Origin of the sequence: Pseudomonas sp. 37 R 15, from assembly GCF_900004865.1 — a bacterium.
Taxonomy (GTDB): domain Bacteria; phylum Pseudomonadota; class Gammaproteobacteria; order Pseudomonadales; family Pseudomonadaceae; genus Aquipseudomonas; species Aquipseudomonas fluorescens_AM.
In genome coordinates this window covers 1-89251 of record NZ_CVTV01000034.1, presented here as the reverse complement: position 1 = coordinate 89251, position 89251 = coordinate 1, and the positions used below count along the sequence as shown (strand labels likewise).

Sequence of the window (89251 nt, the reverse complement as noted above, 5' to 3'; positions counted from 1 at the left end):
TGAACTGGCCTAATGATTTTGGACACTTCAATCGGGCGCTATGATAGCGCCCAAATCTGAGGTGTTTGGTTATGCGTAAATCTTATTCGAGTGAGTTCAAGCTCAAGGCTGCCAGCATGGTGTTGGATGAAGGTCAGCCGGTTACCGAGGTGTGTGCCACCCTGGATATCGGCCCCACAGCCCTGCGCCGCTGGGTCGATCAAGTGCAAAAAGAACGCTTGGGCTCGACCCCGGTAGGGGCCAAGGCGATTACTGCTGATCAACGAGAAATCCAGAGGCTCAAAGCTCTGCTCAGAGAGAAAGACCTGGATATCGAAATTCTAAAAAAGGCCAGTGCTCTCCTGCTTTTGGACGCCAAAGATCATTCACGTTGATCGATGAGCTGGACGAGCAGTACGGCGTTAAAAGGTGTTGCCAGGCGTTTGGGGTCAACCGCAGTAGCTTCTACGCCTGGCGCCAGCGCCAAGGCAGAGCAAATCCTGAGAGGGATAAGCTCAAAGCCGCGCTGGTCAGGCACCACAAGGCGTCCAGAGAGTCGGCCGGTGCACGTACGTTGTCCAAGGAGCTACAAGCCAAAGGGCATCGTATCGGGCGTTATATGGCTCGCAGTTTGATGCGCGAAGCTGGCATCGCCAGCCGTCAGCGCAGGCGCCATAAGTACAGGTCGCCGGGCGTGGAGGCCTTGGTGGCGCCGCACGTGCTCAAGCGAAAATTTGATGTGACGGCGGTTAATCAGGTGTGGTGTGGCGACGTGACATATATCAAGGTCGGCAAGCGGTGGATGTACTTCGCCGCCGTTCTGGATTTGTACGCTCGCAGGATCGTGGGCTGGTCGTTCTCGATGATTTCTGATGCCAACCTGACCTGCGAAGCGCTACGCATGGCGGTTGAGCTACGCGGCCATCCCCAGGATGTGTTGTTTCATTCTGACCAAGGTTGTCAGTACACCAGTCATAAATTCCGAAACGAGCTGCTGAAACAGGGGTTTAGGCAGAGTATGAGCCGTAAAGGCGAATGCTGGGACAACGCCCCGATGGAGCGTTTCTTTGGCAGCTTGAAATCAGAGTGGGTGCCTGAAACGGGCTACAAACTGGAACATGAGGCCCGAGCAGACGTGCAGCGCTATGTCTCGCGCTACAACATCAGCAGGCCTCATAGCTACAACGACTACCGGTCGCCGGTCGTGAAGGAAAGGTTGGCGGCGTGAACCTTAATCAGTGTCCAAGATTACTTGACCAGTTCAGCTTGCCCCCGATAGCGGGGTATCGGTCGCGATATGTCTCAGCTGACAGGCCGCCTTCGGGGGCAAGCCCCCTCCCACCTAAAGCGCAGCAGTCAGAAGAGTTTCAGCGGTTCTTCGTTGAGGGCCGACAGCTGCTCACGCAACGCCAGCACTTGATCACCCCAATAGCGCTCGCTGCCAAACCACGGGAAGCTGTGGGGAAATGCCGGGTCGTCCCAGCGCCGCGCCAACCAGGCGCTGTAGTGCATCAGGCGCAGGGCGCGCAAGGGTTCGATCAGGGCCAGTTCCCGCGGGTCGAAGTCGTGGAACTCCTGGTAGCCGTCCATCAATTCCGACAATTGGCCCAGGCATTCCTGGCGATCGCCGGCGAGCATCATCCACAGGTCCTGCACCGCCGGGCCCATGCGGCAGTCATCCAGGTCGACGATGTGGAACATCTCGTCGCGGCACATCATGTTGCCGGGGTGGCAGTCGCCGTGCATGCGGATGTTCTTGTGCGGGGTGGCCTTGTAGACCTCTTCCACGCGCTTGAGCAGGTCGCGGGCCACGGACTCGTAGGCCGGTAGCAGGCTCTTGGGAATGAAGTTGCCTTCGAGCAGGGTGGTCAGGGAATCATGACCGAAGTTCTTTACGCCGAGGGCCTCGCGGTGTTCGAACGGGCGGGTGGACCCCACGGCATGCAAACGGCCGAGCAGTTGCCCGAGGCGATAGAGCTGGTCGAGGTTGCCCGGCTCCGGCGCGCGGCCGCCACGGCGTGGAAACAGGGTGAAGCGGAAACCCTGATGCTCGAACAGGCTTGCGCCGTTGTGGATCAGCGGCGCGACCACCGGCACGTCGCATTCAGCCAGTTCGAAGGTGAAACGGTGTTCTTCCAGGATCGCTTCGTTGGTCCAGCGCTGCGGCCGGTAGAACTTGGCGATCAGGGGCTCGGAATCTTCGATGCCCACCTGATACACGCGGTTTTCGTAGCTGTTGAGCGCCAAAATGCGCGCATCGCTGAGAAAACCGATGCTTTCGACGGCGTCGAGAACCAGATCAGGGGTGAGTGTTTCAAACGGGTGGGCCATGCGAACTCCTGCGCGCAGCAGGTCGCCGCGTCCGGCCGGGTATGGTAACGCACCGGGGCTGAGATAGGTGGTGGCTGTGCTATTGCTATCGGGGGCAAGCCCCCTCCCACACTTGATTTGTGAATACAGTTAAAGGTGGGAGGGGCGGTGCGACGATTCGACTTGCCCCCGATGAGGACCTGTCAGGCGCCGACAACCCCGCCATCATCGCGCCGAATCGCCAGCACCGACGAACGCGGCTTGCCGTTCGGCAGATGCTCCGGCCACGTCGAGCCGCCAGTTTCACCGGGATGTTGAATACCCACAAACAGCGTTTTCTGATCCGGCGAAAAGCTGATCCCGGTGACTTCACACGCCACCGGCCCGACCATGAAGCGACGAATCTCCCCGGTGCCCGGGTCGGCACACAGCATCTGGTTGTTGCCCATGCCGGCGAAGTCGCCCGCGTTGCTGTAGTCGCCGTCGGTGAGAATCCACAGGCGGCCGGCCTTGTCGAAACCCAGGCCGTCCGGGCTGTTGAACATGTTCTGCGGGTTGATGTTGGACGAGCCGCCCTTCGGCGCGCCCGTGTGTACGCCGGGGTTGCCGGCGACGACGAACAGGTCCCAGGTGAAGTCCGTGGCACCGTGGTTATCGGCGTCGGCTTTCCAGCGCAGGATCTGGCCATAGACGTTCTTCTCACGCGGGTTGGGCCCGCCCACCGGCTGGCCGTCTTCGCCGCGCTTGGCGTTGTTGGTGAGGGTGCAGTAGACCTGGCCGTCGATGGGGCTGACCACGATCCATTCCGGGCGGTCCATGCGCGTGGCGTTCACCACGCTGGCGGCCAGGCGCGCATGGATCAGCACTTCGGCCTGGCTGGCAAAGCCTGTGCCGGCGTCGATGCCGTTTTTGCCATGGGTGAGCTCGACCCACTGGCCCTTGCCCTTGGGATGATCGGCATCGCCATTGCCCGCGTCGAAGATCGCCACGTACAAGGTGCCGTGATCGAGCAAATCCTTGTTGGCCTTCGGGTTGTCGTGGTTGATCGGATCGCGGCTGACGAACTTGTAGATGAATTCGCCACGTTCATCATCGCCCATGTACACCACGGCGCGTCCGTCGCGGGTCTCGGCCAGGGCCGCGTTTTCGTGCTTGAAACGGCCCAGGGCGGTGCGCTTGACCGGGGTGGATTGCGGGTCGAACGGGTCGATTTCCACCACCCAGCCGTGACGATTGAGTTCGTTGGGGTTCGTGGCCATGTCGAAGCGCGGGTCGTGCGGGTGCCAGTTGATGTCTTTGCTGGCGACGACCGCGCCGTAGCGTTTTTGCCCGGCGTCGAAGACCTGCTGGGGGTTGCTGCTGCCGAAACAGTCGGTGAAGTTCTCTTCGCAGGTGAGGTAAGTGCCCCACGGGGTCTTGCCGTTGGCGCAGTTCTGGAAGGTGCCCAAGGCGTTCTTGCCGGTGTTGTCGGCGCCGGTTTTCAGCCAATCGTGGCCGGCGGCGGGGCCGCTCAGGCGGATTGGCGTGTTGCCGTGAATGCGCCGGTTATAGCGTGAGTCCTGGACGAACTGCCAGGTATCGCCCTTGCGCTGTATTTCGATCACCGACACGCCTTCGCTGGCCAGGGCCTTGCGCACGTCTTCGGCCGATTGCGGTGCGCCGCCGTGGGCGTAGAGGTAGCGGTAGTTGGTGTATTCGTTGTTGATCGCCATCAAGGCGCGGTTGTCGTCGCCGGGGAAGGGAAACAGGCTCATGCCGTCATTGTTGTCGCCGAACTGCTGTTCCTGGGCCTTGGCCGTGCCGTTGCCGGAGGGATCGAAGGCCGGCGCCTGCTTGCTCAAGGGCTGGCCCCAGCTGATCAGCACCGAGGCGCTGTAGCCGGGCGGCAGGCTGATGGTGTCGCTGGTGGCGGCGGCGATGCCGGTAAAGCCCAGCAACGGGCTGGCAGAGACGGCATTCACGGCCAGGGCGCTGCGACTGAGCAGGTTGCCGCCCAGGAACATCGCCGCACCGCACAGGGCGCCGGCACCGATAAAGCGGCGACGGGTGAGGCCGACCATCTGTTCGAGGTCGGTGGCTTGGTTTTCTTCCAGCAGGCTCATGTCAGGCTCCTTACGGTTTTTGCAGACACCTTAAGGAGCGGGCGTGACGAAATTGTTGCAGTTTGATGGCGGGTGCCGGCTACACCGGCGTGCCAAGCAATACCTGGCCGGGGGCGAATTGCACCTGGACCGGCTGGCCAGGCGCGGCGTTGAGTGCGCTCAGTGCGGCGGGCTGCGCCAGGGCACATAGCACCTGACCGCTTGGCAGGCCGATTCGGACTTCGCTGGGGCCGTCTTCAGCGTCGTGAATCGTCTCAATCACACCGCTCAAGCAATTGTGTCCAAGTGTTGCGGTTTGCCCGATGGCCAATAATTCCAGCCAGCCGGCCTTGATCAGGGCGACCACTTCCACGCCGGGCTCCAGCTCCAGCCGTTGCGTGCTGTCGTGTGTGATGTGTGCATCCAGATACAGGCCACCCGCCAGTTCCAGGCGCACCCTGTCATTGCGCCCATGGCGCTCGATGGCGCTGACCTGGCCGTGCAGTTGATTGCGCGCACTGGTGCGCAGCATCAGGCGGCCCAGCAGATTGAAGTCGCGGGCTGCTTCGTCTGTTGCAAGTACCTCGGCTTGCAAGGCTTGCAGGCGCTGATATAGGCGCAGCACGCGTTCACCTTCACTCGTCAGCCTGGCGCCGCCACCGCCTTTGCCGCCGACGCTGCGCTCCACCAGCGGCGTTTGCGCCAGGTTGTTCAGTTCATCGATGGCGTCCCACGTGGCCTTGTAGCTCAACCCGGCACTTTTGGCGGCACGGGTGATGGAGCCCTGCTCGGCGATATGCGCCAGCAACGCGATGCGCTGAGGGCGGCGGATGATGTGCTGGCTGAGCGGCGAGGGCAGTGACATGGGATGACGCCTGGCTGGAATGAGCGGACGTTGCCGCCCGGCGGTCCGGGAGTCAAGTCACGTGCCGGGTTTGGGCGTGCGGGCCAGGCAATACACATCGACCTGGCGCGCGCCGGCCTTCATCAATAACCGCGCCAGGCTGTGGGCGGTGGCGCCGGTGGTCAGCACGTCGTCCACCAACGCCAGGTGGCGACCCTGCACCCGGGCGCCGGGTGCCAGGGCGAAGGCGTCGAGCAGGTTGCGTTTGCGCGTTTTGGCGTCGAGGTCTTGTTGCGCGATGGTTTCCTGGGGACGTAGCAACAGGTGTTCATCGCAGGGGATGTCCAGGTCGGTGCTGAGCCAGCGCGCCAGCATCACGGCCTGGTTATAGCCACGCTGGCGCAGACGTTTGGGGGGCATCGGCACCGGCAGCAGGCAATCGGGGCGGGTGAGTTCGGCATTCTCGAACCGATGCTGCAACAGCCGCCCGAGCAAGCGTCCCAGCAGGTGCCCCAACGGCCAGCGCGCCTGATGCTTGAACCGGCTGATCAGGCTGTCCACCGGGAAGCTGTAGGTCCAGGGCGCAATCACGCGTTTATACGCGGGCGGATGTGTCTGGCATTGACCGCACACCAATCCGTCCATGGGCAAGGGCAGGGCGCAGACTTCACAGCACTCCATCAGCCACGGTAGCTCGGTCTCGCAGGCGTTGCAGACGCAATCGGCGCTTTCGGCGCGCTCATCGCAGATCAAACAGGATTGTACGCTTTTTAACCAGATGTAAACCTGGTGTTTGTGGGTTGGTTGACAGTGCATGAATCTTCCTTAAATATGCCGAGCATCCGTGTCGTGCCTGTGGGTATTGCCCTTCCCGCAGCGTTAGTCAAAGCATAATCAAGGAATCACCCATGAGCGCCAGCACCTCTGCCACCCTGCGTCACGATTGGTCTTTGGCCGAAGTCAAAGCCCTGTTCGTGCAGCCGTTCAATGACCTGCTATTCCAGGCGCAGACCGTGCACCGTGCGCATTTCGACGCCAACCGCGTGCAGGTGTCCACCCTGCTGTCGATCAAAACCGGCGCCTGCCCGGAAGATTGCAAATATTGTCCGCAGTCGGGTCACTACAACACCGGCCTGGAAAAAGAAAAGCTGATGGAGGTGCAAAAGGTCCTCGAAGAGGCTGCGCGCGCCAAGGCCATCGGTTCGACGCGTTTCTGCATGGGCGCCGCCTGGAAACATCCATCGGCCAAAGACATGCCCTACGTGCTGGAGATGGTCAAAGGCGTGAAGGCCATGGGCCTGGAAACCTGCATGACCCTCGGCCGTCTCGATCAGGACCAGACCGTCGCGTTGGCCCAGGCCGGCCTCGACTATTACAACCACAACCTCGATACCTCGCCGGAATTCTACGGTTCGATCATCACCACGCGCACCTACAGCGAACGCCTGCAAACCCTGGCCTATGTGCGTGAGTCGGGGATGAAGATCTGCTCCGGCGGTATTCTCGGCATGGGTGAGTCCCTGGATGACCGCGCCAACCTGCTGATTCAATTGGCCAACCTGCCGGAGCATCCGGAGTCGGTGCCGATCAACATGCTGGTCAAGGTGGCCGGTACGCCGTTGGAAAACGCCGAGGACATCGACCCGTTCGACTTCATCCGCATGCTGGCGGTGGCGCGCATCCTGATGCCGCAATCCCATGTGCGCCTGTCGGCCGGCCGCGAAGCGATGAACGAGCAGATGCAGGCCCTGGCGTTCTTTGCCGGTGCCAACTCGATCTTCTACGGCGACAAGCTGCTGACCACCGCCAACCCGCAGGCGGACAAGGACATGCAACTGTTCTCGCGCCTCGGGATCCTGCCGGAGGCGCGGGAAGAGCATGCCGACGAAGTGCATCAGGCCGCCATTGAACAGGCGTTGGTGGAGCAGAAGAGCAGCGAACAGTTTTACAACGCCGCCGCCGTTTGATTGAAATGCATTCCAAATGTGGGAGGGGGGCAAGCCCCCTCCCACCTTTTGAACCGCGAACACCCTGCTGAATCGAGGCCTGCATGTCTTTCGATCTCGCCGCGCGCCTCGCTGCCCGCCGTGCCGAACACCTTTACCGTCAACGCCCCTTGCTGCAGAGCCCCCAGGGCCCGGAAGTGGTGGTGGACGGCAAGCCGCTCCTGGCGTTTTGTAACAATGACTACCTGGGCCTGGCCAACCATCCGCAGGTGATCGAGGCCTGGCGCGCCGGTGCGTCCCGCTGGGGCGTGGGCGGTGGCGCGTCGCACCTGGTGGTGGGGCATGCCACGCCGCACCACGCGCTGGAAGAAGCCCTGGCCGACCTGACCGGGCGCCCGCGTGCATTGCTGTTTACCACCGGCTACATGGCCAACCTCGGCGCGGTCACCGCCTTGGTGGGGCAGGGCGACACCGTGCTGGAAGATCGTCTGAACCATGCGTCGTTGCTGGATGCCGGTTTGCTGTCCGGGGCACGTTTCACCCGTTACCTGCATAACGACGCCGCCAGCCTGGCCAAGCGCCTGGAGAAAGCCACCGGTAACACTCTGGTGGTGACCGATGGCGTATTCAGCATGGACGGCGACCTCGCCGATTTGCCGGCGCTGGCCCGTGAAACCAAGGCCAGAGGTGCCTGGTTGATGGTCGATGACGCCCACGGTTTCGGCCCGCTGGGGGCCAACGGCGCGGGCATCGTCGAGCATTTTGGCTTGAGCCAGGAAGATGTGCCGGTATTGGTCGGCACCCTCGGTAAAGCGTTCGGCACCGCCGGTGCCTTTGTGGCGGGCAGTGAAGAACTGATCGAAAGCCTGATTCAATTCGCCCGGCCGTACATCTACACCACCAGCCAGCCGCCGGCGCTGGCGTGCGCCACCCTCAAAAGCCTGGAGCTGCTGCGCACCGAGCATTGGCGCCGCGAGCACCTCAACGGGTTGATCCGTCAGTTCCGCCAGGGCGCCGAGCAGATCGGCCTTAAGTTGATGGACAGTTTTACGCCGATCCAGCCGATCCTGATGGGCGACAGCGCGCGAGCCTTGCGCCTGTCGCAGATGCTGCGCGAGCGCGGGCTGATGGTGACCGCGATCCGTCCCCCCACCGTGCCCGCCGGCAGCGCCCGTTTGCGCGTGACGTTGACGGCGGCCCACAGCGCAGCGCAGGTGCAGCTATTGTTAAACGCATTGCAAGCGTGTTTCCGGTTGTTAAACACCATGGAGCCCGAGCATGCGTGATCGACTGGTATTGCTGCCCGGCTGGGGCCTGGGTGTATCGCCGCTGGAACCGCTGGCCGCGGCGTTGCAAGGCTTGAATGAACACTTGCACGTGCAGATCGAACCGTTGCCGGCCCTGGACTCCAGCGACTTGACCGAATGGCTCGACGAACTGGATGCCACGCTGCCCGACAATGCCTGGCTCGGCGGCTGGTCCCTGGGCGGCATGCTCGCCTCGGAGCTGGCGGCACGACGCGCGGAGCGTTGCTGCGGGTTGCTCACCCTGGCGAGCAATCCGTGTTTTGTCGCCCATGATGCTTGGCCGCAGGCCATGCCTGCCGACACATTCGACGCGTTCCTCGCCGGCTGCCACGCCGACTCCCAGGTCACCCTCAAGCGCTTTGGCCTGTTGTGCGCCAAGGGCGCGGCCGACCCGCGCGGGCTCTCGCGTCTGTTGGTCAGTGGGGCACCGAACACCTCGCCCAGCGTGTTGATGCCCGGCCTGGAATTGCTTGCCCAATTGGACACCCGCGCCGCGTTGCAGGCCTTTCGCGGGCCGCAACTGCACCTGTTTGCCGGTCAGGATGGGCTGGTGCCCGCCGAAGCCGCCAGTGACTTGCTGGCGCTGCTGCCCGATGTGGAAATCGGCCTGATTGAACAGGCCGGTCACGCTTTTCTTCTGGAGGACCCCCACGGTGTAGCGGGGGCCATCCAGGCTTTTTTGCATGAGTGCGTCGATGACTGATCTATCCCATCCCCACCTGCCGGGCGCCTTGCCCGACAAGCGCCAGGTGGCCGCGTCGTTCTCCCGGGCTGCGGCCAGTTATGACAGCGTGGCCGAGTTGCAGCGAGCGGTGGGCCATGCCCTGCTCGCGCAATTACCGGCGGGACTCGCGCCACAACGCTGGCTCGATCTGGGCTGCGGCACGGGCTATTTCAGCCGCGCACTGGCTGAGCGGCTACCTGCCAGCCAAGGCACCGCGCTGGATATTGCCGAAGGCATGCTCAACCATGCGCGGCCTTCAGGCGGCGCGCAGCACTTCATCGCCGGTGATGCGGAACGCTTACCGCTGAATGCTGAAAGCTATGCGCTGATTTTTTCCAGCCTGGCGGTGCAGTGGTGTGCGAACTTCGACGCAGTCCTCAGTGAAGCCCTTCGCGTGCTGCAACCGGGCGGCGTGCTGGCCTTTGCCAGCCTGTGCGTGGGCACGCTGGATGAGCTGCGCGAGAGCTGGCGCGCGGCGGATGGCTGGGTTCACGTCAACCGTTTCCGCACCTTCGAGGCTTATCAGCAACTGTGCGCAGCCAGCGGTTTTCGGGTGACCAGCCTGGAACGGCGGCCCCATGTCCTGCATTACCCGGACGTGCGCAGCCTGACCCATGAGCTGAAAGCCCTGGGCGCACATAACCTCAACCCGGGTCGCCCGGGAGGGTTGACCGGCCGCGCGCGGGTTGCGGCACTGGTCCAGGCTTACGAACAGCTCCGTCAGGTCCAGGGCTTGCCCGCTACGTACCAGGTGGTGTACGCCGTACTGGAGAAACCTCTATGAACGCCGCTTATTTCATCACCGGTACCGACACCGACGTGGGCAAGACCACCATCGCCGCCGGCCTGCTGCATGCCGCGCGCCAAGCGGGCAAAACCACGGCGGCGGGAAAACCCGTGGCCTCCGGCTGCCAGATCACGCCCAACGGCTTGCGTAACGCCGATGCCCTGGCACTGCTAGCCGAATGTTCGTTGCCGTTGACCTATGCCGAGGTCAACCCGGTGGCGTTTGAACCTGCGATTGCGCCGCATCTGGCGGCACGTGAGGCGGGCGTTGCGCTGACGGTGCAATCGCTGCTCCAGCCGATGCAGCGAGTGCTCGAGCACAAAGCGGACTTCACGTTGATCGAAGGCGCAGGGGGGTGGCGCGTGCCGCTGGCCGATCAAGCCAACCTGTCGGACCTGGCCATTGCGCTCAAGTTACCGGTGATCCTGGTGGTGGGGGTGCGTCTGGGGTGTATCAGCCATGCGCTGCTCACCGCCGAAGCGATCGCGCGCGATGGATTACCGCTGGCCGGTTGGGTGGCCAATATCATCGACCCGAAGACCTCTCGTCTGGAAGAGAACCTCGCCACCCTGGCCGAGCGTTTACCGGCGCCTTGCCTTGGACGGGTACCGAAACTCAAGCATGCCGGGGCAGCCGCGGTGGCCGCTTACCTGGAAATGGACCTGCTTGACTGATTTTGGCTATCGCTAAGGCAATGTGCCATTAGTGTTTTTAACGGGCCTTTCACCAGGATGTCTGGTTCAATTGGCTCTCACGATTCTCTAAAGGCAGGCTTACGCCATGGAAATCTCTGGAAGCAGCGCGTTTTATTCGGGCCTGAGCACCATCCAGGCCGGGCAGAACCGTGTCGACCAGGCCGCTGGGAAGATCGCCAGCGCCGCGACGTCCCAGCCATCGGCCGCGCAAAGCGACCGTCTGCAAGCCAACGATCGCGCTCAGGCGTCCAATTCGGCGAGCAATATGGTCGAAATGGCCCAGGGCAAGTTTCAAGTGGAGCTTGGCGCGAAAGTCGCCAAGGCTTCGGACGAAATGCTCGGTACGCTGATCGATACCTACGCCTGATCCTCACGCTGAATGCACTGCACAATGTGGGAGGGGGCTTGCCCCCGATAGCGGTCCATCAGCCAGCTTATTCATAGCCGACCTGCCGCCATCGGGGGCAAGCCCCCTCCCACATGCATTTTGTGCCCTCGCGCTGGACTCCTACACTTCTCTTAATCATGTGGCACCACGCCACAGGCTTTGCCGTGCGCGCCATTGATCCGCATCAAGACAAACGGCAGCGGGCCGACGCTTGACAACCCCAGGTCGTAAACGTATGTTTCAAACACCTGTTTGACCGCCCTGACTCATCCATGCGGTTGTTCATCCCAGATACATCAGCAGAGGTTTATCGCTATGCCTGACTACAAGGCCCCCTTGCGTGATATTCGCTTCGTTCGTGACGAACTGCTCGGTTATGAAGCGCACTATCAGAGCCTGCCGGCTTGCCAGGACGCTACTCCGGACATGGTTGACGCCATTCTCGAAGAAGGCGCCAAGTTCTGTGAGCAAGTGCTGGCGCCGCTGAACCGCGTGGGTGACATCGAAGGGTGTACCTGGAGCGAGTCAGGCGTTAAAACCCCTGCTGGTTTCAAAGAAGCCTACAAACAGTTCGTCGAAGGCGGCTGGCCAAGCCTGGCCCATGACGTGGAGCACGGCGGCCAAGGCCTGCCGGAGTCCCTGGGCCTTGCCGTGAGTGAAATGGTCGGCGAAGCCAACTGGTCGTGGGGCATGTACCCAGGCCTGTCCCACGGTGCGATGAACACTATTTCCGAGCACGGCACGCCGGAGCAGCAAGAGGCCTACCTGACCAAGCTGGTGTCGGGCGAGTGGACCGGCACCATGTGCCTGACCGAGCCGCACTGCGGTACCGACCTGGGCATGCTGCGCACCAAGGCCGAACCTCAGGCTGACGGTTCCTACAACGTTTCCGGCACCAAGATCTTCATCTCGGCCGGTGAGCACGACATGGCCGATAACATCGTCCACATCGTGCTGGCGCGCCTGCCGGATGCACCGGCCGGCACCAAAGGCATCTCGTTGTTTATCGTGCCTAAATTCCTGCCCAACGCCGATGGTTCGGTGGGCGAGCGCAACGCGGTGACCTGTGGCTCCCTGGAGCACAAGATGGGCATCCACGGCAACGCCACCTGCGTGATGAACTTCGACGCGGCCACCGGTTACCTGATCGGCCCGGCGAACAAAGGCCTGAACTGCATGTTCACCTTCATGAACACCGCTCGCCTGGGGACCGCGCTGCAAGGCCTGGCCCACGCCGAGATCGGTTTCCAGGGTGGCCTGAAATATGCGCGTGACCGCCTGCAAATGCGTTCCCTGACCGGCCCGAAAGCGCCGGAAAAAGCCGCCGACCCGATCATCGTGCACCCTGACGTGCGCCGCATGCTGTTGACCATGAAAGCCTTCGCCGAAGGCAACCGTGCGATGGTGTACTTCACCGCCAAGCAAGTGGACATCGTCAAGTACGGCACCGATGACGAAGCCAAGAAACAGGCCGACGGCCTGCTGGCCTTCATGACTCCGATCGCCAAGGCATTCATGACTGAAGTCGGTTTCGAGTCCGCCAACCACGGCGTACAGATCTACGGCGGTCACGGGTTCATCGCTGAGTGGGGCATGGAGCAGAACGTTCGCGACAGCCGCATTTCGATGCTGTACGAAGGCACCACCGGCATCCAGGCCCTCGACCTGCTCGGCCGCAAGGTACTGATGACCCAGGGCGAAGCGCTCAAGGGCTTCACCAAAATCGTGCACAAGTTCTGCCAGGCCAACGAAGGCAACGACGCCGTCAAGGAATTCGTTGCACCGCTGGCGGCGTTGAACAAAGAGTGGGGCGAGTTGACCATGAAGGTCGGCATGGCCGCGATGAAAGACCGTGAAGAAGTCGGTGCCGCCTCGGTGGACTACCTGATGTACTCCGGTTACGCGTGCCTGGCTTACTTCTGGGCCGACATGGCACGCCTGGCCGCCGAAAAACTGGCCGCCGGTACCAGCGAAGAGGCGTTCTACACCGCCAAGCTGCAGACCGCGCGCTTCTACTTCCAGCGCATCCTGCCGCGTACCCGCACTCATGTAGCGACCATGCTGTCGGGCGCCAATAACCTGATGGACATGAAAGAAGAAGACTTCGGCCTGGCTTACTAAGCCTTACCGGGTTCAGAAAAACCGCTTCCTTTCGGGGAAGCGGTTTTTTTTGCCCGTGCGAAAGCCGCTGGCCAAGCATTGAAATGCGCTCAATGTGGGAGGGGGCTTGCTCCCGATAGCGGCCTGTCAGTCGATAGCTATTTGACTGACCCACCGCCATCGGGAGCAAGCCCCCTCCCACATGCGGTTTCAGCCGATCCGAAAAATGCGCGCTGACACTAAGGGTTTAATGAAGCGTGCCGTTACAGTGATGGCAATGTGATACAGGTCGGACGGGTTGTGTTTAACTGGCTGAGTAGTAGCACCATGCCATTATTTTTTGCGGGTCGGAGTTCTACCCTTGTCACGCGTGTCCGCTGTGCGCTTCAGTCATTTCCTTCCCTCTTTGCTGCTGTTGCTGGCTGGGCTTTCGGCTGCCTACCTCAAGGACCTCAACGTTTTCTTCACCTCGCTGTTCAACGTGCTGCCGACCCTGGTGCTGTTGCTCGGCGGAGCGTACTGCACGGTGTATCGGCGCCAGCGTGAGCTGTTCCTGATGATCACGGTGTACATCACGTATTTTCTGCTGGACACCCAGACCGATTTCTACCGCGACAATGGCCGCGTGCGCGAAGACGCGGCCGTGGTGTTTCACCTGTGCTGCCTGCTGCTGCCGTTGCTGTTCAGCGTGTACGCGCTGTGGCAGGAAAAGACCCACCTGTTCCGTGACTTCGTCGCACGCTGCGCGGTGCTATTGGCCGTCGGCAGCGTGGCGCTGGCCCTGGAGCAAAGCTATCCACAAGGGGTGCTGGACTGGTTGGCCGAGATTCGCTGGCCGGCGCTGCATGGCGCCTGGATGAGCCTGATCCAGCTTGCATACCCGATGTTTCTGATTGGCTTTATCACCCTGGCCGCCCAGTACTGGTATCAGCCGCGCCCGTTGCACGCCGCGCAACTGGTGGGGTTGCTGGGGATGTTCTGGATGCTGCCGCAAACCTTCATCCTGCCGTTTACGCTCAACATCATGTGCAGCCAGGTGATGCTGATGATCGCTGCCGGTGTGGCGCATGAGGCGTATCAAATGGCCTTTCGCGATGAGCTGACCGGCTTGCCGGGCCGCCGCGCCCTCAACGAACGCATGCAGCGGCTGGGGCGCAACTATGTGTTGGCGATGAGCGACGTGGACCACTTCAAGCGTTTCAACGACACCCACGGCCATGACGTGGGCGACCAGGTGTTGCGCCTGGTGGCGAGCAAGCTGTCCAAGGTTAGCGGCGGCGGGCGCGCCTACCGTTACGGCGGTGAAGAATTTGCCGTGGTGTTTGCCGGCAAGAGCCTGGATGAATGCCTGCCGCACCTGGAGGAGATCCGCGAAATCATTGCCAACTATGCGATCAAGTTGCGCAACCCGGACCGCCCCAATGACGATCATCAAGGTCGCCAGCGTCGGGCCGCCAGCGGTGCGTCCAGTGTGTCGGTGACGGTCAGCATCGGCGTGGCCGAGCGCCAGGCCGAGCAGCGTAGTCCTGAAGAAGTGCTCAAGTGCGCCGATCAGGCGCTCTATGCCGCCAAGGGCGCCGGGCGCAACTGCGTGATCGCCGCCGGGCAGAACCGTCGCGGTGCCGTGCGCATGGAAAGCGCTGCCGGTTGAGTAATGGCGCTGTATTCAGCAGCGCTACAGTGATTGTTCGCGGCGTTGGCCGGCAGTAGGTTGGGATCATCTGCCGCCGGAGACACTGCCATGCCTGAGTACAAAGCTCCCCTGCGCGACATGCGCTTTCTGATCGACAACGTGTTCGATTTTCATGGCCACTACGCGGCCCTGGGCGCGACGGACGCCAGCCCCGACATGGTCAGTGCAATTCTCGAAGAAGGCGCAAAGTTCTGCGAAAACGTACTCGCGCCGCTCAATCGCAGCGGCGATGAGGAGGGCTGCCATTTCGACAATGGCGTCGTGACCACCCCCAAGGGCTTCAAGCAGGCTTTCGCCCAGTACGTGGAAGGCGGCTGGCACGGCGTGGCGGCGGACCCGGCCTACGGCGGCCAGGGTTTGCCGCAGTCCCTCGGGCTGGTGCTGAGCGAGATGATCGGCTCCAGCAATACGTCCTGGGGCATGTACCCGGGCCTGACCCACGGTGCAATGTCGGCGATCCACGCCCACGGCACCGACGAACAGAAAGCCACGTACCTGCACAAACTCACCGCCGGCGAGTGGACTGGCACCATGTGCCTGACCGAAGCCCACTGCGGCACCGACCTGGGCTTGATCAAAACCCGCGCCATTCCCCAGGCCGATGGCAGTTATGCGCTCACCGGCAGCAAGATCTTCATCTCGGCCGGTGAGCACGACATGAGTGCCAATATCATCCATCTGGTGCTGGCCAAGCTGCCGGATGCACCGGCGGGGACCAAGGGCATCTCGCTGTTCATCGTGCCCAAGTTCCATGCCGACTCCGGTGAACGCAACGCCGTGCACTGCGGCTCCATCGAGCACAAGATGGGCATCAAGGCCTCGGCCACCTGCGTACTGAACTTCGACGGCGCCAAGGGCTTCCTGATTGGCGAGGCCAACAAAGGCCTCAACTGCATGTTCACCATGATGAACCACGCGCGCCTGGGCACCGGGATGCAGGGGTTGTGCAATGGCGAGGCAAGCTTCCAGGGCGCGATCAAATACGCCGGCGAGCGCCTGCAAATGCGCTCGTTGACCGGCGCCAAGGCCCCGGAAAAAGCCGCCGACCCGATTATCGTGCATGCCGATGTACGCCGCATGTTGCTGACCATGAAAGCCTTCAACGAAGGCAATCGTGCGCTGACCTACTTCACTGCCCAGTTGCTCGACACCGCGCACCTGAGCAGCGACGCCGGCCAGCGCCAGGAGGCCGAAGACCTGTTGGCCTTCCTCACACCGATCTGCAAAGCCTTCATGACCGAAACCGGGCTGGAGGTGACCAACCACGGTATGCAGGTGTTCGGTGGCCATGGCTATATTCGCGAGTGGGGCATGGAGCAACTGGCCCGTGATGCGCGCATTGCGCCGATCTACGAAGGCACCAACGGTATCCAGGCGCTCGACCTGCTGGGGCGCAAGGTGCTGGGCAGCCAGGGCAAGTTGCTGCGCGGCTTTACCAGAATCGTGCATAAGTTCTGCGCCGCCAATGCCGAGCATGCGCAATTCAAGGCCCATGTCGAGCAACTCGACCAGTTGAACCAGCAATGGGGTGAGCTGACGCTGAAGGTCGGCACGGCCGCGATGAGCAACCCCGACGAAGTGGGAGCGGCGGCCATGGACTACCTGATGTACAGCGGTTACATCATCCTCGCCTACCTGTGGTTGCGCATGGCGATTGCGGCTCAGGCGCACGACGACCCAGGGTTTGCCCAGGCCAAGCGGGCGACGTGTGACTTTTATTTCAAACGCCTGTTGCCGCGCACCACGATGCACCGGTCAGCAGTGGAGGCGGGCAGCGAATGCCTGATGAGCTTGCCGGCGCAGGCGTTTTCCCTGTAGATGTGCGGGCAACAGGATCGTTCGTGACTTGTAAATACTTGTCGGTCACGAACGGACCCTATGTGTCTTAAAAGTTGTTCGGGTACACTCGGAGCCTGTAAAACCGATCCTATCGAATCACTTTTCACGTTCTCACGAGGTTTGCCATGGCTGATTACAAAGCGCCGTTGCGTGATATGCGCTTCGTCCTCAACGAAGTTTTTGACGTCGCCACCACCTGGGCGCAGTTGCCTGCCCTGGCAGACACGGTTGACGCCGAAACCGTTGAAGCCATCCTCGAAGAGGCCGGCAAGGTCACCGCCAAATCCATCGCGCCGTTAAGCCGTGCTGGCGATGAGCAAGGCTGCCATTGGGTGGACGGTGCCGTCAGCACGCCGGACGGTTTTGTGCAGGCTTACGCGACCTATGCCGAAGGCGGCTGGGTGGGTGTCGGCGGCGACCCGGTGTATGGCGGCATGGGCATGCCCAAGGCGGTGTCGGCGCAAGTCGAGGAGATGATCAACTCGTCCAGCCTGGCGTTCGGCCTGTACCCGATGTTGACCTCGGGCGCTTGTGTGTCGATCAATACCCACGCCAGCGACGAACTCAAGGCCACCTACCTGCCGAAGATGTATTCCGGCGAATGGGCCGGTTCCATGTGCCTGACCGAAGCCCATGCCGGTACCGACCTGGGCATGATTCGCACCAAGGCCGAGCCGCAAGCGGATGGTTCCTACAAAGTCAGCGGCACCAAGATTTTCATTACCGGCGGTGAACACGACCTGACCGAAAACATCATCCACCTGGTGCTGGCCAAGCTTCCTGATGCACCGGCGGGTCCCAAAGGCATCTCGCTGTTCCTGGTCCCCAAGTTCATGGTGAACGCCGACGGCAGCCTTGGTGCACGCAACCCGGTGACCTGCGGCTCGATCGAGCACAAGATGGGCATCCAGGCCTCCGCGACGTGCGTGATGAACTTCGACGAAGCCGTTGGCTACCTCGTCGGTGAGCCCAACCGTGGCTTGGCGGCGATGTTCACCATGATGAACTACGAGCGCCTGGGGGTGGGTATCCAGGGCCTCGCTTCCGGTGAGCGCTCCTATCAGAACGCGATTGAATATGCCCGCGACCGGCTGCAGAGCCGTTCGCCATTGGGCGCACAAGCCAAGGACAAACCGGCCGATCCGATCATCGTGCACCCGGACGTGCGCCGCATGCTGCTGACCATGAAGGCGGCGAACGAGGGCGGTCGTGCGTTTTCCACCTACGTGGCCACGCAGTTGGACATCGCCAAGTTCAGCGAAGACGCTGCCGCCCGTGAGCGCGCCGACAATCTGGTGGCGTTGCTGACGCCAGTCGCCAAGGCGTTTCTCAGCGACCTGGGCCTGGAAACCACCGTGCTCGGCCAGCAAGTGTTTGGTGGCCACGGCTACATTCGCGAGTGGGGCCAGGAGCAATTGGTGCGTGATGTGCGCATCACTCAGATCTACGAAGGCACCAATGGTATTCAGGCGCTGGATTTGATGGGGCGCAAGATCGTCGGCAGCGGTGGCGCGTTCTATACCTTGTTCGCCGATGAGATCCGCCAGTTCATCGCCAGTGCCGGCGCGCAACTGGGCGAGTTCACCCGCCCGCTCGGCGCGGCGGTGGACAACCTGGATGAATTGACCGCCTGGGTGCTGGACCGTGCCAGGACCAACCCGAATGAAATCGGCGCGGCATCGGTGGAATACCTGCACGCGTTTGGTTACATGGCGTATGCCTATATGTGGGCACGCATGGCCAAGGCCGCGTTGGGCAAAGAGACCGAAGACGATTTCTATGCCAGTAAGCTGGGCACGGCGCGCTTCTACTTTGCGCGCCTGTTGCCGCGTATTCACTCGTTGAGCGCGTCGGTGAAAGCCGGTAGCGAATCGCTGTTCCTGATGGATGAAGCACTGTTCTAGGGGCGAGGCGTGCGTGTAAGCAATCTCTTACATGACGTGCTGCTAATCGTCCTCTATCGCCAGATTGGATCCACGGATAATCTACTTCACATGGACGTCGCGCAGGAAGCGCAAAGCAACAACACGGACACGTAGGATTCTGCCAGGATGGCGGAGTGAAATGGATGTCAGGGAAACAGTCTGCAAAGCCCCGCTTCGGCGGGGTTTTCTTTTGCCCGCGAAAAAGTCAGGCGCCTGCCTGCGGGGCATTCATCACGTCTTCGAGCAACGTGCGCAGCAACGCCACCGTCGCTTGCTGGCGCTGCACGTCACGGCACACCAAACCGACTTTCAACGGCACCCTGGGTTCGCTCAAGGGTTTCCACAGCAGCGACTGGCTGTTGTGTTCGTCCTGGGAACGCCCCGGCAACACAGTGGCCAACTGGGTATGAGGCAGGCTGTCGAGAATCCCCGCCATGGTATTGAGCTCGGCCTGCACCTGCGGGCGTCGGCCCAGGTTGGCCAACTGACCCTGCCAGATCTGCCGTACCTGGAATTCCTCCCCCAGCAGCAACATCGGCAACTCCGCTGCCTGTTTCAGCGAGACCTTCTTGAATTCCCGCAAGGGATGTTGCTCAGGGATGACCACCTTCAATTCATCCTCGTACAACAACACGCCATGCAGGCCGGGTTGGCGTGGTGGCAGGTAGCTGATACCGATGTCCAGCGAGCCGTTGAGCAGCCGCCGCTCGATCTCAAGCCCGGTCAATTCGTAGATCTGCACGACCAGGTGGGGCTGGGCCTTGCGCACCCGTTCCAGCATTTGCGGCACCAGGCTGGTGTGCACGGTTTGCAGCACACCGATGGCCAAGGTGCGCATCGCCTGGCCCTTGAAGTTACGCAACGCCTCCACGGCTTGCTGCATGCCGTCGATCAGGGGCAAGGCGTGGTTGTACAGCGTGTGCGCGGCCAGGGTGGGGAGCAGGCGCTTGCTGCTGCGTTCGAACAGGCTCACGTCGAGGTTCTGCTCCAGTTGGCGAACCTGCTGCGACAAGGCCGGCTGGGAGATCGACAGACGCTCCGCGGCACGGCCTACATGGCCTTCCTCATACACCGCGACGAAATAACGCAGTTGCTTGAAATCCATAAGATTTGCTTATCGAAAAAGCTGGAAAATCGAAATGGCCGTTGGCCTCCGAGCCGCCTAGTCTAGCGGCTATTCGCAGGGCTTACAGGGCCGAATCGGGCAATGAATAACGTTTTTGGTAATGGCGTTTACATAGGCAAGGCAAAATACCTCGGTGCACTGTTGCTACCCAGTACCTACTCAGGTGCGGTTGCTATCGGGGCGCAACTGTGAATCTGTTCCGGCGCCCCGCGCCGAGCCTTGACGACCTGGTCCTTCATGCTCCGCATCATGATTTTTGCAGCCAATGCCTGATGCCCACGGTTGCGCGTCCATCCGAGGTTTTCGTCCAGGGTCAAGGCGCCTGGCTCTCGGACAGTGACGGCCGTGCCTACCTGGATTTCAGCCAGGGCGGCGGCGCCAACAGCCTCGGCCACAGTCCGCAAGCGGTGCGCGACGCCATCACCGAACAGATGCAAACCGTGATCAACCCGGGCATGGGCTTGTACAACCGGGCGCAGCTCGACCTGGTTGACCGCTTGTGCCATCACACCGGCAGCGATCAGGCTTACCTGCTCAACAGTGGTGCACAGGCCTGCGAAGCCGCAATCAAACTGGCGCGCAAATGGGGCCAACTGCATCGCGGCGGCGCTTATCACATCATTACGGTGAGCAACGGCTGCCACGGCCATAGTTTCGCCGCGATGGCGGCTTCGGCGGCTGCCTGCGAAAACCGCTTCGAACCGCAATTGCCGGGTTTCAGTCATGTCCCCTTCAACGATCTGCCGGCTCTGCACGCCGCCGTCGATGCGCACACTGTCGCCATCATGCTGGAGCCGATCCAAAGCGCCGCCGGTGTCATCCCGGCGACCGAACACTACCTCAAAGGCGTTGAACGTCTGTGCCGCGAACTGGGCATCCTGCTGATCCTCGACGAAGTGCAAACCGGGATCGGCCGCTGCGCCAGCCTGCTCGCCGAGCAGCAATATGGCGTCCGTGCCGACATCATTACTCTCGGCAAAGGCCTGGGCGGTGGTGTGCCGCTGGCGGCGTTGCTGGCGCGTGGCACAGCCTGTTGCTTCGAAACGGGCGAGCTGGACGGTACCCATCACGGCAACGCGCTGATGGCGGCAGCGGGAAGTGCGGTACTCAATGCCGTATTGACCAGCGGTTTTTTCGAACAGGTACGCGAATCCGGCCTCTACCTGGCAGAAGGCCTTACTCGCCTGGCCTACCGTTACGAGCACGGGCAGTTGCGCGGCAACGGACTGATGTGGGGCCTGACACTGTCGCACGATTGCGCGGCTGCCGTGGTAAAGGCCGCGCTGCACGAGGGCTTGATCCTCACCGCTGCGCAGCCGGATTGTTTGCGTTTCACCCCCGCCCTGAACGTCAGCAAGAACCACATTGACGAAATGCTCCTGCGCCTGGCCCGTGCCTTCTCTCGGGTACGCACCGCCCAACTGCAATGCCGCAAGGGCATTGCCGTCTGACCCCATTTCCTGAACCGTCTCGCGGGATACGCGGCGCCTCCAGTCTGATTCTTTTGGCTGGGGGCGTTTTTTTGCGTGCTCCTTAAAGGATGGCCCAATGCCAGAAACCACTGAACCCTCACGAAGCGCCAATGTCGATTAGCTACACGGCTCACACGAGCCGATTTTCTGGAGCTGCCCCATGGACATCATTCGTATCATCATCGCCATTCTGCTACCGCCACTGGGTGTGTTCCTGCAAGTAGGATTCGGCGGCGCATTCTGGCTGAACATCCTGCTGACCCTGTGCGGTTACTTCCCCGGCATCATTCACGCCGTGTACATCATCGCCAAGCGCTGAGACCCTCAGCCTTTTGCGATGAGGCGTGAATTGCGCTCATTGCGAAACGCCAGTTGTTCAATGGTCTGGGTGGCATGTTCGGCTTCTTCCCGCGCTTGCAGGATGATGCCGTGCTGCTCGGACTTGCTGCACACCGGGTCGGCGTTGCTCGCATCCCCGGTGAGCATGAACGCCTGGCAACGGCAGCCGCCGAAGTCCTTTTCCTTCTCATCGCATGAACGGCATGGCTCGGGCATCCAGTCGTAGCCGCGAAAACGGTTGAAACCGAACGAGTCGTACCAGATGTGCTGCATGCTGTGGTCGCGCACATTGGGAAACTGCACCGGCATCTGTCGGGCGCCATGACAGGGCAGGGCCGTTCCGTCCGGCGTGACTGTCAGGAAAATACTGCCCCAGCCATTCATGCAGGCTTTCGGGCGTTCTTCGTAGTAATCCGGCGTCACGAAAATCAACTTGCACGGATGGCCCTCGGCTTCGAGCCTGGCGCGGTATTCGTTGGTGATGCGTTCGGCGCGCACCAGTTGTTCCCGTGTCGGCAACAAGCCCACACGATTGAGCTGCGCCCAGCCGTAGAACTGGCAAGTGGCGAGTTCAACAAAGTCTGCCTCAAGCGCAATACACAGCTCGATGATGCGGTCGATCTTGTCGATATTGTGCCGATGGGTGACAAAGTTCAGCACCATCGGGTAGCCGTGCGCCTTCACCGCGCGGGCCATTTCCAGCTTTTGCGCGAAGGCCTTTTTCGAGCCGGCCAGCAGGTTGTTGACCTGTTCGTCGCTGGCCTGGAAGCTGATCTGGATATGGTCCAGGCCGGCCTTTTTAAAGTCGCTGATCTTCTGTTCGGTCAGGCCGATGCCTGAGGTGATCAGGTTGGTGTAGAACCCCAGCTTGCGTGCTTCAAAGATCAGCTCGGCCAGGTCCTGGCGCACCAGCGGTTCACCGCCGGAAAACCCAAGCTGCGCGGCGCCCATCTCGCGGGCCTCGCGAAATACCTTGACCCACTGTTCGGTGCTCAGCTCCTTGCCCTGCTCGGCAAAATCCAGCGGGTTGGAACAATACGGGCACTGCAGCGGGCAGCGGTAGGTCAGCTCGGCGAGCAGCCACAGCGGCAGGCCGATAGCGGGTTTTTCAGGCAAGGGTGATCCAGTGCTCGGCACGGGCGACCTCCATGAATTGCTCGATGTCATCACCGAGTTCCGGCACGCCGGGGAATTGCTGGTTCAGCTCGGCGATGATGGCGGCCACGTCGCGCTCGCCGTCAATCAGGCCACCAATCAGCGCGGCGCTGTCGTTGAGCTTGATCATGCCTTCCGGGTAAAGCAGCACATGGCCTTTCTGTGCGGGCTCGTACTGATAGCGATAACCCGGGCGCCAGGTTGGTTTTTTGCTGCGATCAAAACTCATAGGGTGATCCCTTTATGCCAGACCCGCTCTGCGGTCACGCTGTGGTACGGCGGGCGGTTCAGTTCGTAGGCCATGCTCATGGCGTCGAGCATGCTCCACAGGATGTCCAGTTTGAACTGGAGAATTTCCAGCATGCGCTCCTGGCCTTCACGGGTGGTGTAGTGCTGCAGGGTGATCGCCAATCCGTGTTCCACATCGCGACGGGCCTGGCCCAACCGGGTGCGGAAGTATTCATAGCCGGCCGGGTCGATCCACGGGTAATGCTGCGGCCAACTGTCGAGGCGCGACTGGTGGATCTGCGGCGCGAACAGTTCGGTCAACGAGCTGCTGGCGGCCTCTTGCCAACTGGCGCGGCGGGCGAAGTTGACGTAGGCGTCTACCGCAAAGCGTACGCCGGGCAGTACCAGTTCCTGGGAGCGCAGTTGGTCGGGGTCGAGGCCAACGGCCTGGCCCAGGCGCAGCCAGGCTTCGATGCCGCCGTCTTCTCCGGGCGCGCCATCGTGGTCGAGCAGGCGCTGGATCCATTCGCGACGGATTTCCCGGTCCGGGCAGTTGGCCAGGATCGCAGCGTCCTTCAGGGGAATGTTCACCTGATAGTAGAAGCGGTTGGCGACCCAGCCCTGGATCTGCTCGCGGGTGGCGCGGCCTTCGTACATCGCCACGTGGTACGGGTGGTGGATGTGGTAGAAGGCGCCTTTGGCGCGCAGGGCCTGTTCGAATGCTTCAGGGGTCGTCGGTGTATCAGTCATTTGCGGTCTCCTACAACTCAATGCTCATGCCGTCGTAGGCTACTTCGACATTTCGCCGTACCAGCTCGGCTCGCTCGGGGGAGTCTTCATCAAGGATCGGGTTGGTGTTGTTGATGTGGATAAGCACTTTGCGCTGTGTTGGCAACTGCTCCAGCACTTCGAGCATGCCGCCAGGACCGTTCTGCGCCAGGTGGCCCATTTCGCGGCCGGTGCGGGTGCCGACGCCACGGCGCTGCATTTCGTCGTCGTCCCACATCGTGCCGTCCACCAGCAGGCAGTCGCTGCCGGCCATGATCTCCAGCAGTGGCGCGTCGACCTTGCCCAGGCCTGGGGCGTAGAACAGTTTGCCGCCGGTGCGCAGGTCTTCGACGATCAGGCCGATGTTGTCGCCCGGGTGCGGGTCGAAGCGATGCGGCGAATAAGGCGGCGCCGCGCTGCGCAGCGGCAGTGGGGTGAAACGCAGATTGGGGCACGCCGGAATGGTGAAGCTGGCATCCAGTTCGATACGGTTCCAGGCCAGGCCGCCGTTCCAGTGAGTGAGCATGGTGAACAGCGGGAAACCGGTACTCAGGTCTTCATGGACCATGTCGGTGCACCACACCTGATGCGGGCAACCCTCGCGCAGGCTCAGCAGGCCGGTGGTGTGGTCGATCTGGCTGTCCATCAGGATGATTGCGCTGATGCCGGTGTCCCGCAGGGCGCGGCCCGGTTGCATCGGCGCAAACCCCTGCAACTGCGCGCGGATATCCGGCGACGCATTGCACAGCACCCAGTTCACACCATCGTCGGAAATCGCAATGGACGACTGGGTACGCGCCTGGGCCCGCAGGCTGCCATCACGAAAACCTGCGCAGTTCACGCAGTTGCAGTTCCACTGCGGGAAGCCACCGCCGGCGGCGGAACCTAGAATCTGGACAAACATGGTCGCTCCATCAGCAAAGCTCAAAACAAAAACGCCCCGGGCGAACCGAGGCGTTGTAGTACCCAGCAGATTAACGGCTGGCGAAGTACATGGTGACTTCGAAACCGATGCGCAGATCAGTGTAAGCAGGTTTGGACCAGGTCATATTCATACTCCTATCAAGGGACGGGGATGTTCACTACCAAGTAGTACATATAGTCCACCTCCCATGGGAGATGTTCAGATATTGCGTGTGAATATTACGCAATTCTTTTCGAGTTAGCGCTGTCTTGAAAGAAAAAGCCTGTTGCAAAGCTGGCAACGATCAATCCGCCGGCTGCCACGCCCCTTGGGTGCACGGCCCGTTAGCGAGGCAACGCCAGCCGCCTGTGGCGTCGTTCAGGTGGTGAGCGGCGCGCCGCACATCTTCCCGGGAGCAGGTTTGTATCAAATCTTGTAATTGCTCCAGGTAGTCCGATGGCTGGCCCGCCAAGTGCGCGTGCCACAGCAAATCGGCGGCTTGGGCCATGGGCAGCGACTGGACAGTGAATTGCTGCGCCAGAGCCTCGTTACCCATGTCCGCGCTGCGTTCGATCAATGACGGTAGATGTTCCAGAAAGGTCTGCACCTGTTCGATGATTTCATCCAGGGACGCGGTGGGGGACTGCACGCCAAACAGCAGGCCGGTTTGCCCATTGATCTGTCGGATGCCGCTGAAAACGGCGTAGCCGATTTGTAGTTCAACGCGCAGGCGCTGATAGAACGGCCCTTGAAGCAGGTGACCGAGCAAACGCCAGGCGGCTTCATCGCTCAGGGCCTGGGTGGGTGTTGGGCAGAACAACAGCAGTGCCGCCTCGCTGGATTCGGTGTTTATCTCGTGCCAGACGCGCTGACCTTGGAGATTTTGAAACGGGTACTGGAGATGTACAGGCTGCCCAGGCAATCGTGCCGCGACGGTCTTGATCGCCGCTTCACAGGCCGCCGGTAAACCTGAGCCCAGCCCATGCCAGCGCGCGCTCGCCCATGAGGCTGGCGTGGCTTGGGGCGTTGGCTGAACATCGGCACAGCAACCGGGTAATGCCTTGAGCAATTCGCGGATGGCGATCATCGGTGTCGCGGGCGGCGGCAGGCGTTCATCGGCAGTGCTCAAGCAGTGCGTCAGCGCTTCGAGCACGGCGGGCATGGGCTCGTGGAAACCGAACATTTTTACCTGCCAGTCATTGGCGATGGTGTCGAAACACAACTCGACGCCCGCTTGAGCGGCACTCTCGCGCAGTGGCTGCAACAGATTTTCCAGACCGGCAGGCACGCCGCAGTCGAACCGCCAGCGCAGGTACAGCGCGCCTTCGTCAGTGTCATTTGGCAATGCCTGGCTGAAGGTCAGCGCCGACATGTCCCGTCGCCCCCGTGAGCGATCCTGGGCGAATGTGCGCAAGCCACGGTGGGCGCTGGTCTGGCCGCGAATCAAGCCGGCCCGTTCTTCTTTGACGGGCGGGCGCAGGAACGGGTTGTTCGGTGGAAGCTGCCACCCATGCGTGGCGGGTGGCAGATGCAAGGCGTCGAGCATGGCCTTGAGGGCTGCGAGGCCTTGTTCCGATAAGTCTTGCGTGTCGTTGCGTGCGAGCGTCAGGGCGTCTTGGACCTGCTGTTGGCGCGCCTTGAGCAAGGCGAACTCTTCGCGTAACGGCGTCCAGTCGCTGTGTGCGAAAAAACTCAGCCAGTCGTACAACAGCGCCTCGATCTGTGTCGTCGAGTCGCTTTGGGTGTCGAGGGTAAAGTCGATATCCAGCACGGCCTGTCCGGCAAAGTGATACGGCACCGAGGCGTGCACTGCAGTCGCCAGGCGTCGATCTTCGAGTTCTGCGAGCAAGCCGCCCGGCGCCGCACTGTTAAGCCAGGTACAGAGAAACGCCAGCGCTTCGCGCGGAGCATCACAGGTGATGACCTGGTGCAGATGATGATCGGCAACGTGCTGATAGCCCCGCGCTTGCCCGGCCATCAGCGCTGGTGGCGCGGCCTGGGGGTGCAGCGGGCCAGGGGGCAGCTGTGCACTGAATCGCTGCGCCAACGCCTCCAGGTCTTCCTGCGATTGTGGACCGGCCAGGCTCAACGTCATCTGCCCGCTCTGATAGAAGTGCTGATGAAATTCGCGCAACGCCTGCTGAAAGGCCTCACGTTCCACTGGCAGGCTGTCGCGATTGCCCGCGTGAAAGCCACGCAGCGGATGATCCACGGCCAGGCCCTTCAGCAAGGCTACCTGTTGCTGCGCCTTGGCATCCTGAGACCAGGCCACGAACTCCGCATGCAGCACTTCGCGCTCGCGCAGTTGCTCGTCAATGGCCAGGCGAGGGTGCGTCAGCATGTCGGCCAAGCGCACGAGCCCCTCGTCGAAGGTCGAAACCGGCAGCTCGAAAAAGAACTCGGTGACGCGCTCCCGGGTGCTGGCATTCACTTGTCCGCCGTGGCGCTGCACGTAGGCCATCAGCCCTTCGCCTGCGGGAAAACGCTCGGTTCCCAGAAACAACAAGTGCTCCAGAAAATGCGCCAGCCCCGGCCATGCCAATGGCGCGTCATGACTGCCCGCAGCCACGCGTAAAACAGCGGCGCAGCGCTTCAAGCGCGGCGCATGGCGCAGGCAAAGGTTCAGGCCATTGGCCAGAGTCAGGTGCAGAGGATAAGGGTGAACCGGCGCAGGCATGGGCACTTCCGAAACGGGGCAAGTGCCTATGCTAGCAAACCCGGTGGGTCAGGGCTTGTGCAGTGCGGCGTAAAGCTCGGGACGACGGTCCTGCAAGTAGTGATTGGCGGCGCGGGCGTCGAGGATCGCTTGCCGCTCCAGCGTGCCGACGATCAACGTCTCATCCAGGCCCGCCTGGGCGATGCGCTGACCATCCGGCGCGGCAATGCTGCTTTGGCCGCAGTAGTGAATATCGTCTTCGTGCCCGCAGTAATTGGCGTAGGCCACGAAACATTGGTTCTCGAACGCCCGCGCCCGCACAGTGACGTCGGCGACAAAGTCGAACGGCACCATATTGGCAGTGGGCACCAGGATCAGTTCGGCACCGGCCAGGGCCAGGCGGCGTGTGTTTTCCGGGAACTCCAGGTCGTAGCAAATCAGGAAACCCAGCTTCCAGCCGTTCAGTTCCACCAACGGGAAATCGTCGTCACCGGCGCTGAACATCGAATGGTCCAGATCGCCAAACAGGTGAGTCTTGCGGTAGTTGCACAAACGGGTGCCATGGGCGTCGATCAACTGCACGGCGTTGTAGACCTGGCCATCCTCGGCCCGCTCCGGATAACCGTACACAATCGCCAGCCCGGCACTCTGCGCGATGTCAGCAATGGCTTGTGCAGACTCCCCATCCTGAGCCTCGGCCAGCGCGCCCGCAGCCTCGGCGCCAATGTTGTAGCCCGTCAGGAACATCTCCGGCAACACCAGCACATCGGCTCCCGCTGCTTCATGTGCCAGTTGCCGCAGGCGCTTGAGATTACCGGCGACATCCAGCGGCAGTGGCGGGCATTGGTACAGGGCGACACGCATGTCAGGCTCCTTATTCGGGCAGGGCGATGGGCCCTATCTCGTCAAACACATCGCCGGGCCCCGGATTTTCCGGATGGGTGCTGCCGCCGAAGTGGTTCATGATGCCCCACACCGCGTTCAGCGAGGTCTGCACCGCGCCTTCGACCCAGGCCGGTGTCCAGGATACGTCGTCGCCAGCAATAAAAATCCCACGTTGCTCGGCGGGCATGTCCTTCTGCATGAAGTGCGCATACATGCGCTGGTTATACCGATAGTGGCCGGGCAATGCACCTTTGAAGGCCCCGAGGAAATGCGGGTCGGCTTCCCAGGACACCGTGATCGGGTCACCGATGATGCGTGCCTTGATGTCGACTTTCGGGTAGATCTTGGCCAGCGCGTCGAGTGCCAGCTTGACCCGCTTATCGATGGGCTGGGGCAGCATTTTCAGCGCGTCGCTCATCCACGAGTAGGACAGGCAGATCACCCCCGGCTTGTCGTCGCCGTTATCGAACAGATAGGTGCCACGGGTCAGGCGGTCGGTGAGGGTCATGCTCATCAGGTCGCGGCCGGTTTGCGGGTCTTTGTCTTTCCAGAACGGGCGGTCGACCATTACGAAGGTTTTCGACGACTGCATGTAACGCGTGCGGTCCAGGGCCATCCACATCTTTTGCGAGAACAGGGTTTCGTCGCATTCGATCTGGGTGGTCAGCAGCCAGCTCTGGCAAGTGGTCAACACGGCGGCGTACTCGCGGGTGTCACCGTAGTTGTCGGTGACGGCGAAACGACCGTCGGCGGCGTGAGCAATGCGCTTCACCCCAGCCCGTGGCGCGCCGCTGTGCAATGAGCTGAGGCTGGTGCCGGCGGGCCAGTGGGCACAGCGCTCCGGTACGTGACGCCAAATGCCCATGGGCACTTGCGCCACGCCGCCAACCACCAGGTGTTGATGGTCGTCACAGTTGGTCATTACCACGCGGAAGATTTCCAGCATCGAGTTGGGGAAGTCCGAGTCCCAGCCGCCGGTGCCGAAACCGACCTGGCCGAAGACTTCGCGATGATGGAACGACAGCTTGGCGAACGCTTTGGAGGTGGCGACGAAGTCGTAGAAGGTGCGGTCGTCCCACAGCGGTACCAGCTTATTCCACAGTGCCTTGAGGCGCGGCACGTCGCGGTCGCGGATCGCTTGCTGGATATCGCTGAACTGCGAACCGGCTTCCAGGGCATCGGCCCAGGCGTCGGCCACTTCCTGGAACAGCGCAGGCAAGTCGGACAGTTTTTGCGCGTAGTGAGTCTGGCCTTCCAGATCGATGACGGTACTGCCGGACGCCGGCGTCAGCGGGTTGGGGAAGGGTTTGGTGTCCAGGCCCAGTTTGTCCACATAGTGATAGAAGGCGGTGGACGACACCGGAAAACGCATCCCGCCCAGCTCGGCGATAATGCCTTCGGCCCCTTCAAACGCCTGCGAGCGCAGGCGACCGCCCATCTTCGAGGCTTCGTAAACCACCGGCTTCAAGCCTAGCTTCATCAATTCGTAGGCCGCCACCAGCCCCGCAATGCCGGCGCCCACGATCGCCACTTCAGCGCCGTGGTTAGCGGCAGGAATGCTGCCCAGGCCGGCGGGATGCTCGATCCAGTCATCAAAGGCAAACGGAAAATCCGGGCCGAAGATAGTGATGGGTTTTTTACCGTCGGTAGGGTGGCGATGGGGCTTGGCGATGCTGCTGGACGGAATGCTCATGGCTGACCTTACTGACGACTCGGCGGGATAGGGCCCGTTGAGTATAGGAAAAGATGGCAGCCAGTTTAGGGAGCGTTGCGCTCGTTAATAAGACGCAATGTGTCGTCGGATTGCACTCATTTTAGTCATTGTGACGAGATATTTGGTCAGACAGGCTGACCGCGGTCCAATTTGTTACTGAGAATGATCGAAGTCGTGGTTTTCTCCACCCCGTCGACACTGCCGATCTGATCGAGCAATTGATCCAGCTGCTCCGGCGACTCAGTGCGCAGCCAGGCCACATAATCAAACTCGCCGCTCACCGCGCACAACTGCTGCACCTGGGCCATTGCACTCAACCTGCGCAGCACTTCCTTGCCCGAGCGCGGCTGTACGGTAATCCCGACGTAAGCCTGCAAACCGCCATCCGCCAAGCGCTGGCCCAGGCGCACGCCATAACCGGTAATCACCTGTGTTTTCTCCAGGCGGGCCAGGCGCGACGTCACCGTGGTGCGCGCGATGCCGAGCTGCCGGGCAAGCATGGCCACGCTTTCGCGGGCGTTGAGCTGCAACGCGGCGATCAGTTGGCGGTCGATTTCGTCCAGGGTGGGCAAGAGAAGAGCTCCAGTGCAGGGGGGGGGGCAGTGGGCATGCATGGTACAGGCTTGGTTCGGCTTACAGAACCGCTATGCCAGACACACGAAAGCCGCGCAATGCTCGGCTTTTTTGGGCTCAAGTGCCACTTGCCAACTGTGGTTTGGTATCTCTGGCGCTTTATCTACTTTGAACTTATCCCAAACCCCATCTCCCTAAAGATTTGCAGATAACCCTGGCCCAGGCAGACCCTGGGTTTCCCACTTACACGCAAAGGTTTGGTGAGTTATGAAGAGTGAACAAGTCGAAGGCGTTACAGAGAAGCTTGCTGGAAAGGCACAGAGCGCGGTAGGTAAATTGTTTGGTGATTCGAAGCTGGAAGCCGAAGGTGCAGGACGCCAAGCTGCCGGGCAACTGACTCAAACTTATGGTGATGCGCTGGACAGCGTGTCGACGTTCGTTAAGGAAAAACCGGTTGCGGCCATCGCGATTGGTGCAGTGGCTCTGTTAGTGCTGGACCGTTTGCTGCGCCGTTGAGGCGAAGGGAAACCTTCAACAATGAGTAAAATTCAACCGTGTGGGCGGTTTGTGGACGGAAGAGATTTTCTGGCGACTTTCAGTCAGGTTTCTTTTACCGCAAAAACGCGAAAGCCGCGCAATGCGCGGCTTTGGAGTTGGTGGGCCCACACGGACTTGAACCGTGGACCAAAGGATTATGAGTCCTCTGCTCTGACCAACTGAGCTATAGGCCCTTGTAACTGGACGCGGATTATAGCGACGGTTTCCTCGCTGTGCCATCCGTAAAATCCCTCATCCGTGTACGAAGGAAGGTTTCGGCAAATAGCTCCGGTGGCAGGGGCAGGCTGACGATGTAGCCTTGCATCTGTTCACAGCCTTCTGCAGCCAGGAATGCTTGCTGTGCGGGGTTCTCCACGCCTTCGGCGATGATGGTGAATTGCATGCTGTGGCCGAGGGCGATGATGGCGCGCACGATGGCGGCGTCGTGAGGGTCGTCGGGCAGGCCGCGGACGAAGGATTGGTCAATCTTGAGGAAGTCCAGCGGCAGGCGCTTGAGGTAGCTCAGGGAAGAGTAGCCGGTGCCGAAATCGTCGATCGCCAGTTGTACGCCCAGTCCTTTGAGCTGGTGCAGCACCGCCAGGGCTTCTTCCGCCTGGCTCATGATGAAGTTTTCGGTGATCTCCAGCTGCAGGCAGCCGGGCTCCAGGCGATAGTCGCGCAGCAGTTGTTCGATGCGCGACAACAGATTGGGATGACGCAGCTGCGCGCCGGCGAGGTTGACCGACAGCGGCCCGAAGTCCTCGAAAGCGCCTTGCCAGGCATGCAGTTGCCGACAGGCCTGTTCCAGTACCCAGTCGCCAATTTGCAAAATAGTGCCGTTCTCTTCGGCCAGGGCGATGAAGTGTTCGGGCGGGACGTCGCCGAAGGTGGGGTGGTGCCAGCGAATCAAGGCTTCGGCGCCGATCAGTTGATGGGTGATCAGGCTGCGTTTGGGTTGGTAATACAGGCTCAATTCCTCACGTTCGATGGCGCGGCGCAGTTCATGCTCCAGCGCCACGCGTTCATTGGCCTGGGCCGTCAGGTCGCGGGTGTAGCTTTCAACGCGGTTGCGGCCCTTGGCTTTGGAACGATACATCGCAGCGTCGGCGTTTTTGACCAGGGTGGCAACATCGGTGCCGTCCTGTGGGTACAGGCTGGTGCCGATACTCGCGCTGATAAAGAATTCGTGTTCGCCGGCCTGGAAGGGCGGTGTGAAGCAATCGAGCAGTTTATTCGCCAGGTATTGCGCGTCGCTGGCCTGTTGCAGGCCGGGCAGCAGGATAATGAATTCATCGCCGCCCAGGCGGGCGACGGTGTCGATATCGCGCAGTTGTTCCTTGAGGCGTACGGCGATGTCTTTGAGCAGCAGGTCACCGACCGGGTGGCCGAGGCTGTCATTGATGTGTTTGAAGCGGTCCAGGTCGAGAAACAACACGGCGCCCTGATTGCCGCTTTCCTGCTGACCATTGAGGGCGGCTTGCAGGCGGCTTTCAAACAGCGTGCGGTTGGGCAGGCCGGTCAATGGGTCGTGATGGGCCTGATAGTCGAGGCGCGCCTGGGCGAGCTTGAGGCTGGAGATGTCGGCAAATACCGCAACGAAGTGCGTGACCACCTGGTCGCGATTGCGCACGGCGCTGATGGTGAGCCAACTTGGATAGAGCTCACCGTTCTTGCGGCGGTTGGAAATCTCGCCCTGCCAGTGTCCCTGGGTCGTCAACTGGTGCCACATCGCGGCATAGAAGGCGCTGTCGTGCAGGCCGGAGGCGAGCAGGCGAGGGGTGTGGCCAAGCGCTTCGGCTTCGCTGTAGCCAGTGATTTCACTGAACGCGCGATTGACGGCACTGATGTTCTGCCGCGTGTCGGTGATCAATACGCCTTCGGCGGTGCTCTCGAACACGGTAGCCGCCTGTTGCAGTTTTTCCTGCATTTGCTGGCGTTCGGTGATGTCGCGGGCGATGACCAGCATGCAGTCTTCTTCGCCGATGGGCAGCGGACGGCTGGACAGTTCGCAGAGGCGAATCCGACCATCGACGTGGCGAATATGGCAGATGAAGTCGCGCACAAAACCGTCGCGCTGCATCAATTCCAGCATGTGCTTGCGTTCATTGAGGTCGACCCATATGGCAAGGTCCAAGGCCGACTGATCAAGCGGCATAGCGCTGGTGTAGCCGGTCAGGTGGCTGAAGCCTTCGTTCACGTCTATCAGCAGACCATCGCTTTGACGGCTCAGCAACAAGGCATCGGGGGAGGCATGAAAAGCCTTGGCAAATTTCTGCTCGGACAGCAGCAGTGCCTCTTCCGTACGTTTGGCCTCGCTGATGTCGATCATCAGGCCGCGCAGCACCGGTTCCGGGCCGTATTTGATCAGGCTGACAATGTCGCGTACCCACAGGCAGCGTCCGTCGGCGGTGATGACACGGTAGTCGATGCTGTGATCACGGTTGGCGCGAGTTTCACGCAAGCAATAGGTTTCGGCGCGCGCCAGGTCGGCGGGGTGAATGATGTTGCGCCAGAAGCCGGGGATCAGCCAGTGGGCGCGGGGGTAGCCAAGCAATTGCTCGGCATGGGGCGACACGTAGCTGTAGGTGAAATCGCTGATGCTGGCTTCCCAGGCGATGGCGGACAGGCTCTCCACCAGGCCGCGATAGTGGTACTCGCTGCTGCGCAGTTGCTGCTCAAGGGCCACTCGGCGGGAAATCTCCGAGCTGAGCCGGCGATTGATTCGAATGACTATGACCAACACGGTACTCAGCAGCAACACCGCAGGCAGGCCGTACAGCAACAGATCTGCCCAGAATGTGCGGTGATCGCTGACGCTGCCCACCCAGTGCTGCTGGATCGCATCGGTCTCGGTTGGGCTGAGATCGGCGAGGACTTTGTCCAGGATACCCACCAGTATTTTTTCATCCCGTGGTACGCCCATTGCCAACTGATAGCGGTAGGGCGTTTCGCCGCTGACGTACAAACCATCGAGTTTCAGTTGGCGCAGGCTCCAGACGCTGGACGCCAGGTCACTGACTACCGCATCCACTTCATCGGTGGCCAGGGCCTGCAGCGCGGAACTGGCGTTAGGCATTGCGACGAGGTTGAGGTCCGGGTGATGGGTGCGCAGTAATTCATGGGGCGCATAGTTTTCCACTACCGCGATTTTCAGTCTGTACAAGTCCTTGAGGTTGCGTGGTTTGGCGCCACCTTCATGGGCCAGTATCACGATGGGGAAGTCGAGATAGGGGCGCGTAAAGGCCAGGAAATTCTGGCGTTCCGGGGTGGACATGATGCCGGGTAGCAGGTCGAGCTGATTGTTGCGTGCCTGCTCGAGCACAGCGGTCCAATTTGCCGGCTCGATCAGCTTGACCCTGACGCCCAGGCGATCCTGGATCAGGCGCACATAATCGGCGGCCAGGCCTTGATATCGGCCATTTTCGTCGCGGTATTCAAAGGGTGGCCAGGACGCATCCACCCCAATGCGCAGCTCCTGATGGTCCGTCAGCCAGCTACGCTCATCATCAGTGAGAGTCAACGCGCCAGCCGTTGCGGTCCAGGTCAGCAGCGACAGCAGTATCACGGTCGGCAATCTGGGCATAACGGTCTCGTTATGGCACGGGGAATGTCTCGAGTGTAGACGGGCATTGCGAAGGCGGGGTGATGCGGGGCAGTTAATCTGTGGAAAGAAATGGCTGGAAAGCAAAACCCCCGGCCTGGGCCGGGGGTTCTGTTATCACTCGTCGAGGAAGGAGCGTAGATGCTCGCTTCGCGTCGGGTGGCGCAACTTGCGCAGCGCCTTGGCTTCGATCTGACGGATCCGCTCACGGGTCACGTCAAACTGCTTACCGACTTCCTCGAGGGTGTGGTCGGTATTCATGTCGATGCCGAAACGCATGCGCAGTACCTTGGCTTCACGGGCAGTGAGGCCGGAGAGTACGTCGCGAGTCGCTTCCTTGAGGCTCTCAACAGTGGCGACATCGATGGGCGACTGCATGGTCGAGTCTTCGATGAAGTCACCCAGATGGGAGTCTTCGTCATCACCAATCGGCGTTTCCATGGAGATCGGCTCTTTAGCGATCTTCAATACCTTGCGGATTTTATCCTCAGGCATTTCCATGCGTTCGCCCAGCTCTTCCGGGGTCGGTTCGCGACCCATTTCCTGCAACATCTGCCGGGAAATACGGTTGAGCTTGTTGATGGTCTCGATCATGTGCACCGGAATACGGATGGTGCGGGCCTGGTCGGCGATCGAACGAGTGATCGCCTGACGGATCCACCAGGTGGCATAAGTCGAGAACTTGTAGCCGCGACGGTATTCGAACTTGTCCACCGCCTTCATCAGGCCGATGTTGCCTTCCTGGATCAGGTCGAGGAATTGCAAGCCACGGTTGGTGTACTTCTTGGCGATGGAGATCACCAGACGCAAGTTGGCTTCAACCATCTCTTTCTTCGCGCGGCGGGCCTTGGCCTCACCGATCGACATGCGACGGTTGATGTCCTTGATCTCGGCGATCGTCAGGCCTGTTTCAGCCTCCAGTGCGCTCAGTTTCTGCTGGCAACGGATGATGTCCGGCTGCAGGCGACCAATGGCTTCGGCGTATTTCGCCTTGCCTTTGGCCAGGGCGTCACTCCAGGTTTCGTCAACTTCGTTGCCCGGGAACTGGCGCAGGAAGTCGGTACGCGGCATGCGCGCATCACGGACACAGAGCTGCATGATGGCACGCTCTTGTGCACGCAGACGCTCAAGGGCGCTACGAACCCGTTCAACCAGGCCTTCGAATTGCTTGGGCACCAGCTTGATCGGCATGAACAGCTCAGCCAGGGCCAGCAGCTCGGCAATCGCCTGCTTGTTGCCACGACCATGCTTTTTCAGCGCCTTGCGGGTGATTTCCATTTGATCGGAAACCGCACCGAAACGCTGGGCAGCGATGACCGGGTCTGGACCGCTTTCGACTTCTTCTTCGTCGTCGGTGCTGGCTTCAGCCTCGTCGTCGTCGGTGTCGTCGTCCGCTTTCGGCGCTTTCGGATCTACCGGCGGCGGTACTTCGGCGGCAGGTGGCGCAATGCCGTCGTCCGGGTCGATATAACCGCTCAGAACGTCGGACAGGCGGCCACCTTCGGTGGTGACGCGAGTGTACTCGGAGAGAATGTGGTCAACCGTGCCAGGGAAGTGCGCGATTGCGCCCATCACTTCACGGATGCCCTCTTCGATACGCTTGGCGATTTCGATTTCGCCTTCACGTGTCAGCAACTCGACGGTACCCATTTCACGCATATACATGCGCACAGGGTCAGTCGTGCGACCGATGTCGGTCTCCACCGCGGCCAACGCGGCAGCGGCTTCTTCAGCGGCTGCCTCGTCGGTATCGGCGTCGGCCAACATAAGGGCGTCCGCATCCGGAGCACTCTCGTGTACGGGGATCCCCATGTCATTAATCATGCGGATGATGTCTTCCACCTGCTCAGGATCTGAAATATCCTCAGGCAGGTGGTCGTTGACCTCTGCGTAAGTCAGATACTTCTGCTCACGACCAAGGGTGATCAACTCTTTGATACGAGACTGCTGTTGCGCTTTTCCGGACATAACACCCTATCCACTGAAGGTCTTGGCGGGCAAAAAACAAGCCGAGGATTATACCCGAGCTATGACCTCACACGCCAGCTGAGGTCGGGTTTGATGTGCAAACGTTCTGTTTTAAAAGGTCGCGCATCTGTTTTGCTATCTGAATTTGCTCTTCAGCCGACAATCCCGGCTGTCTTGCTCTCTTAATGAGCTCATCGAGGGTCTGTGTGTGCTGACCCGCGGATAACCTATTAATGGTGTCTAAAAACTGTTGTTCAAGGTTATCGCCGTCAATTAGCCACTCCTTTTCCGCAAGTGCCTTCAACAAACGGCCCTGTTCCGTGCCATGCCAGCGAGCCATCAGCTGGATTGAGTTTAGCTTAGGATTTTTCTGCACGGCCTCGATCAAGGCGATAAGCACTTGGGCGTAGGTGTTGCTCGCGTTGGCGAAATGGTCGGCGCTTTCAACCTTGCCCGCCAATTGCGGGTGATGGATGAGCGTGCGCAAGGCAATCAGCGTCGGCGCTTCCACAGCAACCGGAGTGCGCGGGGCGTGAGCCTCATCGCGGTCGCCGCGTTTGCCATTCTTGCTCCAGGGCTTCTTGTCCCATTTCTTGCCGCCGGCACCGGGCTTTTTCGGCGTCCATTCCTGCTGGGGCGCATACGCCTCCTGCGGTTGGTGGAAGTCGGAATAGTCCGGCATGGCGTCGTAATCCATGCCAGGGTCGTAGGCCGGTGGAGCATCTTGCGGTGCGTTATGCACCAGCTGGCTGACGGCTTCACCGCTCAAGCCGGTGATTTCCAGCAAGCGCATGCGCATCAGTGATTTCAGGTTGGCGCCCGGGACTTTATCGATCAACGGCGCTGCGAGGGTGGCCATATGGGCCTTGCCTTCAAGCGAGCGCGGGTCGGCTTCTTCGGTCAGTTGCTGGAAGAAATAGTCCGCCAGCGGCTGTGCGTGTTGATTGATGCGGGCGCGGAACGCGTCGGTGCCTTCGGAGCGCACCAGGGTGTCCGGGTCTTCGCCTTCGGGCAGGAACAGAAAGCGTGCGCGGCGTCCATCCTGCAGGCTCGACAGCGTGGCCTCGAGTGCGCGCCAGGCGGCGTTGCGGCCGGCCTGGTCGCCGTCGAAGCAGAACAGCACGCTGGGCACCACGCGAAACAGGCGTTTCATGTGTTCTTCGCTGGTGGCGGTACCGAGCGTCGCCACTGCATTGCGCAGGCCTTGCTGGGCCAGGGCGATCACGTCCATATAGCCTTCAACCACGATGATTTCATCGAGGTTGCGGTTGTTCTTGCGTGCCTCAAACAGTCCGTAGAGTTCCTGGCCCTTATGGAAAACCGGGGTTTCCGGAGAGTTCAGGTACTTGGGCTTATCGTCCCCCAGCACGCGGCCACCGAACGCGATGATGCGGCCGCGGCTGTCGCGAATCGGAAACATCACGCGGTCACGGAAGCGGTCATAGCGCTTGCCGGTCTCGGCGTTTTCCACCAGCAGGCCGGCATCAATCATGGCTTTTTGCTGGAGCGTATCGCTGCTCAGGTGCTTGTACAGATTGTCCCAGCCGGGTGGTGCAAAGCCGAGGCCGAAGTCCCGGGCGATTTCACCGGTGAGGCCGCGGCCCTTGAGGTAATCGACGGCGGCCTTGCGCTGCGGATGGCTTTTAAGTGCCTGTCGATAGAAGTCGGCAGCGGCGGTCAGCAGTGGATACAGCGGCGAGTCAGTGGGCTGTCGCGGTTTGTGCGCGCGGCCACTTTCTTCGCGGGGGATCTCCATGCCGGCGGCTTTTGCCAGGTCCTCGACGGCCTGGGGGAAATCCAGGTTGTCGTGGTCCATCAGGAAGCCGAGGGCGTTGCCGCCTGCACCGCAACCGAAGCAGTAATAGAACTGCTTGTCCGGGCTTACGCTGAACGACGGGGTTTTTTCTTTATGGAACGGGCAGCAGGCGGTGTAGTTCTTGCCGGCTTTTTTCAGTTGCACGCGTGAGCTGACCACATCGACGATGTCGGTGCGGTTCAGGAGGTCGTCAATAAAGCTCTGGGGAATCAGCCCGGCCATGGCGTTCTCGTCATCACTGCGTGTAAATGAGGGCCCGTGAAATGTTCAAGCGCACGTTGGGTGCCTGATCATTATCGTCTGCATGGGATGTCAGAGAGTGTATCTGTCGAACATTCGCTGACGTTAGTCTCTATCAGTGTTCGACGAATAAAAGTTGCCCGTGAGTCCGGTCTTGACCTGCGGGCGGTCTCGGAAGCTCAACAATGGGCACAGTCGACACAGTATGATCGCCTGCTTGAAGAATTAGGTGTGCTCGTCAGTAGCCTTGTTAGGCTCGTCAGAAGAGACGTGCACCGCTGGCAAAAGAGCCAGTCCTGACGTTTGAAGCGGTGTCTCGGTCGCGTGTGCGGCGTCGACGATGAAGCATCAAGCGATATCCGCAAATGCCAACAGCCCGGCTGAGGGCCGGGCTTGGCAGAAGCTTGCTACGAACGTCTGTGTATTAGTACAGACGAACGGCGCGGCGCTGCTCGCGCTGAACTTTCTTGGCGTGACGCTTAACAGCGGCTGCTGCTTTACGCTTACGCTCAGAAGTTGGCTTCTCATAAAATTCGCGGCTACGAACTTCAGCCAGAACACCGGCTTTTTCGCAGGAGCGCTTGAAACGACGCAGAGCTACGTCGAAGGGTTCGTTCTCTTTTACTTTGACGGCTGGCATCCAGAGCTACCTTCTTTCATTACCGGGATCAACGTTCTCGTCGCAAAAAATTCGCGGCTGAGGTCGTCGGTTTTTAAGGGTTGCGGATGTTAACCCCTCATTGGCAGGAATGCAAAGCCTCTGATCGAAAACCGCTAGTCGGGAGGGGGAGTGGCGACTATTATGCGCGCCTTCGAATTCAGCCTCTACAAGGCGCAAACCCATGCTAGTACTGGGACTTGAAACCTCCTGCGACGAAACCGGTGTCGCACTTTACGACAGTGAACGCGGGCTTCTGGCCGATGCACTGTTCAGTCAGATCGACCTGCATCGCGCCTATGGCGGCGTGGTACCGGAGCTTGCCAGCCGCGATCACGTCAAACGCATGCTGCCATTGATCCGCCAGGTGTTGGACGAGGCCGGCTGCGTGCCGACCGAGATCGATGCAATTGCCTATACCGCAGGCCCCGGATTGGTCGGAGCCCTGCTGGTTGGGGCTTCCTGTGCCCAGGCGCTGGCATTTGCCTGGGGCATTCCGGCCCTCGGTGTGCACCACATGGAAGGTCATTTACTGGCTCCGATGCTGGAAAAAACACCGCCAGCGTTCCCGTTCGTCGCTTTGTTGGTTTCGGGGGGCCATACGCAGCTGGTTCAGGTCGACGGCATCGGTCAATACACGTTGTTGGGCGAGTCGCTGGACGACGCCGCGGGCGAAGCATTCGACAAGACCGCGAAGATGATGGGGCTCAATTATCCCGGCGGACCGGAAATCGCCCGCCTCGCCGAAAAAGGCGTGGCCGGTCGTTACACCTTCCCGCGGCCGATGTGTGATCGCCCTGGTTTGATGTTCAGCTTCAGCGGCTTGAAAACCTCGGCGTTGAATACCTGGCAGCAGAGCGTCAGCGCCGGGGACGACGGCGAGCAAGCCCGTTGCGACATCGCGCTGGCGTTCCAGCAAGCCGTGGTAGAGACTTTAACCATCAAGTGCAAGCGTGCCCTGAAGCAGGCTGGCATGAAGCGGCTGGTGATTGCCGGCGGCGTCAGCGCCAACAAGGCCTTGCGCAGTTCGTTGGAGAAGATGCTCGGGGAGATGAAGGGCGATGTGTTCTACGCGCGCCCTGAGTTTTGCACCGACAATGGCGCGATGATCGCCTACGCCGGCTGTCAACGCCTGCAGGCCGGGCAACATGAAAGCCTGGCGATCAGCGTGCAGGCCCGTTGGCCGATGGAGCAGTTGTCGCCGTTGTAGGGGTTAACGTGGACCCTATTTAAAAATGCCGTTCGCGCCCGGCAAACAGGTCGCGTAGATTGCCGCGGTGGCGCCAGACGATCAGTACTGTCAGCACGCTCATCGGCAGCAGCGCCGCCGGTTCCTGCCAGGCCAGCAAGGGCAGGGTGAGCGGTGTGGCGATCAGTGCCGCCAGTGAGCTGGTACGGGTCAGGTAGAACGTCAGCAGCCAGGCAAGCACCGCCAGTAAGGCTGCCGGAGGGTAGATCCCCAGCAGCATGCCGGCCGCCGTGGCGACACCTTTGCCGCCGCGAAAGCGGAAGTACAGGGGGAACAGGTGGCCGAGGACGGCGCAGATGCCCACCCAGGCCTGCTGTTGCAGGGTAAGGCCCGCAAGGCTGGCGATCAGTACGGGCAGCAGGCCCTTGCAGAGGTCGCCCAGCAGCGTCAGCACGGCAAGTTTCTTGCCGGCCAGGCGCAACATATTGGTGGCGCCGGCATTGCCTGAGCCACTCATTCGCGGATCGGGATTTCCCGTCAGGCGGCTGAGCAAAATGGCAAAGGACAGCGAGCCGAGCAGGTAGGCGAGAATCGCCAGTGACCAAAACATGCTAACTATTCCGGGCGAGGACGCCCTGATTCTAACGGGGCATCGCGCCCTTGTCGTGCTGCGGAGAAGAGTGCTTGGACAGAGTGTTTATCGAAGGCCTGGAAGTCGACACCGTGATCGGCGCCTACGACTGGGAGCGCGGTATCCGTCAATGCCTGCGCCTGGACCTGAGCTTTGCCTGGGACAACCGTCCGGCCGCCGCTAGTGACGACCTGAGCCTGGCGCTGGATTATGCCAGCGTGTCCGCGCGCATCCAGGCCTTTGCCGAGCAGTCCCAGTACCAACTGGTGGAAACCTTCGCCGAGCGCCTGGCCCAGGTGCTGATGAGTGAATTCCAGATTCCCTGGCTGCACCTCAAATTGACCAAGCCAGGCGCCGTCCCGGCCGCCAAGGGCGTGGGCGTGGAGATCGAGCGCGGATGTCGCTGACTCAGGTTTACCTTGGCCTTGGCAGTAATATCGAGCGCGAGCTCAATTTACGTGCGGGCCTTGATGCGCTGGCGAGCTTCTTGACGGACATGCGCTGTTCGTCGGTGTTCGAAAGCCAGCCGGTGGGTATCAAGAGCGGGCCCTTCTTCAATCTGGTGGTATCGGGCTGTACCGACCTGCCGTTGATGGAGCTGGACCGCCGGTTGAAATCCATCGAGGCCGACAATGGTCGTTATGCACCCGATCGTAAAGGCTTGCCGTTGGATATCGACGTGCTGCTGTATGGCGATCTGGTGGGGAATTTCGATGGATTGATCCTGCCGCGGGCAGAAATCCTGAAAAACGCTTTTGTGCTGTGGCCGCTGTCGATGATGGCGCCGGATCGTGTTCACCCTGAGGCGGGCAAGAGCATGGCCGAGCTGTGGCGCGATGCGCAGATTGACCAGGTGCTGGCGCCTGTCGGGTTTGAATGGCAGGGCGAGCAACTCACGCCGCCAGCTCTTTTGTAGGAGCGAGCTTGCTCGCGAAAAACCTGGGGGCGCTGCGTTATCGGTGACGTTCTTCGCGAGCCAGCTCGCTCCTACAGGGGCTTGTGTTGCTCCTTGTAGGCTTTGAGTGCGTCAAGCCGTTCGCGCTTGAGCGCCTCGCCCAGCTCAGGGCCTTTGAAGCCTTTGTCCAGCAACGGTGCTACCTGCACCTCGCGCGCAACCTTCGCCGCACCACGCAGATAATCGGCCTGTGGATAAGTGCGCTGTTCAAAGCCCTTGCGACCCCGCGCATCCATCTCGCAGGCGACCACAAACTCCTCAAAGCGTTGCGGACGACGGTAGACGTCAAAACTCTGCAGCAACTCCAGTAGCGTCGAGGCCTTCAGCTCCAGGGCTCGATGGCCGTGGGTGTGATATTGGCCCACCAGCAGCGCCAGTTCCTGGCAATCCCGTGGCACTTTGAAGCGTTCATTGACGGTCTTGATCAGCTTCAAGCCCCGGTGTTCATGGGCAATATGCTGCGGCAACTTATCCACAGGTGTAAGGCCTTTGCCCAGGTCGTGCAACAGGCAGGCCCAGCGTACGGTCAACGGTTGCTTGTACAAGGCCGCCTGCTCCAGCACGCTTAACGTGTGCAGGCCCGTGTCTATCTCGGGATGATGGGCTTCGGGTTGCGGCACGCCGAACAGCGCATCCACCTCCGGCATCAAGGTTTTCAGCGCATTGCAGTCGCGTAGCACTTGGATAAACACCTGAGGTTGATCTTCCATCAATGCCCGGGAAATTTCTTTCCAGCTGCGCTCCGGGGTCAGCGCATCCAGTTCGCCGGATTCGCTGAGCTGACGCATCAGCGCAAGCGTTGGCGCAGCCACAGTGAATCCCAGGTGCGCATAACGCGCGGCGAAGCGCGCAACGCGCAGGACTCGCAACGGATCTTCGGCGAAAGCGGGCGATACGTGACGTAAAGTCCGCGCGTCCAAATCGCGTTGGCCGTGGTAGGGGTCGGTCAGATTGCCGTCATCGTCTTCCGCCATGGCATTGATGGTCAGGTCGCGACGAATCAGGTCTTCTTCCAGCGTGACCTCGGGGCTGGCGTGAAACACGAAGCCGCCGTAACCCCTGCCACTTTTCCGTTCGGTGCGGGCCAGGGCGTATTCATCGCCGTTTTTCGGGTCCAGGAACACGGGGAAGTCAGCGCCGACCGGCTTGAAGCCTTTGGCCAGCATCTCTTCGGTGGTGGCGCCGACGACGACGCGGTCGATGTCGGTGACCTTGATGCCCAGCAGGCGATCACGCACCGCGCCGCCGACTTTGTAGATTTTCATGAAAAAGCCTCCATTAGCGGCACAGGATACCGCCTGTGCCTGGCCAATGGAGGCTTTACCGTTTCAGAGATGCACGACGGCCAGGTCCAGGCGGCCGTAGTCGTTGTCGTTGTGATCGCTGCGCGGTGGGACATGATGGGTTTTCATCACCTGGTCGCCCTGCAGGGTTTCCAGGTGGATATCGAAGCCCCATAGCCGGTGCAGATGCTTGAGCACTTCCTCGGTGGATTCGCCCAGGGGTTTACGGTCGTGCTGCTGGTGACGCAAGGTCAGCGAGCGATCCCCCCGCACGTCGATGCTGTAGATCTGCACGTTGGGCTCGCGATTGCCCAGGTTGTACTGCGCCGCCAGGGTCTCGCGGATAGTCCGATAGCCAGGCTCGTCATGGATTGCCGGGACTACCAGGTCCTCCTTGAGGTCGTCGTCCATGATGCTGAACAGCTTCAGATCGCGAATGACCTGGGGGGACAGGTACTGCAGGATGAAGCTCTCGTCCTTGAAACTGCTCATGGCGAACTTGATGGTGGAGAGCCAGTCACTGCCGGCGATTTCCGGGAACCAGCGACGGTCCTCCTCGGTGGGGTGCTCGCACATGCGCCGGATGTCGCGGTACATCGCAAAGCCCAGTGCGTAAGGGTTGATGCCGTTGTAATACGGGCTATCGAACCCGGGCTGGAACACCACGCTGGTGTGGGACGTGAGGAACTCCATCATGAATCCGTCGGTGACCAGGCCTTCGTCGTACAGGTCGTTCATCAGCGTGTAATGCCAGAACGTCGCCCAGCCCTCGTTCATCACCTGAGTCTGGCGCTGTGGATAAAAGTACTGGGCGATCTTGCGCACGATGCGCACGATTTCCCGCTGCCATGGTTCCAGCAACGGGGCGTGTTTTTCCAGAAAATACAGGATGTTTTCCTGAGGTTCGGCGGGGAAGCGTGCATTGTCCTTGTCGCTGTTTTTGCCGGCACGCTTTGGAATGGTGCGCCACAGATCGTTGATCTGCTTCTGCAGGTGTTCCTCACGCTCCTGCTGGCGCAGACGTTCTTCTTCTGCCGAAATCGGATAGGGGCGTTTGTAACGGTCGACGCCGTAGTTCATCAGGGCGTGGCAGGAGTCGAGCAAGTCCTCTACCGCGTCGATGCCGTGGCGCTCCTCGCATTGCATGATGTACTGCTTGGCGAACACCAGGTAATCGATGATCGAACTGGCATCGGTCCAGGTGCGGAACAGGTAGTTGCCCTTGAAAAAGCTGTTATGCCCGTAGCACGCGTGGGCCACCACCAGCGCCTGCATGCAGATGGTGTTTTCTTCCATCAGGTAGGCGATGCACGGGTCGGAGTTGATCACGATCTCGTAGGCCAGGCCCATCTGGCCGCGAGTGTAGGACTTTTCGGTGCTGAGAAAGTGTTTGCCATAGGACCAATGGTGATATCCCAGCGGCATGCCGACGGAGGCGTAGGCATCCATCATCTGTTCGGCGGTAATCACTTCGATCTGGTTGGGGTAGGTGTCCAGCGCGTAACCCGCCGCGATGCGGCTGATTTCCCGGTCATAGGCCTGGATCAGTTCAAAGGTCCACTCGGACCCAGTGGAGATAGGTTGGCGCTTATGCTCTTTTTTGGCGGTCATGTCACTAACCTGCGCTGGAAGAGTTCACGGAAGACCGGGTAGATATCGCCGGCCGAGACCAATTGCTGCTGGGCGAACGTGTCGGCAAAGGCTTCACCGATGCGCTCGTATTCGAACCACAGCGCCTGGTGCTCACGGGGGGTAATTTCGACGTAGGTGTAGTACTGCACGAAAGGCATGATCTGGTTGATCAGGATATCCCGGCAGATCGGCGAATCGTCGTTCCAGTTGTCACCGTCGGACGCTTGGGCCGCATAGATGTTCCACTCATTGGCCGGGTAGCGTTCGGCCATGATTTCCTGCATCAGTTTCAGTGCGCTGGAGACGATAGTGCCGCCGGTTTCGCGCGAGTAGAAGAATTCCTCTTCGTCCACTTCCCGGGCGCTGGTGTGATGGCGGATGAACACCACGTCGATCTTGTCGTAGTTTCGTTTCAGGAACAGGTACAGCAGGATAAAGAAACGCTTGGCGATGTCCTTGGTGGCCTGGGTCATGGAACCGGACACGTCCATCAGGCAGAACATCACGGCCTTGGAGCTGGGGTTGGGGTGCTTGACCAGCAGGTTGTATTTCAAATCGAAGGTATCAAGAAACGGCACACGGTGAATGCGTGCACTGAGTTTTTCGATTTCGGCCTCTATTTCCTGGATATCACCGAAGTTATCCGGTTCTTCACGCTTCAAGCGCGCCAACTCTTCCTTGGCATGCTTGAGTTTTGCACGGCTGCTGCCTGACAGGGCGATACGTCGGGCGTGGGCTGAGCGCAGGGTGCGGATGATGTTGATACGGGACGGGTTGCCCTCGTTGCTGATACCGGCACGTACGGTTTTGAAGGTGTCGGTACCGGTCAGGTTGCGTTTGACCAGGTTGGGCAGCTCCAGGTCCTCGAACATGAATTCCAGGAACTCCTCCTGGGTGATCTGGAACACGAACTCGTCCATGCCTTCGCCGGAATTACCGGCCTTGCCCGCGCCCTTGCCTCCACCGCCTCCTTGAGGGCGTGCAATGTGTTCACCCGTGGTGAATTCCTTGTTGCCGGGATGCACAACCGTCTGCTTGCCGCCCCGGCCGTGGTGCAGCACAGGTTCGTCGATGTCGCGTCCGGGAATGCTGATTTGTTCGCCATGCTCCATGTCGGTGATGGAGCGCCGGCTGACGGCCTCTTCAACCGCTTTTTTGATGTGGTCACGGTAACGCCGCAGGAAACGCTGGCGGTTTACCGTGCTCTTGTTCTTGCCATTGAGGCGTCGGTCGATCACATAGCTCATGGGCCCCTCCGGGGAGCTTCAAGTTGTAAGCTGCAAGCGACAAGTAAAAGCGGATCGGCTTTTACTTGCAGCTTGTAGCTAAAAGCTTGCAGCTACTTCATTGCGATTTCCGGACCCGTAGGTACCATTCCGAAAGAAGGCGTACCTGTTTGTCGGTGTAGCCGCGCTCGACCATCCGTGTGACAAAGTCGTTGTGTTTTTGCTGGTCCTCTTTGCTCGCCTTGGCGTTGAAGCTGATAACCGGCAGTAGATCCTCGGTGTTGGAGAACATTTTCTTCTCGATCACCACCCGCAGTTTCTCGTAGCTGAGCCAGGTTGGGTTCTTGCCGTTATTGTTGGCGCGGGCGCGTAGCACGAAGTTGACGATTTCGTTGCGGAAATCCTTCGGATTGCTGATGCCGGCAGGTTTTTCGATCTTCTCCAGCTCTTCGTTGAGCGCCACGCGGTTGAGGATCTCGCCGGTTTCGGGATCGCGGTATTCCTGGTCCTGAATCCAGAAGTCGGCGTACAGCACGTAGCGGTCGAAGATGTTCTGGCCGTATTCGCTGTAGGACTCCAGGTAGGCGGTCTGGATTTCCTTGCCGATGAATTCGATATAGCGCGGCGCCAGGTATTCCTTGAGGAAGCGCAGATAGCGCTCGCGGGTTTCGGCCTGGAACTGTTCCTGCTCGATCTGCTGCTCCAGCACGTAGAGCAGGTGCACCGGGTTGGCGGCGATCTCGTGGGGGTCAAAGTTGAAGACTTTGGAGAGGATCTTGAACGCGAAGCGCGTCGACAGCCCGTTCATGCCTTCATCGACGCCCGCCGTGTCACGGTATTCCTGGATCGATTTGGCCTTGGGGTCGGTGTCCTTGAGGTTTTCACCATCGTACACGCGCATTTTCGAGTAGATATTCGAGTTCTCCGGCTCCTTGAGGCGCGACAGCACGGTGAACTGGGCGAGCATCTTCAGGGTGTCGGGTGCGCAATGGGCCTTGGCCAGTGAGCTGTTGAACAGCAATTTGTCGTAGATCTTGATTTCATCGCTGACCCGCAGGCAGTACGGCACCTTGACGATGTAGATACGGTCGATGAAGGCTTCGTTGTTCTTGTTGTTGCGGAAGGTGTGCCATTCCGATTCGTTGGAGTGCGCCAGCAGGATGCCGGTGAACGGAATCGCGCCCAGGCCTTCGGTACTGTTGTAGTTACCTTCCTGGGTGGCCGTGAGCAGCGGGTGCAGCACCTTGATCGGCGCCTTGAACATCTCCACGAACTCCATCAGGCCCTGGTTGGCCCGGCACAGCGCGCCCGAGTAGCTGTAGGCGTCGGCGTCGTTCTGCGGGAATTCTTCGAGTTTGCGGATATCGACCTTGCCCACCAGCGCCGATATGTCCTGGTTGTTCTCGTCGCCCGGCTCGGTCTTGGCGACGCCGATCTGGTTGAGGATCGACGGATAAAGTTTGACCACGCGGAACTGGCTGATATCGCCGCCGAACTCGGACAGACGTTTGGTGGCCCAGGGCGACATGATGGTATTGAGGTAGCGCCGTGGGATGCCGAAGTCTTCTTCGAGGATCGCACCGTCTTCGGTGGCGTTGAACAGGCCCAGGGGCGACTCGAACACCGGTGAGCCCTTGATCGCGTAGAAGGGCACTTTTTCGATCAGCTGTTTGAGTTTTTCAGCCAGGGACGACTTGCCGCCGCCAACGGGGCCGAGCAGGTAGAGAATCTGTTTCTTCTCTTCCAGACCCTGGGCGGCATGGCGGAAGTAGGAGACGATCTGGTCGATGCATTCTTCCATGCCATGGAAGTCTTCAAAGGCCGGGTAGCGCCGGATCACCTTGTTGGAGAATATTCGCGACAGGCGCGAATTGTTCGAGGTGTCCACCAACTGCGGCTCGCCAATCGCCAGTAGCAGGCGTTCGGCGGCAGATGCATAGGTGCTGCGGTCCCGTTTGCACAGCTCGAGATACTCTTGAAGCGTGAGTTCTTCCTGCTGCGTGGACTCGAAACGTTGTTGGAAGTGGCTAAAGATACTCATGACGTCGTCACCTCGCTCGATACGTGGAGCCGACGCCGGATCAATCAGTCGATGCTGGCAGCCATTGGTGTTCCCCAATGGCTGTTTTCCCCCCAGAACACCCTGAAACGTTACCGATGACCCGCGCGCCGGTGTACCGGCTCTCCCCTGATTTGGATGGCCTGCGCTTAAGGATAGTTCGGAATCGGGGAGGTCAAGGCGCGATACGTAATTAGTTTGGCTGCGCCGTTCGTCAGAAGCGGCGCAAGCCCAAGCGTCACGCGGGGTAGCGGGGTGTGAAAAAAATTATTGCGAATCGCCTGAAGAAATTTCCGCAGGATAGGTCGCACGCCACAGCTCAAAGCCGCCATCCAGGCTATAAACGTCGGAGAAGCCTTGGCTGATCAGATAGGCTGCGGCGCTTTGGCTGGAGTTGCCGTGATAGCACGCCACGATCACTGGCGCGTCGAGGTCGGCGGCGCGGATAAAGTCCGCGATGTTGACGTTGTCCAGATGCTGGGCGCCGGCAATGTGGGCTGCGGCGTAAGTCGGCTGGTCACGGATATCGACAACCACGGCGCCTTGCTCGCGCAAGGCCTGGGCTTGTTCGGGAGGGATACGTTTGAATTCGCTCATGGCGGGCTCCTAGGGCTTGGCGGCGGTCGTCTGTAGGGTGGGTGCAGGGGATTCACACTGGCAACTGATACGCTCGCCGGTGTCGATGTTCATCAGGGTCATGGCGCCGCCCCACACGCAGCCGGTGTCGAGGGCGAACACGCCGGGTTCTTCACATTTGCCTTCAAGTGCGGCCCAGTGACCGAAGATGATCTTGGTGTCTCGGGTCTTGCGTTCCTTGTGGGCGAACCAGGGCCCGTAGCCGGGCAGGGCGGTGTCGGCGCCTTCCTTGCTCTTGAGGTCCAGTTTGCCCAGCGCCGTGCAGAAACGCATGCGCGTGAAATAATTGGTGATCACTCTCAGGCGGGCGACGCCGGTGAGCGCGTTGTCCCACTTCACTGGCTCGTTGCCATACATGCCGTCGAGATAGGCGGTGTACAGGTTGTCATCGGCCAGGGCGCTTTCGACTTCGGCGGCGCACTTGAGGGCTTTCTTCAAGGTCCATTGCGGTGGGATGCCGGCGTGGACCAAGGCGATGTTGCGGGCCTCGTCGTAGTGCATGAGCTTTTGTCGGCGCAACCATTCGAGCAACTGCGCCCGGTCCGGTGCTTCGAGGATTTCGCGCAGGGTGTCGCCTTTTTTCAGGCGCTCGATGTTCTGGCCGGCCGCGAGCAGGTGCAGGTCATGGTTGCCCAGCACGCAGACCAGCGAATCGCGCAGGTTATAGAGGTAGCGCAGGGTTTCCAGCGACTGCGGGCCACGATTGACCAGATCGCCGACCAGCCACAGGCGATCGTTCGCGGGGTTGAAGGCAACCCGTTCAAGCAGGCACTTGAGGGGCTCCAGGCACCCTTGCAGGTCACCGACCGCGTATGTCGCCATCAGTGCAGGGCTCCGGGCACCGCGAGGCGGAAGGGCTTGATGGTGGCGTCGAACAAATGGCCGTCGGTGGCTTTCATCTGATACGAGCCCTGCATGGTGCCAACCTTGGAGGTCATCACCGTGCCGCTGCTGTAGGTATGGCTGGCGCCGATGTCGATCACCGGTTGCTGGCCGACAACGCCCGCGCCGCGTACTTCTTCAACCTGACCATCACCGTCGGTGATCACCCAGTGGCGTGACAGCAACTTGGCCGGCACCAGCCCGTTGTTTTTCACCGTGATGGTGTAGGCAAAGGCAAAGCGGTTGAGTTCAGGTTGCGATTGGTCCGCCAGGAAGCGGGTGACGACGCTGACGTCGATCTGGTAGCGAGGATCGGACATGCAAGAGGCCTTAAAAGCAAAAGCGGAGGACAGCAGATGCGGATCAGTCTAGGCCAAGAGCAGGGCACTAGGCCAGACATGCTATCGGGTATGACGCGGTTCACAGGTGGGAGGGGGCTTGCTCCCGATAGCGGTGTACCAGTCGCTGAATATATTGACTGGTCTACCGCAATCGGGGGCAAGCCCCCTCCCACATGTGTGCTTACACCTGGTCTGCTACTGGCGCAGGCTGGATAGCCAACTGGTCGGCCAGGCGCACGAATGCGGCCAGGTCCAGTTGCTCGGGACGCAGGCTGCCATCGACGCCGGCAGCTTCGATCTCGGCATTGCTCAACAGCGCCTTGAGCGTGTTGCGCAGGGTCTTGCGGCGTTGGTTGAACGCTTCGCGCACGACGCGCTCCAGCAGTTTGTGGTCCTTGGCCGGGTGCGGCAGTACCGCATGCGGCACCAGGCGCACGATGGCCGAGTCGACCTTCGGCGGCGGGTTGAACGCACCCGGGCCGACGTTGAACAGGTGTTCGACGCGGCAGTGGTACTGAACCATGATCGACAGGCGGCCCCAATCGCCACCCCCTGGGCCTGCGGCCAGGCGTTCCACCACTTCTTTTTGCAGCATGAAGTGCATGTCGCGGATGATCCCGGCGTTGTTCAGCAGGTGGAATATCAGCGGGGTGGAGATGTTGTACGGCAGGTTACCGACAACGCGCAGGCTGTTGGGCGCGGCGTTGAGGGTGTTGAAGTCGAACTTCAGCGCATCGCCCTGATGCAGGTTGAAGTTGGGCTTGTCGGCAAATTGCTGATTGAGGATCGGGATCAGGTCCTTGTCCAGCTCCACCACATCCAGTTGACCGCCACTGGCCAGCAGGCCTTGGGTCAGTGCGCCCTGGCCCGGGCCGATTTCCAGCAGGCGGTCTTCTGGCTTGGCATGGATGGAGCGCAGGATGCGGTCGATCACGCCAGCGTCGTGCAGGAAGTTTTGCCCGAAGCGCTTGCGCGCCCGGTGTTGGTAATGCTCGGTCATATACGGGTCTCGGCCATCTGATAGGCGGTTTCCAGGGCCACGTGCAGGCTGCCGGTATCGATCTTGCCGCTGCCTGCCAGGTCCAGGGCAGTGCCATGGTCGACGGAGGTGCGGATGATCGGCAGGCCCAGTGTCACGTTGACTGCGGCGCCGAAGCCTTTGTATTTCAGCACGGGCAGCCCCTGGTCATGGTACATCGCCAGCACTGCGTCGCAGTGCTCCAGATATTTGGGGGTAAACAGAGTGTCTGCAGGCAATGGGCCGCGCAGGTCCATGCCTTCTTGGCGCAGGCGCTCTAATGTCGGTTCAATGATGTCGATTTCTTCATGGCCCAAATGGCCGCCTTCACCGGCGTGGGGGTTGAGCCCACAGACCAGGATGCGCGGTTGGGCAATGCCGAATTTTTGTTGCAGGTCGGCGTGCAAGATGCGCGTGACGCGTTCGATGCGCTCGGCGGTGATGGCGTCGGCGATATCGCGCAGCGGCAGATGGGTGGTAACCAGCGCGACGCGAAGGCCACGGGTGGCCAGCATCATCACGACTTGTTCGGTCTGGGTGAGTTCGGCAAGGAATTCGGTATGGCCGGAGAAGGCGATGCCGGATTCATTGATCACGCCTTTATGGACGGGCGCGGTGATCATGCCGGCGAAGTCGCCGTCGATGCAGCCTTGCCCGGCACGGGTCAGGGTTTCCAGGACAAAGGCGGCATTGGCCTTGTCCAGTTGTCCGGCGACGACCCTGGCGTGCAAAGGGGTGTCCCACACGTACAGGCTGCCCGCTGGCGCCGGCAGGTCGGGCCAATTGTCCGGTGCGACGCTCAGCAGGTTGACGGCCACACCCAGTTGCGCGGCCCGCTCAAGGAGCAGGTCGCGGCTGGTAATGGCAATCAGGGGATGTGGCTGGGGTTGCGAGGCGAGCAGCAGGCACAGGTCTGGACCAATGCCGGCCGGCTCGCCGGGTGTTACCGCGAAACGCTGGGGTTTCACTGGGCTGCCTGGTCGGTGCCTGTTTGCTCGGCGCCTGGCAGCTTGTTTTCTACGTAGGCTTCGTCACGGATCTGACGCAACCAGGTTTGCAGCTCTTCGTCGTACTTGCGGTTGCGCAGTACGGTCAGGGCTTGCTGTTCGCGGGCCTGGTTGGTGTTGTCGGTGGCGCGACGGCCAAGGACTTCCAGTACATGCCAGCCGTATTGGGTCTTGAACGGCTTGGACAGCACGCCTTGCGGCGTATCGGCCATCACTTGCTGGAACTCGGGCACCAGGGCTTTCGGGTCGATCCAGTTCAGGTCGCCGCCGTTGAGGGCCGAGCCTGGGTCTTCCGAGAAACTCTTGGCCAGGGTGGCGAAGTCTTCACCGCTTTCGATGCGGTCATAGATCTTCTGGGCCAGCTCCTTGGTTTGTGCCTCGGTGCGGATTTCGCTCGGTTTGACCAGGATGTGACGAACGTGTACTTCGTCTTTCAGCGAGGTCTCGCCGCCGCGCTTGCCGAGCAGCTTGAGGATGATAAAACCGCCTGGGGTACGCGCCGGTTGGGTGATGTCACCCACGTTCATGGCACTCAGCTCACGGTCGAACGGCGGTGGCAGTTGCGCGGCTTTACGCCAGCCCATGTCACCACCGTCGAGCGCGTTGTCGCTGCCGGACTGGGCAATCGCCATCTGCGCGAAATCAGCGCCCGCCTTGAGGCGGTCGTAGATCGCCTGGGTTTTGGCCGCAGCGGCATTGAGCTGCTCGGCGTTGGCACTGTCTGGCGTCGGGATCAGGATATTGGCCAGGTGCAGCTCTTCGGAGAGTTGCATCTTGCCCAGGTCCGAGGCCAGGAAGTTCTTCACTTCCTGCTCCGACACCTGAACCCGCTCCGCTACGCGGCGTTGGCGTACGCGGCTGATGATCATTTCCCGCTTGATCTGGTCACGCGCGTCCTCATAGGACAGGCCATCGTGCGCCAGGGCTGCGCGGAACTGATCGATGCTCATGTTGTTACGTTGAGCGATGGTACCGACGGCCTGGTTCAGCTCTTCGTCCGAAATACGGATGCCGGAGCGTTCGCCGATCTGCAGTTGCAGGTTTTCGACGATCAGGCGTTCCAGCACCTGGGGTTCCAGGACGCTGGTCGGCGGTACCCCACCGCCACGCTTGGCGATGGTTTGCTGAACTTCCTTGACCCGTTGGTCCAGCTGGCTCTGCATGATCACGTCGTTATCGACGATGGCTGCGACTTTATCCAGCTGTTGCACCGCGGCATGCGCCGAGGCGGCACCCAGGAACAGCGCGCCCAGCACTAGCGGGCGCAAACACTCAGAAAGCTTTGTCTTCACGTTCACGATAACCTTCAATGCCTTTGTCGAGGAAGCTCTCTACCTTGGCGCCGGTCAGGCCGCCGAGTCCTTTAAGGACGATCTGGAAGAAGAGCCCGTGGTCACCCTTTTCGTTAAGGGGGGCGATCTGGGTATATTCGTCGTTGGAAACCCAATAACGGTTGATCACACGCAGTTTCCAGCAGCAGTTGTCGTACTCGAAACCACCAAAGGCTTCCAGGGTACGGTTGCGTGCATAGTCATACTGCCAGCGGGTGATCAGGTTCCACTGTGGAATGATCGGCCACATCATCGAGAAGTCGTGTTGCTGGATTTTGTAGTAATCCTTCACGTAGTTCTCTTCGCCTGGCCTGCCGTAGTCGCCACCGAACTGCCATTTGTTGGTCAGCTGGTTATAGACGACCTGGTCGTTGCGATAGCGATAACCGAGGTTGATAACCTTGTTCGGGTCGTTCTCCGGCTGGTAGTGGAACATCGCGCTGCCGGACCGTGGAGAGTGGCTCTCGGGATCCCAGTTGTAGTCGGCTGTGGCGCGCCAGTCGCGGTTGAAGTGGAATTCGTATTCCAGCGCGATCGGCGATACGTCGGTACGCGCGTCATCACGATCGGCGGCCAATACGCCTGGCAGTTGAACCTCACGGTCCTTGAAGTACACGGCCTGACCTACCGAAACACGTTGGCGCTCAAAACCGTTATCTTCGATCCAGCGGCTGGTTACGCCCAGGGACAGCTTGTTCTCGTCACCGATCCGGTCGGAACCGCTGAAGCGGTTGTCGCGGAACAATGAGGAATAGCTGAACGAGTATTCGCTAGTATCAAACACCGGAATATCGCTCTGGTCCTTGTTTGGTACGTAGAGGTAGTAGGCTCGCGGTTCGAGGGTCTGGTTGAAGTCCTTGCCGAACAAATTGGTTCTGCGGTCGAAGTACAGGCCGCTGTCTACGCTGGCAACAGGTATTGCGCGGTCCTGGGAGCTCTTGAAAGTTTGACCGGCAAGGGCCATTTGGCTCTTGCCTGTACCATCCAGGTCAAGATCGTACTTGGTGTAGACGTACTTGAGCTTCGGCGTGATAAAGCCGTAGGTCCAGTTCATCGGGTATTCGACGGCTGGCGCGACGTTCAGACGAGTACCGTTGGCGCGGGTAAGACCCAGTACGTTGCTATCCAGGCGAGGTGAAACCAAGCCGTTTTCGTCGGTGAACGTACCGCTCTGCAAGTCACGATCAAAGCGTACGGCTTCGGTTTCATAACTGAAGTTCAAGCCGCCCGGATGAAACGGCAGTTGGCCGTTCAGCGTGAGCTGCGGCAACCGGTCATACGGCGTGATCTGAGAGATTGTGGACAGTTGGTACGCTTGGACATTCAAGCGAGCCTGATAAGAGTCGCCGCGATACGTCAGGGAACCCTGCTGGTTCAGGAAGTCCTGGTTCTCTACACCTTCCTCGAACGACTTCAGATCCTGGAAGTAATAAGGGTCGCTGATCTTGGTGTAGTCCACCTGGGACGTCAGGCGCGAATCCAACCCGCCCCTGTGCTGCCAGTTGAGCATGTAGCGGGTTTTTTCGTAATCGGTCTGGTTCTTGCGCTCGTCGTTATCGTCGTTCAGGTACGCTCCGCCGAACTGGCCTTCGCTGGACTTGGTGAGGTAGCGGAATTCGCCTTCCATCAACAGGCCGCGCTTGGTCATGTATTGCGGGTACAACGTGGCGTCGTAGTTCGGTGCCAGGTTGAAGTAGTACGGCGTCACGAGGGTAAAGCCAGTTTCACTGCCGGTGCTGAAGCTCGGCGGCAGGAAGCCTGATTGACGGCGGTCGTCAATCGGGAAGTAGATGTAAGGGGTGTACAGGATCGGGATGTTCTTGACCCGCAACGTCGCGTTGGTGGCGGTACCGAAACCGGTGGCCGGGTTCAACGTGATGTTGTTGCCCTTGAGCTGCCAGGCGTTGCTGTCCGGCTCGCAGGTGGTGTACGTACCGTCCTTGAGACGGATGATCGCATTCTCGGCACGCTTGGCGTACAGCGCGTTACCGCGGATACGCGACTTGTGCATCACGTACTCGGCGTTGTCGATCTGGGCCGCGCCGGTATCGAGCTGGACCTGGGCACGGTCGCCCACGATCAGCGCGCCGTTGTCACGCAGGCGCACGTTGCCGTTCAGCTCGCCACGGTTCTCGGCCTGGTACAGGCTGGCTTCGTCGGACTCCAGCTGCATGCTGCCCTGGCGCATGACGACGTCACCGGCCAGTGTGGCAACCTGCTGTTCCTGCTCGTAACGAGAGGCCTTGGCACCGATGAAAGTCGGCGCATCGCTCTTGTTCGTCTTGTCGTTCATGCCAGGACGCGTCGGCTCGATGTAGGAGCCGCCGCAGTAAGGGCCGGTTTCGGCCAGCTGTGCTGCGGTCAGTTTCTCGCGAGGCACCCAGTCCAGGTGGCTGTAGTCTTTGCTGCGCGAACGCAGCCCACGGCCCTTGGCTTCGGTGACCAGCATGGTCTTGGGCTCGGCGTCGACGCTGCCGCCAGCTTCGCCCTGCGGCGTGCTGTTGGCCGAGCTGACGGCAGAACCGTCATGCACCGGGCGCGGTGGCAATGGGGCGGCGGCCGTCTTCGGCGCGCAATCCCAGGCACCCGAAGCAGAGACTGAGCAGTCATACTGTTCCGCGGCGACCACGAATGAGGTGGCGAAAGGTTGCAAGGCCAGCAGACTGCCGGTTACCAGCAACGGAAATTTTCTACGAAACGCGGGGGATTTCAATGCCATCTTATTAGTCCGGGCTTCCTGCGTGCCATCTGCCCGCGGTTTGGGCCGCACGCCTCTCGATGGTCTGAAAAAGATGCGTGATAATAAAGCATGCCCCGCTTGACGGCTAGCGCCGTCGGAGACCCTTGTAATGCCCGAGCACGATCTACGTTTACAACAGCTGGAAGTCTGGCTGGATGAGCAGTTGCCAATTCTCTTCAACGCTCAGGACTGGGGCGCCGTACCCCCGGCCACATTGACCGCGGCCAGCAGTGACGCGAGTTTCAGGCGTTACTTCCGGTGGGAGGGCGGGGCGCATACATTCGTCGTGATGGACGCGCCACCGCCCCAGGAAAACTGCAAACCTTTCGTCGATATCGCGCATTTGCTCGCGAAATCGGGAATTAATGTGCCAAAAATTTATGCAGAAGATTTGCCCCGTGGCTTTCTTTTGCTCAATGACCTGGGCCGAAAAACCTACCTGGACGTGATTGACGAGCAAAACGCCGATCAATTGTTCGCCGACGCCATCGATGCGTTGCTGGCGTTTCAGCAGTTGCCGATGGACGCGCCGCTGCCCAGCTATGACGTCGCCTTGTTGCGTCGCGAGCTCGAGTTGTTCCCTGAATGGTACGTACGCCGGCACCTGGGTATAGAGCTTGATACCCGGCAGCAGGCCCTCTGGCAGCGGGTCAGTGAACGGTTGATCGAAAGCGCCCTGGCCCAGCCCAACGTGCTGGTGCACCGCGACTATATGCCGCGCAACCTGATGATCAGTGAGCCCAGCCCTGGGGTGCTGGATTTCCAGGATGCGGTCTATGGCCCGGTGACCTATGACATTACCTGCCTGTTCAAGGACGCCTTCCTCAGCTGGCCCCAGGCCCGCGTGCGCGCGTGGCAGCGCGGCTATTGGGAACGCGCCGGGCAGTTGGGCATCCCCGTGCAGGATGATTTTGAAGACTTCCTGCGCGCCAGCGACCTGATGGGCGTGCAACGTCACCTCAAGGTCATCGGTATCTTCGCGCGGATCTGTCACCGGGATGGCAAGCCGCGCTATCTGGCGGACGTGCCGCGCTTCTTTGCCTATATAGAAGCGGTGCTCGCCGACCGACCTGAGTTGAGCGACCTGGGCGAACTGCTCGGCAGCCTGCGCCAACCGGCCGAGGCTTGCGTATGAAGGCGATGATCCTGGCGGCCGGCAAGGGCGAGCGCATGCGCCCGCTGACGCTGCATACGCCCAAGCCGCTGGTGCAGGCAGGCGGCAAACGGCTGATCGAGTATCACCTTGAAGCGCTGGCCAAGGCCGGCTTCACCGAGATCGTGATCAACCATGCCTGGCTCGGTCAGCAGATCGAAAGCTATCTGGGGGACGGTGCCCAGTTCGGCGTGCGTATCCGTTATTCAGCCGAAGGCGAGCCGCTGGAAACCGGCGGCGGAATTTTCCAGGCGCTGGCGTTGCTGGGGGACGAGCCGTTCCTGGTGGTCAACGGCGATATCTGGACCGATTACGACTTCAGCCAATTGAAGCGACCGCTCCAGGGCCTGGCCCATCTGGTGATGGTCGACAACCCGGCGCATCATCCGTCCGGCGGTGACTTCCACCTGAGCGACGGCGTGCTTCATGATGCGGCGCCCGGTGCCGATAACCTGACCTTCAGTGGCATTTCTGTGCTTGACCCTCAATTGTTCGCGGGTTGCAGTGCGGGTGCCTTCAAGCTTGCGCCGTTGTTGCGTGCGGCGATGACCAAAGGTCGGGTAACGGGTGAACACATGAAGGGACGCTGGGTGGATGTCGGAACGCTTGAACGTCTGGCGCAGGTCGAAACCTTGCTGACAGCAGGACGATAGGATGTTGTGGCCAGGGACGCTGATCGGCGCCGGGGCTGGCTTTGCGATTGCCAGCATCCCGGGGGCTTTGTTGGGTGCATTGCTGGGGCAGGCGCTGGACCGGCGCCTGCAATTGCACAGCTGGGCGCAGTTACGCGAACGCCTTGGCGGGCGCCCCGCGTTGCGCAACGACGAATTGTTGTTCGTGCTGCTGGGGCGTCTGGCCAAAAGCAATGGGCGCATTGTGGACGGGCATATCCAGCAGGCGCGCCAGGAAATGCGCGCGCTGGACATGACCGAGCCGGCCCAGCGCCGAGCCATCATGGCCTTCAATCGCGGCAAGTCCGGCACTGACCGTGTCCGCCGTTATCTGCGCGTGCTCAAGGCGCAACCCCATGCCGCCGAGGGGGTTCTACGTGCCTGTTGGCGCATGGCCTGGGCCGATGGCCGGGCGGATGATACCGAGCGTGAGCTGATCCAGTTGTGGGGCAAATGGCTGGGCTGGACGCCGCAGCAAATCCGCGCGTTGGCTTCCGATTACGCGCCGGCGCGCAAGCCGCTGGCCAATCGTGGCGGGGCTTATCAGGAAGCGCTGCGGATTCTGGGAGTGACGGCCACCGCTGAGCCCTCGGTGATCAAGCACGCCTATCGCCGCTTGCTCAGCCGCCACCACCCGGACAAGATCGCCGGCAGTGGCGCCAGCCCCGCACAAGTGCGCGAGGCGACCGAGCGTACCCGTGAGTTGCATAACGCTTACGCATTGATTCGCGAGCGGCGGGACTTTCGTTGATAGTGCCAGCCTGAGAACGCCGATCAAATGTGGGAGGGGGCTTGCCCCCGATGGCGGAGTGTCAGTCAGCACGTGTGGCAGCTGATACACCGCTATCGGGGGCAAGCCCCCTCCCACATTGGTTTTGTGGCATTTGCGAAACTGTGATCAGCCTTCGCTGCCCTGCGGGCTCAACCAGCCGCGAACTCTGCGGTACAACTGCTCCTGCTCGGCGGCATCGTTGCCGGGCAGGGCGTGGAGTTGCACCGGCTTGTAGCCGTCATTCTTGCCGCGTTTGGCCGCCTGCATACGGGCCAGTGCATTTTTGCCGTCCTGGGCGCCGTCCTGGTAGAACACATCCGCGGTAGGCACTTTCAACGCCGGCGCCAACTGCTGCAGGTCCGGTTGACGAGCGGCGGGTGTCTTCCCGGCCACCATCACCAGTTTCTGCACCTGGGCGGGTTGTTTCTCGCTCAGGTAGCGCGCAGCCCACCATGCACCGGTGCCGTGACCGAGCAGTGCCACACTGCGAGCGCCCTGGGTCTGGGCGAAGGCGACGGCAGCGTCGATGCGGTCGAAGATACGTTTGGCGTCGGTCTTGTCCTGTTCATCCGCGCCCGGTACCACCGCCGGGTCAGTGCCTTCGGCTTCCGCACTGGCAGCCTGTTCGACGGGTTTGGCGACCGTGCTGCCGTCCTTGCTGCTGGTATCGACCGCCGCTTTGGGCGGCTCGATGACGCGTGGCGGCAAGGTGTCCAGGTTGACGTCCGGCAATGACAGGCTGAGGGTGCCCCAGGCAGCGTCTGGCAGTTTACGGCGCAACGGGCCGATTGCTTGCGGCCAGTCGGCATTTTCGCCGGCGCCTGGCACGATAATCACCACACCTTGGGGGTCGGCTCCGTTGGCGGGCTTCCACAGGGCCAGGAACGACTCGCTGCCGGCCTGCAATTGTTGTTGTTCCTGTTGCGCAACCTGACGTTCGAGCGCGCGCGCTTCTGCCTCGCTGCGCTCGGGCAAGGGCTGGCGCTCGGCGGGTTTTTCCGCGACGGCTGCTGGCGCATCGGCGGCTTGAACAGAAAAGGCGCTGGTAAATAGCAGCGACAGGCACAATGCTGGCAGTGCCGAACGGTTTCGAGGTGGCATCGTTAAATCCCGGCCAGAAGTGATTCCAGCAGCCTAATGGGTTGATCGGTATTTGTCAGTGATGTGAGACGTGGATCATGGGTTTTCGCTTGCTGCTGGTTATCGGCTGTCTGTGTGTTGCCTTGATGGGCAACGCCGCGCCTGCTCCCGTCGTGCCCCAGGCGCAACTGAATGCGCAGCAGCGTGCGTGGCTGGCGCAGCACCCGCAACTGCGGGTGGGCCTGGTATTGCAGGCGCCTTACGCGCAATACGACCGACGGCTGCAGCGGTTGTCCGGGGCCAATGTCGAGTTGATGCAATGGCTGGCCAAGGCGCTTGGCATCGAGCTGACCTGGCGCAACTTTCCCGATCAGCAGCAGTTGGAAGCCGCCGTGCGCGATGGCGAGGTGGATATCGCTCCGGGCCTGCAGCAAACCCCGGCCGGCTTGCGCCTGTGGTTGTTCAGCGACCCTTATATGCGTGTGCCCCAGCATATCGTCGGTATTCGCGAAGGCGGCGGCGCGGTGGAGCTGGAAAAGCTCGACGCACAATCGCGCATCGCGGTGCGCATGCCCAGCACGGTGGCCGATTACCTGCGCAGTACGTACCCCAACCTTAACCTGCAAGGCGTGCCCATGGAGCGCCAGGCCCTGCAGTTACTGGTGAGTCGGCAGGCACGCTATGCAGTGGTGGATGAGGCGCAACTGGGGCGGTTGTCCGGCGAGGCGGAGTTTGCCGGGCTGGCGGTGGTCGGCGATATCGGCTTGCCGCAGTTGCTGCGGGTGGCCACGCGGCGTGAATGGCCGCAGCTGGCCGGCATCATGCAAAGCGCCTTGCGGGCGATACCCGCCCGCGACCTCGACCAATTGCACAGCCGCTGGCTGCAACCTCAGTACCCGCGTTTATCGGACGCCATGGGCTTGTGGAAAAACCTCAGCGTGCTGTTGGGGCTGATGCTGCTCGCCAGCCTCGCGGCGGTGCTCTGGCAGCGCCGCCAACAGCGTCACCTGGAGCACGACCTGTTGGCGGCGCGGGAGGAAAGTGCAGCCCGCGCCGCTGGCGCTGAAGCCTTGCGCCTGACGCAGTTTTCCATCGATCAAAGTACGGTCGGCATCCTGTGGGTGAATTGGGACAGTCACGTGCGTTACGCCAATCGCGCCGCCGAAACCATGCTCGGCTATGGCGCCGGCGCGTTGATCGAGCGACCGCTGATCGATTTCGACCCGACGTTGACCATGGACCGCTGGCTCAATCTGTGGAAGCGTGGGCGTGCCAGCGAGGAAGGCGCGCAGACCTTCGCCACCGACTGCCTGCGCGCCGACGGCAGTATCCTGCCGGCGGACGTATCGTTGAGTTTTCTGCGCTTTGCCGACGGCGAGTACCTGGTGGTTTACCTGACTGACGTCACCGAGCGCCGCCGTTATGTGGCCGCCTTGCTGCAGAGCGAGGCACAGTTGCGCGAATTGTCGGCCCACCTGGAAACGGTGCGCGAAGAAGAAAAGGCGCGTATCGCCCGCGAGGTACACGACGAACTCGGGCAGATGCTCACCGTGCTCAAACTGGAAACCTCTATGTGTGAATTGGCCTATGCGCAACTCGACCCGGGCCTGAACGAGCGCTTGAACAGCATGAAGCGCCTGATCGCCCAGCTTTTCCAACTGGTCCGTGATGTCGCCACCGCGCTGCGCCCGCCGATTCTCGACGCCGGCATTGCCTCGGCCATCGAATGGCAGGCGCGCCGTTTCGAAGCGCGCACGCAGATTCCCTGTCTGGTACGCGTCCCGGACAACCCGCCGGTACTGAGCGACGCCAAGGCCATCGGTCTGTTCCGCATCCTGCAGGAAGCGCTGACCAATGTGATGCGCCATGCCCAGGCGCATACTGTGGAGCTGACGCTGGGCGTAGATGGCCCGAACCTGCGACTGACCATCAGCGATGACGGAATCGGCTTCGTGCAGGCGCAGGGGCGAGCGGTGTCGTTCGGCCTGGTCGGCATGCGTGAACGGGTGCTGATCATGGGCGGGCAGTTGAGCCTGGTCAGCGAGTTGGGGGAGGGCACCACCCTGAGTGTCACGGTGCCGTTGGATGCCTGACAACAATAAGAGGAAACCCCTGTGATCCGCGTACTGGTAGCCGAAGACCACACCATTGTCCGAGAAGGCCTCAAGCAATTGATCGGCCTGGCCAAGGACCTGCTGGTGGTGGGCGAAGCGAGCAATGGCGAGCAATTGCTGGAGACCCTGCGCCATGTGCCGTGCGAGGTGGTGTTGCTGGATATCTCCATGCCCGGCGTGAATGGCCTGGAGGCTATCGCGCGTATCCGGGCGCTGAGTAACCCGCCGGCGATCCTGGTGTTGTCCATGCACGATGAGGCGCAAATGGCTGCTCGCGCCCTCAAGGTCGGCGCGGCCGGCTATGCCACCAAGGACAGCGACCCGGCACTGCTGTTGATGGCGATTCGCAAGGTCGCGGCGGGCGGGCGCTATATCGACCCGGACCTGGCAGACCGCATGGTCTTCGAAGTCGGCCTGACGGATTCGCGCCCCTTGCACTCGCTGCTGTCGGAGCGCGAGTTCTCGGTGTTCGAACGTCTGGCACAAGGCGCCAACGTCAACGACATCGCCCTGCAGTTGGCCCTGAGCAGCAAGACCATCAGCACCCACAAGGCGCGCTTGATGCAAAAGCTCAATATCACCTCCCTGGCCGAGTTGGTGAAATACGCCATGGAACACAAGCTGCTGTAGCGGCGTATCCATTAACGACACCTCGCAAGCGCCGCCCGACACGGGCTTGCCGCTGCACTGTCCCATGCCCGTCATCCGGGTAGGGCGATCCCTACCCCGAACCTTCCATCCGGCTGATGCGATTCTCTCCTGGCCCCCGATTTCCGGGGCCTCGCGCCTGGACTACGCTTGTGTCACAGCGGTCCAAAACACAAAGGTGCGGGTATGAGCGAGGCGGATACAAATGATGTGCTGGTCAGCTTTCGTGGCGTGCAGAAAAGCTACGATGGCGAAAACCTGATCGTCAAAGACCTCAACCTGGAGATTCGCAAGGGCGAGTTCCTCACCCTGCTCGGGCCGTCCGGTTCGGGCAAGACCACCAGCCTGATGATGCTGGCCGGCTTCGAAACCCCCACCGCCGGCGAAATCCAGCTGGCCGGACGCTCGATCAATAACGTGCCGCCGCACAAGCGCGACATTGGCATGGTGTTCCAGAACTACGCATTGTTCCCGCACATGACCGTGGCCGAGAACCTGGCGTTTCCCCTGTCCGTGCGTGGCTTGAGCAAGACCGACATCAGCGAGCGGGTCAAGCGCGTGCTGAGCATGGTCCAGCTCGACGCCTTCGCCCAGCGCTACCCGGCGCAACTGTCGGGGGGCCAGCAACAGCGGGTGGCACTGGCCCGCGCATTGGTGTTCGAACCGCAACTGGTGCTGATGGACGAACCCCTGGGTGCCCTCGACAAGCAATTGCGCGAACACATGCAGATGGAAATCAAGCACCTGCATCAGCGCCTCGGCGTGACCGTGGTGTATGTGACCCATGACCAGGGCGAAGCCTTGACCATGTCCGACCGTGTGGCGGTGTTCCACCAGGGCGAAATCCAGCAGATCGCCGCGCCGCGCAGCCTGTATGAAGAACCGAAGAACACCTTTGTGGCCAACTTCATCGGCGAAAACAACCGCCTCAATGGCCGTCTCCACAGCCACACCGGCGAGCGCTGTGTGGTGGAGCTGGCGCGCGGCGAGAAGGTCGAGGCGCTGGCGGTGAATGTCGGCGCGATCGGCGGCCCGGTGACCCTGTCGGTGCGTCCGGAGCGCGTCAGCCTCAATGGCGCAAGTGACCGCTGCATCAACCGTTTCTCCGGGCGGGTGGCGGAGTTCATCTACCTGGGCGACCACGTGCGTGTGCGCCTGGAAGTCTGCGGCAAGACCGATTTTTTCGTGAAACAACCGATTGCCGAGCTGGACCCGGCCCTGACGGTCGGCGACGTAGTACCGATTGGCTGGCAAGTCGAGCACGTTCGCGCACTCGACCCACTTCTAGAGGCGAATTGATCGCCCCCTGGCTTCACCAACCCTGCACGTGGAGAGCACAACAATGTTGAGATCCCTTAAGTATTCGGCCCTGGCTATCGGCTTGATGGGCGCGACACAGGCCATGGCAGGCCCGGACCTGACTGTCGTTTCCTTTGGCGGCGCGAACAAGGCGGCCCAGGTCAAGGCCTTCTATGCCCCGTGGGAAAGCGCGGGCAACGGCAAGATCATCGCCGGTGAATACAACGGTGAGATGGCCAAGGTCAAAGCCATGGTCGACACCAAGAGCGTGTCCTGGGACCTGGTGGAAGTGGAGTCGCCGGAACTGTCCCGTGGCTGCGACGAAGACATGTTCGAGCCCCTGGACCCGAAACTGTTCGGCAACCCCGCCGACTACGTCAAAGGCGCGATCCAGCCCTGCGGCGTGGGCTTCTTTGTGTGGTCGACCGTGCTGGCCTACAACGCCGACAAACTCGCCAGTGCACCGACCAGCTGGGCGGATTTCTGGGACACCAAGAAATTCCCCGGCAAGCGCGGCCTGCGCAAAGGCGCCAAATACACCCTGGAATTCGCGCTGATGGCCGACGGTGTAGCGCCCAAGGACGTCTATAAAGTGCTGGCCGGCAAAGATGGCCAGGACCGTGCGTTCAAGAAACTCGACGAACTCAAACCGTCGATCCAGTGGTGGGAAGCCGGTGCACAGCCGCCGCAATACCTCGCCTCGGGCGACGTAGTGATGAGCTCGGCCTACAACGGCCGGATCGCCGCCGTGCAGAAAGAAAGCAACCTCAAAGTGGTGTGGAACGGCGGCATCTACGACTTCGACGCCTGGGCTATTCCAAAGGGCCTGGCCAAGGACCGCGCCGAAGCGGCGAAGAAATTCATCGCCTTCTCGGTGCAGCCGCAACAGCAGAAGATCTATTCGGAAAACATCGCCTACGGCCCGGCCAACACCCAGGCCGTGCCGCTGCTGGCCAAAGACGTGCTCAAAGACATGCCGACCACCCCGGAAAATATCGCCAACCAGGTGCAGATCGATGTGAGCTTCTGGGCTGATAACGGCGAGCAGCTCGAGCAGCGCTTCAATTCCTGGGCCGCTAAATAATCCATGTGGGAGGGGGCTTGCCCCCGATGACGGTGTGTCAGACGACGGCTGATTTGACTGATCCACCGCCATCGGGGGCAAGCCCCCTCCCACAGGGGATCTGCATTTATCTTCAAGATCCGGAGTTCAGTCATGGCAGTAGCCATTCCCACCCTCAAGCAGCGCCTGGCCCGTGCCGAGCGGCTCAATCGCTGGAAAGCCCAGGCCTTGATTGCGCCGCTGGTGCTGTTTTTGCTGCTGGTGTTCCTGGTGCCCATTGTTGCGCTGCTCTACAAAAGCGTCGGAAACCCGGAAGTGGTGGCAGGCTTGCCGCGCACGGTGGTGGCAGTGACGGCCTGGGACGGTCGTGGCTTGCCTGGCGAGCCGGTGTACCAGGCGCTCAGTGAAGACCTGGGCGAAGCGCGCAAAAACCAGACCCTGGGCGATCTGTCCAAACGCTTGAACATGGAACTGGCCGGCTATCGCAGCCTGCTGACCAAAACCGCGCGGGCGCTGCCGTTCACCGACGCGCCGGCCTCTTATAAAGCTGCGCTGGAAACCCTCGACGAACGCTGGGGCGACCCGGCGTACTGGCAGGCGATCCGACGCAATACCAGCAGCCTGACGCCTTACTACCTGCTGGCGGCCGTCGATCACCGCATCGACGACCTGGGCGAAATCGCGCCGGCCACACCCGACCAGGCGATCTATCTGGATATCTTCGCCCGAACATTCTGGATGGGCCTGGTCATCACTTTGATCTGTCTGCTGCTGGCCTATCCCCTGGCGTACCTGCTGGCCAACCTGCCGGCGCGTAAAAGCAACCTGCTGATGATCCTGGTATTGCTGCCGTTCTGGACCTCGATCCTGGTGCGGGTGGCGGCGTGGATCGTACTGCTGCAATCCGGCGGCCTGATCAACAGCGCCCTGATGGGCATGGGCCTGATCGATACGCCACTGGAGTTGGTATTCAACCGTACCGGTGTGTACATCTCCATGGTGCATATCCTGCTGCCGTTCATGATTCTGCCGATCTACAGCGTGATGAAGGGCATTTCGCCAACTTACATGCGTGCGGCGATTTCCCTGGGCTGTCACCCCTTCGCCAGCTTCTGGCGCGTGTACTTCCCGCAGACCTACGCCGGTGTCGGTGCCGGCTGCCTGTTGGTGTTCATCCTGGCGATTGGTTACTACATCACCCCGGCCTTGCTGGGCAGCCCGAACGACCAGATGGTCAGCTACTTCGTGGCCTTCTATACCAACACCAGCATCAACTGGGGCATGGCCACGGCGTTGGGCGGCTTGCTGCTGCTGGCGACGGTGCTGCTGTACCTGATCTACAACCGGCTGGTGGGCGCCAGTCGCCTGCGCCTGAGCTGAGGAGACCTTGCAATGCTGAGCCCATATAGGTCACCGGTGGAGCGGCTGTGGTTCTACAGCCTGCGGATTCTGTGCGGCCTGATCCTGCTGTTCCTGATCCTGCCAGTACTGGTGATCATCCCGCTGTCGTTCAACAGCGGCAGTTTCCTGGTGTACCCGTTGCAGGGCTTTTCGCTGCAGTGGTATCAGGACTTTTTCGCGTCGGCCGAATGGATGCGCGCCCTGCGCAACAGCCTCATCGTCGCCCCGGCGGCCACGGTGCTGGCGATGGTGTTCGGCACGCTGGCGGCGATTGGCCTGACGCGCGGCAACTTCCCCGGCAAGGCATTGGTGATGGCCCTGGTGATTTCGCCGATGGTGGTGCCGGTGGTGATTATCGGCGTGGCCAGTTACCTGTTCTTTGCCCCGCTGGGGCTGGGTAACAGCTTCTTCTCGTTGATTGTGGTGCACGCGGTGCTGGGTGTGCCGTTTGTGATCATTACCGTGTCGGCGACCTTGCAGGGGTTCAACCACAATCTGGTGCGGGCGGCGGCCAGCCTGGGCGCGTCACCGTTGACCGCGTTTCGCCGGGTGACCTTGCCGCTGATCGCGCCAGGGGTAATTTCCGGTGCGCTGTTTGCATTCGCCACCTCGTTCGACGAAGTGGTGGTGACATTGTTTCTCGCCGGGCCGGAGCAAGCTACCTTGCCCAGGCAGATGTTCAGCGGCATCCGTGAAAACCTCAGCCCGACGATTGCGGCGGCGGCGACGTTGCTGATTGGGTTTTCAGTGGTGCTGTTGCTGACGCTTGAATGGCTGCGCGGACGCGGCGAAAAGCTGCGTACTGCCCAGGTCTGAAGCCTCGAACAGAGCAAAATGTGGGAGGGGGCTTGCCCCCGATAGCGGTGTATCAGTCTCAGATGTGCTGGCTGATACACTGCTATCGGGGGCAAGCCCCCTCCCACATTGGTTTTGTGTTCACTCAGATAATGACCATTCAGTTGCTGAATGCTGGGCAACCCAAAATCCCGAGCTACTCTTGTGCCAGCCCATCTCTCAATAAGAGGCCGCGCACATGAGTACTTCCTCATTCAAGATCGCCCATAAACTGCTCACCGGCGCTGGCGCCATCGAACAGCTCGCCACCGAACTCACCCGCCTGGATGTGGATAACCCGTTGATCGTCACCGATGCCGTGCTGGTCAAGTCCGGCACGGTCGCGCTGGCGCTCGAGCACTTGGGCGGGCGCCCTTATGAAATTTTCGACCGCGTGCTGCCCGACCCGGAAATCGCCATTGTCGAAGACTGCATGCAGGCCTACCGCGATGGCGGGCACGATGGCCTGATCGGCGTGGGCGGCGGCAGTGCCATCGACATCGCAAAGAGCGTGGCCGCTTACGCCGGTTACCACGGCGCCCTGGCGGATTTGTTCGGTGTTGACCAGGTACCGCGCAAGGGCCCACCGTTGATCGCCATTCCCACCACGGCGGGCACCGGCTCGGAAGTGACCAACGTGGCAATCCTCTCGGACAAGGTCGCCCAGCTGAAAAAAGGCATCGTCAGCGATTACCTGCTGCCGGATGTGGCGCTGATCAGCCCGCAAATGACCCTCACTTGCCCCCGCAGCGTCACCGCCGCCAGTGGTGTCGACGCGCTGGTGCATGCAATTGAGTCCTACCTGTCGCTGAACGCCTCACCGATCACCGATGCCCTGGCGATTGGCGCGATCAAGCTGATTGCTGGCGCACTGCCCAAGGCTTACGCCAACCCGGCCAACTTGCAGGCCCGTGACGACATGGCCACCGCCAGCCTGATGGCCGGCATGGCCTTCGGCAACGCGGGCGTGGGCGCAGTGCATGCACTGGCGTATCCGTTGGGCGGCCGGTTCAACATCGCCCACGGCGTGAGCAACGCCCTGTTGCTGCCCTATGTGATGCACTGGAACAAGCTGGCCTGTGTCGAACGGATGCGCGACATCGCGCAGGCCATGGGCGTGAATGTCAGCGGGCTGAGCGTGAATGATGCCGCCGATCAGGCTGTCGAGGCGATGACGCGACTGTGCGCCGCCGTCGAGATCCCTGCCGGCCTGCGCAGTTTCGGCGTGCCTGAGGAGGCTATCCCGGCGATGGCCACCGAAGCGGCGGGCATCGAGCGCCTGATGCGCAATAATCCGCGCCAGCTCAGCGCGGCCGATATCGAAAAAATCTACCGGGCGGCATATTAATCGTTGAGTGAGGTCACGGTGCGCAGGGCAAAGCTGAGGTATACAATGCGCGCCATCGTGATTTAGCTCAAAAAAGGTGCGTCATGCAGCCCTTCGTCATTGCTCCATCGATTCTCTCCGCCGACTTCGCCCGCCTGGGCGAAGAAGTGGACAAGGTGTTGGCCGCCGGCGCCGACTTCGTGCACTTCGACGTCATGGACAACCACTACGTGCCCAACCTGACCATCGGCCCGATGGTCTGCGCAGCGTTGCGCAAGTACGGGATTACCGCGCCGATCGACGCACACCTGATGGTCAGCCCGGTGGACCGCATTGTCGGCGACTTCATCGACGCCGGTGCGACCTACATCACGTTCCATCCGGAAGCCACGCTGCACGTCGACCGTACCCTGCAACTGATCCGCGAAGGCGGCTGCAAGGCGGGCCTGGTGTTCAACCCGGCCACACCGTTGAGTGTGCTGGAATACGTGATGGACAAGGTCGACATGGTGCTGTTGATGAGCGTCAACCCGGGCTTTGGCGGGCAGAAGTTCATCCCCGGCACCCTGAACAAACTGCGCGAAGCGCGGGCGCTGATCGATGCGTCGGGCCGCGATATCCGCCTGGAAATCGACGGTGGGGTCAACGTCAACAATATTCGCCAGATCGCTGCCGCGGGGGCTGATACGTTCGTGGCCGGTTCGGCGATCTTCAATGCCCCGGATTACCAGGAAGTGATCGCCAAGATGCACGCCGAACTGGCGCTGGCGCGTCCATGAGCGGCTTTGAGCAGCTGTTCCCCGGCAAATTGCCACGGCTGGTGATGTTCGATCTGGACGGTACCTTGATCGACTCGGTGCCCGACCTGGCGGCGGCGGTGGACCAGATGCTGCTCAAACTGGGGCGCAAGCCTGCGGGGCTCGAGGCGGTTCGCGAATGGGTCGGCAACGGCGCGCCGATGCTGGTGCGCCGGGCGCTGGCCGGTAATATCGACGCCAGCGGTGTGGATGAGGTCGAGGCCGAACATGCCCTGGAGTTGTTCAATGCCGCCTATGAAAGCAGCCACGAACTGACGGTGGTGTATCCCGGCGTGCGTGACACCCTCAAATGGTTGAGCAAGCAGGGCGTGGAAATGGCCTTGATTACCAACAAGCCGGAGCGCTTCGTCGCACCGCTGTTGGACCAGATGAAGATCGGCCGATATTTTCGCTGGATCATCGGCGGCGATACCCTGCCGCAGAAAAAACCCGACCCGGCGGCGCTGTTCTTCGTGATGAAAATGGCGAATATCCCGGCGTCCCAATCGTTGTTCGTGGGCGATTCGCGCAGCGATGTATTGGCGGCAAAAGCCGCAGGGGTGCAGTGCGTGGCCTTGAGTTACGGCTACAACCATGGCCGGCCGATTGCCGAAGAATCGCCGGCGCTGGTGATTGACGACCTGCGTCTGTTAATCCCCGGTTGCCTGGGCGCGGGCGCTGAGATAACGTTGCCCGATATTGATCCGTCTCCTTCTGGAAATCCCATCGTGGTGGTCACTCGCAAACTCTGGATGAAAGTCATCAAGGCCCTGGCCCGCTGGCGTTGGCGCGCCTGACTGATCCTGGCCGCTTTTTGCGGCACGTTTGCCTACCTGACCGATTGACCCTCACACCACGAGGCACCTGATGATCCGCGAAGAATTCCTGCGTTTGGCCGCTGCCGGCTACAACCGTATCCCGATGGCCCGCGAAACCCTGGCCGACTTCGACACGCCGCTGTCGATCTACCTGAAACTGGCCGACGAGCCGAACTCGTATCTGCTGGAGTCGGTACAGGGCGGCGAGAAGTGGGGCCGTTATTCGATCATCGGCCTGCCGTGCCGCACGGTACTGCGGGTTCACGACCATCATGTGAGCATCACTCATGATGGCGTCGAGATCGAAAGCCATGACGTAGACGACCCCCTGGCCTTCGTCGAGGTCTTCAAGGCGCGCTACAACGTGCCGACCATTGCCGGCCTTCCGCGTTTCAACGGCGGCCTGGTGGGGTATTTCGGTTATGACTGCGTGCGCTATGTGGAGCAGCGCCTGGGTAAATGTCCGAACCCGGACCCGCTGGGCGTGCCGGACATCCTGCTGATGGTCTCCGATGCGGTCGTGGTGTTCGACAACCTCGCCGGCAAGATGCACGCGATTGTGTTGGCCGACCCGTCCCAGGCGGATGCTTACGAACAAGGCCAGGCCAGTCTCGAAGCATTGCTGGACAAGCTGCGCCAACCGATCACGCCGCGTCGTGGCCTGGACCTCGGCCGTCCGCCTGCCGCAGATCCGGTGTTTCGCTCCAGCTTCACTCAGGCGGACTACGAACGCGCGGTGGACACCATCAAGGAATACATCCTCGCCGGTGACTGCATGCAGGTGGTGCCGTCGCAACGGATGTCCATCGATTTCAAGGCGGCGCCGATTGACCTGTACCGAGCGCTGCGTTGCTTCAACCCGACGCCGTACATGTACTTCTTCAACTTCGGTGATTTCCACGTGGTGGGCAGTTCACCGGAAGTGCTGGTGCGCGTCGAAGACAACCTGATCACCGTGCGCCCCATCGCCGGTACGCGCCCGCGGGGCGCCACCGAAGAAGCGGACCTGGCGCTGGAAGAAGACCTGTTGAGCGACGACAAGGAAATCGCCGAACACCTGATGTTGATTGATCTGGGGCGTAATGACACGGGGCGTGTCTCGGAAATCGGCTCGGTGAAGTTGACCGAGAAGATGGTCATCGAACGCTACTCCAATGTGATGCACATCGTGTCCAACGTCACCGGGGAACTGAAAGCCGGATTGACCGCGATGGACGCACTGCGCGCCATTCTGCCGGCCGGTACCTTGTCGGGCGCGCCGAAGATTCGCGCGATGGAAATCATCGACGAGCTGGAGCCGGTCAAGCGGGGCGTCTATGGCGGCGCCGTGGGGTATTTCGCCTGGAACGGCAACATGGACACTGCGATTGCGATCCGTACGGCAGTGATCAAGGATGGCGAACTGCATGTGCAGGCCGGTGGTGGCATTGTGGCTGATTCGGTGCCGGCCCTGGAATGGGAAGAAACCCTGAACAAGCGCCGGGCGATGTTCCGGGCGGTGGCGTTGGCGGAGCAGACCCCGCAGGACTAAAGCCAAATGTAGATCAAACTGTGGGAGGGGCGGTGCGACGATTCGACTTGCTCCCGATAGCGGTCTTTCAGGTCATGATGCACTGGCTGACACATTGCTATCGGGGGCAAGTCGAATCGTCGCACCGCCCCTCCCACATTAGACCTTCATTGTGCTGTCGTTAGAAATCCAGGCTCACCCCGACACTGACCCCTTGCTGGGTCAGGTTGTCGTCCTTCCTCAGGTTATACGCCGCCCGCAACGCCAGCTCCTGCGTCAGCTTGTGGCTGACACCCAGGCTCAAGCGATCCGAATTGCTGCGCGGCGTGTACCCGTCCAGCTTGAAGTCGATCCCCTGCACGCTGTTGAGCGCGATGTTGACCTTCTGCGTGTCGTTCTCGAACTCATGCTCATGAGCCACTTCCCCAAACACCTGGGTCTGCGGGGTGATGCGGTAGCTGCCTTGCAAGCCGACGCCAAGGCGCTTGGAGTCGCGCTGCTGGTCATCAAAGGTCAGGGCGGTGGAGCGGCTATCTTTCTCCGAGTAGCCGTTCACTTCAACGCGCGCGTAGTCGGCGCTGATGAAGGGCGACAGGTGCCAGTCGCTGCCGGGCGCAGCGATGTCGTAGCCCACGCGGCCGCTCAAGGCCCAGAGCCAGCCATCGGTGTCACCTTTCTCCGACCCTTCGCTGACGCCCAGGGCGAACTTGCGCTTGAGGTTGTCGAAGTCCAGTTTGCCGCCGGTCAAGGCGGCATCGGCCCACCAGTGATTGTGCTGATACTGGGCAAACGCGGTGCCCATGTAGCTGTTGAGCTTGTAATCCGAATCGCTGGCGCCGGCTTCCAGTGTCTGGCGGTACAGGCCTGCGGCGACACCTACGCGCCAGGCTTCGTTGAGTCGGTAGCTGCCGCCGATATTGAGGTTATAACCGCTGCCATCGCCGCTTGCCGAGCTGTTCTGGTCGTCGAAATCCAGCCGTTGGCCACCGGCTGCCACGATCGCTCGCCATTGGCCGACGGCTTGCCAGTGGCCGGTGTCTGCCTGCCATTGATTGCGCAACTCATCCTGATGGGCGCGCAATGTGCCCTGGGCCATTTCCGGCAGCAGCGTGATTTCCCACGGCGCGGCGAGCAGCGAATAGGCGTAGTCGGCGATCAGCTGTTGCCCGGCTATGGTCGGGTGGACCGAGTCGTTATAGATCAGCTTGGTCGGGTCCGGGTTGGTGCCACCGATGCCGTACACCGGATTGGCGGTGCAACTGTTGCCACTGAAGCAGGTGCCCGTGAGGTTTTGCCCGGTGGCGAGGCCGAAGCGGGCCGGATTGGCGAAGGCTTCATTCAATAACAATGGAATGTTCAGCGGGATGACCTGCGCATCGATCTGCGACAGGCGCTGTACCAGGGACTGGTTGAAAACAGCGCTCAGGGCCGACGTCGCTGCCTGCTGCGGCGTGCCGTTGACGGCCGGCGTCAGGCCGATGTCGGGCAACATCCATACCATGATGTAACGCGCACCGGCTTGTTGCAGGGCTTGGGCACTGTCGGCCAATCGCCCGCCGGCGGCGACCGCTTGAGCGGGGCTGAGTACGCGACCCTGGAGGAAATCATTGCCTCCACCGGACAGAAAGTACAGCGCATTCGGATCGGCCAGCCCGCCGTTTGCCGGCAGGTAACCCTGTCGACTGCGCAGCACCGTGCCGCCCCCGGCATTGCCGGGTGGGATCGCAGCGTTGGAGACGTTGGTGATGGAGTCGAGGATATTGTCGGTACGGTAGCCGCCGACCGCCCAGTTGTTTCCGTCCGGCAAGCCCTGGATCGCGCGCACCGGTGAGGTGGAGGCATTCAGGTCGCTTGGCGCTACACCCAGCTTCGCGCCGAGCAGCGTCGAAGAAACCAGACCATAGTCTCCCTGGAACGTCGGCCCGGAACGGTTGGTGAAGCGCAGGGTCGATCCGGCACTGCCGTCGGGAAACTGGCCGGCATCGGCCAGGCTGTCACCGAATACCACCATCGTTGAATAGGGTGACGATGCTGCATGAGCCTGTGCACAAGCCAGGGAAAGCAAGCCGGCGGCCAGGGGCGCGAAGAACGGAGTTCTGAGCATGGAAAATTCCATTGAGTTGTTTTTGTGTCGGAACCGAAACACTAGCAAAGTATCGAGCGTTTTCTATAGCGCAAAACCGAATTTTGCTGTGGGCATCGCCTTGAGCGCAGCCCGTATTTGCGGCGCCATATTGCACCGTTGGCGAGGCTACGTTACTGTGCCTGGACGTATGAATGAGACCCTCCCCGTGTTGATCATCAGCAGACTCTTGATGCGAGTAGTCAAGGCACACGCCCGTTGGCGTTGGCGCGCCTGACATTTTTCTCTGCCGGCCTGGCCGGACCTGTACCGATTTGCCTTCTTCACCCTGTTTGACGCCCCTTGCCACTCACCCGGCAACCGGAACGTGCGTCTGGCAGCGGGCCAAACGCTTTGAAGGCGGTCATTTGAAATCAGTGAATTCAAGAGGTTTGAACCCACATGTTGCTGATGATTGATAACTACGATTCCTTTACCTACAACGTTGTGCAGTACCTGGGCGAGCTGGGTGCCGAGGTCAAGGTGGTGCGCAACGACGAGCTGACAGTCGCCCAGATTGCCGCGCTGAACCCTGAGCGCATCGTGGTATCGCCCGGCCCGTGCACGCCGACCGAAGCGGGCATCTCCCTGGAAACCATCCAGTATTTCGCCGGCAAGCTGCCGATTCTGGGCGTGTGCCTGGGGCACCAGTCCATTGGCCAGGCCTTTGGCGGCGATGTGGTGCGCGCGCGCCAGGTGATGCACGGCAAGACCAGCCCGGTATTTCACAGGGATCTGGGAGTATTCCAGGCCCTGAACAATCCGGTGACCGTGACCCGTTACCATTCCCTGGTGGTCAAGCGCGAAAGCCTGCCCGAGTGCCTGGAACTGACGGCCTGGACCCAGCTGGAGGACGGCTCGGTCGACGAGATCATGGGGTTGCGCCACAAGACATTGAATATCGAAGGGGTGCAGTTTCACCCTGAATCGATCCTGACCGAGCAGGGCTACGAGCTGTTCGCCAATTTTCTCAAGCAGAGCGGCGGCACGCGCTAAGGACTTTCCATGGATATCAAGACTGCCCTGGGTCGTATCGTCGGCCACCTGGACCTGAGCACCGCTGAAATGAGCGATGTGATGCGCGAGATCATGACCGGTCAGTGCTCCGACGCACAGATCGGTGCCTTTATGATGGCCATGCGCATGAAGAGCGAAAGCATCGACGAAATCGTTGGCGCCGTGTCGGTGATGCGTGAACTGGCGGACAAGGTCGAACTCAAGACCCTCGACGGCGTGGTCGATGTGGTTGGCACCGGCGGCGACGGTGCGAACATCTTCAACGTATCGACGGCATCCTCGTTCGTGGTCGCGGCAGCGGGTTGCACCGTGGCCAAGCACGGCAACCGCGCGGTGTCCGGCAAAAGTGGCAGCGCCGACCTGCTGGAAGCAGCCGGTATCTACCTGAACCTGACGCCGGTCCAGGTGGCGCGCTGCATCGACAGCGTCGGCATTGGCTTCATGTTTGCCCAGTCCCACCACGGCGCGATGAAACACGCCGCCGGCCCGCGCAAGGACCTCGGCCTGCGTACCCTGTTCAATATGCTCGGCCCGCTTACGAATCCGGCCGGTGTGAAACATCAGGTCGTCGGTGTCTTCAGCCAGGCGTTGTGCCGGCCGTTGGCTGAAGTGCTGCAGCGCCTGGGCAGCAAGCATGTGCTGGTGGTGCACTCCAAAGATGGCCTGGATGAATTCAGCCTGGCCGCACCGACCTTCGTGGCAGAGTTGAAGAACGACCAGGTCACTGAATACTGGGTCGAGCCTGAGGACCTGGGCATGAAGAGCCAGAGCTTGCACGGCCTGGCGGTGGAAAGCCCGGCGGCGTCGCTGGAATTGATTCGCGATGCATTGGGGCGACGCAAGACTGAGAACGGTCAAAAAGCCGCGGAAATGATTGTGCTCAATGCTGGCGCGGCACTTTACGCAGCGGACCATGCCTATAGTCTTAAGGAAGGTGTGGCCTTGGCCCACGATGCACTGCACACCGGTCTGGCTCGCGAGAAACTCGAAGAACTCGGAGCATTCACCGCCGTATTCAAGATGGAGAATGAAGCATGAGTGTTCCGACCGTTCTGGAAAAAATCCTGGCGCGCAAGGCTCAAGAAGTTGCCGAGCGCCGTGCCCGTGTGAGTCTGGCTGAATTGGAAACCCAAGCAAAGGCTGCCGATGCTCCGCGCGGCTTTGCCAATGCCTTGATTGCCCAGGCCAAGCTCAAGCAGCCGGCTGTGATCGCTGAGATCAAGAAGGCATCCCCGAGCAAAGGCGTTATCCGCGAGCACTTCGTGCCACATGAAATCGCCGTCAGTTATGAAAAGGGTGGGGCGACATGCCTGTCCGTACTGACCGATATCGATTACTTCCAGGGTTCCGACGTGTTCCTGCAGCAGGCACGCGCCGCGTGCAAGTTGCCGGTGATCCGCAAGGACTTCATGGTTGATCCCTACCAGATCGTCGAAGCCCGCGCCCTGGGTGCCGACTGTGTGCTGCTGATCGTTTCCGCCCTGGATGACGTGAAGATGGCCGAGCTGGCGGCTGTGGCCAAGGGTGTCGGCCTGGATGTATTGGTCGAAGTGCACGACGGTGATGAGCTGGAACGCGCACTCAACATCCTCGACACCCCGCTGGTGGGAGTCAATAACCGTAACCTGCATACCTTCGACGTCAGTCTGGAAACTACCCTCGATCTGCTGCCGCGTATCCCGCGTGATCGCCTGGTGATCACAGAGAGCGGCATCGTCAACCGCGCCGATGTGGAGCTGATGGAGATCAGCGAAGTGTATTCGTTCCTGGTCGGCGAGACGTTCATGCGCGCCGAGAACCCAGGGGCCGAACTGCAGCGTCTGTTCTTCCCGGAGCGTGGCGTGTCGGTCAGCGGTTCGACCCTGGATTGATTCCAGCGCAGTCGGTATGTTTTTGACATGCAGTAAAAGTGTGGGAGGGGGCTTGTTCCCGATAGCGGTGGTTCAGTTGGCTGATTCGCAGCTGATGCACCGCTATCGGGGGCAAGCCCCCTCCCACATTGGTCTTGTGCTCCTTCAGGTAGGTAAATGTTGATGACCAAGCCGGTTTCAATGACTGTAGAAGCAGGGCTTGCAGCCGAACAAGCGCTGCTGGCCGCCGTTTGTGCGGGAGAGCAGGCATTCGGACTGTTGTTCTGGCAACCCAGCGACCAAGCGTTGGTCATGCCGCGCCGTTTGAGCCGATTACCGGCCTTTGAGGCCGCCAGCCAAGTCTCGGCAGACGCCGGTTGGCCGGTGTTGTTGCGCGAAACCGGCGGTGAGCCGGTACCGCAGTCCGCCGCTACGGTCAATATCGCCCTGGTCTACGCGCCCCCGCGCAGTGAAGGTGATCAAGGGCGCATCGAAACCGGCTACCAACGGTTGTGCCAGCCGATTTGTGATGTGTTGATCGAGTTGGGCGGCGACGCATCCGTTGGCGAAATCGACGGCGCGTTCTGCGACGGTCGTTACAACGTCAATCTCAACGGCCGAAAAATGGTCGGCACGGCCCAGCGTTGGCGGCAGAGCGGTGGCCGCCCGGTGGGCTTGGTGCACGGTGCTTTATTGCTGGACAACGATCGCGATGAGTTGATCATGGCGGTCAATCGTTTCAATGAAGCCTGTGGCCTTGAGCAGCGGGTGCGGGCCGAGAGTCATATCGCACTGCACGAGGTCTTCACCGCGCCGGACGCGATCACCCGGCTCGACACCTTGTACCGTCAGATGTTGGCGGGCTTGCTGCCCGGTTAACGGGTTCCGAATACCACCATCGTCTTGCCTTTGACGTGCACCAGGTTGCGCTCTTCCAGATCCTTGAGCACGCGCCCCACCATTTCCCGTGAACAGCCCACGATGCGCCCGATTTCCTGGCGTGTGACTTTGATCTGCATTCCATCGGGGTGGGTCATGGCGTCAGGTTGCTTGCACAGCTCCAGCAGGCAGCGAGCGACACGTCCGGTCACATCGAAGAATGCCAGGTCGCCGACCTTGCGCGTGGTATCCCGCAGGCGTTGGGCAATCTGACCGCTCAAGGCATACAGAATGTCCGGATCCTGTTGGGCCAGTTCGCGAAATTTCGTGTAGCTGATCTCGGCCACTTCGCATTCCACCTTGGTGCGCACCCAGGCGCTGCGCTGCTGCTCCTTGCCCGCCTGCTCGAACAGTCCCAGTTCGCCAAAGAAATCCCCGGTGTTGAGGTAGGCAATGATCATCTCGCGACCGTCTTCGTCCTCGATCAGGATAGTGACCGAGCCCTTGATAATGAAGAACAGTGTTTCGGAGCGCTCGCCCGCGCAGATGATGTTGTGCTTGGCCGGATGACGCCGGCGCTGGCAATGCATCAGCAGCTTGTCGAGGTTCTTGATCTTGGGTGTGGGAGTAAGAGCAACCATGGTTGTATCCCGAAAGACTGCGCGATGGGGTTGGATTTGTTTTTATCAGCGATGCTGGCATTGATGCACGCTGTACAAAGGATGGCAATGCGCCATTGATTTGGCGCCAGCTTACCAGACACATTCTGACTCGATTAACGTATTTCACCGGCAAACGCGGTTATTGATCATTTTCATGCAGCGCACGGCCGTCCTGAGGCCCTGTGCTAAGCTGGCGACCCTTTTTTAGCAGTGGAGTCTGGGCGATGAAGGCACGCATCCAATGGGCGGGCGAAGCCATGTTCCTCGGTGAGTCGGGCAGTGGCCATGTGGTGGTCATGGACGGCCCGCCGGAAGCCGGTGGCCGCAACCTGGGTGTACGCCCGATGGAAATGCTGCTGCTGGGTGTCGGCGGTTGCAGCAATTTCGACGTGGTGAGTATCCTGAAAAAATCCCGTCAAGCCGTGGAAAGCTGCGAAGCCTTTCTGGAGGCCGAGCGCGCCACTGAAGATCCCAAGGTGTTTACCAGGATCCATATGCATTTTGTGGTCAAGGGTCGGGCGCTGAAGGAGGCGCAGGTCAAGCGTGCCATCGAGCTGTCGGCAGAGAAGTACTGTTCGGCCTCGATCATGCTCGGCGCGGCCGGTGTAGCCATCACCCATGATTACGAAATTATCGAGTTGGGTTGATCGTCGATCGACGGGCAAAAAGAAGGGCGCTTTGATAGCGCCCTTTTTTCTGGATCAGATGAGCGTTCCCAGGCTCTGTGTGGGAACGATCTTCATGCTTCACATTCTGTAGGTGCTTTTGGTCATGACCTTGGCCAGCATGCTCATGCCGAACCTCACTGGCGCAGGGAAGCGAAAGCCGCCGGCATCCAGCGCGCTTTCTGCGTGATGCTCTTCGTCGATGCGCATCTGCTCGAGAATGGCTCGGGATTTTTCGTCCTCCGCCGGCAGTTGTTCAAGGTGTTCGTCCAGGTGCTTGCACACCTGATGCTCAGTGGCCGCGACAAAACCCAGGCTGACCTTGTCACTGATCAGGCCGGCAGCGGCGCCAATCCCGAACGACAAGCCATAAAACAGTGGGTTCAGCACGCTGGGATGACTGCCCAACTGGCGAATGCGTTGTTCGCACCAGGCCAGGTGGTCGATCTCTTCCTCGGCCGCATGCTCCATCGCTGCGCGTATCTGCGGCAATTTGGCGGTCAGGGCCTGGCCCTGATACAACGCCTGGGCACAGACTTCGCCGGTATGGTTGATACGCATCAGGCCGGCCACGTGGCGGGTCTCGCTCTCGCTCATCTGTGCGTCCGGCTGCACGATGGCGGGTGACGGGCGGTACGGTTGGCCGCTGAATGGCAGCAGCGTACGCATGGCCATGTCGGCTTGCAGCAACAGACGGTCAATCGGCGAGTAGTGACGTTGGGTAGTCATGCTGACCTCCGGAAAGAATCTCGGCGGCCAGTTTACCGCAAGAGAGGACGGCGCGTTTGCGCTGAGTCAATTTGCCCCGGTGCACTCAGCCCGGCGGCCAGTTCATCTGGCGCTGACCCAGCACGTGCATATGGATGTGGTACACGGTTTGCCCGCCGTCTTCGTTGCAGTTCATCACCACGCGAAAGCCTTTCTCGCAGCCTTGCTCCACCGCCAGGCGTTGGGCGGTGAACAGAATATGGCCAGCCAGGGCTTTATCGTCCTCGGTCAGGTCGTTGAGGGTGCGAATGGGCTTTTTCGGGATGACCAGAAAATGCACCGGCGCCTGCGGGGCGATATCGTGAAAAGCCAGTACCTGGTCATCTTCATAGATGATGTTCGCAGGTATTTCTCGATTGATGATCTTGGTGAACAGAGTATCCACAGCTGTTTCTCCATGGTGAACGAGAGGGTGAGTGTACTGGGGTGCTCAACGTGGGCAATAGGCCTTATTGATCGCACCGGCAATTTTTCGGGTAAGCCAGCGTGGGCTAAAGCGCGGGCTGAAGGCGAGCCAGCGATTGCGACGCCCCGGAATGATGATCGCCTTGTTCTTCTCCAGCGCACGCACGGTGAAGAGCGCGACTTCTTCTGGGCTCATCAACTGCTGGCTGCGGTCGAGTTTTGCAGTGTCCATTTGCGCGGTGCCGAAGAAAGCGGTGCGCGTGGGCCCTGGGCAGAGCACCGAAACCTTGATGCCACAAGTCTTGAGCTCCTCGCGCAGGCCTTCGGAAAAATGCAGTACATAGGCTTTGCTCGCGTAGTAACTGCTCATCCACGGGCCCGGCTGGAAGGCGGCAATCGAGGCGACGTTGAGAATCTGCCCGCCGCCATGCAGCGCCATGGCATTGCCCAAGGCGTGACACATGCGGGTCAGGGCGAGAATGTTGACTTCGATCAGGTCCTGCTCGGTCATCCAGTCCTGGGCCAGGAACGGCCCACTGGTGCCGATACCGGCGCAGTTGACCAGCAGGTCGATCTGTCGCTCACCCTCTTCGAGTTCCAGCAAAAAGCCCGACAACCGCAGCGGCTCGCCCAGGTCACAGGCACGGAACAGCACCTCGACGCCGAAACGTTGAGTCAGTTCGGTTGCAATGCTTTCCAACTGATCACGCTGGCGGGCCACCAGAATCAAGCTGCGGCCACGTCGAGCCAGGGCCTCGGCCAAGGCCAGGCCGATGCCGCTGGAGGCACCGGTGATCAGAGCGTAACGGGTCATGCCTTTCTCCATCGCAACGCCGCCGGGCCTGTGACAGAGGCATCACAGGCGGCGGGCGTTTCTTCACTGTTCTGGAGAGTCTACAGGTTCGGCCGCGTCGTCAGCACTTTGCGCTGCTTCTTCCTCAACGATGACGCTTTGGTCGGCATCTTCATCGGTGGTGATGGAGCTGTTTTCATAGCCGCTGCCCATGTTGGCTTCGAGCTGATCCAGGTAGCCGTTCATGCCCAGGGTTACCACCACGATGAGCATCAATGGGATGAACGCCAGCCACAACGACGCGAGGATTTTAACCGCGGTGGAGTTGCGCGGTGGAGGTGCACCGTACTGGTTGGCGCCGGTGTTGCCCGGCAGTACCAGCAGCAGCAGAGGGAAAACACTGTTCACCAGCGGAACCAGGTTCAGCAGGTACAGCCAGCCAGACCAGCCCAGGTCGTGCAGGCGCTGCACGCCGATTTGCACGCTGACGACCACGAGTGCGACAAACAGCGCGAAGCCCAGCAACGAGCCGAGAATGATCGCGACCGTCGGCGAAGCAGTGGCCACGGCGAAACCCACGGTACTGATGATCCCGCCAGCTACCAGCATCGCGACGGTCAGTGCGAGCGTCCAGGCGAGATAGCGCAGGCGGCCGATACGCCCGTGGATAGTGAAGACCTTGAGCGTGGAGTACTCCGGCAAGTCATCGCCGACGGCGGCGCGTGGTGGTGCATAAGGCGATGCAGCGGAGTTTGAATAGTCCGAGGCAGAGGAGCCTGTTTCGTGGGCTTCGGCAAGGTTGAACGCTACGGGTTGTTCGGCTTCGATGCGCGCGTCGACCCCTGCGTTTTTCAACGCGGTGAGGTAGGTTTCGGCGTCCGGACGCGAGAGGTCGCGTTTGAGCGCGACCGGGCGGCCGGTGAAGAGTTTCTCAATGGCTTCGACGTCGCTCTTGAACAGCTCGGCCAGGTTCAGCTTGGCCGTGGTGCTTTCGACACCCGGGAGCAAGGTTCCATCAAACACGATCTTGAAACGGTTGTCGCTCATGCGGGCATCCTTGGCACTTGTTTCAGGGAGGTTGTGCAGGCCGGCTCACTTGGCAGGCCTGGCATCTGGGTCAACGTGGCCAGCGCAATTGTGCTGCGTTTTCGCGTGCCTGGCGGTATTGCGCGCCCAGGCGTGCGACGAGTTCATCCACGCCGGGTAAATCATTGATCTCACCGACGCCTTGGCCGGCAGACCATACAGTCTTCCATGCTTTGGCCTCATCGCTCAACGGTTTGAGCTTGGAGCCGAAGTTGACCTCACCTTTTCCTTGAAGGGCAGCGAGATCAAAGCCGGCATTTTCCAGGCTCTGGCGCATGAAGCTTGCAGGCACGCCGGAAACAGCCGGAGTGTGCACGATGTCGGCGGCGCGCGCTGTGAGCAGCATCTCTTTATACGCATCCGGTGCATGGCTTTCGGTGGTACCGATAAAGCGTGTGCCGAGATACGCCAGGTCCGCGCCGAGCAGTTGCGCGGCGAGAATTTCCCGACCGTGGTTGAGACAGCCGGCGAGCAGCAGGGTTTTGTCGAAGAACTGGCGTATCTCGGCAATCAGCGCAAAGGGACTCCAGGTGCCGGCGTGACCCCCTGCGCCGGCGGCGACCGCGATCAACCCATCGACGCCCGCTTCAGCGGCTTTTTCGGCATGGCGACGGGTGGTTACATCGTGAAACACCAGGCCACCGTAGCTATGCACGGCATCGACCAACTCTTTCACGGCACCTAGGCTGGTGATGACGATGGGCACTTTGTGCTCGACGCAGATGGCCAGGTCGGCTTCCAGTCGTGGGTTGCTGTTGTGCACGATCAGGTTGACGGCATAAGGGGCGGGATTATCCAACTGCGCCAGGCCTGCTTCGATTTCCTCCAGCCAGGCCTTGAAGCCGCTGCTTTCGCGCTGGTTGAGTGCCGGGAAGCTGCCGACCACCCCGTTGCGGCAGCAGGCCAGCACCAGTTGCGGGTTGGAGATCAGGAACATTGGCGCAGCCACCACGGGCAGGCGCAGACGTTGTTCAAGCAGGGCGGGCAGCGACATTGAAGGTTCCCCCGAGTAATTGAAGTTAAAACGGTTTGACCACGACCAGAATTACGATTGCCAGCAATATCAGAACCGGTACTTCATTGAACCAGCGATAAAAGACATGGCTGCGGCTGTTCTCGCCACGGGCGAAGCGTTTTACCTGCGCACCGCACATGTGGTGGTAACCGATCAGCAGAACCACCAGAGTGAGCTTGGCGTGAATCCACGCGCCTGATTGGAACATGCCGGGGTTGAGTATCAGCAACCAGATGCCGAAGACCAGTGTGGCAACCATCGCCGGGCCCATAATGCCGCGGTACAGCTTGCGCTCCATGACACTGAAGCGCTCCTTGCTGACGGTGTCTTCGCTTTGGGCGTGGTAGACAAACAGGCGTGGCAGGTAGAACAGCCCGGCAAACCAGCAGACGATGCTGACGATATGGAAGGCTTTGACCCATAAATAAAGCATTTTTAGTTATTCCCAGGTTCACGGTAGCGAAGATAGTAGTAGTTCAGGCGCCCGTACGTCACGTTGGCGGTTGTCGCAGGACGATGCGGCCCCTATTATCGACGGCTTTCCAGTGGGTTCGTTGAGGGCAGGTTTATGGTCAAGGTCGGTATCGTCGGCGGCACGGGTTACACCGGTGTCGAATTGCTGCGTCTGTTGGCTCAGCATCCGCAGGCTGAGGTGGTGGTCATCACTTCACGCTCCGAAGCGGGCCTGGCCGTGGCCGATATGTACCCGAACCTGCGAGGCCATTACGACGGCCTGGCCTTCAGCGTGCCGGACATCAAGACCTTGGGTGCCTGTGATGTGGTGTTCTTCGCCACGCCTCACGGGGTAGCGCACGCACTGGCCGGTGAACTGCTGGCGGCGGGCACCAAGGTGATCGATCTGTCCGCTGACTTCCGCCTGCAGGATGCCGATGAGTGGGCCAAATGGTACGGCCAGCCTCACGGCGCGCCAGAGTTGCTGGAAGAAGCGGTGTACGGCTTGCCGGAAGTCAATCGTGAGCAGATCAGGCAGGCACGCCTGATTGCGGTGCCAGGTTGCTATCCGACGGCCACTCAGTTGGGTTTCCTGCCGTTGCTGGAAGCAGGCCTGGCGGACCCCTCGCGTTTGATCGCGGACTGCAAGTCGGGTGTCAGCGGCGCCGGTCGTGGTGCCGCGGTAGGCTCGCTGTATTCCGAGACGGCGGAGAGCATGAAGGCCTATGCGGTCAAAGGGCATCGTCATTTGCCTGAGATCCGTCAGGGGCTGCGCCGCGCTGCGGGTAAGGACGTGGGCCTGACCTTCGTCCCGCACCTGACGCCGATGATCCGTGGGATTCACTCCACGTTGTACGCAACGGTTGTCGAACGTTCGGTGGATCTGCAGGCATTGTTCGAAAAGCGTTATGCCAATGAGCCGTTCGTCGACGTGATGCCAGCAGGCAGCCATCCGGAAACTCGTAGCGTGCGCGGCGCCAACGTCTGCCGGATCGCGGTGCATCGCCCGCAGGATGGCGACCTGGTCGTGGTGCTGTCGGTGATCGATAACCTGGTCAAGGGCGCCTCGGGCCAGGCGGTGCAGAATATGAACATTCTGTTTGGCCTGGATGAGAAGCTCGGCCTGTCCCACGCAGGTATGCTGCCTTAAAAGCAGCTGCAAGCTTCAAGTTGTCCGCGGCAAGCTTGTAGCTTAAGGCTTGAAGCTTGCCGCTGCCCCGCATAATAGTTGACCGCTTTTCTAGGAGAAGCGGATAATGCTCGCCATTACGCATATGACGGCGCTACGCCGGGAGATTATCAGCATGAGCGTTGAATCCTTCACCCCCACGGCTTTGCAATTCACCCACGGTGCTGCGCACAAGGTGAAGAGCCTGGTCGATGAAGAGGGTAATGATCGCTTGAAGCTGCGCGTATTCGTTACGGGCGGCGGTTGTTCAGGGTTTCAGTACGGTTTTACCTTCGATGAAGATGTGGCCGATGATGACACCATCGTTGAGCGCGAGGGCGTGAGCCTGGTGGTGGACCCGATGAGTTTCCAGTACCTGGCGGGTGCTGAAGTGGATTATCAGGAAGGGCTGGAAGGGTCGCGTTTCGTGATCAAGAACCCCAACGCCACGACTACCTGTGGCTGCGGGTCTTCGTTCTCGATCTGACCGAACGCCTGGTCTGCACGATAAAAAAACGCCGCTTGGCTTTGATCGGCCAAGCGGCGTTGTGCTGTCTGGGGATCAGGCGGGGTAGATCGCGCCCAGCACGCGCAGCCCGCGAGCACCGGTGACGCTCGGGCGGTTCGCGGCGATGCCTTCCAGGCAGCAATGGGCCAGCCAGGCGAAGGCCATGGCTTCCACCCAGTCCGGGTCTACGCCATAGCTTGCTGTGCTACTGACCTGGGTGGACGGTAGCAGTGCAGCCAGTCGATTCATCAGCGTCCCGTTATGAGCGCCACCGCCGCAGACCAGCAGGGTTTCGGTCTGGTGTTGAGCGCTTTGCAGGGACTCGACGATGGTCAGGGCGGTCAGCTCCAGCAATGTGGCTTGCACATCCTGAGGAAGAATCGCTGGCTGCCCGTTGAGGTGGTGCTGCAGCCAACCCAGGTTGAAAACTTCTCGTCCGGTACTCTTCGGGCCTTTGGTCGCGAAAAATGGATCGCCGAGCAGCGTGTTGAGTAACTGCGGCTGAACCTTGCCGCTGGCTGCCCATTGCCCGTCACGATCAAAGTGCTCGCCTCGTTCATGGTTAATCCATGCGTCCAGCAAGACATTACCCGGGCCGCAGTCAAAGCCGGATACAGGGTTGCCGGTTTCTATCAGGCTCAGATTGCTGAAACCGCCGACATTCAACACGGCACGCTTGCCAGTACGTTCACCGAACAGCGCCTCGTGAAAGGCGGGTACCAAAGGCGCGCCCTGGCCGCCTGCGGCTACATCACGGCTGCGGAAGTCGCTGACCACAGTGATGCCCGTCAGCTCGGCGAGCAGTGCCGGATTGCCGATCTGTACCGTAAAGCCCCGGGCGGGCTCATGGCGGATGGTCTGCCCATGGCTGCCAATCGCACGGATATCGTGGGGGGTGAGGTTTTGCTGATCCAGCAAGGCGTGGATGCCTTGAGCGGCGAGCGTCACCCAGGACTGCTGGGCGATTGCCGAGCGGGCTATCTCATCCGGGCCGCTGGCGCACAGGCCAAGCAGCTCGGCGCCTAGGGTGGCAGGCATAGGAATGTAGTGGGTGGCAATCAAACTGGGCGCCGAATCCTGTTCGATGAGGGCGATATCCAGGCCATCGAGGCTGGTCCCGGACATCACACCTATATAGCGCGGCATACCTTAACGCTTCGCCGAAGCCAGCAGGGTCGAGCGTTCCTGATCCATGCGGGCCATCAGTGGTTGGCTTTGCTGCATGAAGCGCGCGCGCTCTGCCTTGGCGATCGGGTCGGCCATTGGCAGCTTCTGGCCCAGCGGATCAACGTGTACACCGTTGACCTGGAACTCATAGTGCAAGTGCGGCCCGGTGGACAGGCCAGTTGTGCCGATATAACCGATCACTTGGCCCTGCTTCACGTTACCACCGGTTTTCACGCCCTTGGCGAACCCTTGCATGTGCCCATATAGCGTGCGGTAGGTATTGCCGTGCTGAATGATCACCGTATTGCCGTAACCACCGCGACGCCCGGCCAAGAGAACCTTGCCGTCGCCGGCTGCCTTGATTGGCGTGCCACGCGGAGCGGCATAGTCGACACCTTTGTGGGCGCGAATTTTGTTCAGAATTGGATGCTTGCGACCCATCGAGAAGCGCGAGCTAATACGAGCGAAGTCCACCGGTGTACGGATGAACGCCTTGCGCATGCTATTGCCATCAGCCGTGTAGTAGCTGCTGTTGCCCTGTTTGTTGGTGTAGCGCACTGCGGTGTAAGTCTTGCCACGGTTTGTGAAGCGCGCAGAGAGAATGTTGCCGGTGCCGACTACTTTGCCATTGGCAACTTTCTGCTCGTAGATCACATCGAATTCGTCACCCTGGCGTATGTCCTGGGCGAAGTCGATGTCGTAGCCAAACACGCTGGCCATGTCCATGGTCATGCTGTGGGACAGGCCCGCACGGGCGGCGGATTGCGACAGCGAGCTATTGATTACGCCATGTACGTAGGCGGAGCGCATGACCGGCTTGGTGGTGATGCGATTGAAGGCAAACCCTTTGGCGCCCTTGCTCAGGCTGATGCTTTCCAGGTCGCTGATAGTGGTGTGCAGGTTATTCAGTTGGCCGTCGGGCGTCAGTTCGAATTCAAGCTTCTGGCCATGTTTGAGCTGGGTGAATTGCCTGGCTTGCTTATCGGTGGCGAGGACGTCATTGACAGTGGCGGCAGGCAAACCGACCTTTTCGAACAGTGTTGACAGTGTGTCACCTTTGCTCACGATCACTTCGCGATGCTGAGCGTTCTTGGTCGCGACGGTCGCGGGCTTGTCCTGAGCGGCGTTCTGAGTCTCTTCCGGAGTGTTTTCAATCTGCGCGAACGGAGACTCGGAAGGGGTACTTGTGGCTTGTTGCGCGTCGGAAGCGTCTTGATCTTGTGTCAGTTGCTCAACGGGGCTTTCCAGGTCAAGGCTTAGGGATGTTCGTTTGGCTTCTACGTCACTGGAAGGGAATACCAGGAGTGCCAGGCTGAGAAGGGCGGCGATACCACTTGCGGCGAGCAGGTGGGTCTTCGGGTAAAGCGGTGGCGCTTTAGACGGTTCAGTGGTCATAAGTATTTTGACTTTGAAGATGAAATGGAAAAGATGAATGACATGATGAAGATGAAATAACTGTATAAAATATAACCAAATCATCTGTGGCGCAAGCTCGCGAACGCTGGGCTTGCTCAATGGTGTCCGTGCGCAGGGCAAAACTTGTAATTAGTCCCTGATCTTGTATGGTTGGTTCCCTTTTGAATCTGAGCCTTGCGGGTCTGTTATGAAGTCGGTTGAAGAGCAGCTAGCGCTGATAAAACGTGGTGCGGAAGAACTGTTGGTCGAGGCCGAGCTGATAGAAAAGCTCAAGCGTGGCCAGCCCCTGCGTATCAAGGCAGGCTTTGACCCTACCGCGCCGGACCTGCACCTTGGTCACACCGTGCTTATTAATAAGCTGCGTCAGTTCCAAGAGCTGGGGCATCAGGTCATATTCCTTATCGGTGACTTCACCGGGATGATCGGCGACCCGAGCGGCAAGAGCGCAACGCGCCCGCCGCTGACACGCGAGCAGGTTCTCGACAATGCCGAAACCTACAAGACTCAGGTGTTCAAAATCCTTGATCCTGCCAAAACCGAGGTGGCCTTCAACTCCACCTGGATGGACCAGATGGGGCCGGCTGATTTCATTCGCCTGACGTCGCAGTACACCGTCGCGCGCATGCTTGAACGTGATGACTTCGACAAGCGCTACTCCACCAATCAGCCGATTGCGATCCATGAGTTTCTTTACCCGTTGGTTCAGGGGTATGACTCGGTGGCTTTGCGTGCGGATGTTGAGCTGGGCGGGACGGATCAGAAGTTCAACCTGCTGATGGGGCGTGAGCTGCAGCGTGCATATGGTCAGGAAGCGCAGTGCATTTTGACCATGCCGTTGCTGGAGGGGTTGGACGGCGTCAAGAAGATGTCCAAATCGCTGGGTAACTATGTGGGTATCCAGGAAGCGCCGGGCGTGATGTACGGCAAGCTGGTTTCCATTCCGGATTCGTTGATGTGGCGTTACTTCGAATTGTTGAGCTTTCGCTCAATGGATGAGATCAATGCGTTGCGTGCTGATGTGGAAGCGGGTGCCAACCCGCGTGATGTGAAGATCAAGCTGGCCGAAGAGATCGTGGCTCGCTTTCATGGTGAAGAGGCTGCGGCCAACGCTCACCGTGCTGCGGGCAATCGCATGAAGGATGGCGAGTTGCCGGACGACCTGCCGGAGATCGAATTGACTGCGGCTGAGGCGATGCCGATCGCGGCTGTCCTTAATAAGGCGGGGTTGGTGAAGAACTCTGCGGTGGCGCGTGACCTGCTCGGTTCGGGTGGTGTGCGTATAGATGGTGAGGTGGTTGATCGCACCTTTATATACGAGCTGGGCGCTACTCACGTTTGTCAGGCTGGAAAGAAGGCATTTGCGCGTATTACGCTCAAATCCGAATAAGTCTTCGATTAGGGGTTGACGGCGAATTATATCTCTCTATAATTCGCCCCACTTCCGGCGCAGTCGAAACGGAAAACTCCTTGGTAAACAACGAGTTAAGTAGTTTTCGGCAGCAAGTTGCTTCAGTTCATCGAAGCCAGCAGGAAGTTGAAAAAGAGGTGTTGACAGCAGCGTGTAACGCTGTAGAATTCGCCTCCCGCTTACGAGAGATCGCA

General features: G+C 60.7%; 80 protein-coding genes and 1 tRNA gene. 39 read left to right on the top strand and 42 right to left on the bottom strand.

Going from position 1 to position 89251, the window contains the following annotated elements:
• Positions 1–71: 71 nt before the first annotated feature.
• Together BFQ04_RS30400 and BFQ04_RS11635 are read left to right on the top strand one after the other, a co-directional pair.
• Positions 72–374, top strand: coding sequence for a transposase (locus BFQ04_RS30400; RefSeq protein ID WP_065949522.1), 303 nt, complete (start codon positions 72–74; stop codon positions 372–374).
• Complete coding sequence (locus BFQ04_RS11635) at positions 371–1207, top strand: IS3 family transposase (protein ID WP_065949523.1); 837 nt, start codon at positions 371–373, stop codon at positions 1205–1207. The genes BFQ04_RS30400 and BFQ04_RS11635 overlap by 4 nt, the downstream gene beginning before the upstream one ends.
• 128 nt (positions 1208–1335) lie before the next feature.
• Here the strand turns inward: BFQ04_RS11635 and BFQ04_RS11630 are convergent, their stop codons facing one another.
• The 4 genes from BFQ04_RS11630 to BFQ04_RS11615 form a co-directional block, all read right to left on the bottom strand.
• Positions 1336–2310, bottom strand: a complete 975-nt coding sequence (locus tag BFQ04_RS11630; RefSeq protein WP_003176519.1) for a serine/threonine protein kinase — start codon at positions 2308–2310, stop codon at positions 1336–1338.
• Between the two features lie 182 nt (positions 2311–2492).
• Positions 2493–4391, bottom strand: a complete 1899-nt coding sequence (locus BFQ04_RS11625) for a PhoX family protein (protein ID WP_065950948.1) — start codon at positions 4389–4391, stop codon at positions 2493–2495.
• A gap of 79 nt (positions 4392–4470) precedes the next feature.
• Complete coding sequence (locus tag BFQ04_RS11620) at positions 4471–5235, bottom strand: TOBE domain-containing protein (RefSeq protein WP_065950947.1); 765 nt, start codon at positions 5233–5235, stop codon at positions 4471–4473.
• Between the two features lie 57 nt (positions 5236–5292).
• Positions 5293–6030 carry a ComF family protein gene (locus BFQ04_RS11615; RefSeq protein WP_065950946.1) on the bottom strand — a complete coding sequence of 246 codons (738 nt, stop codon included), beginning with the start codon at positions 6028–6030 and terminating at the stop codon, positions 5293–5295.
• Positions 6031–6122: 92 nt separating this feature from the next.
• Here BFQ04_RS11615 and bioB point away from each other — a divergent pair, with 92 nt between their 5' ends.
• From bioB to BFQ04_RS11565, 10 genes are all read left to right on the top strand, one after another.
• On the top strand, positions 6123–7181 hold the full coding sequence (bioB, locus tag BFQ04_RS11610) for a biotin synthase BioB (protein ID WP_065950945.1): 1059 nt from the start codon (positions 6123–6125) through the stop codon (positions 7179–7181).
• Between the two features lie 83 nt (positions 7182–7264).
• Entirely contained in the window at positions 7265–8446 is a 1182-nt protein-coding gene (gene bioF, locus BFQ04_RS11605; RefSeq protein ID WP_065950944.1) for an 8-amino-7-oxononanoate synthase, read from the top strand.
• A complete protein-coding gene (locus BFQ04_RS11600) occupies positions 8439–9170 on the top strand; it encodes an alpha/beta fold hydrolase (protein WP_065950943.1) in 732 nt (243 codons plus the stop codon). Before bioF ends, BFQ04_RS11600 begins: the two co-directional genes overlap by 8 nt.
• On the top strand, positions 9163–9975 hold the full coding sequence (bioC, locus tag BFQ04_RS11595) for a malonyl-ACP O-methyltransferase BioC (RefSeq protein ID WP_065950942.1): 813 nt from the start codon (positions 9163–9165) through the stop codon (positions 9973–9975). Before BFQ04_RS11600 ends, bioC begins: the two co-directional genes overlap by 8 nt.
• Positions 9972–10652: a dethiobiotin synthase gene (bioD, locus tag BFQ04_RS11590; protein ID WP_065950941.1), complete on the top strand. Its 681-nt coding sequence runs from the start codon at positions 9972–9974 to the stop codon at positions 10650–10652. Before bioC ends, bioD begins: the two co-directional genes overlap by 4 nt.
• A 106-nt stretch (positions 10653–10758) precedes the next feature.
• A complete protein-coding gene (locus tag BFQ04_RS11585) occupies positions 10759–11040 on the top strand; it encodes a pyrroloquinoline quinone biosynthesis protein PqqE (RefSeq protein WP_065950940.1) in 282 nt (93 codons plus the stop codon).
• A gap of 336 nt (positions 11041–11376) precedes the next feature.
• Entirely contained in the window at positions 11377–13182 is a 1806-nt protein-coding gene (locus BFQ04_RS11580; protein ID WP_065950939.1) for a phenylacyl-CoA dehydrogenase, read from the top strand.
• A 340-nt stretch (positions 13183–13522) separates the two neighbouring features.
• Positions 13523–14812 (top strand): GGDEF domain-containing protein, encoded by a 1290-nt coding sequence (locus BFQ04_RS11575; RefSeq protein ID WP_065950938.1) that lies wholly within the window; start codon positions 13523–13525, stop codon positions 14810–14812.
• A gap of 90 nt (positions 14813–14902) precedes the next feature.
• Complete coding sequence (locus BFQ04_RS11570; protein ID WP_065950937.1) at positions 14903–16672, top strand: acyl-CoA dehydrogenase C-terminal domain-containing protein; 1770 nt, start codon at positions 14903–14905, stop codon at positions 16670–16672.
• Between the two features lie 146 nt (positions 16673–16818).
• Positions 16819–18597 carry an acyl-CoA dehydrogenase C-terminal domain-containing protein gene (locus BFQ04_RS11565; RefSeq protein ID WP_065950936.1) on the top strand — a complete coding sequence of 593 codons (1779 nt, stop codon included), beginning with the start codon at positions 16819–16821 and terminating at the stop codon, positions 18595–18597.
• Positions 18598–18823: 226 nt separating this feature from the next.
• Here BFQ04_RS11565 and BFQ04_RS11560 read toward each other — a convergent pair whose 3' ends face one another.
• Entirely contained in the window at positions 18824–19723 is a 900-nt protein-coding gene (locus tag BFQ04_RS11560; RefSeq protein WP_065885481.1) for a LysR family transcriptional regulator, read from the bottom strand.
• A 209-nt stretch (positions 19724–19932) separates the two neighbouring features.
• On the opposite strand from BFQ04_RS11560, the gene BFQ04_RS11555 reads away from it, so the two are divergent.
• Positions 19933–21195, top strand: a complete 1263-nt coding sequence (locus tag BFQ04_RS11555; RefSeq protein WP_065950935.1) for an aspartate aminotransferase family protein — start codon at positions 19933–19935, stop codon at positions 21193–21195.
• A 181-nt stretch (positions 21196–21376) separates the two neighbouring features.
• On the top strand, positions 21377–21535 hold the full coding sequence (locus BFQ04_RS11550; RefSeq protein WP_003194776.1) for a YqaE/Pmp3 family membrane protein: 159 nt from the start codon (positions 21377–21379) through the stop codon (positions 21533–21535).
• A gap of 5 nt (positions 21536–21540) precedes the next feature.
• Here the strand turns inward: BFQ04_RS11550 and pqqE are convergent, their stop codons facing one another.
• The 9 genes from pqqE to BFQ04_RS11505 form a co-directional block, all read right to left on the bottom strand.
• Positions 21541–22722, bottom strand: coding sequence for a pyrroloquinoline quinone biosynthesis protein PqqE (gene pqqE, locus BFQ04_RS11545; protein WP_065950934.1), 1182 nt, complete (start codon positions 22720–22722; stop codon positions 21541–21543).
• Positions 22664–22939 (bottom strand): pyrroloquinoline quinone biosynthesis peptide chaperone PqqD, encoded by a 276-nt coding sequence (gene pqqD, locus BFQ04_RS11540; RefSeq protein ID WP_065950933.1) that lies wholly within the window; start codon positions 22937–22939, stop codon positions 22664–22666. The genes pqqE and pqqD overlap by 59 nt, the downstream gene beginning before the upstream one ends.
• A complete protein-coding gene (gene pqqC / locus BFQ04_RS11535) occupies positions 22936–23688 on the bottom strand; it encodes a pyrroloquinoline-quinone synthase PqqC (protein ID WP_065950932.1) in 753 nt (250 codons plus the stop codon). Before pqqC ends, pqqD begins: the two co-directional genes overlap by 4 nt.
• A 10-nt stretch (positions 23689–23698) precedes the next feature.
• On the bottom strand, positions 23699–24610 hold the full coding sequence (gene pqqB, locus BFQ04_RS11530; RefSeq protein WP_065950931.1) for a pyrroloquinoline quinone biosynthesis protein PqqB: 912 nt from the start codon (positions 24608–24610) through the stop codon (positions 23699–23701).
• A gap of 70 nt (positions 24611–24680) precedes the next feature.
• Entirely contained in the window at positions 24681–24755 is a 75-nt protein-coding gene (gene pqqA / locus BFQ04_RS11525; RefSeq protein WP_003194766.1) for a pyrroloquinoline quinone precursor peptide PqqA, read from the bottom strand.
• A gap of 159 nt (positions 24756–24914) precedes the next feature.
• Complete coding sequence (pqqF, locus tag BFQ04_RS11520) at positions 24915–27287, bottom strand: pyrroloquinoline quinone biosynthesis protein PqqF (RefSeq protein ID WP_065950930.1); 2373 nt, start codon at positions 27285–27287, stop codon at positions 24915–24917.
• 48 nt (positions 27288–27335) lie between these two features.
• Positions 27336–28130, bottom strand: a complete 795-nt coding sequence (locus tag BFQ04_RS11515) for a carbon-nitrogen hydrolase family protein (protein WP_065950929.1) — start codon at positions 28128–28130, stop codon at positions 27336–27338.
• Between the two features lie 10 nt (positions 28131–28140).
• Positions 28141–29823 (bottom strand): flavin monoamine oxidase family protein, encoded by a 1683-nt coding sequence (locus BFQ04_RS11510; protein ID WP_065950950.1) that lies wholly within the window; start codon positions 29821–29823, stop codon positions 28141–28143.
• A gap of 167 nt (positions 29824–29990) precedes the next feature.
• Positions 29991–30437: an Lrp/AsnC family transcriptional regulator gene (locus BFQ04_RS11505; RefSeq protein ID WP_065950928.1), complete on the bottom strand. Its 447-nt coding sequence runs from the start codon at positions 30435–30437 to the stop codon at positions 29991–29993.
• Positions 30438–30705: 268 nt separating this feature from the next.
• Between BFQ04_RS11505 and BFQ04_RS11500 the strand changes: the two genes are divergently transcribed.
• Entirely contained in the window at positions 30706–30954 is a 249-nt protein-coding gene (locus BFQ04_RS11500) for a CsbD family protein (RefSeq protein WP_065885492.1), read from the top strand.
• A 138-nt stretch (positions 30955–31092) separates the two neighbouring features.
• Here the strand turns inward: BFQ04_RS11500 and BFQ04_RS11495 are convergent.
• From BFQ04_RS11495 to rpsU, 5 genes are all read right to left on the bottom strand, one after another.
• Positions 31093–31169 (bottom strand) — tRNA-Ile (locus tag BFQ04_RS11495).
• 17 nt (positions 31170–31186) lie between these two features.
• Positions 31187–34558 carry a bifunctional diguanylate cyclase/phosphodiesterase gene (locus tag BFQ04_RS11490; protein ID WP_065950927.1) on the bottom strand — a complete coding sequence of 1124 codons (3372 nt, stop codon included), beginning with the start codon at positions 34556–34558 and terminating at the stop codon, positions 31187–31189.
• A gap of 135 nt (positions 34559–34693) precedes the next feature.
• Positions 34694–36544, bottom strand: coding sequence for an RNA polymerase sigma factor RpoD (gene rpoD, locus BFQ04_RS11485; RefSeq protein WP_065950926.1), 1851 nt, complete (start codon positions 36542–36544; stop codon positions 34694–34696).
• A gap of 67 nt (positions 36545–36611) precedes the next feature.
• Positions 36612–38582 carry a DNA primase gene (gene dnaG, locus BFQ04_RS11480; RefSeq protein WP_065885495.1) on the bottom strand — a complete coding sequence of 657 codons (1971 nt, stop codon included), beginning with the start codon at positions 38580–38582 and terminating at the stop codon, positions 36612–36614.
• A 442-nt stretch (positions 38583–39024) separates the two neighbouring features.
• The gene (gene rpsU / locus BFQ04_RS28530; RefSeq protein ID WP_002551877.1) at positions 39025–39240 is read right to left on the bottom strand and encodes a 30S ribosomal protein S21; all 216 of its coding nucleotides are present in this window, start codon (positions 39238–39240) and stop codon (positions 39025–39027) included.
• Positions 39241–39442: 202 nt separating this feature from the next.
• On the opposite strand from rpsU, the gene tsaD reads away from it, so the two are divergent.
• A complete protein-coding gene (gene tsaD, locus BFQ04_RS11470; protein WP_065885497.1) occupies positions 39443–40468 on the top strand; it encodes a tRNA (adenosine(37)-N6)-threonylcarbamoyltransferase complex transferase subunit TsaD in 1026 nt (341 codons plus the stop codon).
• Between the two features lie 19 nt (positions 40469–40487).
• On the opposite strand, the gene plsY is transcribed toward tsaD, so the two are convergent.
• Positions 40488–41057 (bottom strand): glycerol-3-phosphate 1-O-acyltransferase PlsY, encoded by a 570-nt coding sequence (plsY, locus tag BFQ04_RS11465; RefSeq protein ID WP_065950924.1) that lies wholly within the window; start codon positions 41055–41057, stop codon positions 40488–40490.
• A 74-nt stretch (positions 41058–41131) separates the two neighbouring features.
• On the opposite strand from plsY, the gene folB reads away from it, so the two are divergent.
• Positions 41132–41485, top strand: a complete 354-nt coding sequence (gene folB, locus BFQ04_RS11460) for a dihydroneopterin aldolase (RefSeq protein ID WP_065950923.1) — start codon at positions 41132–41134, stop codon at positions 41483–41485.
• The gene (folK, locus tag BFQ04_RS11455; protein ID WP_065950922.1) at positions 41476–41994 is read left to right on the top strand and encodes a 2-amino-4-hydroxy-6-hydroxymethyldihydropteridine diphosphokinase; all 519 of its coding nucleotides are present in this window, start codon (positions 41476–41478) and stop codon (positions 41992–41994) included. Before folB ends, folK begins: the two co-directional genes overlap by 10 nt.
• Positions 41995–42065: 71 nt before the next feature.
• On the opposite strand, the gene BFQ04_RS11450 is transcribed toward folK, so the two are convergent.
• The 11 genes from BFQ04_RS11450 to BFQ04_RS11400 form a co-directional block, all read right to left on the bottom strand.
• Positions 42066–43298 (bottom strand): multifunctional CCA addition/repair protein, encoded by a 1233-nt coding sequence (locus tag BFQ04_RS11450; RefSeq protein WP_065950921.1) that lies wholly within the window; start codon positions 43296–43298, stop codon positions 42066–42068.
• 63 nt (positions 43299–43361) lie between these two features.
• A complete protein-coding gene (locus BFQ04_RS11445; RefSeq protein ID WP_065885501.1) occupies positions 43362–44927 on the bottom strand; it encodes a SpoVR family protein in 1566 nt (521 codons plus the stop codon).
• A complete protein-coding gene (locus BFQ04_RS11440; RefSeq protein WP_065950920.1) occupies positions 44924–46195 on the bottom strand; it encodes a YeaH/YhbH family protein in 1272 nt (423 codons plus the stop codon). The genes BFQ04_RS11445 and BFQ04_RS11440 overlap by 4 nt, the downstream gene beginning before the upstream one ends.
• A 97-nt stretch (positions 46196–46292) precedes the next feature.
• Positions 46293–48215 (bottom strand): PrkA family serine protein kinase, encoded by a 1923-nt coding sequence (locus BFQ04_RS11435; RefSeq protein WP_065885503.1) that lies wholly within the window; start codon positions 48213–48215, stop codon positions 46293–46295.
• 285 nt (positions 48216–48500) lie between these two features.
• Complete coding sequence (gene glpE / locus BFQ04_RS11430) at positions 48501–48830, bottom strand: thiosulfate sulfurtransferase GlpE (RefSeq protein ID WP_065950919.1); 330 nt, start codon at positions 48828–48830, stop codon at positions 48501–48503.
• Between the two features lie 9 nt (positions 48831–48839).
• A complete protein-coding gene (locus BFQ04_RS11425) occupies positions 48840–49691 on the bottom strand; it encodes a symmetrical bis(5'-nucleosyl)-tetraphosphatase (RefSeq protein WP_065950918.1) in 852 nt (283 codons plus the stop codon).
• The gene (gene apaG / locus BFQ04_RS11420; RefSeq protein WP_065950917.1) at positions 49691–50071 is read right to left on the bottom strand and encodes a Co2+/Mg2+ efflux protein ApaG; all 381 of its coding nucleotides are present in this window, start codon (positions 50069–50071) and stop codon (positions 49691–49693) included. The genes BFQ04_RS11425 and apaG overlap by 1 nt, the downstream gene beginning before the upstream one ends.
• Before the next feature lie 202 nt (positions 50072–50273).
• On the bottom strand, positions 50274–51092 hold the full coding sequence (gene rsmA / locus BFQ04_RS11415) for a 16S rRNA (adenine(1518)-N(6)/adenine(1519)-N(6))-dimethyltransferase RsmA (protein ID WP_065950916.1): 819 nt from the start codon (positions 51090–51092) through the stop codon (positions 50274–50276).
• On the bottom strand, positions 51089–52078 hold the full coding sequence (gene pdxA, locus BFQ04_RS11410; protein ID WP_065950915.1) for a 4-hydroxythreonine-4-phosphate dehydrogenase PdxA: 990 nt from the start codon (positions 52076–52078) through the stop codon (positions 51089–51091). Before pdxA ends, rsmA begins: the two co-directional genes overlap by 4 nt.
• Entirely contained in the window at positions 52075–53409 is a 1335-nt protein-coding gene (locus tag BFQ04_RS11405) for a peptidylprolyl isomerase (RefSeq protein WP_083217966.1), read from the bottom strand. The genes pdxA and BFQ04_RS11405 overlap by 4 nt, the downstream gene beginning before the upstream one ends.
• Positions 53390–56167 (bottom strand): LPS-assembly protein LptD, encoded by a 2778-nt coding sequence (locus tag BFQ04_RS11400; RefSeq protein WP_065950913.1) that lies wholly within the window; start codon positions 56165–56167, stop codon positions 53390–53392. Before BFQ04_RS11400 ends, BFQ04_RS11405 begins: the two co-directional genes overlap by 20 nt.
• A gap of 130 nt (positions 56168–56297) precedes the next feature.
• Between BFQ04_RS11400 and BFQ04_RS11395 the strand changes: the two genes are divergently transcribed.
• The 3 genes from BFQ04_RS11395 to BFQ04_RS11385 are packed head-to-tail and all read left to right on the top strand — an operon-like array spanning position 56298 to position 58763.
• Complete coding sequence (locus BFQ04_RS11395) at positions 56298–57323, top strand: aminoglycoside phosphotransferase family protein (RefSeq protein WP_065950912.1); 1026 nt, start codon at positions 56298–56300, stop codon at positions 57321–57323.
• On the top strand, positions 57320–57994 hold the full coding sequence (murU, locus tag BFQ04_RS11390) for an N-acetylmuramate alpha-1-phosphate uridylyltransferase MurU (RefSeq protein ID WP_065950911.1): 675 nt from the start codon (positions 57320–57322) through the stop codon (positions 57992–57994). Before BFQ04_RS11395 ends, murU begins: the two co-directional genes overlap by 4 nt.
• Before the next feature lies 1 nt (position 57995).
• Positions 57996–58763 (top strand): TerB family tellurite resistance protein, encoded by a 768-nt coding sequence (locus tag BFQ04_RS11385; RefSeq protein WP_065950910.1) that lies wholly within the window; start codon positions 57996–57998, stop codon positions 58761–58763.
• A 147-nt stretch (positions 58764–58910) separates the two neighbouring features.
• On the opposite strand, the gene BFQ04_RS11380 is transcribed toward BFQ04_RS11385, so the two are convergent.
• Positions 58911–59885, bottom strand: a complete 975-nt coding sequence (locus tag BFQ04_RS11380) for an alpha/beta hydrolase family protein (protein ID WP_065950909.1) — start codon at positions 59883–59885, stop codon at positions 58911–58913.
• Positions 59886–59962: 77 nt separating this feature from the next.
• On the opposite strand from BFQ04_RS11380, the gene BFQ04_RS11375 reads away from it, so the two are divergent.
• From BFQ04_RS11375 to trpE, 10 genes are all read left to right on the top strand, one after another.
• The gene (locus BFQ04_RS11375) at positions 59963–61957 is read left to right on the top strand and encodes a sensor histidine kinase (RefSeq protein WP_065950908.1); all 1995 of its coding nucleotides are present in this window, start codon (positions 59963–59965) and stop codon (positions 61955–61957) included.
• A gap of 21 nt (positions 61958–61978) precedes the next feature.
• The gene (locus BFQ04_RS11370) at positions 61979–62608 is read left to right on the top strand and encodes a response regulator (RefSeq protein WP_065950907.1); all 630 of its coding nucleotides are present in this window, start codon (positions 61979–61981) and stop codon (positions 62606–62608) included.
• Positions 62609–62812: 204 nt separating this feature from the next.
• Complete coding sequence (locus BFQ04_RS11365) at positions 62813–63925, top strand: ABC transporter ATP-binding protein (protein ID WP_065950906.1); 1113 nt, start codon at positions 62813–62815, stop codon at positions 63923–63925.
• Between the two features lie 43 nt (positions 63926–63968).
• The gene (locus BFQ04_RS11360; protein ID WP_065950905.1) at positions 63969–65009 is read left to right on the top strand and encodes an ABC transporter substrate-binding protein; all 1041 of its coding nucleotides are present in this window, start codon (positions 63969–63971) and stop codon (positions 65007–65009) included.
• A gap of 132 nt (positions 65010–65141) precedes the next feature.
• Entirely contained in the window at positions 65142–66368 is a 1227-nt protein-coding gene (locus BFQ04_RS11355) for an ABC transporter permease (RefSeq protein WP_065950904.1), read from the top strand.
• 12 nt (positions 66369–66380) lie between these two features.
• A complete protein-coding gene (locus BFQ04_RS11350) occupies positions 66381–67205 on the top strand; it encodes an ABC transporter permease (protein WP_065950903.1) in 825 nt (274 codons plus the stop codon).
• Between the two features lie 217 nt (positions 67206–67422).
• A complete protein-coding gene (locus BFQ04_RS11345) occupies positions 67423–68571 on the top strand; it encodes an iron-containing alcohol dehydrogenase (RefSeq protein WP_065950902.1) in 1149 nt (382 codons plus the stop codon).
• 83 nt (positions 68572–68654) lie between these two features.
• A complete protein-coding gene (gene rpe, locus BFQ04_RS11340; RefSeq protein ID WP_065950901.1) occupies positions 68655–69329 on the top strand; it encodes a ribulose-phosphate 3-epimerase in 675 nt (224 codons plus the stop codon).
• The gene (locus BFQ04_RS11335) at positions 69326–70144 is read left to right on the top strand and encodes a phosphoglycolate phosphatase (protein ID WP_065950900.1); all 819 of its coding nucleotides are present in this window, start codon (positions 69326–69328) and stop codon (positions 70142–70144) included. Before rpe ends, BFQ04_RS11335 begins: the two co-directional genes overlap by 4 nt.
• A 70-nt stretch (positions 70145–70214) precedes the next feature.
• A complete protein-coding gene (gene trpE, locus BFQ04_RS11330; protein WP_065950899.1) occupies positions 70215–71696 on the top strand; it encodes an anthranilate synthase component I in 1482 nt (493 codons plus the stop codon).
• A gap of 160 nt (positions 71697–71856) precedes the next feature.
• On the opposite strand, the gene estP is transcribed toward trpE, so the two are convergent.
• A complete protein-coding gene (gene estP, locus BFQ04_RS11325) occupies positions 71857–73779 on the bottom strand; it encodes an esterase EstP (protein ID WP_065950898.1) in 1923 nt (640 codons plus the stop codon).
• A gap of 420 nt (positions 73780–74199) precedes the next feature.
• On the opposite strand from estP, the gene BFQ04_RS11320 reads away from it, so the two are divergent.
• The 4 genes from BFQ04_RS11320 (at position 74200) to BFQ04_RS11305 (ending at position 77543) form a co-directional block, all read left to right on the top strand.
• Positions 74200–74793, top strand: a complete 594-nt coding sequence (locus tag BFQ04_RS11320) for an aminodeoxychorismate/anthranilate synthase component II (protein WP_065950897.1) — start codon at positions 74200–74202, stop codon at positions 74791–74793.
• A 9-nt stretch (positions 74794–74802) separates the two neighbouring features.
• Positions 74803–75852, top strand: coding sequence for an anthranilate phosphoribosyltransferase (gene trpD, locus BFQ04_RS11315; protein WP_057723690.1), 1050 nt, complete (start codon positions 74803–74805; stop codon positions 75850–75852).
• Entirely contained in the window at positions 75849–76685 is an 837-nt protein-coding gene (gene trpC / locus BFQ04_RS11310; RefSeq protein WP_065950896.1) for an indole-3-glycerol phosphate synthase TrpC, read from the top strand. The genes trpD and trpC overlap by 4 nt, the downstream gene beginning before the upstream one ends.
• Before the next feature lie 162 nt (positions 76686–76847).
• Complete coding sequence (locus tag BFQ04_RS11305) at positions 76848–77543, top strand: lipoate--protein ligase family protein (protein WP_065950949.1); 696 nt, start codon at positions 76848–76850, stop codon at positions 77541–77543.
• Here BFQ04_RS11305 and crp read toward each other — a convergent pair.
• Positions 77540–78184 carry a cAMP-activated global transcriptional regulator CRP gene (gene crp, locus BFQ04_RS11300; RefSeq protein ID WP_057723693.1) on the bottom strand — a complete coding sequence of 215 codons (645 nt, stop codon included), beginning with the start codon at positions 78182–78184 and terminating at the stop codon, positions 77540–77542. The two genes, BFQ04_RS11305 and crp, sit on opposite strands and share 4 nt — an antisense overlap.
• A gap of 245 nt (positions 78185–78429) precedes the next feature.
• On the opposite strand from crp, the gene BFQ04_RS11295 reads away from it, so the two are divergent.
• Positions 78430–78852: an OsmC family protein gene (locus BFQ04_RS11295; protein ID WP_003210947.1), complete on the top strand. Its 423-nt coding sequence runs from the start codon at positions 78430–78432 to the stop codon at positions 78850–78852.
• Positions 78853–78951: 99 nt separating this feature from the next.
• Here BFQ04_RS11295 and coq7 read toward each other — a convergent pair whose 3' ends face one another.
• The 6 genes from coq7 to hemJ all read right to left on the bottom strand — a co-directional run bounded on the left by coq7 (position 78952) and on the right by hemJ (position 83370).
• A complete protein-coding gene (gene coq7 / locus BFQ04_RS11290; RefSeq protein WP_065950895.1) occupies positions 78952–79599 on the bottom strand; it encodes a 2-polyprenyl-3-methyl-6-methoxy-1,4-benzoquinone monooxygenase in 648 nt (215 codons plus the stop codon).
• An 85-nt stretch (positions 79600–79684) separates the two neighbouring features.
• A complete protein-coding gene (locus tag BFQ04_RS11285) occupies positions 79685–80023 on the bottom strand; it encodes a histidine triad nucleotide-binding protein (protein ID WP_065885529.1) in 339 nt (112 codons plus the stop codon).
• A 45-nt stretch (positions 80024–80068) separates the two neighbouring features.
• Positions 80069–80857, bottom strand: coding sequence for an SDR family NAD(P)-dependent oxidoreductase (locus BFQ04_RS11280; protein WP_065950894.1), 789 nt, complete (start codon positions 80855–80857; stop codon positions 80069–80071).
• A gap of 63 nt (positions 80858–80920) precedes the next feature.
• Positions 80921–81883: a DUF805 domain-containing protein gene (locus tag BFQ04_RS11275; protein WP_065950893.1), complete on the bottom strand. Its 963-nt coding sequence runs from the start codon at positions 81881–81883 to the stop codon at positions 80921–80923.
• Positions 81884–81953: 70 nt separating this feature from the next.
• Positions 81954–82916 carry an NAD(P)H-dependent flavin oxidoreductase gene (locus tag BFQ04_RS11270; RefSeq protein WP_065950892.1) on the bottom strand — a complete coding sequence of 321 codons (963 nt, stop codon included), beginning with the start codon at positions 82914–82916 and terminating at the stop codon, positions 81954–81956.
• Positions 82917–82941: 25 nt separating this feature from the next.
• On the bottom strand, positions 82942–83370 hold the full coding sequence (gene hemJ, locus BFQ04_RS11265) for a protoporphyrinogen oxidase HemJ (RefSeq protein WP_065950891.1): 429 nt from the start codon (positions 83368–83370) through the stop codon (positions 82942–82944).
• Between the two features lie 135 nt (positions 83371–83505).
• Between hemJ and argC the strand changes: the two genes are divergently transcribed.
• Together argC and erpA are read left to right on the top strand one after the other, a co-directional pair.
• On the top strand, positions 83506–84540 hold the full coding sequence (argC, locus tag BFQ04_RS11260; RefSeq protein ID WP_065950890.1) for an N-acetyl-gamma-glutamyl-phosphate reductase: 1035 nt from the start codon (positions 83506–83508) through the stop codon (positions 84538–84540).
• 154 nt (positions 84541–84694) lie between these two features.
• Positions 84695–85045, top strand: a complete 351-nt coding sequence (gene erpA / locus BFQ04_RS11255; RefSeq protein WP_003176443.1) for an iron-sulfur cluster insertion protein ErpA — start codon at positions 84695–84697, stop codon at positions 85043–85045.
• Between the two features lie 75 nt (positions 85046–85120).
• Here the strand turns inward: erpA and BFQ04_RS11250 are convergent, their stop codons facing one another.
• Positions 85121–86212: an anhydro-N-acetylmuramic acid kinase gene (locus tag BFQ04_RS11250; protein WP_065950889.1), complete on the bottom strand. Its 1092-nt coding sequence runs from the start codon at positions 86210–86212 to the stop codon at positions 85121–85123.
• Between the two features lie 3 nt (positions 86213–86215).
• A complete protein-coding gene (locus BFQ04_RS11245; protein WP_065950888.1) occupies positions 86216–87628 on the bottom strand; it encodes a peptidoglycan DD-metalloendopeptidase family protein in 1413 nt (470 codons plus the stop codon).
• 208 nt (positions 87629–87836) lie between these two features.
• Here BFQ04_RS11245 and tyrS point away from each other — a divergent pair, with 208 nt between their 5' ends.
• Positions 87837–89036 (top strand): tyrosine--tRNA ligase, encoded by a 1200-nt coding sequence (gene tyrS, locus BFQ04_RS11240; protein ID WP_065950887.1) that lies wholly within the window; start codon positions 87837–87839, stop codon positions 89034–89036.
• Positions 89037–89251: the final 215 nt, after the last annotated feature.

Excerpts from the sequence above, each read along its gene's own strand:
- crp (WP_057723693.1), bottom strand. The coding sequence starts at position 78,184 with ATGGTTGCTCTTACTCCCACACCCAAGATCAAGAACCTCGACAAGCTG.
- estP (WP_065950898.1), bottom strand. The coding sequence starts at position 73,779 with ATGCTCAGAACTCCGTTCTTCGCGCCCCTGGCCGCCGGCTTGCTTTCC.
- bioF (WP_065950944.1), top strand. The coding sequence starts at position 7,265 with ATGTCTTTCGATCTCGCCGCGCGCCTCGCTGCCCGCCGTGCCGAACAC.
- BFQ04_RS11250 (WP_065950889.1), bottom strand. The coding sequence starts at position 86,212 with ATGCCGCGCTATATAGGTGTGATGTCCGGGACCAGCCTCGATGGCCTG.
- pqqB (WP_065950931.1), bottom strand. The coding sequence starts at position 24,610 with ATGTTTGTCCAGATTCTAGGTTCCGCCGCCGGCGGTGGCTTCCCGCAG.
- pqqE (WP_065950934.1), bottom strand. The coding sequence starts at position 22,722 with ATGACATCGAGCAATTCATGGAGGTCGCCCGTGCCGAGCACTGGATCA.
- BFQ04_RS11585 (WP_065950940.1), top strand. The coding sequence starts at position 10,759 with ATGGAAATCTCTGGAAGCAGCGCGTTTTATTCGGGCCTGAGCACCATC.
- plsY (WP_065950924.1), bottom strand. The coding sequence starts at position 41,057 with ATGTTTTGGTCACTGGCGATTCTCGCCTACCTGCTCGGCTCGCTGTCC.
- bioB (WP_065950945.1), top strand. The coding sequence starts at position 6,123 with ATGAGCGCCAGCACCTCTGCCACCCTGCGTCACGATTGGTCTTTGGCC.
- BFQ04_RS11375 (WP_065950908.1), top strand. The coding sequence starts at position 59,963 with ATGGGTTTTCGCTTGCTGCTGGTTATCGGCTGTCTGTGTGTTGCCTTG.
- BFQ04_RS11560 (WP_065885481.1), bottom strand. The coding sequence starts at position 19,723 with ATGGATTTCAAGCAACTGCGTTATTTCGTCGCGGTGTATGAGGAAGGC.
- BFQ04_RS11345 (WP_065950902.1), top strand. The coding sequence starts at position 67,423 with ATGAGTACTTCCTCATTCAAGATCGCCCATAAACTGCTCACCGGCGCT.
- BFQ04_RS11275 (WP_065950893.1), bottom strand. The coding sequence starts at position 81,883 with ATGAGCGACAACCGTTTCAAGATCGTGTTTGATGGAACCTTGCTCCCG.
- pqqF (WP_065950930.1), bottom strand. The coding sequence starts at position 27,287 with ATGCCTGCGCCGGTTCACCCTTATCCTCTGCACCTGACTCTGGCCAAT.
- BFQ04_RS11565 (WP_065950936.1), top strand. The coding sequence starts at position 16,819 with ATGGCTGATTACAAAGCGCCGTTGCGTGATATGCGCTTCGTCCTCAAC.
- BFQ04_RS11440 (WP_065950920.1), bottom strand. The coding sequence starts at position 46,195 with ATGAGCTATGTGATCGACCGACGCCTCAATGGCAAGAACAAGAGCACG.
- BFQ04_RS11425 (WP_065950918.1), bottom strand. The coding sequence starts at position 49,691 with ATGGCGACATACGCGGTCGGTGACCTGCAAGGGTGCCTGGAGCCCCTC.
- BFQ04_RS11570 (WP_065950937.1), top strand. The coding sequence starts at position 14,903 with ATGCCTGAGTACAAAGCTCCCCTGCGCGACATGCGCTTTCTGATCGAC.
- BFQ04_RS11305 (WP_065950949.1), top strand. The coding sequence starts at position 76,848 with ATGACCAAGCCGGTTTCAATGACTGTAGAAGCAGGGCTTGCAGCCGAA.
- BFQ04_RS11380 (WP_065950909.1), bottom strand. The coding sequence starts at position 59,885 with ATGCCACCTCGAAACCGTTCGGCACTGCCAGCATTGTGCCTGTCGCTG.
- BFQ04_RS11445 (WP_065885501.1), bottom strand. The coding sequence starts at position 44,927 with ATGACCGCCAAAAAAGAGCATAAGCGCCAACCTATCTCCACTGGGTCC.
- tsaD (WP_065885497.1), top strand. The coding sequence starts at position 39,443 with ATGCTAGTACTGGGACTTGAAACCTCCTGCGACGAAACCGGTGTCGCA.
- pqqC (WP_065950932.1), bottom strand. The coding sequence starts at position 23,688 with ATGACTGATACACCGACGACCCCTGAAGCATTCGAACAGGCCCTGCGC.
- BFQ04_RS11515 (WP_065950929.1), bottom strand. The coding sequence starts at position 28,130 with ATGCGTGTCGCCCTGTACCAATGCCCGCCACTGCCGCTGGATGTCGCC.
- BFQ04_RS11335 (WP_065950900.1), top strand. The coding sequence starts at position 69,326 with ATGAGCGGCTTTGAGCAGCTGTTCCCCGGCAAATTGCCACGGCTGGTG.
- BFQ04_RS11500 (WP_065885492.1), top strand. The coding sequence starts at position 30,706 with ATGAAGAGTGAACAAGTCGAAGGCGTTACAGAGAAGCTTGCTGGAAAG.
- BFQ04_RS11395 (WP_065950912.1), top strand. The coding sequence starts at position 56,298 with ATGCCCGAGCACGATCTACGTTTACAACAGCTGGAAGTCTGGCTGGAT.
- BFQ04_RS11295 (WP_003210947.1), top strand. The coding sequence starts at position 78,430 with ATGAAGGCACGCATCCAATGGGCGGGCGAAGCCATGTTCCTCGGTGAG.
- BFQ04_RS11355 (WP_065950904.1), top strand. The coding sequence starts at position 65,142 with ATGGCAGTAGCCATTCCCACCCTCAAGCAGCGCCTGGCCCGTGCCGAG.
- BFQ04_RS11600 (WP_065950943.1), top strand. The coding sequence starts at position 8,439 with ATGCGTGATCGACTGGTATTGCTGCCCGGCTGGGGCCTGGGTGTATCG.
- BFQ04_RS30400 (WP_065949522.1), top strand. The coding sequence starts at position 72 with ATGCGTAAATCTTATTCGAGTGAGTTCAAGCTCAAGGCTGCCAGCATG.
- BFQ04_RS11620 (WP_065950947.1), bottom strand. The coding sequence starts at position 5,235 with ATGTCACTGCCCTCGCCGCTCAGCCAGCACATCATCCGCCGCCCTCAG.
- argC (WP_065950890.1), top strand. The coding sequence starts at position 83,506 with ATGGTCAAGGTCGGTATCGTCGGCGGCACGGGTTACACCGGTGTCGAA.
- BFQ04_RS11350 (WP_065950903.1), top strand. The coding sequence starts at position 66,381 with ATGCTGAGCCCATATAGGTCACCGGTGGAGCGGCTGTGGTTCTACAGC.
- hemJ (WP_065950891.1), bottom strand. The coding sequence starts at position 83,370 with ATGCTTTATTTATGGGTCAAAGCCTTCCATATCGTCAGCATCGTCTGC.
- BFQ04_RS11615 (WP_065950946.1), bottom strand. The coding sequence starts at position 6,030 with ATGCACTGTCAACCAACCCACAAACACCAGGTTTACATCTGGTTAAAA.
- BFQ04_RS11280 (WP_065950894.1), bottom strand. The coding sequence starts at position 80,857 with ATGACCCGTTACGCTCTGATCACCGGTGCCTCCAGCGGCATCGGCCTG.
- bioC (WP_065950942.1), top strand. The coding sequence starts at position 9,163 with ATGACTGATCTATCCCATCCCCACCTGCCGGGCGCCTTGCCCGACAAG.
- tyrS (WP_065950887.1), top strand. The coding sequence starts at position 87,837 with ATGAAGTCGGTTGAAGAGCAGCTAGCGCTGATAAAACGTGGTGCGGAA.
- BFQ04_RS11490 (WP_065950927.1), bottom strand. The coding sequence starts at position 34,558 with ATGCCCAGATTGCCGACCGTGATACTGCTGTCGCTGCTGACCTGGACC.
- glpE (WP_065950919.1), bottom strand. The coding sequence starts at position 48,830 with ATGAGCGAATTCAAACGTATCCCTCCCGAACAAGCCCAGGCCTTGCGC.
- BFQ04_RS11550 (WP_003194776.1), top strand. The coding sequence starts at position 21,377 with ATGGACATCATTCGTATCATCATCGCCATTCTGCTACCGCCACTGGGT.
- BFQ04_RS11625 (WP_065950948.1), bottom strand. The coding sequence starts at position 4,391 with ATGAGCCTGCTGGAAGAAAACCAAGCCACCGACCTCGAACAGATGGTC.
- rpoD (WP_065950926.1), bottom strand. The coding sequence starts at position 36,544 with ATGTCCGGAAAAGCGCAACAGCAGTCTCGTATCAAAGAGTTGATCACC.
- trpC (WP_065950896.1), top strand. The coding sequence starts at position 75,849 with ATGAGTGTTCCGACCGTTCTGGAAAAAATCCTGGCGCGCAAGGCTCAA.
- BFQ04_RS11385 (WP_065950910.1), top strand. The coding sequence starts at position 57,996 with ATGTTGTGGCCAGGGACGCTGATCGGCGCCGGGGCTGGCTTTGCGATT.
- trpE (WP_065950899.1), top strand. The coding sequence starts at position 70,215 with ATGATCCGCGAAGAATTCCTGCGTTTGGCCGCTGCCGGCTACAACCGT.
- BFQ04_RS11450 (WP_065950921.1), bottom strand. The coding sequence starts at position 43,298 with ATGAAAATCTACAAAGTCGGCGGCGCGGTGCGTGATCGCCTGCTGGGC.
- coq7 (WP_065950895.1), bottom strand. The coding sequence starts at position 79,599 with ATGACTACCCAACGTCACTACTCGCCGATTGACCGTCTGTTGCTGCAA.
- folK (WP_065950922.1), top strand. The coding sequence starts at position 41,476 with ATGTCGCTGACTCAGGTTTACCTTGGCCTTGGCAGTAATATCGAGCGC.
- rsmA (WP_065950916.1), bottom strand. The coding sequence starts at position 51,092 with ATGACCGAGCATTACCAACACCGGGCGCGCAAGCGCTTCGGGCAAAAC.
- dnaG (WP_065885495.1), bottom strand. The coding sequence starts at position 38,582 with ATGGCCGGGCTGATTCCCCAGAGCTTTATTGACGACCTCCTGAACCGC.
- BFQ04_RS11365 (WP_065950906.1), top strand. The coding sequence starts at position 62,813 with ATGAGCGAGGCGGATACAAATGATGTGCTGGTCAGCTTTCGTGGCGTG.
- bioD (WP_065950941.1), top strand. The coding sequence starts at position 9,972 with ATGAACGCCGCTTATTTCATCACCGGTACCGACACCGACGTGGGCAAG.
- rpe (WP_065950901.1), top strand. The coding sequence starts at position 68,655 with ATGCAGCCCTTCGTCATTGCTCCATCGATTCTCTCCGCCGACTTCGCC.
- BFQ04_RS11270 (WP_065950892.1), bottom strand. The coding sequence starts at position 82,916 with ATGTCGCTGCCCGCCCTGCTTGAACAACGTCTGCGCCTGCCCGTGGTG.
- erpA (WP_003176443.1), top strand. The coding sequence starts at position 84,695 with ATGAGCGTTGAATCCTTCACCCCCACGGCTTTGCAATTCACCCACGGT.
- trpD (WP_057723690.1), top strand. The coding sequence starts at position 74,803 with ATGGATATCAAGACTGCCCTGGGTCGTATCGTCGGCCACCTGGACCTG.
- BFQ04_RS11245 (WP_065950888.1), bottom strand. The coding sequence starts at position 87,628 with ATGACCACTGAACCGTCTAAAGCGCCACCGCTTTACCCGAAGACCCAC.
- BFQ04_RS11360 (WP_065950905.1), top strand. The coding sequence starts at position 63,969 with ATGTTGAGATCCCTTAAGTATTCGGCCCTGGCTATCGGCTTGATGGGC.
- pqqD (WP_065950933.1), bottom strand. The coding sequence starts at position 22,939 with ATGAGTTTTGATCGCAGCAAAAAACCAACCTGGCGCCCGGGTTATCGC.
- BFQ04_RS11320 (WP_065950897.1), top strand. The coding sequence starts at position 74,200 with ATGTTGCTGATGATTGATAACTACGATTCCTTTACCTACAACGTTGTG.
- apaG (WP_065950917.1), bottom strand. The coding sequence starts at position 50,071 with ATGTCCGATCCTCGCTACCAGATCGACGTCAGCGTCGTCACCCGCTTC.
- murU (WP_065950911.1), top strand. The coding sequence starts at position 57,320 with ATGAAGGCGATGATCCTGGCGGCCGGCAAGGGCGAGCGCATGCGCCCG.
- rpsU (WP_002551877.1), bottom strand. The coding sequence starts at position 39,240 with ATGCCAGCCGTCAAAGTAAAAGAGAACGAACCCTTCGACGTAGCTCTG.
- BFQ04_RS11400 (WP_065950913.1), bottom strand. The coding sequence starts at position 56,167 with ATGGCATTGAAATCCCCCGCGTTTCGTAGAAAATTTCCGTTGCTGGTA.
- BFQ04_RS11630 (WP_003176519.1), bottom strand. The coding sequence starts at position 2,310 with ATGGCCCACCCGTTTGAAACACTCACCCCTGATCTGGTTCTCGACGCC.
- BFQ04_RS11580 (WP_065950939.1), top strand. The coding sequence starts at position 11,377 with ATGCCTGACTACAAGGCCCCCTTGCGTGATATTCGCTTCGTTCGTGAC.
- BFQ04_RS11435 (WP_065885503.1), bottom strand. The coding sequence starts at position 48,215 with ATGAGTATCTTTAGCCACTTCCAACAACGTTTCGAGTCCACGCAGCAG.